This window comes from Streptomyces sp. NPDC004609 (assembly GCF_042873655.1).
Taxonomy (GTDB): domain Bacteria; phylum Actinomycetota; class Actinomycetes; order Streptomycetales; family Streptomycetaceae; genus Streptomyces.
Window position 1 is genome coordinate 57,114 of record NZ_JBIALS010000021.1, and the last position, 92,839, is coordinate 149,952.

Sequence of the window (92,839 nt, forward strand, 5' to 3'; positions counted from 1 at the left end):
CGCAGACGAGATCACCGGGGTGCAGAAAGATGCCGAGCCAGACCGGATAGTCGCCGATGTCGGGCACGGCGGGGTCCACCGCGTGCTGGACGGCATTGGTGACCAGCTCACTGACGACCAGGGCGGCGTCGGACACGAGTCCGTCCAGCGCCCAGCCGTTCAGGGTGTCGGCGACGAAGTCACGCGCCTGGGGCGCGTTGCGGAGCCGTCCGTCGAGGCCGCATGCCGCGAACCCGGCGGGGCCGGTGTCCTGGTTCCACAGAAGACCGTTCGAAGATGCCGATCCGGATGCCCGGTCCGTACCGGGCGCGGCGCCGCGGGAACGGGGTCCCGGTCGGGCGCTCGTGCTCGATGAGACTGACACATGGGTCGTCACAGGCCATGTCCCCCTGGAGGTCAGGCGTTGACGCGATGTCAGCCGCCGTGGTCACGAGTATGGTCGAGCGTCGGCCCGTAATGCAATTGCATCCGGGATTGCATTCGAGATTGCATTCGCCGGAGAGTAGAGCGAGCGAACATCCGTACGGTGAGGGGCAGTTGCAGTGGAGCAGATCTACAACGGCATGCCGGCGACCGCACTGGCGGTGACGTGGACCAAGAGCAGTCACAGCAACGCGACGGGCAATTGTGTGGAAATGGCGGGGCTGCCCGACGGTTCGGTGGCGATCCGCAACTCCCGTGATCCCCACGGTCCCGCCCTGATCTATACGCGGGACGAGATGGCGGCGTTCGTGGCAGGAGCCAGAAGTGGCGACTTCGACTCGGTCATAGGCTGAAAGTCGTCAGCCGACGACCCGGTCTCACGCCACCTGAGGTGTGCATGGTGGATACTGGCACTTTCCCACCGTCCGCAGGAGCGCCCGATGGCTGCAACCGACCCGAACGAGTCGTTGTTCGCACGACCGCTGGGGGCGGTGGAGAAGAACCCCACGGCGCTCAAGCTGATCCTCGGCGGCAAACTGCGCGAGCTGCGCACCACGGCGGGGCTGGATCCCGCTGATGTGGACCGCCGCCTCGGGTTCTCACGGTCGAAAACAAGCCGAATCGAACTCGGCCGCCATGGCTGCAAGCGGGCGGACGCCCTGGCGTTCCTGAGCCTGTACGGGGTCGACGGCGATGACCGCGTGGCCGAGTTCCTCCGGCTGGTGGAGCAGTCCCACCGTACGGACTGGTGGCGCTCCTTCAACGACGTACTGTCCGACTTCTTCACCCCGCTGGTCGCCCTGGAGGGCGCCGCCGAGCGCATCCGTACCTATGAGCCGTTCTATGTGCCCGGACTGCTCCAGACCTCCGCGTACACCCGTGCCGTGATCAAGGCGGGGCCCGGCCGGCAGCTTCCGCACGAGGTGACGCGCCGGGTGGAGCTGCGGCAGGAGCGGCAGCGGCAGCTCGACCAGCCGGACGCGCCCCGGCTGTGGGCGGTGATCGACGAGTCCGTGCTCCTGCGGACGGTCGGCGGCCGGGAGGTCATGCGGGCCCAGATCGACCATCTGCTCACGATGACGGAACGACCGAGGGTCACCCTGCAGATCGCGCCGCTGGATGTGTCGGCCGCGGTCGGCGTCGGCACTGGAGTGACGTATCTGCGCTTTGCTCTGAGCGACCTCAAGGACGCCGTGTACATCGAGCATCTGACGGACTCGACGTTCAGCCAGAAGCCGCCGGTCGTCGAGGAGTACCGGAACATGCTGGACCGGCTGGGCGCGTGCGCGCTCACCCCGGCGCAGTCCCGCGAGGTGCTGAGCAAGCGCGCGTCCGAACTCTGAGGCACGCGGCGGGCACGGTGGCCGGAGGCGCCGAACGACCGTGGGCGCGCGGGGAATCACAGGCAACGGCCCCCCGGCGGCGCGGGTGGGACCGACGCGCCCGACGGGCCCACGGCCCGGGTCTCCCCGCCCGCGCGGGGAAACGCCGGGCCGTGCCGCGGCGCCAACCGGGGGCGGCCCCGCGATCGGGCGGAACGGCGGCCGGATCAGCCGATACGGGCGACTCCGCCCCACTCCAGCCACTCGTCGGTCTGCTGGACGGGAGCCAGATCGTTGTCCGGCCGCCAGGTCGAGACCTCCACCAGGCCCGGTTCCAGGATCTCCAGACCGTCGAAGTACTCGGCGACCTCCCGCTCCTCACGCACCCGGCCCCAGTGCCCGCCGGTGGCCTCGGCCATGAAGTCGGTGACGAACCGGCGGATCTCCGGACGGTCGCTGACGAGCTGGCAGACGACGAGGAAGCTGCCGGGCACCAGCCGGTCGGCGACCCGGCGCACCAGAGCGCCCGGATCGCTCTCGTCGGGTATGCAGTGCATGACCGAGACGAAGAGGGCGGCGACGGGTTGGCTGAAATCGATCAGCCTGACCGTCTCCTCATGGCCGAAGATGCCCTCGGTGTCGCGCATATCGGCCTGGATGACGGCGGTGCGGTCGTTCTCGTCGAGCAGCGCCCGGCCGTGGGCCAGCACGATGGGATCGTTGTCGACGTAGACGACCCTGGAGGCGGGGTCGACGGCCTGCGCCACCTGGTGGACGTTGTCCTGGGTGGGCAGGCCGGAACCGTGGTCGATGAACTGGCGTATGCCGTACTCACTGGCGAGCAGGCGCACCACACGCTGGAGGAACCGCCGGTTGTTGACCGCGAGCACCTTGGTGCTGGGCACCTGCTTGAGAAGCTCTTCACAAGCTTCCCGGTCCGACTGGTAGTTGTCGCTGCCCCCCAGGTAGTAGTCGTACATACGTGCCACGCTGGGCACCGTCGTGTCGATGGCGTCCGGGCGCCACGACTCCCCTTGCATCCAGTTCTCACCCGTGTCTGTAGATAGCATCAGCTGTAGGACGACCATGCTAGGGAGCGCACGGAGCCCGGTACAGGTTCGCGCCACCGGAACGGACAGCGCACAGGCCTTTTCGGCCAACTGCGGATATGCCTCGGGCCGATGCACAGCACCCATCGAGCCCCGGCACACCCCCTGGCGACCACGACCCCACCACCCCCGGCCGACGAGGTGGCCTGCGCCGATCGATCACGGCCCGAGCAGAGGTTCGAGGGGCCGCGCATCGGCGCCTGCGGACCGGCGGGACGGCCTTCCCGGCCGACGGCCATCGAATCCGGCCACGGAGTGACACGCGGTATCCCTGCAAGACAGGTGACCGCGGGACACGGAGCACCGTCCCGGAGGCCCGGTTGAACTCCAGCCTCCTCTTAGCTTAGCCTTACCTAACTTGATCACCGCGGTGATGCGCCGTGCCCCGCCATGGCCGGATCACCTCGGGACGGTCCCTCCGACAGGCGTGGGATCGGCGCTTTTCTCTGCTCACCGACTCTTGAGGGACATCCATGCTCGGGTTCACTCGTGTGCGTCGTCGCGCACTCGCGGCCGCGACCACCGCCGTCGCCGTCGTCCTCACCATCGGCGGCTGCTCGTCGGACGGCGACGACGGCAAGGAGACCACCGGCGCCCCGGGGAAGAGCGGCGGAGCGTTCCCCGTCTCGATCAAGAGCGCGCTCGGCACGGCGGAGATCCCCGAGGAGCCCCGGCGCGTCGTCACCCTGGGCCAGGGCTCCACCGAGACGGCCATCGCGCTCGGCAAGACCCCGGTGGGCATCGAGAGCTACCCCTGGGGCAGTGACAAGACGGGTTATCTGCCGTGGATCCACGAGGCGGTGACCAAGGAGGGCGGCAAGCTGCCCAAGCAGTTCACGGGTGGCGAGGAACTGGACATCGAGGCCATCACCGAGCTGGAGCCGGACGTCATCCTCGCTCCGTGGTCGGGCATCACGCAGAAGCAGTACGACATCCTCAAGGACATCGCTCCCACCGTGGCCTACCCGGATCTGCCGTGGAGCACCAACTGGGACCAGCAGATAGAGATCATCTCCAAGGCGCTCGGCAAGCCCGGTGAGGCGAAGAAGCTCACCGGCGCCATCGAGAAGCAGCTCGCCGACGCGGCGGCGAACCGGCCCGCGTACAAGAACCTGACGTTCTCGTACATCTACAACACCGGCCCCGGCACCCTCGGGGTGTTCAAGCCCGAGGAGCAGCGGGTCACGATGGTGTCCTCCCTCGGGCTGACCGTCGACCCGGTGGTGAACGGCTTCCCGGAGACGAAGGGCACCGACTCGGCGCTCATCGGTCTGGAGAACGCGGACAGGCTCAAGGACAGCGACCTGATCTTCACCTTCTACAGCGACGAGAAGAACCGCGAGGAGGTCGAGGCGCAGCCGCTGTACAAGAACATCCCGGCGGTCCGGAAGGGCGCCGTGGTGGTCGGTGACTCCAACTCCTTCGTCACCGCCTCGTCGATCATCAACCCGCTGACCGTGCCGTGGACGATCGAACGGTATCTGCCGCTGATCGACAAGGCCGTCGCCGCCGCCGGCCGGTAGGACTGTCCCGCCCGATGGCTGCGATCACCCGTGCACCGCTGGGCGGTGCCTCCCGCCGGGGCACCGCCCGGCGGGCCCTCGGCCTGCTCGCCGGACTGGTCCTGCTGGCGCTCGCCCTGTTCGCGAGTGTGATGTTCGGCAGCCGGACCACGTCATTCGGTGACGTCCTCGACGTTCTGTCCGGCACCGCCGATGCCCCGCTCACGGACGTCGTCGAAAGCCGGTATCCCAGGACGGCGCTCGGTGTGCTGGCCGGGATCGGTCTCGCCGTGGCGGGCACGCTGATGCAGGGCGTGACCCGTAACTCCCTTGCCGAGCCGGGCCTGCTGGGCATCAACGCGGGCGCCTCGGCGAGCATCGTCACCGCGACGGCGTTCTGGGGCGCCGGCGGAAGTACGGCCGCGATGTGGTGGGCACTGCCCGGCGCGCTGATCGCGGGAGTGCTGGTCCAGCTGATCGGAACGTCCGGATCGGGCCGGAGCCAGGTCAGGCTGGTCCTGGCGGGCGCGGTGGTGTCCGCGGTGCTGATGGCATTCATCCAGGCGGTCACCCTCACCAGGCCCCAGGTGTTCGACAGCTACCGGTACTGGGTGGTGGGGGCCCTCGGCGGACGGGACTTCGATGTCGTCACCGCGATGCTGCCCTTCACGGCGGCCGGTCTGCTGCTGGCGCTCGTGCTGGCACGCGGTCTCAACGCCCTGGCGCTCGGCGACGCGACGTCGGCCTCGCTCGGGGCGGATCCCCGGCTGGTCCGGTCGGGCGGCCTGGTCGCGGCCACGGTGCTGAGCGCATCGGCGACCGCGGCCGTCGGCCCGATCGCCTTCGTCGGGCTGGCCGTCCCCCATGTCGTACGGGCGGTCGTCGGGGTGGACTTCCGGCGGCAGATCGCCTTCTCGTGCGTCGCCGGTCCGGCCCTGCTGCTCGCGGCGGACGTGGTGGGGCGTGTGCTGCTGCGTCCCAACGAGCTGATGGTGGGTGTGGTGACGGCGTTCGTCGGTGCACCCGCCCTGCTCGTCGCCGTACGCAGGATGAGGGGGAACGCGGGATGACGCCGGACCGGATCGGTCCGCGGCCCGGGCGCCGGCCGCTCGCGCGCACCGGATCTCCCCGGGGGTTCCTGACGGTCGGAAGGACACTCGCCCTCCCGGTCCGCAGGGTGTCGGTGGTCACGGCGATCGCCCTGCTGGTCCTGATCGCCGCGGCCTCGGCGGCCACCCTGTCGCTCGGGCGGCTCGGCATCCCGCTCGCGGAACTCGCGGGGGCGCTCACCGGCGGGGCCGAGGGCAAGGACGCCTTCGTACTCGAACGGCTGCGCGGGCCCCGTCTGGTGGTGGCCCTCGGCACCGGCTGCGCGCTGGGTGTCTCGGGTGCGCTGTTCCAGTCCGCGACCCGCAATCCCCTCGGCAGCCCGGATGTGATCGGGCTGGCGTCCGGCGCGGGCGCCGGTGCCGCGACGGCCGCGCTGTTCCTGCCGGGGACGGTGCCCGTGCCCGTCGGAGCGCTCGCCGGGGCGGTGCTGGCCATGGCGCTCGTCCACGTTTCCACGGGAACCGGATTCCGCAACCCCGGGCGTCTGGTGGTGGCGGGGATCGGTGTGGCGGCGATGTGCACCGCGTTCACGCAGTACGTGGTGTACGCGATGGAACGCGACAACGCCTCGGCCCTCACCGCCTACGTCAACGGCAGTCTGTCGGCGCGCTCCTGGCAGGACGCGGCGACCATCGGGCTGGTCCTGCTGGTCGCCCTTCCGCCGACCGCGCTGCTCACCAGGCGGCTGAGCGTGGGAGAGATGGGTGACGACATCGCCGAGGGGCTCGGCTCCGGCCCCGGGAACACCAAGACGTTCGCCGTGGTGCTCGCGATCGCCCTGTCGGCGGGGGCGGTGGGGGTCGCGGGTCCCATCGCCTTCATCGCGCTGACGGCGCCGCAGATCGCCAAACGGCTCACCCGGGTGTCCGGGCCCCACCTGCTGCTGTCGGGGCTGACGGGCGCCCTGCTGCTGGTACTCGCCGATCTGTGCGCACAGCAGCTGCCGGTGTTCGAGAATCTGCCGGTCGGCATCTACACGATGGCCGTCGGAGGGGCGTATCTCGGGTTCCTGCTCACACGGGAACGGCGCCGGGGGAGGTTGTAGGGCGCCGGTGCTGTAGGAGCCCGGTTTGGCCGCCGGTCACGGGCCCGCGGTCCGCCTCGGCCGGCCGGCGGACGGTGCCGGCGGGTCGAGGCGGACCCTCACGTGCCGAAGGCTCCTCGCATCGTGCGGCGCTCCTGACATCGTGGAGCGCATCAGATGGCGCGCATCAGATGCTGAAACGCTCCTTCGCCAGCAGCGGCCTGACCCTGGAGGCGAAGCCTCCGGTGCGGAAGGGGCGTTGCAACAGACCCGGCCGCAGCTCCTGGGCGAGGGCCGCCGCGATCATCCCCTGGTCGAGCGCGAGCACGAAGTCGCTGACCCGTCCGGTACGGACGTCGACGGAGTCGCGGAAGCCGAACCCGTCGTGGTACGCGCCGAAGTCACGGGCCAGAGCCTTGAGGTTGGCGATCGCCTCCCGCCGGGCGTAGGGGAGGGCGAGGAACGCGGCGTGCGGGGTGACGACCCCGCTGGACTGGTAGCCCTCGATCTGCATGCCGATGGCGTCGACTCCGTACTCCCGGTAGCCGCCGGAGGGAATGTTGGCCGGGGAGAAGCCCCAGTAGCCGTACTTCTCCTCCTGGAGACCGTGCTCGATCTGGGAGCGCACATACCGCTGGTGGGTCAGCCCCCAGGAGCGGCGCGCCCATTCGGGCTCGGGCACGAACAGCGGCACCATCAGCGCCTCGAACATCGAGCCGCCCCAGGAGGGGACGAGCCTGCGGCCCCGGTGGACGTAGTGGCCGTTCCAGACGCGTACACCGTCGACGGTGGTGTACGAGCCCCGGGGCATCTGCTCCTGTCCGTGCTCGGGGAGCATGGTCCGCAGCAGGTGCCAGTAGTGCTCGGTGGGGAGCGAGCCGTCCGCGATGCCGAGATAGCTGGCCATGCGCGGTTCGGTGTTCAGCGCGCCGTAGTGGTGGCCGGTGGGTTCCCCGGTGTCGGTCCAGAAGCCGCCGCGCAGCTGGCCGGGGCCCTTGACCGGGTCCGCCGGGTCGTAGGGCGTGTAGTAGTACGACCAGTCGGCGTCGGCGAGCATCCTCTCGACCCGGCGGCCGAGGCGGGGCTCGGCGTCGGCGGCGATGCGCAGACCGGTGACGAGCCAGGCGTTGTCGACGGAGGAGAGGAAGGGACGGACGGGGTTGCCGTTCTCGGGCCAGGTGGTGAGCACCGAACCGTCGTAGGCGTCGTACCAGTTGAGCCAGAAGCCGTGGTGGCGTTCGAGCTTCTCGACGGCGGTCACCATGTGGTCGAGGCGGCGGCGCATCACGGACCGGTCGATCACCCCGAGGCCCGCGGCCGCCACGGTCGACCAGAGACCGCAGCCGATGTTGGTGGGTGAGGTGTTCCTCGACGGCACGGGCCGGCCGGGGCCGCTGATGTCGGCCTTGTCCGCGGTGAGGCCGAAGTCGGTCGTGAGTACCTCGATCGAGTGATAGGTGTCGCGGAACCACGTGCGCAGCAGCGGTGTATCAGAGGCATGAACACTTTCCATGCCCTGGGTCGAACGGACATCGGCGGCGGTCGCGGCGGCGGCCCCCGCCCGGTGGCGCGGTGCCGCCACTGCTGTCTGCGCGGAGAGCGCCGGGAGGGAGAGGGCGGCGGCCCCGGCTCCTGCGGCGGTGAGGAGGGTTCGGCGGTCGAGACGGTCCATGTGATTCCAGCTCCCGGTGAGGTGTGCGGGGTTGCGGAGGTGGTGCGGGTGCGGGGGCCGTCGGCCGTCCGGGTCCGACGGCCCCCGGGTCGGGTGGGCGCTCCGGTGTCAGGCGCGGGCCAGACGCAGGAAGCGGATTCCGGGGTTCGGCAGTTCGACGGTCAGGGTGAGGGTGCCGTCGGCGTCCGCCGTGAGGGTGCCGAGGCTCTCCTCGGGCAGCCGGTCCGCGGCGCGCAGCTTCTCCCACTGCTGCTCGTCGGGCCATGCGCCGCCGTCCAGGTCGTTCCAGACCGCCTGGATGTTGGCGTGCTGCTCGTCGACGCGGTGGGAGACGACGGTGTGTGCGGCGCCCGGCGCGAGTCCCGTGACCCGGACGGTGGTGCTGCGGTCGAGCGCGGTGGCCCCGTCGATCTTCGACTGGTCGAGTGTGCCGTTCCACAGGAGCACATCGACGGTGGAGCCGTCGTCGGCGCGGGTGGCGAGGGTCTCCACCAGGGCCTCGGCTCCGTCACCGGTCACGGCGGCGGGGATCCGCCCGCCCGCGAGACGGCTCATCAGCTGGAGCGCCCAGAAGCGGGGCTTGCGCAGATTCCCGACGGTGAGCAGTCCGAAGCCGCCGTGGAAGAGCCTGGACGGCCAGCCAAGCTCCTCGAACTGGTCGGAGGCCACCCAGTAGGAGAGGCAGTCGGTGGAGCCGAGCGCGCTCTTCATCCCGCGCAGCACGAAGGACGCGGCGAAGACGGAGTCACTGACCCGGTGGAAGTGGGTGGGGGTCACTCCCCATTCGGTCCACAGGATCTCCGGCTCGTCGCGCCCCGTCGACTCGGCGAAGGCACGGGTCATCGGACGGAAGTCGAGAGGGGCGTTGCCGTAGGTGTGGGTGGAGACGAAGTCGACGGGGACGTCGTGTGTCCGGCAGTGTTCCAGCAGCGCGCCGACCCAGCCGGCCGCGGCGGAGGACGGGCCGCCGACCCGGATCCGCTCGTCGACGCCCTTCACCGCGCGGACGGCGATTTCGTAGAGGCGGTGGTAGTCGTCCTGGGTGCCGTTCCAGAACACTTCGAGGTTGGCCTCGTTCCAGACCTCGAACTCCCAGCCCGCGACCTCGTCCGCGCCGTATCTGTCCCGGAGGTGGACGGTGAGCTCGCGGCACAGGTCGCCCCAGCGGTCCCAGTCGGCGGGGACGGAGACGAGGCCCTTGTAGTCGAAGACGGTGTAGCCGGGGTCCGCGGCGAGTTCGCGGGGCATGAAGGAGAGTTCGACGACGGGCTTGAGTCCGGTGGCGAGCAGGCGGTCGTACACCTGGTCCAGCCCGGAGAAGTCGAAGGAGCCGTCCGCCCGGACGGAGACCGTCTCGGGCAGGAAGGTGCCGTGGGCGCGCACGGTGCGTACGCCGATTTCGTCCCGGACGATACCCAGCGCCTGCGCGTAGTCGGCGGCGACATCGGATCCGCCCGCGCCGGGCTTGTCCCAGGTGAGCAGGGAGAAGTGCTCGGCGCCGATCATCCTGTTCCACACACCGGGGAGTTCGGTCGTGGGAGCCGAGGCGTCGACGGCGACGGTGACCTCGGCCGGCCGGTCCCCGGCGGCCAGGGCCCGCCCGCCGGTGGCCTCCGACAGCTCGCCGGCACCGCTGTCGGACCAGGTGGCGATCCTGTAGTGGTAGTCACGGCCGGGCTCGACCATGGTGTCGGCATAGGGCGGGTGCGGTACGGCGAGGACATCGCCCCCGAGGTGGTCCAGGGGCGCGAAGGGCCCCTCGGCGGAGTCGGCGCGGTGCACCAGATAGCCGAGCGCTCCGTCGACCGGCGCCCAGTCCAGCAGGACGAGACCGGTGCCGCTCTCGGCGGTGGGACGGCCGGGGGCGGGCAGTTCACCGGCTCCGGTGAGCCGGGTGTCGCTCGGCTTGCCGATGCGGGATTCCCAGTCGACATGGGCAGCGGACTTGTTGCTCATTTCGGTGCAAACCTCTTCGTCAGGGGTGTGGGGTGGTGGTCCGGCGGTGGTGGCCGCCGGGTGTGGGGAGTGCTCCCGGAGCGGGTCGGTCGGCGTAGTACGGGGCCGGGACGCGCGGGTGGCCGCATCGGCCGGGTGGGCGGTGTCCACCCCTGGCGCCTCCGGTGGCGGACGGTCCGGACCCATGGGCCGACGGCCGCCGGGAGACGGCGCCGGTCCGGTGGTGCGTTGCGATGGACCGTGCGGTTCCGGACCGGTCCGGGCCCCTGGCGCGGCCCGGAGCGGGGGGGCCGGCCCGCAGGGTGTTCCGGCCGGTGGCCTACTTCAGACCGGCGGTGGCGATGCCCTGGGTGAAGTGCCGCTGCAGCACCGCGAAGACGAGCAGCACGGGCAGGACCACCAGGAAGGAGCCGGCCATCAGCACACCGTTGGCGCCGTTGGCCCGGTTGGGGTCGGTGGCGAAGGTCGCCAGCGCCACGGGCAGGGTGTATTTGTCGGGGTCGTTGGTGGCGATCAGGGGCCAGACGAAGTTGTTCCAGGACTGGAGGAAGGTGAGGATCGCCAGCGTCGCGAGGGCCGGTTTCACCAGGGGCATCACGATCCGCCAGAAGATGTACCACTCCCCCGCGCCGTCGAGCCGGGCGGCTTCCAGCAGTTCGTCGGGGACCGACAGCATGAACTGGCGCATCAGGAAGACCCCGAAGGCCCCCGCGGCGAACGGCAGGACGAGACCGGCGTAGGAGTCGATCAGCTGCATCTTGCTCATCAGCACGAACAGAGGCAGCAGCATCAGATTGCCGGGCACCATCAGGGCACCCAGGACCAGGCCGAAGACCTTGCCCCGGCCGGCGAAGTTCAGCTTGGCCAGGGCGTAGCCCAGCATTGAGCAGAACAGCAGATTGGAGACGGTGACCAGCGTGGCCACGATCGTGGAGTTCAGGAAGTAGGTGGGCAGATCGAGCAGATCCAGCAGCTCACGGAAGTTGGCGAGCGTCCATTCGGTGGGGATCCACACCGGCGGGCTCGCGGCCAGTTCCGGCTTGGTCTTGAAGGCGGACAGCGCCATCCACAGGAACGGTGCGGCCATCAGCACCAGCCCCGTGCCGAGCAGCAGATAGGTGGCGGGCTTTTTCATCCGCGCCGTGCCCGTCGACCGCGGCGCGCCCTCCGGCCGCGCCGTGCGCTTCGCCCGCTCGGTGCTCTTCATGGGTGCGGTGCTCATGCGGTGTTGTCCTTCAGCAGACGGAGCTGGAGCACCGTGACTCCCATGATCACGACGAAGAGGACATACGCCATGGCGCTCGCGTAGCCCATGTGGAAGAAGTTGAAGCCTTCCCGGTACATGTTGAGGGAGACCGTCAGGGTGCTGTTGGAGGGCCCTCCGTTGGTCATCACGAACGGCTCCTCGAAGACATTGAGATAGCCGATGGTGGTGATCACGGTGGCGTAGAGCAGTGTGGGCCGCAGCAGGGGGACGGTGATCGCGCGGAACTCGTGCCAGGCTCCGGCGCCGTCCAGCCGGGCGGCCTCACGGACCTCGTTGGGGATGGCCTGGAGGCCCGCGATGAACAGGACCATGACCGTTCCGAGGTTGCGCCACACCGCCATCACGATGAGGGAGGGCATGGCAAGGGTCTCGGAGCCCAGGAAGTCCGGTGAGGTGAGGCCCATTTCCGCGGCGACGCCGGCGATGAGACCGTCGGCCGGGTCGAGGACGAAGCGCCAGACGACGGCGATGGCGACGATGCTGGTGACGACGGGCGCGTAGAAGCCGATCCGGAAGACGGTGCGCAGCCGGTCGATGCCGTTGTTGAGCAGTACGGCGACGACCAGACCCGCGGCGATGGTCAGCGGCGCTCCGACGACCACGAAGTACGCGGTGTTGAAGAGCGCGGTGAGGAACTTCTCGTCGTCGAAGAGCTTGGTGTAGTTCTCGAAGCCGATGAACTCCGCCGAGAACGGGTCGGTGACGTTGCGCAGCCCGAAGTCGGTGAAACTCATCACCAGGGTGGCGATGATCGGCAGGGCCATGAAGACCGCGAACAGCACCAGGAAGGGGGTGGAGAACAGCCAGCCCGCCAGATGCTGCACACCGGCCCGGCGTTTGCGCGGCGGCCGTGCCCCGGGCGGGGACGGGTCGGCCGTCCCCGCCGGTTGTCCGGCCACCTCGTCGGCGATGGTGCTCACGGAGCTAGCCCACCAGTTCCGCTGTCTCGGCCTGCATCTTCTTGGCGGCCTGCTCCGGAGTGGCCTTGCCCTGGGTCACCGACTCGATGGCCGCGTCGATCTTGGAGCCGATCTCGGCCCACTTGGCGAGCGCGGGGATCGCCTTGGCGGACTCCATCTGGGTGCGGAAGACCTTCATGTTGGGGTCGGAGGCGAGCTTGCCCTCGTTCCAGGCCGCCTTGTTGCTGGGGAGGTCGGTGGTGCGCACATACCAGTCGGCCTGGTTCGCGGGTTCCGTGAGGTACTTGATGAACTCGGTCGCCGCGGCCTTGTGCTTGCTGTCCTTGGAGACGACCAGGCTGGAGCCGCCCGCCCAGGAGGTGGAGGAGGTGCCGGAGGGAAGCGCGGCCGCGGCCCACTTGCCCTTCAGCTGGGGCTGGTTCTCGGCGATGTTGGTGGTCTGCCAGGGACCGGACAGGAACATCGGGACGCTGTCGTTGCCGAAGTCCTTGATGACGTCGTAGCCGGGCTGCACGCTCTTCTTGGCGAGGCCCTTCTCGAAGTACGAGGCGTACTCGGTCAGGGACGTGACGGCGGCCTTGCTGTCGAGGGCGGGCTTGCCGTCCTTGATCAGTTCTCCGCCGGCCGAGTAGAAGAACGGCAGCCAGTTCTGCCAGGCGTCGAGGTTGTAGGGCTGCAGGGAGACGCCCCACTTGGTCTTCGCCTTGTCCTGGTAGGCGCTCGCGAGGGCCGAGAGCTCCGCCCAGTTCGCGGGGGCCTTCCGCACGCCGGCCTTCTCGGCCAGATCGGTGCGGTAGTACAGGACCCGGGCGTCGACGTACCAGGGGACGCCGTAGACCTCGCCGTCGACGACGTTGCCCTCCCAGGCGGCGGGGAAGAAGTCGTCCTTCTTGAACACCTTGGTGTCCACCGGCTCCAGGACGCCGAGTTCGGCGAACTCGCCCATGAAGGTGGAGCCCATCTGCGTCACGTCCGGCAGATTTCCGGCGGCCGCGGCGGAGACCAGCTTCTGGTGGGCGACGTCCCAGCCCACGGGTGTGACCTTCACCGTGATGTTGGGGTTCTTCTTCTGGTAGGCGGCGGCGACCTCGCCGAGCTTCTCGCCCTCGGTGCCCATGGCCCAGACGGTCAGCGTCTGCTTCTTGTCCGCCGCGACCCCCGCCCCGCCCGAACTGCCGCACGCGGAGATTCCGAACGTGGCCGCGAGCGCGACGGCGACCGAAGCAGTTCTGGCAGTGCGGTGCATGGTGCTCCTCCTTGAGCTTCCGGCAGTCCGGCCGGTGATGTATGCGCTGCCTGTAAGCGCATACATCACCCTGCGACAGCCTCCCGGACATCCGCAAGAACCCTCGGGATAACGCTTTTGTAACGACGCCGCCATGCGGGCACCCGACAGAAGAACGCTAGGCGGAACGTTTGCAGACCGAAAGCACATGTGTGCCATTCCGTTTCCCGGGACGGTCGCAACGCACCACGCGCCCCGACCCCGGGTGCGGAACCGGGCCGGGGCGCGTCAAAGGTTCGCGGGTCAGGCGCGGGGGGCCGGGGGGCAGCCGCAACTGGCGCGGCGGACCACGGAGACCGGCAGCATCAGGGAGTCCGGCTCACGGGTACGGTCCCGCAGGCGCTGTACCAGCAGTTCCACGGCCTCCTCGCCCAGGCGTCGCATGGGCTGCCGTACGGTCGTGAGCGCGGGTCGCACCAGGCGGCTCAGGGGAATGCCGTCGAACCCGGTCACGGCCATGTCCCCGGGCACCCGCACCCCCCGCCCCTCCAGCGCGTGCAGGGCGCCCACCGCCATCTGGTCGTTGGCGAACAGCATCGCCTCGGGCCGCTCCCCCTCCCGGTCGAGCAGAGCCTCCGCCGCCCGCGCCCCTTCGGCCTGGGTCATCATCAGGACGCGTACGGCCGGTTCGTCCGGCACCGGGAGCCCGGCTTCCCTGCACGCCTCGCGGAACCCGGCGAACCGGGCCTCGGCGTCCGGCGAGTCCCGGTCACCCCCCACGAAGACGAGCCGGCGCAGTCCGTGGTCGCGGATCAGATGGCGGGCGAGTTCCCGCTCGCCGTCGACGTTCGCCACCTCGATGTGGTCGAGATGGTCGATCTCCCGGGGACCCGCGAGCATCACGACGGGCAGCCGCCGCGAGATGACCTCCAGGTCCTCCGTGGGAACGGTCCGGGCCAGGACGGCGAATCCGTCGACCCGTCCCGCCACCTGCTCGACCAGGCTCTGCGACCCGCCCTCCAGGGGGGCGGCGATCAGGAGGGCGTAGCCGTGGCGGCGGGCCGCGCGCTCCATCCCGTGGATGATCTGGTCGGAGTAGAGCATGACCGCGGAGTCGTCGTCCTCCACGTCCGCGCCGTCCGCCTCCGCGTCGGGATCGGTGTAGTCGGGGAAGCAGAGCCCGAGGACACCGGTGGTACGGCTGGCGAGTCCGCGGGCGTTGCCGCTCGGCACATAGCCGAGCTCCCGTGCGGCCTCCAGCACGCGCTCACGGGTCCGGGCGCGTACGGAATCGGGATTCCGGTAGACCCGCGACACCGTCGCGATGGAGACGCCCGACCGCTCGGCGACGTCGTACACAGTGGGGGTGCTCACCCGACCGACCGTCCGCTTCTTTGTCTCTCGTGACCTTTGCGTATGCGCTCTGAAAGCGCATTCACCCTAGGTCGCGCGCCCCCGCCGGGCAAGACCGGCCCCCCGGGAGCGGTGCGTCCGCCGCCGGTGCGGCGGGTTTCCGGCCGGCGGCTCTCCCGGCGGGACCGCCGGGGTCCGCCCACCTGGTACGTGGTGCTCCGCGACCGGCCGCGGGCCGCGGTGCGGGGCGTCCCCGTGCGGGACCCATCCCCCGCCGGAGATCCCCCGTGCCCGAGGTCGCCGTGCGGGACGTTCCCGTATCCGAAGAGTCCGTGCCGGGCGTCGCCGGGTCGCGGGCCGGGGACGCCCCGCGCGGCGACTTCGCGCGCCGGCGGTCGCGAGGCCGCCGGACGGCCGTGGGAAGCGTGGTCGGGATTACCCCGTCCCCTCTTCCGGCGGGGACGGCGCGGCATAGAGTGGGCGGTCACGGCGAGGACACCGTCCCAGCCGGGTCCGGTCGGCCCCACGCCGTGGAAGCGCTGAGCGCGGCCATGGCTTCCCGGGAGGCGGTACGGGCCTTGAGCAGGCATCACTTTGCGTTCTGCGGGGCGGGGTCCGCAGCCGTCTATCTACTGGGCGACAACGGCGACGCCCTGGATCTCGCCGAAGCGGTCGAGGGCCCCGGCGGGCCGTACACCGTGCCCCCGCTGATCCGGCTCGCCGGCCGCTCCCCCGTCGCGGAGGTGTTCCGTACGGGCCGGGCGCTGTGGCTCGACCCCGCCGCGCTCCGGGTGTACGCGGCCGACGACGCCCACGGCTGCCCGGACAGCGATCTGCGGAACCGGGTCAAGACCTGGCCGCCCGGCACCTCGCTGGGCGCGCTCCCCCTGGGCGGGCACGCCAGCAGGCGCGGCTGCCTCGTGGTGATGGGAGCGTTCCCCGAGGGCTTCGACCCGGACCGCCGCCAGCTCCTGGAGCTGTACGCGGATCAAGTGGCCGCGGGCATCGAGGCGTTCGAGTCACGGATGGTTCGGCACCAGCAGCCGCGCCGGGCCCGTGGCTCGGGCCTCGTGCCCCTGCGCAGCGGGGCCTTCACCCTCCAGCTGGACACCGGCGGGATGACGGCGGACGCCCAGGTGCTGGATCTGCTCGGCATCGGCCCCGAGGACTTCGACGGGCGCGCGGAGACCCTGGTCGCCTGTGCTGTACCGGACGACGTCCCCGCGCTGATGTCCGTCGTGGAGCCGGGGCTGTGGCCGTCGTCCGACCATCAGCTGGCGTTCCGGATCCGTTGCCGCAACGGCGAGTTACGGTGGCTGGGCCTGCGCTGCAGGGTGCTGGCGGCCGCCGACGGCACACCAAAGCGGGTACTGGGTGTGGTCGCGGACGCCTCCTATCTGCGGCCCAGCGCCGACGAGGTCTCCCGGGTGCAGCGGCTCTCCGCCGAGCTGGCGGGCGCGACGACCGTACGCGATGTCAGCGAGGTGGTGGTCGCGGCGCTGCGCGCTCCCCTGAACGCGAGCCGGGTGGCGGTCGCACAGGTGGAGGGCGACCGGCTGTTCGTCACCGTCCTCGATCCACCGCGCCCGGACGCCTGGCCCGAGGCGTGGCGCTCCGAATGGCGCTCCGAGTGGCCCGACGCGTCGAGCGGCGCCCTGCCGACGCTGAAGCGGACCCTCCGCGAGGGCACGGTGACCGTATGGCTGCCCGGCGCCGCCCTCGAACCCGGGCTGGCGGACATCGGACCCGGCGGGCTCGCGGTCCTGCCGCTCCAGGCGGACGGCCGGATGGTCGGCGTCTGCCTGGTGGGCTGGGACGAGGAGCACCGCTTCGGCCCTGAGGAAAGGTCTCTGCTGACTGCGACGGCCAGTCTGGTCGGGCAGGCGCTGATGCGGGCCCACGCGCTGGACGCCCGGCACGAGCTGGCCAGAACCCTCCAGCGCAGTCTGCTGCCGCGCACACTGCCGGTGCTGCCGGGCGGAAAGGCCGTCGCCCGCTATCTTCCCGCGACCGTGGGTCTGGAAGTGGGCGGCGACTGGTACGACGTGATCCCCCTGCCCGACAGCCATGTCGCCCTCGTCATAGGGGATGTCCAGGGCCACAGCGCCGAGGCGGCGACCATCATGGGGCAGATGCGGACGGCCATCAGGGCGTACGCGGTGGAAGGCCATCCGCCCGATGTGGTCGTCGGCCTGGCCAACCGCCTGCTCATGGGCATGGAGACCGATCTCTTCGCCACCTGCTGCTATGTGGATCTGGACATGGAGGAGGGCCGTGCGCTCTTCGTCCGGGCGGGGCATCTGCCGCCGCTGCTGCGGCGCCCCGACGGCGCCACCGAGGAAATCGACGTCCAGGGCGGGCCGCCGCTGGGTGTGATGACGGACGCCCAGTTCCCGATGACCGGGGCGGGGCTGGCTCCCGGCACGGTGCTGGCGCTGCTGACGGACGGGCTCGTCGAGTCGGCGAACCTGCCGCTGGACGAGGGGATGAGCCGGCTGCGCCGACTGCTCGCCGCGGCCGATCCGGCGGACGCCGGGCGCATGGCCGACGAGCTGCTCGGAAACGTGGACCGTCGCGACGACGATGTCGCGGTGCTGCTGCTGCGGTACGACGGGATGGCCGCCAGGCCCGTACGCGCCCGCTGGACGGTGTGGCGGCTCCCCGACGCCATCGTGCACGCCCGCCGGTTCACCGCCCGTACCCTGCGGTCCTGGGGTGCGGCCGAGGACATGGACGTCGCGCTGCTGATCGTCTCCGAGCTGGTCACCAACGCTATCGCGCACACCCCGGGGCAGGTCCGCCTGGATCTGACACTGTCTCAGGACCGGCTGCGGATCGCCGTCAACGACTCTTCTCCCCGCTCCCCCGCACGGCCGGCGGGGCTGGATCTGGACGCGACCGGGGGCCGGGGGCTGCTGATCGTCGAGGCGCTTGCGACGGCGTACGGTTCGCTGCCGTTCGCCGGGGGCAAGCAGGTGTGGGCGGAGGTCGGGTTGACCCGCTGATCCGGCCGACGGCGACCGGGCATCCGCGCTGAGCGGCCGCGGGGTGCCCGTACACGAGTCGCAGGGGCGCGGGCGGCAGGGTGGGCCGTCGGCCGGAGCGGCCGGTGCGCGCGGCCGCGGACCGAGGACGCGCGCCGGTGCCACCGCACACGGGCGGTGGCGGCCCCGCCGGGAGAGGCGCGGTGGGCTCCGGCGGGTCACCTACGGCGGACGGGTGCTTCCGGTGGGAAGCCGCCCGCGGGGAAGACTCCACCCGGCGCTATCGCACGGCCGCGCCCGGCGGTCGGCGCTTGCGCGCGGGTACCCGGATTCCCGTCGGCCCGGACGGACCGGCCTCCTACACTCATCCGTATGCGCCGACGACATTGATCCTGCACCCCAGGTCCATCCGGAACGGACGGAGCGCGCTGCCGGGGCCCGCCTCCGGGACGAGCAGTCACCGCCACCGTCCACTGCTCCGTTCCGGAGGACCTTTCCGTGCAGTTTTCCGCCTCGCTCCCGCCCATGCGCTCCGGCCTGCCCGATGACCGCCCCCTGCGTCGGCTGGAGCGAAGACTCCTCGCCTACTCGGGCCTCAAGGACCTGATCCTCCTCTATCCGGTCTACGCGCTGCTGTTCGCCGAACACGGCCTGACCACCGCCGAGATCTCCTCCCTGTTCGCCCTCTGGTCCGTGACCGGCCTGGTGGTCGAGGTGCCGTCCGGTGCCTGGGCGGACCTGGTGTCCCGGCGCCTCCTCATCGTCGTCGGACCGCTGCTGAAGGCGGTGGGTTGCGCCCTGTGGGTGCTCACCCCCTCGTACGGGACGTTCGCCCTCGGTTTTGTGCTCTGGGGCACCGGCAGCGCTCTGCGCTCCGGAGCGATGGAGGCGCTGGTCTACGAGGAGTTGGAGCGGCTCGGCGCGGCCTCCCGCTACACGCGGCTGATCGGCCGTTCCGCCGCGGTGAGCGCGATCGCCACGGCCGCGGCCACCGCCGCGGCCGCTCCCGTGTTCGCCGCCGGAGGCTTCACGGCCCTGGGTGTCGCGAGTGTCGTGGCCTGTCTGCTGGCCGCCGCGGTGGCCGCGCTCCTTCCCGAACACCGGGACGTCCGCCGACCGGAGCACCCGGGCACGCACACGGGCGCGGGCGCGCATACCGGCGCGGGCTCGGCGTACCTCGCGACGCTGAAGGAGGGGCTGCGCGAGGTGCGCACCGGCGCGTCCGTGCGGCACGCGCTGATGACGACCGTTCTTCTCTCGACGGTCTGGGAGGCGCTGGACGAGTACGTTCCGCTGCTGGCCGCCGAGGCGGGGGCCGAGACACGTGACGTGCCGTTCCTGGTTCTGGCCGTGTGGGTGGGTGTGACGCTCGGCAGTCTGCTGGCGGCCCGCGCGGAGCATCTGGGTGCCCGGGCGGCGGGGGTCGCGCTGGCGGGGGCGGCGCTGGCCACGGTGGTGGGTACGCTGTCCGGCACCCCGGCCGGATTCCTCCCGCTGGCCCTGGCGTTCCTGGTGTTCCAGGCGGCGGAGGTGGTCGCCGAGGCACGTCTCCAGGCCGCCATCACGGGACCGAGCCGGGCGACCGTGACCTCGCTCGTCGGCCTCGGCACCGGAGGGTCGACGCTGATGGTGTACGTGGTGTACGGCGCCGTCTCCGGATACACCGGCCACGGCCCGCTGTTCGCCCTGTCCGCCGTCCCCTACCTGCTGGCCGCGGTGGTGACGTTCCGGGGCCGTGCCGGCGCAGGGAAGGTGTCCGGCTGACAGGGCCGCCGACGTCTCCTGCGGACGACCGCGCCCGGCGGGGACAGGCAGTACAGTCGTCGAGCCGTCCATGGACGAAGGCGATCCGGCCGGGGGCCGGGTCGCCCGGTCACCACCGTGGGCGTACGGCCGCCAGGGGCTCGGGGGCGCACGCCCCCGGGGCCCACCGATGCCGCGACTGCGCCGCCGCGGGCGGGCAATGCTCCCAACTCCGAGTCCGGTCGGGGCGGTTTCCCCGATGATGGGGAACGGCGGTCGCCCGCTCGCGGGTCCGGCCACCGTCACATCGTCGTACACGGCGGCCGGTTCGGGGGATCCACCGGAACCGGCCGCATCGGGGGAGGTCCGCGATGGAGATGCCGGCGAGGTCCGCCGTCCCGGCGCGGCCCGGGCGCTTCCGCCCTGCCCACCGGGCGGCCCGGCGCCGGGCGGATGCGACCGCCACCGGCCGCGGTGGCCGCCCCCGGACCGTGCTTCACAGGAGGGGAGTTCGCCCATGCCGAGCAGGCTGATCGTCACCGTGCGTACGGACGCCGACGAGGCCGCCGTCCGTGCGACGGGGGTGGAGGTTCTCGCGCGCTATCCGGACACGATGCTGGTGCGCGCGACCGGGGAGCAGGCGGCCGCGGCGGGCCGCCTGGACGTCGAGGTGGTCGCGCTGGAGGAGCGGCAGCCGGTGCTCGCGGCCGGGAACAGCTTTGTGTTCGAGGACGCGATGAGCGCCCAGGAGATGAGTACGGTGGAGCCGCCGTCCGGGCGCATCGCCTACTACCTGCTGCGGCTGGCCGGGCCGCCCGCGCCCGGGTGGCTCCGGGAGCTGCGGGCGGGCGGTGCGGTGGTCCACGACAGCCTCACCGACTTCACCCTGCTGATCGGCGTACTGCCGGAGCGGGTCGCGCCACTGGCGGAGAGGCCGTGGGTGGAGGCGGTCACTCCGTACCGGGCGGCGATGAAGGTCTCGCCGAAGGTGTACGCGGAGCCTCCGGCCGGCCTCGGGGCCGAGGAGCTGTCGAACGTCACGGAGGCGGCCGAGCAGCTGATCGAGGTGTCGGTCTTCCCCGGCGAGAGCGTGCAGGCGCTGGCCGCCGCCGTCCGCGCGGAGGGCGGGACCGTGCTGTCCACGACCGGCCGCAATGTGGTCGCGAGCGCGCGTCCGGCGGATCTCGCCGGGCTTCCCGCGGTACAGGCGGTCCTGCCGTACGCGCGGCCGGAACTGCACAACGACCAGGCGCGGCTGGTCCTGGAGGTCGAGAAGGACAACTCGGTCGCGGGACTTCAGCTCACGGGCCGGGGCCAGATCGTGGCCATCGCCGACTCGGGCCTCGACACAGGCGACCCCGAGACCGTCCATCCCGACGTGCGGGGCCGGGTGGCGGGCCTGGTGAGCTGGCCGACCAAGCTGTCCCTGGCCCCGTATGTGAACGACCCCCCGGGCCATGACGACGGCCCTGCCGACGCGCACTCGGGCCACGGCACCCATGTCACGGGCTCGGTCCTCGGCGACGGCAGCACGGCCCTCGCGGCGAAGGAGGCCACCGTCCCGGCGGGGGTGGCACCGGAGGCACAGGTCTACTTCCAGGCCATCAGCCAGCGTGTGACGTGGCGCGGCGCGGCGGAGATCGAGGCCGCCGGGCTGGCGCCCCTCGGGGGCCCCTGGCCGCCGGCCGACGTCGGGCTCCACGGCCTGCCGACCGATCTGCTGCCCCTGTTCGAGCAGGCGTACCGGGCCGGGGCCCGTATCCACACCAACTCCTGGGGCTCGGCCGCCGCCGGGGTGTACACCGGCACCGCGCGTGCCGTGGACGCGTTCATGTGGCACAACCGGGACATGCTGATCCTGTTCTCGGCGGGCAACAGCGGCGAGGACCGCGACGGTGACGGGGTGATCGACCCTGATTCCGTGGGCGCGCCCGGTACGGCCAAGAACTGTCTGACGGTCGGCGCCGGTGAGAACGACCGGCCCGCCGGCTCGATCCCGACACCGGGCAAGGACCAGCGCTGGGACCTGACCCGGCCGACGCTCGGCGGTGCGGGTCATGTCTCCGACGATGTGGACGGAATGGCCGCCTTCTCGTCCCGCGGTCCGACGGACGACGGCCGCATCAAGCCTGATGTCGTCGCGCCCGGTACCAATGTGCTGTCCCTGCTCTCGCGGAAACTGCCCGACTCGGTCAACCCGCTGTGGGGCAGGCTGCCGTCCGGCCATCCGCTGGCCGGCGCGTACTGCTGGGCCGGTGGCACCAGCATGGCCACCCCGCTCGTCGCCGGGGCGGCGGCGCTGGTCCGCGAGCATCTGGTACGGGACCGGGGGCACCATCCGTCGTCGGCGCTGCTCAAGGCGTTCCTGGTGAACGGCGCGGTGCCGATGAAGGGTCAGTACGAGGGCGAGATCCCGGCAGGCCCCAACAGTGTGAGCGGCTTCGGCCGGGTCGACGCGGCGCGCTCGGTGGGTGTGGACGAACGCCACCGGACCCGGTTCGCCGACGCCTGGGACGACGCCGTGTGCAGCGGTCAGACCCGGCGGTTCGAGGTCGAGGCCACGGAACCCGGGGAGGAGCTGAGGGTGACGCTCGTCTGGACGGACGCGCCGTCGCAGGAGGGCAACGGCAAGCTGGTCAACGAGCTGTATCTCCAGGTGCTCACCCCGGGCGGGCGGCTGCTGGACGGGGATGTGCACCCGTTCCCGAGGGCCGTCAACAACGTTCAGCAGGTGACGATCCCCGTACCGGGTGAGGGTGTTCACGAAATCCGGGTCCGGGGTGTCTCGGTCACGGAACACGCGAGGCCCGGAGAGCCCGCGGGCGCGCCGAGGCAGGACTTCGCCCTGGTGGTGACGGGCAGCCGGGTGCTGGCCGGGGAGCGATGACGCCGTACACGGCATGACACACCGTGGTCCTCCGGTTCCGGGCGGCCGGCCGGGAACCGGAGGACCGGGCCGGGGCGGGGGCGGGGACCTGGGGGCGCGGGGCGTACCGCCCGGCGACCGGGAGGATTGCCGGTCGGTGCCGGCCGGGCACGCGGTGCACGTGTGTGGGGCGGGTCCGGTGGCCATACTGGCGATCATGCGCGTGGCACTGATGACCGTGGGATCGCGGGGCGATGTGGCCCCCTACACCGGCCTCGGCCACGGGCTGGCCCGGGCCGGTCACCGGGTCACCCTGGTGACCCATGCCCGGTTCGCGCCCCTGGCCGAGGCGGCGGGCCTGGACTTCCACGCCCTGCCCCTCGATCCGCGGGCGGAGCTGGCGTCCGCGGCGGGCCGCGGGCTCCACCGGAGTACCACGGACGCCGGGAAGCTGGTCCGTGTGGTCGCCCTGGCACGTGCGCTGGCGGGGCGGCTGACGGACGATCTGCTGACGGCAGCTCAGGACAGCGACGTTCTGCTGCTGTCCGCCTCCGTGGCCCCCCTCGGCCACACCGTCGCCGAGGGGCTGGGACTGCCCTGTGTCGGGATCAACCTGCAGCCGATCGCCCCCACCCGGGAGTTCGCACCACCCGTGATCGGCACCGGGTCCTGGGGGCGGACGGGCAATCTGCTGGCGGCGCGGGCGGTGAACGCGGCCGTGGACGTCATCTTCTCCGATGCCGTACGCGAACTGCGGGTGCGACTCGGGCTGCCGCCCAGGGGGTCGGCTCGGGCCGGCCGCAGCCGGGAGCGGACGGGCAGGCCCGTGTTCCACGGCTTCAGCGAACAGGTCGTCCCCCGGCCCGCCGACTGGAGCCCGGAGCTGCGTGTCGTCGGGTACTGGTGGCCCCACACCCCTCACGACGCCCGGCTGCCGGACGAGTTGGAGGCGTTTCTGGCGGCCGGGCCGCCTCCGGTGTTCGTCGGTCTGGGCAGCGCGACCGTCCCCGATCCCGGGCGGATCGGGGCGACGGTGGTACGCGCGCTGCGGGCGGCGGGGCTGCGCGGAGTGATCCAGTCCGGCTGGAGCGGACTGCGGGCCGACGGCGACGACATGCTCACCGTCGGCGAACTGCCGCACAGCACCCTCTTCCCGAGGACGGCCGCCGTGGTCCACGCGGCGGGCGCGGGAACCACGGCGGCCGGGCTCCGCGCGGGGGTCCCGGCCGTGCCCGTACCGGTCCAGTTCGACCAGCCGTTCTGGGCCGCCCGGCTCAAGGCCCTCGGGGTCGCCCCCGGTTCCGTGCCCCTGCGCCGGCTGGCGGTGCCCGCGCTCGCGGCGGCGCTGACGGAGGCCACCACGGACCGCGGCTACCGTCGGCGGGCGCGCTTCCTCGCCGACCGGCTCGCCGAGGAGGACGCCGTCCGGCCGGTCCTGGAGGCGGTGGAGCGGCTGGCGGCGCCTCGGGGCGGCTGACCCGGCCTGCGTACGGCCGGGGGCGGACCGTGAGCCGTTCGGGGAGGACCGCTCCGCCGCCCCGGAGCCACACCGGACCCGTCGGCCGTCGCCCGTCGGCCACGGGAGAAGGCCCGGTGGACGGACGCGGGCGACGGCGGGGGCCGCGAGGGGCCCGTCCGGCACTAGGTGCGGTGACCGGAAACGTTCACCGGCCTGCGACGCCCGGCGCGGCACTCCCGTAGCCCTGCGGGCACGGGTGGTGCCCCCTGCGTTGTCGGACCGCGCGAGTACGGCGCGTACGAGCCGCGGACCTCCGCCTCGCGCCGCACCGCACGGGACGCCGCAGGCTCACCGGCACACCGTTCCGGTCACCGCGCTAGGGCGTGTATCGAAAGTAGCGCCGTCCGCCCGGAGGGCGGGGCCTGCGGCGTCCGGTGCGTGCAATCGCAAGGCGGAGGGTCGACCTCGTACCGGACGTACTTGGGCGATTCCGACAACGCAGCGAGTGTGCGTGCTGGGCGTCGCAGGCCAGGCGGGACTTTCGATACACGCCCTAGCCGCCCATGAGCGGGATCAGCTGTTCCTCCTCGTAGGCGAGATGGACCTCCAGTTCGGCGGCGAGGCGGTCCACCTCCGGCAGGACGGCCACAGGGTCGGCGCCGGCGGTCACGATCCGCTGGAGCTCGCCGAGGATCGAGGCGATCTCCCGGTGTTCCCGGTCCAGCCGTGCGAGGACCGGGGCGAGTTCGGGGAAGCGCTCCCGGGCCATGGGGAACACGGAGCCGTCCTCGCCCATGTGGTGCCGGCGCAGCCCCTCGCACAGGGTCAGGCAGTTCACCCGGAGCTGGGCGCCGAGTGCCGTGCTCCTCCCGCCGGTTCCGGATTCGGGACCTGATTCGGCGATCTCCTTGCGGATCAGGGCGACTTCGCGGCGCAGCCCGCCGTGGACCCGGGTGAGGTACGCGCCGAAGGTCGTGGCCCCGGGGATGGTCGGCGGGCCCTCCGCGAATCCCTCCAGGGCGACCACGGGGATCACCCGGGTGGTCCTGGACTGGTACTCGCCCCATCCGGCGTCGAACTCGACGGCGCGGGCGAAGGCGTCGTCGCGCTCCTCGCCTTCCAGGACCACCGCCCTGGCGTCGTACAGGAACACCCCGTCCTCGACGGTGACGCGTGGCTCGGCCCGCAGATTGTGGTACCAGGCGGGGTGCCGGGGCGAGCCGCCCGCCGAGGCGACGACGAGCACCCGGTCGCCGTCGGGAAGGCGGCCGAGGGGGGTGGTGTGCCGGGCTCCCGACCGTGCCCCGGTGGTGGTCAGCAGAAGCAGCCGGGCTCCTTCGAAGGGTCCTCCGACCCTGCCTCCGTTGGCCCGGAACTCGTCGATGATCCGCTGGTTGAAATCGTTCGGCATTCTCTGCTTACTTCTCCGCTCTTCTTCTTCGCATTCCTTTGCGGATTTCGGTGCCATAAAGGCCGTTTCGGGCATGCCTCGGAGCCTCCCGGCTCAGGGCGGAAGGGCATTCAGTCCGAGAGTGCTCAGGTTGCTGAGCGGCCCGAAGAAGCGCGCCCCCTCATACGGCGGGGCACGCGGAAGTCATCGCGCGCAGTGCGCGGAAAGGGCGGAAAGAAGGGAAAAGGCGGGGCTCGCGCCCGCCCCGGACTCACTCCGGGGCCGGGAACCCAACTCGCTTCTGGCACAAGGCCGACCCGGCAGTCACATCGGGGATCCTACCCGTGGAAAAGACGGCTCGGCAATGCGTTCGGGGATACCGCCCGGATGTCCGGTCCGCTTGCCTGAGCCGTGCCGGGGTGTGGCGCGCGGTGCTCCTGCCGGTAGCCGCGCATTCGAGGGGAACGCCGGCGCTGTCGTGGCACGGGCCACCACCGGTGACACCGGCAGTGGCCCGTGTGTGATGCCCTCGCCGGGCCCGGATCAGGAGTCGCGCTCCCCTCGCTCGCTCTCCTCCCGCAGTACCTCGTCCGCGACGGCGAAGGCGGAGTTGGCCGCGGGAACCCCGCAGTAGACCGCGCTCTGGAGGAGGACCTCACCGATCTCGTCGGGCGTCAGACCGTTGCGCAGAGCGGCGCGTACGTGCATCGCCAGTTCCTCCCGGTGGCCGCCCGCGACGAGTGCGGTGAGGGTGACGCAGCTGCGGGTGCGGAGGTCCAGGGTGTCCCCCGCCCAGATCTCGCCCCAGGCGTAGCGGGTGATGAAGTCCTGGAACCGGGCCGTGAAGGGGCTGGTGTGGGCGATGGCCCGGTCGACGTGGGCGTCGCCGAGCACGGCCCGGCGTACCCGGGTCCCCTGGCTCTCCGCCCCGCCGAAGTGGCCCAGCAGGGCGTCGAGCACGGCCTTCGGGCGCTCCACGTTCGCGAGGTGCGCGGCCCGGGGCAGTTCGAGGAGCTGTGCGTCGCGGATGCCGTCGGCGAGCGCGCGGGCGTGCGCGGGTGGCGTGGCCCGGTCGTCCCGGCCCGCGACGACCAGGGTCGGCGCGGTGATACGGGCCAGGTCGCTCCGGAGGTCGGCACCGGCCAGGATCTCGCAGCAGGCCGCGTACGCCTCGGGGTCGGCGGCCAGCTGATCGGCGGACAGGGCCGCGGTCGCCGGGTCGCCGGAGGCCGCGAAGGCGGGGGTGAACCAGCGGCCGGGCGCGCTCGCGGCGAGCGGGCCCGTGCCCTCGGTGCGTACCAGTTCGGCCCGCTCCCGCCAGGGGCCGGGCTCGCCGAAGCGGGCGGAGGTGCACAGGAGGGCGAGGGAGGTGACCCGGCCGGGGTGGTGCGCGGCCAGCCAGGTGCCGACCGCGCCGCCGAGGGAGACACCCGCGTACGCGAAGGAGGCGTGGCCCAGGGAGTCGGCGAGGCCGAGCACCAGCCGGCCGAGTCCGGCGAGGGTGGTGGGGCGCGGCGTGGCGGGTGAGCCGCCGTGGCCGGGGAGGTCCCAGCGGACGACGCGGTGGTGGCGCGCGAGCGCGGCCGCCTGGGGGTCCCAGACGGCGAGCGAGGTGCCCAGCGACGGGCCGAGGTAGAGGGGCGGCCCGTCGAGAGGGCCTTCGGCGCGGTGGTGCAGTGTCATCGGTGGTCCCGGTGGAGGTGGCGCTCCAAGGCGCGGTCGGTGAGGGCTCCGGCGGAGCCGAGATGGCCGAGGGGGTCGGTCAGTTCGCGCAGCAGTTCGTCGGTGAGGACGGCCCGCGCTTCCGGAGCCGGGTCGCCCGCTCCGGGGCGCGGGGAGGCGCCGGTCCCGGAGGAGGGGGCGGCACCGGCCCCGGGCGGTGACGCTGCGGTGCGGGTGCCCGCTTCCTCGCGCCGGCCGGCCGGCTGCCCGTCCGCCCGGCCGCGCCCGTCACCGGAGTCCGGGTCCGGGTCCGCGGGAAGGTCCGGGTCCGAGTGCAGGTCCGGGTCCGGGCCTGGGTGGACTGCCGGGTCCGGGTCCGGATCCGGGTGGCGGAGGTCGCGGCGCAGCTCGTCCGCCAGGGTCGTGCCGTCCCGGGCGGCCCGGCGGGACGCCCGCTCCAGCAGCCGTCGCGCGGTGTCCCGGCCGAGCAGCGGGCCGAGGTGGGCGGCGAGCCGTTCGGTGAGGATCCGGCCGCCGGTCAGATCGAGGTGCGCGCGCATCCGGTCGGGGAAGACACGGAGCCCGGTGCAGAGTCCGACGGCGTGGTGCGCCGCTCCCCCGGTCAGGCGCAGGGCCTCGCGCAGGGGCTCCCATTCGGCGTGCCACGCTCCGGCGGGGCGTTCGTCCTCGGCGGCGAGGGAGCCGAGGAGTACGTTGGCGGGCGCCGGGATCCGGCGGGCGGCGGAGGCGATGAGGGTCGCCGCCACGGGGTTGCTCTTGTGCGGCATGGCGGACGAGCCGCCGCCGGTGTGCTCGGCGGCCTCCCCGATCTCCGTGCGGGAGAGCACGAGTACATCGGCGGCGATCTTGCCGAGCGCGCCGGTCGTGAACGCGAGGGCGCCGCCGAGGTCGGCGACCGGGGTGCGCAGGGTGTGCCACGGCAGCAGGGGTTCGGCGAGGCCGAGTTCGGCCGCGTAGGCGGCGGTCAGCGCGAGGCCGGGGTCGCCCGGGGTGCCGTCGGCGTCCGCCGCGTACGTGTGGAAGGCGGCCAGTGTGCCCGCCGCGCCGCCGAGCTGGACGGGGAGCGAGGAGCGGACCCGGGTGAGCCGCTCTCCGGCGTCCAGGACCAGGGAGCGCCAGCCGGCCGCCTTGAGGCCGAAGGTGGTGGGAACCGCGTGCTGGGTCAGGGTGCGGCCCGGCATCGGTGTGTCGCGGTGCCTCTTTGCGAGCCGGGCGAGCGCGTCGGCGGTCCGCTCCAGGTCGGAGGTGATGAGGTCCAGGGTGCGCGCGGCGACCAGCATCAGGGCGGTGTCGAGGATGTCCTGGCTGGTGGCCCCCCGGTGCACGAACTCCGCGTGGTCCGGGGCGAGGCGGGCCACGGCGGCGGTGAGGTCGGCGACGAGCGGGATCACGGGATTGCCGCCGCCCCGGGCGCGCAGGGCGAGCGAGCGGGCGTCGAACCGCTCGGCGCGGGCGGCCCCGGTGACCGTGCGGCCCGCCGCGGCCGGCGCCGATCCGGTGGCGCACTGGGCGCGGGTCAGCGCGGCCTCGGCGTCCAGGAGCGCCTGGAGCACGGCCCGGTCCCCGGTCGCCGCCCCGGCGGGGCTGCCCGCCCACGCGGGTGCGAGCAGACCGGTGTCGCAGGCGCCGTCGTCAGCCGTGGAAGTCAAGGAAGACCGTCTCCTTCTCTCCTTGGAGGCGGATGTCGAAGCGGTGGGTCCGCTCCGACTCCTCCCGTGCGAGGAGGGTGTCCGCGCGCTCCGGCGGCAGCGCGGCGAGCAGCCGGTCCGCCGCGGGGCGGGTGAGGTAGGCGCGGGTGTACAGATGGTGCGTCAGCCCGCGGGCGAAGACGCACACCGCGAGATAGGGCGCGGAGGCGGGCGGTGCGAGCGTGCGGACCTCCCAGTGGCCGTCGGCGTCGGTGGCCACCCGTCCGAAGCCGGTGAAGGCGGTGCCGCCGCGCCCCAGGAAGCCTCCGGCGACCGGGTCGCGCCGCATCGAGCCGGGGAGGGCCTCGGGCACCCGCTGCCAGGTCTCCACGAGCGCGTCCGGTACGGGGTCGCCGTTTCCGTCGGTCACCTGGCCGTGGACGGTGAGGGCGCGGGGGTGGCCCGCCGGGGCGATGTCCCCGCCGCCGGGGAACGGCAGGGCGTATCCGTAGAACGGGCCGATGGTCTGGGAGGGGGTGGGGTGCGGCATCAGTGGTCCTCGGGGTCCGGGGGCGTGGCGTCCGGCCCGTCGAGGACGATGTCCCACTGGTAGCCGAGCGCCCATTCGGGCGTGGACAGCTCATGGCGGTACTCGGCGACCAGCCGGGCGCGGGCGCCGGGGTCGGTGACCGACTGGAGTATGGGGTCGTACGGGAAGAGCGGGTCACCGGGGAAGTACATCTGGGTCACCAGCCGCTGGGTGAACGCCGTGCCGAAGAGCGAGAAGTGGATGTGCGCGGGCCGCCACGCCCCCCGGTGGTTGCGCCACGGGTAGGCGCCGGGCTTGACGGTGGTGAACCGGTAGCGCCCCTCGTCGTCGGTGAGGCAGCGCCCGGCGCCGGTGAAGTTGGGGTCGAGCGGGGCGGGATGCTGGTCGCGCCGGTGCGCGTACCTCCCGGAGGCGCCCGCCTGCCAGATCTCGACGAGTTGGCCGCGCACCGGGCGGCCGGCCCGGTCGAGCACCCGCCCGGTGACGGTGATCCGCTCGCCGAGCGGTTCGCCGGGGTGCTGCCGGGTCAGATCGGCGTCGAGTCCGGTGACATCGGTGACGCCGAAGACGGGGCCGGACAGCTCGGCCGCCTCCGGGTCGCCGTCGACGGTCACCAGGGGCAGGTGCGGATGGCGCAGGGTGCTGCTGCGGTAGGCAGCGAAGTCGCGGTCCGGATGGTGCGGCGGGGTGCCGCCGTCCGCCAGGGCCCGGCGGGCGGCCTCGTGGGCACTTCGGTGCGCGGCCGCGATCTCCTCGCTGATCTGCCGCTGGCTGGGCTCGGGCCCCCGGGTGACGGTCATGGGATCACTTCTCCAGGACGAGGGCGAGCCCCTGGCCGACGCCGATGCACAGGGCGGCGATGCCGGTTCCGGAGCCGGCGGCGGCGAGCTGGTGGGCGACGGCGCCGGTGATCCGGGCGCCCGACGCGCCGAGCGGGTGGCCGATCGCGGTCGCTCCGCCGCGCGGGTTGACGATCGCCGGGTCGAGTCCGGGCCACTGGCCGAGGCAGGCGAGGGCCTGGGCGGCGAACGCCTCGTTGAGTTCGAAGGTGAGCAGATCGCCCGGCTCGCGTCCGGCCTTCTTCAGCGCGCGGCGGACGGCCTCGACGGGTCCCTCGCCGAAGTACTGCGGCTCGATGCCGGTCACGGCGGTGGCTCCGATCCGGGCGAGCGGCTCGCGTCCGGTGGCGCGCAGTCCGTCCTCGTCGGTGAGCAGCAGGGCGGCGGCACCGTCGTTGAGGGGGGAGGAGTTGCCCGCGGTGACGGTTCCGTCCTTCCGGAAGACGGGCTTCAGCCGGGCGAGGGCCTCCAGGGAGGTGGTGTCGCGGATGCACTCGTCGCGTGCCAGGTCGACTCCGTCGACGGGCACGACCTCGGCGTCGTACCGTCCGTCCCGCCAGGCGCGGGCGGCCTTGAGGTGGCTGTCGAGGGCGAAGGCGTCCTGGGCCTCACGGCCGATGTTGTGGCGCTCCGCGACGATCTCGGCGCCTTCGCCGAGGGCGACGGTCCACTCCTTCGGCATCCGGGGGTTGACCATCCGCCAGCCGAGGGTGGTGGAGTACATCTCCTGATGGCCGGTGGGGAAGGCGCGTGGAGGCTTGGGCACCACCCAGGGCGCGCGGCTCATCGACTCGACGCCGCCCGCGACGGCGATCGAGGCGTCGCCGACGGCGATGGCGCGGGCGGCCTGGACGACCGCCTCCATCCCGGAGCCGCAGAGCCGGTTGACGGTGGTACCGGGGACGGTGACGGGGAGTCCGGCGAGCAGGACGGCCATGCGCGCGACATCGCGGTTCTCCTCGCCCGCGCCGTTGGCGTTGCCGAAGAAGACGTCGTCGATCCGGGCGGGGTCGAGGTCGGGCGTACGGGACACGAGCGCGCCGAGCACCGAGGCGGCGAGGTCGTCGGGCCGCACGCCGGACAGGGCGCCGCCGTACTTGCCGACGGGCGTGCGGACGGCGTCGACGACGTACACGTCCTTGAGACGGCCGGTCATGTCAGGCTCCTTGCGCGGCGGGAACGGGTACGGGGACGAGCACGGGCGCGGCCGTCCTGGCCCGCACCTCCTCGGGGGTGACGCCGGGCGCGGTCTCGACGAGGACGAGGCCGTCGCCGGTGACGTCGAGGACGGCGATGTCGGTGATGACGCGGTGCACACAGGCGGTGCCGGTGAGCGGGAGGGTGCACTCGCCGACGATCTTCGGGGAGCCGTCCTTGGCGGTGTGGGTGGTCAGGACGATCACCCTGCGGACGCCGTGGACCAGGTCCATGGCACCTCCCATGCCCTTGACGAGTCTGCCGGGGACGGACCAGTTGGCGAGGTCTCCGCGGGCGGAGACCTGCATGGCGCCGAGGATCGCGGTGTCGATGTGTCCGCCGCGGATCATGCCGAAGGAGAGCGAGGAGTCGAAGTACGCCGCTCCGGGCCGCACGGTGACGGTCTCCTTGCCCGCGTTGATGAGGTCCGGGTCCACCTCGTCCTCGGCCGGGTAGGGGCCGACGCCCAGGATGCCGTTCTCCGACTGGAGCACCACGTCGACGCCCTCGGGGAGGAAGGCGGGGACCAGTGTGGGCAGTCCGATGCCGAGGTTCACGTAGGAGCCGTCGGTCAGTTCCGCGGCGGCGCGGGCCGCCATCTCGTCACGTGTCCAGGCCATCAGACCGTCACCGTCCTGTTCGCGGCCCGAGGGGCCGGGGGCGTCGCGGCGCGTACCGTCCGCTTCTCGATCCGCTTGTCCGCGGCCTGCGCGGGGGTGAGGGCGACCACGCGCTGGACGAACACCCCGGGCAGATGCACGGCGTCCGGGTCCAGTTCGCCGGGCTCGACGAGTTCCTCGACCTCGGCGACGGTGATCCGGCCCGCCATCGCGGCCAGCGGATTGAAGTTGCGGGACGCCTTGTTGAAGACGAGGTTGCCGAGGCGGTCGCCCTTCGCGGCCCGTACGAGCGCGAAGTCGGTGGTGATGGCGTGCTCCAGGACGTGGTCGAGTCCGCCGAACGCGCGGATCTCCTTGGCGGGGCTCAGCAGCGGCTCCGCGCCGTAGCGGCGGGGCAGGCCGCCGTCCGCGACCTGGGTGCCGACGCCCGCCGGGGTGAAGAAGGCGGGGATGCCGCAGCCGCCGGCGCGCAGCCGCTCGGCCAGGGTGCCCTGGGGGACGAGTTCGACCTCCAGCTCACCGGCGAGGTACTGGCGGGCGAACTCCTTGTTCTCCCCGATGTACGAGCCGGTGACCCGGGCGATGCGGCCCGCGGCGAGCAGGGTGCCGAGTCCTGCGCCGTCGACCCCGCAGTTGTTGGAGACCACATGGAATCCGCCGGTCCCGCGGGCGAACAGCGCCTCGATCAGTGTGCCGGGCACACCGCTCAGCCCGAATCCGCCGACGGCGAGGGAGGCTCCGTCCCCGATGTCGGCGACCGCGTCGGCGGCGCTCTCTCTGACCTTGTCCATGAAGAGGTTCCTTCTGTTCGCCAGATGAACTACAGTTCATTTCTGCTTGGCCCGAGTGTGCGTTTAACGGCCACGTATTGTCAACGGCCGCAGGGACGCACCACCGCATGAGCCGTACGGAGGGCCAGATGGCCGCCTTGACCCCGACCGACGACACGGCGCCCCCCGAGGCCGTGGGACCGCTGACGCGCGGTCTGACCGTGCTGCGTGTCATCACCGACGCCGGCGGCCGGGCGGCGGTCGGCGATCTCGTACGCGCCACGGGGCTCGCCCGCTCCACCGTCGACCGGATCACCGCCACGCTGGCGCGGATGGGCCATCTGCGGCTGGACGGGCACACCGCCGTGCTCGCGCCCCGGCTGATGGAGCTGGGCAACGCCTATCTGGCCGCGATCCGGCTGCCGGGCCCGCTGGGGCCGCAGGCGGAGCGGCTCGCGGAGGAGCTGGACGAGTCGGTGTCGCTGGCGGTGCCCGACGGTGACGGGATCCGTTTCGTCCACCAGACCACCCGTCGGCGCGCCATGTCGCTCACCTTCCGCATCGGCGACCTGCTGCCCGCCGAACGCACCGCTCAGGGCACGGTGTTCGCCGCCGGATGGGACGCGGACGCGTGGGAGCGGTGGCGGGCGCGGCGGGAGCCGGACGAGAGCGGCCGGGCCTTCTCCCCCGGACTGCCGCCCTCGCGCACCGGGCCCGGGGACCCCTCGTTCGAGCAGCGCGCGGCCGAGGCGGCCGAGCGGGGCTGGGCCCTGGACGACCAGCTGCTCGAACCGGGCCTGATCGCCCTCGCCCTGCCGGTGCGCGGCCCTGACGGCGGGGTGGTCTGCGCGGTGAGCGTCGTCAGCCACACCAGCCGCCACAGCGCCGGTTCGCTGCGCGAGTCCCTGCTGCCCCGGGCGCGTACGGCCGTGGCCGCGATGGAGAGACGGCTGGCCGAGACGGGGCCGCCGGTGCCGGAGCCCCTGCGGGGGCTCGCGGACTGGACCGACGCGTCGAAGCAGGAGTTGGGGGCCGGGTTCGTGGAGTCGCTGGCCCGCGGGCTCACCGTGATCACCGCCTTCGGCGAGGGGCGCGCGGAGCTGACCCTCTCGGCCGTCGCCGAGGCCACCGGGCTCGCCCGCGCCACCGCCCGCCGCTCCCTGATCACCCTGGAGCACCTGGGGTACGTGGAGTCACGGGGGCGGGACTTCCGCCTCACCCCCGCGGTCCTGGGCCTCGGCTGTCCGCCGCTGTCGCGCCTGACCCTCTCCGAGATCGCCTCGCCCCATCTGGCCGCGCTCGTCCGGCGGGTGCACGACTCGGCGTCGCTGGCCGTGCTGGACGGCGACGCGATCCAGTACACGGCGCGCATCGCGACCAGCCGCATCATGAGCGTCGACATCCGGATCGGGACCAGGTTCCCGGCGTACGCGGCGTCCATGGGCCGGGTCCTGCTGGCCGGACTCCCCGCCCAGGAGCGCGCCGAGCTGCTGGCCCGTACCGAACGGCGTGCGCTGACACCGCGGACCGTCATCTCCGTACCGGAGCTGGAGCGGGTCGTCGAACGGGTCGCGCGGGAGGGATACGCCCTGGTCGACGAGGAACTGGAGGAGGGGCTCCGCTCGCTCGCCGTGCCCGTGCGCGATCTCGCGGGGCGGACGGTCGCCTCGGTCAACGTCGGTATGCACAGCAGCAGGCGCACGGTGGAGCAGTGCCTCACGGAGGTGCTGCCCGAGCTGCGGTCGACGGCCGCGGCGATCGAGGCGGACCTCCATGTCGCCGGGCGCTTCACCAGGATCCCCCCGGTGTGAGGCCACCGTCCGCTGCCCGCACCGGTCCTGCGCGTACGCCGGAGGCGGCGGACACGTTCGTCCGGCCGGGCCCGCAGCCCCGGTGGGACAGGTGTGAGAGTCCGCAGCCGCGGGCAGCCGGCCACCGGCGTATTCAGGGCCGGAAACCGGCGGGACGAGCCGCCCGCCGGGCCGCATCAGGGACGAGGACGGGGTGCCGGGGCCGCGGGGTGGGCTCGGGGCACGTCCGCCGCGGCGCGGCGGCGCGTCCACTCCCGTCACGCGGCTACGGCGGGGGCCAGTCGTCCACGCCGCCCCCGCGCCATTCGATCAGGTCCCCGTCGAGGAGGTCGATGACCTCCTCCCGGGACCCGAGACCCTTGCGGAGCAGCTCGGCCAGCTCGCCGCGGCCGTGCGCGAGGCCGGCGATCCGGCCGTTGATGGTCACCCTGCGGCCCCCGCCGGGCGACGGCGGGTGGACGATGACCGGCGGGTGCGGGGGCATGCCTCCACCGTGCCCCGGGACACGGCGGGACGCATCCCCGGCGGCGCGGGAGGCCCGGCGGGAACCGGGCATGGCGCAATCGTGTCTGCGCTGAGGAGAGAAGGTGGGCTACCGTGCGGCACGACCGCGCACGGTACGGGGGACACACCGAGGGGGCGGGATGAACGCGTGGGCGGTGCCCGGATACACGGAGTCCCGGGAGCTGGGCTCGGGCGGCAGCGGACGGGTCGTTCTGGCCGTCCACGACGCGACCGGCGTTCCCGTGGCGGTCAAGTACCTGAGCGGGAGACTGCGGTCGGACGCCGCGTTCGTACGGGTGTTCAGGGCGGAGGCCCGTCTGCTGGGCGCACTCCGCTCGCCGTACGTCGTGGGCCTGTACGAGTACGTGGAGGCACCGGGCGGCGCCGCCATCGTGATGGAGCTGGTCGACGGGATCGCGCTGCGCGCCCTGCTGAGGCAGGAGGGCACCACCGGTCCCGAGGCGGCGCTGGTGGTCCTCAAGGGATCACTGCTGGGGCTGGCGGCCGCACACCGGGCGGGGGTGGTGCACCGCGACTACAAGCCGGAGAACGTGCTGGTCGCGGCGGACGGCTCGTCGAAGCTGGTCGATTTCGGGATCGCCGCCGGGCGAGGCACCACGCCCGGGGTGGCCGGCACCCCCGCGTACATGGCACCCGAGCAGTGGAACGGGGAGCCCGCCTCCCCCGCGGCCGATGTGTACGCGGCGACGGCGACGTTCTTCGAGTGTCTGACCGGGCGCAAGCCGTACACCGGGGAGAACATCGCCGAGCTGGCGCTCCAGCACCTCGACGCGCCCGTCCCCGACGGGGAGGCGCCCGAGCCGGTGCGCCCGCTGGTCCGGCGCGGGCTGGCGAAGTCGGCCGAGGAGCGGCCCGCGAACGCCGCGGTGTTCGTGGCGGAGCTGGAGGAGATCGCCCGCTCGGCGTACGGGCCCGACTGGGAGGAGCGCGGGCAGCGGAAGCTGGCCGCGCTCGCGGCCCTGCTGCCGCTGCTGTTCCCCTCGGCCGCGAGCCGGGCGGCCGGGACGGCGGATACCGCGACCACGGCGCTCGGGGGCGGCTGGAGCGACATCTGGAGTCCGGGGCTGCGGGGAGCCGTGACCGCTGCGGCCGCTCTCGCCGTCGCCGCGCTCGTGGCCCTCGGCACAGGCATCGAGCAGGGCGGTTCGGCACGGACGAGCGCGCAGAGCCTCGCCACGACCAGCGCGGACCCACCCGCGGCGCCGCCGTCGGCCGGGGAACCGTCGGAGGAGGCCGGCCCTTCACCGTCGGCCTCCCCGTCCCCTTCCCCGTCGGACGGCACGGTGACGGACCCCGCCACTCCCTCGCCCTCGCCCTCAACGGGCACGTCCGGACCACCGGTGACGACCGGCCCGACAACACCCCCGGCATCACCGGAACCGAGCGCACCGCCGTCCGCGCCGACGAAGGTGCGGGCCGTGTCCGTCTCGGCTCCCGTGGTGACCGGGGCGACGGCGACCTCGACGATCACCGTCACCACGGACGGAACCGGTCCCGTGACCGTGCTGGTCACGTGGTACGCCGGCGACGTGCCGGGGGAGCCGGGCACACCGACCGGCTCGGACAGTCACCGGCGCGAGGGGGCGACGAGCTACACCTTCCCGGTCTCCCACACCTACCAGGGGCGGGCCGGGTGCTACCGGAGCGTGCGGGCCACGACGGAACCCGCCGCCGCGAACGGGAGTTCGACACGGCAGTTTGACGCCTGCGTGATCACATGAGCGATCCGCGCGTCCCCTACCACCGCGATCACGGCCGCGAACACCGGGGCCACCGGCCCGAGGACCCGGCCGCGCGGCCTTCCGGCGACCCGCCCGGGGAGGACGGAGCCGTACCGCCCGCCCCCGGGAGCGACGACTACAGCGCGACGGCGCTGGGGAGCCACTGGTTCGAGGGGCCGGGGACCCGGCACGCCTCCGGGGAGACGGCGCCGGCGGCGGGCGGCCCGCGGTCCGGTCCCTCCGGGGCCGCACCGGACCGGGTGGAGGGCGAGGTGCTGCGCTTCGGCCCCGGGGTGACGGCGCTCGGCCACGGCGGCCGTACGCCCCACCACACCACCGCGGAGATCTGGCACGGCACCCTGGCGGGCCGGCCCGGCGGTCCCGGGGCGCCCCGGCGCCGCCGCGGACTGCGCCGCTACACCCTGGCCGCCGTGGTGCTGGCGGCGGTGACCGCCTTTCTGCTCTGGCAGCACTACGGCCCCGGGATCGCCGTGGAGCGGGTGGCCGTCACCACCACGGTGGGTGAACTGGGATGCGACAGCACGGCGGACGTCGTGGGGGTGGTGGACACCAACGGGCGGCCCGGCACCCTCGTCTACCGCTGGCTGCGCAGCGACGGCACCACGTCGGGGCGGCTGCGGGAGAAGCTGACGCACGGCCAGAAGCAGGCGCGGCTGCATCTGCTGTGGACCTTCCGGGGCGAGGGACGGTCGTCCGCGAGCGCCCGGCTGGAGATCCTCTCGCCGTCGTCGCACCGGGCCACCACCCGGTTCTCCTATCGGTGCGGCTGAAGCGGGCGGGGCGCACGCGTCCCACCGTCACCGCCGGCCCGTGCGCGGCCTCGGCCGGGACGGGACAGGGGCCGGGACAGGACGGGGGCCGACCGGGACCGGGACCGGCCACGCCCCGGGCACAGGCGGCGACGCGGGCCCGGGCAACGACCCGGTCGGCCGGGACCGCGCATCGCGTTCGAGGGACCGCGCCCCGGAAGCGACTCTCCCTCCCCCTTCCCGCCGGAACGGCGGAGTCGCACCCGGGCCGTGCCACCACCCGGAGCGACGGGCCCTCCGCGGAACCGCAAGGATCCGGACACCTCTACGCGGCGGCCGAAGCAGCCCGATCGGCTCAAATCGACCGGCCTCCTCTCCCCCGTACCGCGGAAAGCCGCATGCCACGGGCTCTCCCGCCGCCGCCCGCACGACCGCTCCACAAGCCTGACAGCGGACCGGAATCCGCCGGTCGCGGCGCTCGAAAACCCCGCCGCGCACGGTGACCGGCATCCCGCCGCACCGGCCTCCACGCCCGCCGGGGACACCGCGCTGAGCAGCGAGGACGGCGTCCGGGGCGGCATCCGGGCTCCCCGGGAGGCCGCACGGGCGCTCCCCTCTCCCACGGCCCACCGGCCGTCGCCCGGGGCGCCGGAGCCGGAGCCCTCCGGCGTGCGCGCGCCCCCACGGCACGGTGGCCCCGGCACGACGAACGGTCTACACCAATGCTGGACGCGCGTAGAGGGGCCGAAAGGCGTCCTTGTTGCCGACAGCATCCGGAGGTCAGGATTCCTAGCGCGCCACTTGACAGGGTCATGACCGAACTGGGGTTGGGTCCGTCGGCGGCGCTCGTACGGGCCCGCCCCAGCGGGCCCCCGGAACCCTCACCGGAGGACCAGCAGTGAAGATCAAGCGCACCTCCCCCCTCGGCAGCGTCCCCAGGCGCGCACGGCTGATCGCCGTCGCGGCCGGTCTGGTGACCGTCTCCGCGCTTGCCGCCCCCAGCGCCGTCGCCGAGTCCGGCGGCGGCGCCCGGGCCACCGGGGCCCAGCTCGCCCGGGTGAGCGACGCCGTCCTCGGCGCGGACATCGCGGGCACCGCCTGGTACACCGACGCCTCGACCGGCAGGCTCGTCGTCACCGCCGACCAGAGCGTCTCGGCCGCTGAACTGTCCGAGATCCGCGAGGCCGCGGGCAACCGGGCCGGCGCACTGGAGATCAAGCGCGTCCCCGGCACGTTCGGCAAGCTGATCGCGGGCGGCCAGGCCATCTACGGAGGCGGCGGGCGGTGCTCGCTCGGCTTCAACGTCCGCAGCGGAAACACCTACTACGCGCTCACCGCCGGCCACTGCACCAACGGCGGCAGCACCTGGTACACCAACGCGTCGGGCACCACCCTGCTGGGCAGCCGCGCGGGCTCCAGCTTCCCCGGCGACGACTACGGCATCATCCGCCACTCCAGCGCGTCGGCCGCCGACGGCAGGGTCTCCCTGTACAACGGCTCGTACCGGGACATCACCTCCGCGGGCAACGCCTCCGTGGGCCAGTCCGTCCAGCGCAGCGGCAGCACCACCGGACTGCGCGGCGGCAGAGTGACCGGGCTGAACGCCACCGTGAACTACGGCGGGGGCGACATCGTCCACGGTCTGATCCAGACCACGGTCTGCGCCGAGCCCGGCGACAGCGGCGGCGCCCTGTTCGCCGGCTCGACCGCCCTCGGTCTGACCTCGGGCGGCAGCGGCGACTGCTCCTCGGGCGGCACCACGTTCTTCCAGCCCGTCACGGAGGCGCTGAGCGCCTACGGGGTGAGCGTCTACTAGGCGTGTATCGAAAGTAGCGCCGTCCGCCCGGAGGGCGGGGCCTGCGGCGTCCGGTGCGTGCAATCGCAAGGCGGAGGGTCGCCCTCGTACCGGACGTACTTGGGCGATTCCGACAACGCAGCGAGTGTGCGTGCTGGGCGTCGCAGGCCAGGCGGGACTTTCGATACACGCCCTAGGACCGGCGAGGGCCGGTGTTCCCCTGTCGGTGGGGGGCCACCGGCCCTCGTCATGTCCGGGTTCCCTCCCCGGAGCGGCCCGCCACCCGTCGAACCGGGCCCGCACGCCCCGGCGCCCGGCCGCGTCGCCTACGCTGTGTCCGGACGGACAGTCCGCACGGACAGGCCCCGTGGCCGCACGGACGGCCCCCGGGAGACGGCGACGAGGGGGGACCGGTGCACCAGCGCGTACGTCTCCTCCTGGCGACCGCCCTCCCGTCCCTGCTGCTCGGCGTGTGGGTCACCCTGCTCGCGCTCGTGGGCGCGGCCCCGGCGTCCGGCGGTTCCGCCGCCGGGCCCGTCACCGTGACCCCGGCCTCCCCGGCCCGCGCCGAGGGCCCGCAGCGCGGCGCCTCCGCCGTGCGGACCGAGGCCCGGCGCACCCCGGTCACCGCCGTCCACGAGGTGGTGGCCACCGACGCGGGCAGCCGTCCGCCCACCGCGCCGCCGGTACCCGCGGGCGCCGTGGACTTCGCGTACGAACGGACCCTGCTGCGCGGCGAGGTGGTGGGCCCCCGCCAGGAGCGGGCCCCGCCCCACTCTCCGTACGGCCCCCGCAGCACCCGCGCACCCCCCTCCACCCGGAGCAGCTGACGTTCCAGGCGTCCGCCGTCCCGGTCCCCGGCATGCCCGGGGACCGTCGCGCGGCGGCGCTCTCAGCCCCCGCGTGCCGCGCCCTCGCGCGCCACGCGACCTCCGTGTCCCGCGGACGCCCGGCGTCCGTGTGCTGCCCGTGGAGTACTCATGTCTTCTCGTGCCACGTTCTGGCGTGCGCTGGCCGCGCTCGCCGTCGTCGCCGTATCGCTGTACATCGCCCTGACCACCTCACCGCGCCTCGGGCTCGATCTGAAGGGCGGCACCCGGATCGTCCTGGAGACCCGGGACACCCCCACCGTGAAGGCCGACGCGGCGGCCACCGACCGCGCGCTGGAGGTGCTGCGCCAGCGGGTGGACGCGCTCGGGGTGGCCGAGCCGTCGCTCGCCCGCTCGGGCGAGAAGCGCATCGTCGTCGAACTGCCCGGTGTGCAGGACCCCCGTAAGGCCGCCGAGGTCATCGGCAAGACCGCCCAGCTCACCTTCCACCCCGTACAGCAGGCGACGGCGGGCCCGCAGAGCGCGCCCGCGGCCGACGGCTCCCGGGTGCTGCCCGACCCCGACACGCCGGGGGGCTTCCTCAAGCTCGGGCCGCCCGCACTGACCGGGGACGGCGTCAAGGACGCCGAGGCGACCTTCGACGGCCAGACGGGCCGTGGCTGGACGGTCGACCTGTCCTTCCGCGGCGACGCGGGCAAGGACTGGGCCCGGGTCACCGGCGAGGCGGCCTGTGCCGCGCCCGGCGACCCCGCGCGCCGGGTCGCGATCGTGCTCGACGACAAGATCGTGTCGGCGCCCGGTATGGAGCAGTCGGTGCCGTGCAAGACCGGCATCACCGGCGGCTCGGCGCAGATCACGGGTGGCTTCAGCAGTGCGGACGCGCGTGATCTCGCGGCTCTGGTCAAGGGCGGCGCGCTGCCGGTACCGGTGACCGCCGTCGAGCAGAGCATCGTGGGCCCGACCCTCGGCGCGGACGCGATCAAGGCCAGTGCGCTGGCGGCGGTGATCGGCCTGGTCTGCACCGGACTCTTCATCATCGCCGTCTACCGGCTGCTGGGCCTGCTCGCCACGATCGCGCTCGCGCTGTACGGGCTGATCTCGTACGCGGCCGTCATCGCGCTCGGCGCGACCCTCACCCTGCCGGGACTCGCCGGATTCGTCCTCGCCATCGGTATCGCCGTCGACGCGAACGTGCTCGTCTTCGAACGGGCGCGGGAGGAGTACGTACGGCCGAGTACCCGCACCCCCGATCTGCGCCGGCCGCTGCGGACCGGGTTCAGCAAGGCGTGGAGCGCGATCACCGACTCCCATGTGACGACCCTGCTCGCGGCCGGTCTGCTGTTCGTCTTCGCGATCGGGCCGGTCAAGGGTTTCGGTGTGACGCTCGCCATCGGTGTCCTGGCCTCGCTGATCTCGGCGATGGTGATCACCCGGCTGCTGGCGGACTGGGCGGTCCGGCGCTCCTGGGTCACCAAGCGGCCGTCGATCACGGGCATCACCTCCAAGGGCCGGCTGCGGACCCGGCTGGAGAAGCACCCGCCCCGGCTGATGCGCAACCGCAGGCGCTGGCTCGCGATCTGCGGGGGGCTGCTGCTGTTCGCGCTCGCCGGGATCGGGGTGCGCGGACTGGAGTTCGGCGTCGAGTTCACGGGCGGGCGTGTGATGCAGTACGCCACCGAGCGGACCGTCGACGCGGACACCGCGCGCCAGGCCGTCGCGGACGCCGGATTCCCCCGCGCCGTCGTGCAGTCGTCGGGCGAGGACGGGATCACCGTACGGACCGGTGAGATCACCAACCAGGAGCAGGAGGAGATCCGCGAGTCGCTGGGCGAGGTCGCGGGCGGCGCGACCGTGGAGCGGGACGAGTTCATCGGGCCGAGTCTCGGCAGCGAGCTGCGTACGCAGGCGCTGATCGCGCTCGGGGTGGCGGTGGCCGCCCAGCTCGCGTACCTCACGATCCGGTTCCGCTGGACGTTCGCGGCCTCGGCGGTCGCCGCGATGGTGCAGGACGTGCTGCTGGTGGTGGGTCTGTTCGCCTGGCTCGGCAAGCCGGTGGACAGTGTGTTCCTCGCGGCGCTGCTGACCGTGGTCGGCTACTCGGTCAACGACACGGTGGTCGTTCTCGACCGGCTGCGGGAACTGCGGCGTGCCTCGCCGCGCGGGGCGTGGCCCGAACTCGCGGACAAGGCGGTCGCCCAGACCCTGCCGCGTACCGTCAACACGGGCATGGGCGCGCTGTTCGTGCTGATCGCGCTCGCCGTGCTCGGCGGGGACTCGCTGACCGACTTCTCCATCGCGCTGCTGGCGGGTGTGGTGGTGGGTATCGCGTCGACGGTGTTCACCGCGATGCCGCTGGCGGTGATCCTCCAGATCCGGCGCCCCGACAAGCCCGGCGCCCGGCCCGCACGGGCGGTCAAGCGCGACAAGTCGGGCGCGGTGGTGTGAGGGGGGCGGCCTGAAGGAACGGTCTGACGACCGTCCGGGCCGGCGTCGTGTGACACCGGCCCGGGCAGGGGCGCAGTCGGCTTCGGCGGGCGGTGGCGGATTCCGGCAGGGTCGGCGGAGTCGGCTGGGCCCAGTCCTTCGGGCCGGCGGACCCGGTTCCGTGGGTCGCGGCCGGACCCGGCGGGCCCGTGCCGGCTCGACCGGACACGGCCTCCTCGGCGGGTGCTCGGCGGGTCGCGGTCCGGTTCAGCAGGTCACGGCGGCCCGGCGGTTCGGACCGTCCGCCGGGCGACGGCCGCCGAACGGGACGGCCGGACGCGGGTCCGTATGACCCGGATCCGCGCCGTACACGGTCGTGAGGTCGGTGCATACGGCGCGATGGCCCGCAGTACGGCTCCGCGCGGACACTCCGCCCGCCCGGCCGGGGGCTATCCGCTGACCGGGAAGAAGAGTTCGGGCCGGTCCCACGCCACGACGGGCGGGTTGGCCAGGACGGTGCCGGTCCGCCGGGCGCCGACGCCGCGGTAGAAGCCCTCGGCGGGCGGGTGCGAGACGACACGTACGGAGGACAGCTCCGCGCGGCGGGCCTCGCCGAGCATATGGGCGACCAGCCGTCGGCCGAGGCCGTGGCCCTGCGCCGAGTCCGCGACGAACAGCAGATCCAGTTCGGGCGGGGTCAGCAGCAGGGCGTAGAAACCGAGCAGGGCTCCGTCCCCGGCGACGGCCATATGGACCTGGTGGGCCTCGATATAGTCGGGACCCACCGTGCACCCGCTGACGATCGAGGCGTACCGGCCCTCGTACGCCCGCGAGCGGCGCACCATGGCGGTGAGCCGCCTGGCGTCACGGGCGGTCGCGCGCACGATCCGTACGCCGTCCCCGGGTGCCACCGGATCGACGTCCGTCATAGGTGAAGACATGCAGAGAGTATTACATGCACCTCATCCGCGCCGAGTGCCCGCCGTCCCGGCGCACCCCCGTTCGCCGGCGGCCCCTACGCGGCGGTGAACAGGCAGAAGGGATGGCCCGCGGGATCGAACATCACCCGGACGTCGTCCTGCGGCTGGACCTCCGCCTCACGCGCGCCGAGGGAGACGGCATGGCGGGCCGCGGACTCCAGGTCTCCGACCCGGATGTCGAGATGGAGCATCTTCTGCTGGGCTCCCGGCTCCTCGGGCCATCGCGGCGGCTCGTACCCCTCCTCACCCTGGACGGCGATCCCGACCCCGCCGCCGGGGTCGCGGAGCAGAACCCAGTCCGGTTCGCGCGCCGTGAACTCCCAGCCGAGCAGCCGCCGGTAGAAGTCGGCGAGAGCATGGGCGTCCCGGCAGTCGAGCACAACAGTGGCGAGAGTGAACCGCGGGGTGCCGGTCACGGTGCCTCCTTCACGGACAGGGGAGGAACACCCCGCCCCCGAGCCGGACGGGACCGCGCTCAGACCGCCGCGCGCCGGGAGCCGAGGGCGTGGACACGACCCTCGGGGAGGGGGAGTTCCCTGCGGGCGTACGAGGTGAGGGTACGGGTCCTCGCGGCGTCGCGGACGATCCGCACGTACGCCCCCGAGGGGTCGCGCAGCAGACCCGGCAGCGCCGCCCCGACCTCGTGGACGAGATGCCCGCCGCCGTGACGGCGCGGTACGGACCGCAGTTCGTGGCGCTCGGTGTCGGGCCGCAGCGGCAGGTCCTCGTCGCCGTTGTGGCCGTCGAGCGGACGCGCCGGGCCGGTCTCGAACTCGGCCCGGAGCTCAACAAGCCGGAGAAGCGGGCCCGTCCGGCGTTCCTCGGCCGCGCCGCCGTGGCGGGCAACCGCGGCCGAACGGGCCGGGCCCCGTGCGCGCCCACGGCGAAGGAGGGCGGGAGTCGCGCGGATCCCGGGGTACGGCTCCCCCGCGGCCGTGGACCCGGACGGGAGTCCCGCACCGGGTCAGGAGGGGCCGGTCGGTGTTCCCTGGTGGAAGTACATACGCCAGCCCTCGGCCGTCTCGCGCCACAGGGAGCTGCGGAGGACCCGGCGGCCACCGCTGTCGGACACATAGGTGACATGGACGAGTCCGGGCGCGGCCAGGGTGCCGGTCAGCCCGGTGACCCATACGGCCGAGGCCCGTTCGCCGCCCCCTCCGTCGCCGTCCCGCCCCTCCGGTGCGAGCGCCTCGTGCACCGAGGTACGGTCCCAGCGCCTGCCCGACGAGCCGCATTCGAAGAACTCGGGGTCGAGCAGCGCGAGGACCGCTCCGGGCTCGGCTCGCACCCGGGGGTCGAGCAGGCGCAGCTCCCCGGCCAGGACGGCCTCGACCGCCTTTTTCGTGTGGTCGTCCATGCTTCCAGGCTCGCCCGACAGACGGGCGGCCGTCCAACGCGTATCCGGTTCGGCTGGGCGGTACGGGTGTCATTGGCACATGCCTCTTCCGCTCAGGCGGTCCGACAGGGTACACAGGTGCTGATCATCACCAGAACACACGCACTAACCGCGCCCATGGCATATGCCTGGGGCACCACCTTGTCGAGTGTTGCCAAATGCCTTACGAGCTGTCGCTGCCTGTGCCAGAGTCGTAACGGTCCATTGCTCGGAGCGCGTTCCAGACCTGGCCGAGGCCACGCCTGTATCGGAGTACGACATGCCGTCCCATCTGTTCGCGGACCGCCCCGTCCCGCAGCCGCCGGAGCGAGGCCCCGACGCGGTCGATACACTGATCACCCGGACCCGCCGGCTGCGCGGCGATGTGGATGCCGTACGCAGAGGCACCCTCGTCGACGAGGACGATCCGCACATCCGCTGGCAGCGCGCTCTGTGTGATCTGGCGGTCCATCAGCTCGACGATCTCGGCGCCCATCTGGACCAGTTGAGGATCGGCCTGCCCGACGGGACGCCCGCCGCGGCAGGCGACGACGCCCTCACCGCGTACGAGGCCGACCACGCGCAGGGCGCCGGATCGCTGCTCAGCCGGGTCGGCAGCGCCGAGTGGAATCTCCTCACCGACGAGGTGAACTGGTCCGAGGAGCTCTACCGGATCATCGGGCGCTCCCCCGGGAGCGGGCCGATGACCCTGGACGAACTGCCCTCCGTGGTACACCCGGACGACCAGGGGCTGCTCACCGTCCTGGTCACCGGCGCACTGGTCGACGGACGCCCCATCGACGGCGAGTTCCGGATCGTCCGGCCCGACGGCCAGGTCCGTACGGTGCACATGACAGGCGAGCCCGTGCTCGACGCGGACGGCTCGACCGCCTCCATGTGGGCGGTGATCCGGGACGTCAGCGCGCTGCGGCGCAGTGAGGCGGCGGTGCGCGACAGCCGTGACTCCCTCCACCGCCAGCAGCACTTCGAGCGCACGGAGCACCGGATCGCGGTCGAGATGCAGGAGGCGGTGCTGCCGCCGTGGCAGGGCTCGCTCAGGTTTCCGCTCGGCGGCCCCGCCGAACTGGATGTCGCCGCGCGCTACTTCCCGTCCGCGAACAGCGCGCTGATCGGCGGCGACTGGTACGACGCGCTGCAACTGTCCTCGGGCGCCTCCCTGCTGAGCGTCGGCGATCTCACCGGGCACGGGGTGACGGCCACCTCCTCGATGGCCATGCTCCTGGGCGCGCTGCGGGGCATGGCCCTGGCGGGGGTGGGGCCCGCCCAGCTGATGGTCCATCTCAACCAGCTGATGGAGACCTCCCCCCAGCCCGCCCTGGGCAGCGCCGTGTGCTGCCGGTTCGATCCGGAGAGCCGCACTCTTTCGTGGGCGCAGGCGGGCCACCCCGCCCCGCTGCTGTTCCGTGACGGGACGGGGCGGATCCTGACCCGGCCCGACGGGGTCCTGCTCGGCGCGACCTCCAGCCCGGAGTACGAGCAGGCCGAGCTGGAACTGCTCCCCGGCGATGTGCTGCTGCTCCACACCGACGGGCTGACCCGCACCGGCGCCGCCGAGGACAGCGACACGGGGCGTCTGCTCGCGCTGGCGCCCCGGCTGGCCGGGGTGCGGGACGCACAGGAGGCCGTCCGCGCGGTCGTGGAGCTGTTCGGCGGCGACGGACGCGAGGACGACGCCTGTGTGATGGTCGCGAAGATCGGTTCCTGAAGGGCCCCGGGGACCTGGCCGGTCCCCGGGTGACCCGCGAGGAAACCCGTCCCCCCGGGCCGGGTTCGCCGCACCGTCGGCGTCCTCCGGGGATCCGGGCTCCTGCCGTGAACCGCGCCCGGGTCCCCGGGCCCGGGGTCATGTCGTCAGAGTCCCGTCCGCCTGGCGTGCCCTCCGGGCGGACGACGCCGCTTCGACGGCACCCCTAGATCTCCGCGCCCCTCGCCCTCTTCGAAGGGCTGTTGGGCAGGGCCAGCCGGATCTCCTCCCGCAGATCCTCGATCTTCTCGTAACCCGCGTACTGTCCCGTCAGCCGGTACATCTCCCGCAGCCTGTCCCAGGTCCGGTGCGACGAGGTCTCCCCCATCGAGACCAGCGCGAGCCGGGCGTAGCGGTCGGCCTCCTCGGGGTCGTCGGCGATGAAGCAGGCCGAGGCCAGCGAGATGTAGTCGAAGATCTTCGAGCGCTGCCGTCCGCCCTCGCGCAGTTCCAGCGCCTTCCTGGCGTGGCGCTGCGCGATGTTCGCGGCCGAGGGATCGTGCTCGGCCAGGGTGCGGTACGCCAGCGCCTCCATGCCGTGGAGATCCGCCTCGTCGAACATCTGCATCCAACTGGGCGGCGGCACATCGCCCTTGTCGGAGACGAACAGGTCCTCCGCCTCACCGAGCGTCCGGCGCATGGCCTGTCCGTGTCCCTTGGACGCCTGCGCCCACGCCTCGATGGTGCAGAGCATGGCCCGGGTGCGCGGCAGGGTCCGTTCGCCCGAACCGGACTTGGCGAGGTTCATCAGATCCAGGGCGTCGTCCGGGCGGCCCAGATGGACCATCTGCCGGGCGGCCCGGGAGAGCGCCTCCCCCGCGCGGGGCCGGTCGCCGCCCTCACGTGCCGCGTGGGCGGCGATGACGAAGTACTTCTGGGCGGTGGGTTCGAGGCCGACGTCGTGCGACATCCAGCCGGCGAGTACGGCGAGGTTGGCGGCGACGCCCCACAGCCGCCGCTGGAGATGGTCGGGGTGACGGTAGGCGAGCATGCCGCCCACCTCGTTGAGCTGCCCCACGACCGCCTTGCGCTGGAGCCCGCCGCCGCGGGCGGCGTCCCAGGCGCGGAACACTTCGACGGAACGCTCCAGCGCCTCGATCTCCTGCGACCCGATGGGGGCGGCCTCGTAACGGTCGTACCCAGCGGGGTCGGCGTGCAGGGGAGTGTCGGCGAAGGGGGTGTCCCGGGCGAGTGCGGGGTCGGTGTGCAGCCAGTCGTGCATGGTGCTGCTGAGTGCGGAGCCTGCGGCGAGCGCGGCGCCCGCGCCCACCAAGCCGCGTCGGTTGAGCATGAGGTCCATTCCCGTGAATTCAGTGAGGACCGCTGCCGTCCGGTCGGGCGGCCAGGGAAGGCCGTCGGGGTTCGCCGCGCTCTCGGCGCCGCGCGCGCCCTTCTGTCTGCCCGATCTCCCGTTCCGTACGAACCCGAGGTCCTCGGTGGTCACGACACGGCCGAGCCGCTCGGTGAACAGAGCCGCCAGCACCCGCGGTACGGGGTCGCGCGGGGTCTCCCCCATGTCGATCCACCGCCGCACCCGTGAGGTGTCGGTCGCCAGCTGCGGATGGCCCATGGCCGCCGCCTGCCGGTTCACGAGCCTCGCGAGTTCACCCTTCGACCATCCGGCCAGGCCGAACAGGTCGCTCAGGCGGGTGTTGGGTCCTCCGGTCACGTCAAGCCCCCAGGTTCTCGGCTGACTTGACAGTAACCCTCTGTCAGCGGCCTGGCGACTATTCGCCAGGGTTCGCCAGGGTTCGCCAGATGGTGTGCCACCCGCGCGCTGGTGTGACGTAGGAACGCGCCACCCCGGCCCGGCAGCCGGTCGCACTCCCCAGGGTGCGGCCGGCCGCCGGGGCGGGGCGCGCACGCAGACTGTCGGCGCACGAAGGGATCTGTCACCCCATGTACACAGCATCGTCCTCCGTGTCCGCCCCGCACCGGCCCCAGCGCTCCGCTGTGACGGCCGGCACCGGACCGTATCTCGACCCCACACATGCCGGTCGATTGCGGCGGCCGGTCGCGGTGGCGGGCCAGCCCCTCAGCGGAAGAATCGACCTGTCCGGCCCCCAGGGCGCGCAGCTGCGGATGGCGGTCGCCTCGGTGCACCGGATCTGCCCGGAGTTCAACCCGGTGCAGGTCCTGCGCCGCAGCGGGCGCTCCGTACTGCTCGTGGGGATGACCGGGCGCACCACGGCGGTCGCCAAGTGCCTGCTGGACCACTCGCCCGTGTGGGTCGAGCGGTTCCGCCACGAAATAGCGGTCTACCGTGCCTTCGTCCGCCACCGTCCGCTGGTCCGTGCCCCGCGGCTGATCGCCGCCGATCCGGACAACTGCGCGCTGGTGGTCGAGCGGATGCCCGGACGCGCGGCGGCACTGACCCGGCACCCGGCCGAGGCCCCGCCCCGAGCCGATGTCAGGGCCGTCGTCGGCGCCATCACCCGGCTGAACTCGTGGCGCCCGCCGGCCGGGCTGTTCGACGCGCCCCTGGACTACGCCTCCCGGATCACGCGCTACCACGAGCTGGGGCTGTTCACCGACCGCGACCTCGGTGATCTGCAGAAGCTGCTGCGCGGACTGGCGTACGCGAGCGGCCGGGGCACCGTGGGGCAGTTCAGCCACGGCGACGCGCTGCTCTCCAACATGCTGCTGTCCCCGACGGGTCCGGTGCTCGTCGACTGGGAGCACGCGGGCTGGTACCTCCCGGGCTACGACCTCGCCACGCTCTGGTCGGTGCTCGGCAACGCCCCGGCGGAGCGGCGGTGGATCAGCCAGCTGGCACAGCGGGAGGGGCCCGCCGCCCGGGACGCGTTCCTGGTGAATCTGATGCTGGTACTGACACGGGAGATCCGGACGTACGAGACGGCCGTGCAGCGGACCATGCGGGAGGCGGCTCCGGTGAGCGGTGCCTCGGGCGGCTCGGCGGGCGGGCTGTCCTCCGGCGAGGAGCAGCGGCTGCTGCTGCGGCGGCTGCACGACGACTGCGCGCTGGCCCGTCGGGCCGTACGGGCGGCGGTCGGCACCCGCTGACCGGTGCTCCGGCCGGCGGGAAGCGACCGGATCCCCGGAAGGGATCAACCGGACCGGCTCCCCACCGCGTACCGCGGCGACCGCGGTACGACAGCGGGACGGGAACAGGGCAGCGGTAGGGCGACGGGGCAGCGCGGCAGCGGACGGGAGCCACGCGGGGCGGGAACCACCGGCGCTCGCGGATCCTGTGCGCGTGCCCCGCCCGGTCCCGCCCCTGTTGGATCGCGCACCCGCACGCGCGCGTGGCCGCCGATCCGCGCATCCGGTGCGCCGGGGTGTCACCGACGTCCCCGGCCGCGGTGACCGCTGCTGCGAAGCCCCCGCGTGGCCCCGGCCCCGCCGGTGGGCGGGCGTCAGTGCCCCGGGAGCCCCGCCCGGCCGCCCGGGCCCGTGAGCGTTCGCGCGGGCGGGAAGCGGAATCTACGCTCGGTTACGACGGACCGACGTGGTGCCCGGGAGGTCGTTCCCGTGAGCTTCCCCCAGCCGGAGCAGCCCGGCGATGTGACGAGCCTCAAGGCGTACATCGAGCACGAGATCGCCGCCCTGCGGGCGGACGTCCGGCGCGCGGCCGAGGTGGCGGACGCCGGGCGGGACCGGTCACCGGCCGCCGCACCCTCGCCCAAGGCGGAGCCCTCCCCCGGCGCCGCGGCACCGCGCGGCAAGCCCCGGGGCCCTCGGGAACCCGACACGCCGTCCCGTCGGCCGGAGCCTCCCCACGTGGCCGACACGCCGTCCTCCCCCGCTCCGGGCCCCGGCCGGCCGCTCGGGGAACTCGCGCCGCTCGCAGACGACGACGGGAGCGGCCGGGAGCCGCGCCTGGACGCCGTACTGCGCGCCGTTCCGGTCTCGGCGGCGCTGCTCACCCCGGTACGGGACACCGGCGGCGCCATCACCGACTTCGTCATCCGGGCGGGCAACCACATCCGGTCCACCGACTGGATCGAACCGGCGGGGCGCCAGGTCGGGGAGCGCCTCCTTCGGGTACGGCCCGGCTACACCACGACCGGGCTGGTGGCGGCGCTGGCCCGCACGGTCGTGACCGGGGAGCCGCTGACGGGGCTGACCGTCGACTACACGGAGGAGCGGCACGGCCGCCTTCTGCGCGCGCCGCTCCTGCACTACGCAGCGCCGTACGGGGACGCGCTGCTCGTCACCTGGCGTCCGGCACACGGGCGCTCCGAGTTCCTCAGCCTGGACGCCCAGTACATCGCCTCGATGGGCTGGGGCCACTGGGACCTGCTCTCCGGTGCGATCACCTGGTCGGAGACCATGCATCGGATCTTCAGTACCGCCGGGGCCATGCCGTGGTCCCTGACCGAGCTGTGCGACACGGTGCTGCCGAACGAGGTGCCCGCCTTCGCGGAGCTGATGACGGCGGTCCTCTCGGGTGAGGAGCCCCCGTGGACGCGGACCCGCTTCCGGGTCCACGGGGAGGTGCGCACCCTGGACCTGCTCGCCAAACCCGTGGTGAGCACCGAGGGCCGCCCCTGGGCCGTGTATCTGGTCGCGCGTGATCTCACCCCCCAGATGCGCAGCCGCCGCAGGCTGGCGCAGACACAGCGGGAGTCGGAACGGCTGCGGCAGGCGGCGGCCGCGGAGCGCCGTATCGCCTCCGTGATGCGGGACGCGCTGCTGCCGAGCCACTCCCGTGAACTCGCCGAGGCGGGTCTGACGGTGGCCGCGGCCTATCTGCCCGCCGAGGCGGAGGCGGCCGTCGGCGGCGACTGGTACAAGTGCCGGCGCCAGGCCGACGGCCGGGTGCTGATCGCCATCGGCGACGCGGTCGGCCACGGTCTGGACGCCGTGGCCAGGATGGCCCAGCAGCGGCACGCGCTCGCCGGGCTCGCCCAGACGGGGGCTTCGGCCGGTGAGCTGACGACCTGGCTGAACGAGCTGGTGTGCGGTGAGCCGAGGGCGGAGACCGCGACCATGATCGTCGGCTATGTCGACGGCGCCGGGGTGCTGAACTGGGCGTGCGCCGGTCATCCGCCCCCTCTGGTGCGGCGCGGCGGCGAGGTGTCGGTGCTCGACACGGACCATCTGGGCCCGATGCTCGGAGCGGTGTCCGGCTATCCGTACGAGACGGCTTCGGTGCCGCTGCGCACCGGGGATCTGGTGCTCCTGTACACGGACGGGGTGGTCGAGCGCCGGGGAGAGGCGATCACCGAGGGCATCGCCCGGCTCGGGCGGGGCCTGGCGGCGACCGCGGGGCTTCCGCCCGAGGAGACCCTCGAACGGATCACGGCCGTGTACACGCGCTCGGCCCACGACGACGACGCGTGCCTGCTCGCCGTCCGGATCGACTGACGGCACCCGGCCACGACGCCGGCCGTGCGCCCGTCTGCTGACGGACAGTCGGATCAGCAGGGCGCTGTCCCGGGGAGAGCGGCACTGGTGACGTGTTCACGCCATCACCGAGTGGCCGAACAGCCGTCACCCGCAAACGGAATTGGACTAGACCAATGACGGTTCGCAGGTCCTGCCCCTTTCCCGCAGCGGAACGCGCCGGGGCGCTTGGTGACGTGCACCACCGGTGCGGCGGAGCATGATTGACGGACCGTCCGGCGACCGGTACCCCTGTAGTCCAGTCCGACCCCACAGGACCGTCGCGCACCATCCGCCCCCGGAGGCCCTCTTGCAAGCATCAGCCCCCACACGACCGCGGGGCGGCCGTGCCCGGCGGGTGCGGACAGGGGTGCTGGTGGCCTCCGCCGCCCTACTGCTGCCCCTTCTGCCCGCGCGCACGGACGCGAGCGCCGCCCCGGCCGGCCGGGGCCTTCTGCAGCGGGACTTCGACCGGGCCGCCGCGGAGTACGGGGTGCCGCGGAGTGTGCTCCTCGGTGTGTCGTACCTCCAGTCCCGGTGGGACACGCACGGCGGCGCGCCGAGCGTCACGGGCGGCTACGGGCCGATGCATCTCACCGACGCGGCGACCGCGCTCGCCGAAGCACCGCGCCCCGCGCCCGGCGCGGAGGTCCCGCACGGCACAGGGGACCGGCGCGGCGACGATTCCCGCGGGGTGCCGCGCACTGCCCCGAGGCTCGCGCCGCCCGGGACGTCCGCCCTCCCGCCGAGGCTGCGGACGCTGGAGCAGGCGGCCCGGATCTCCCGTATCGCCGCCGGAGAACTGCGCGAGCGCCCCGCGGCGAATGTGCGCGGTGGCGCGGCGCTGCTGGCCGACGCCCAGCGGGCACTTCGCCGCCCCGCCACGGACGACCCCGCCGACTGGTACGGCGCGGTGGCGCGCTTCTCCGGCTCCGGCGACCCGGCCACCGCAACGGCGTACGCGGACGAGGTCTTCGCGGTGATCCGCTCCGGCGTCTCCCGCGTCACCGACAGCGGCGTCCGGGTCACCCTCGCGGCCGACCCGGACGCCGTGCCCCGGCAGGCGGACCGGGCGAGCGCCGCGGAACGGACCCGGGGGCCGCGGACGGCGGGCACGCGGAAGACCGAGTGCCCCCGGACGGTGGCGTGCGAGTGGATCCCGGCTCCCTACCAGGAGTTCGGCGACGGCGACTACGGCAACCACGACAAGGCCGACCGGCCCGCGACCCTGCCGGTGCGGTACATCGTCGTCCATGACACCGAGGGCTCCTGGGACACCGCCGTCCGGCTGGTGCAGGACCCGGCGTACGTGTCGTGGCAGTACACCCTGCGCGCGTCGGACGGCCATGTCGCCCAGCACGTCCCGCTCAAGGACGTGGCCTGGCACGCCGGGAACTGGTACGTGAACGCCGGCTCGGTCGGCCTGGAGCACGAGGGCTTCCTGGCGTCGCCCGACGCCTGGTACACCGAGGCGATGTACCGCTCCTCCGCCCGTCTGGTGCGCCATCTGGCGAAACGCTACGGCGTCCCGCTCGACCGCCGGCACATCATCGGGCACGACAATGTGCCCGGCCCGACGACGGGGTCGATCCGGGGGATGCACACCGACCCCGGGCCCTACTGGGACTGGGCCCACTACTTCGAGCTGCTCGGAAAGCCGTTCGTCCCGACCGCCGGCCCGCGCGCCGACGCGGTCACCATCCGCCCCGGCTACGACGGTCACCGCCCCGTGTACACGGGCTGTACGACGGCCGGGGAGCCCTGTGCGCCGCACGGCTCCGGCGCGGTCCGGCTGCACACCGCCCCGGACGAGGACGCGCCGCTGATCCGGGACATCGGTCTGCGGCCGGACGGCACGGACTCCACCACCGGTGTCAACGACACGGGTGCGCGGGCCTCGACGGGCCAGCAGTTCGCGGTGGCCGGGCGCCGTGGCGACTGGACGGCGGTCTGGTACCTGGGCCAGAAGGCGTGGTTCCACAATCCGCGCAATCGGCCGACGGCGGTCGGGGCGCGGGGAGTTCTCCTCACACCGAAGCCGGGCGCGGCGGACATCCCGGTCTACGGGCGGGCCTACCCGGAGGCGGATGCCTATCCGGCGGGCGTGCCGGTGCAGTCGGTGTCCCCGCTCCCGTACCGGATCCCCGCGGGCCAGACGTACGTGGCGGGCGACCGGGTCCCCGGTGAGTATCTGTACGCGCCGGCCTTCGACACCGCCGGCCACCGGGTGGTCCGCGGCCGGGAGCAGTACTACGGGATCCAGTTCGGGCACCGGATCGCCTTCGTGAAGGCGGCGGACGTCCGGGTCGTGGAATAGCCGCACACACGCACGGGGAGCCACGCGTACGGACGGTGCGCGCGGGGGTACGGCCGGCGTGCGCCACTGGTCGAGGGGTCCGGTGGCGCACTGCCCCCGATTCATATGCTTGTGTGACTAATCGATGCCGTGCGTGGTCCGTACGGGCGACGGGTAGAGCCTGGCCGGTAGCTTTCCGACCGACCCGAGAGGCCCCCCGCGCATGGCTCAGCCCTTCGTCCTGCCCGACTTCTACGTGCCGTACCCGGCACGCCTCAACCCGCACATCGAGACCGCACGGGAACACACCCGGGAGTGGGCGCGCGGGATGGGCATGCTGGAGGGATCCGGCATCTGGGAAGAGCACGACCTTGAGGCGCACGACTACGCCGGGCTGTGCTCCTACACCCACCCGGACTGCGACGCGCAGACACTGTCCCTGGTGACCGACTGGTACGTGTGGGTCTTCTTCTTCGACGACCACTTCCTGGAGATCTTCAAGCGCACCCAGGACCGGGAGGGCGGCAAGGCGTATCTGGACCGGCTGCCCCTGTTCATGCCCATGGACCTGGGCCGGGAGGTGCCGGAGCCGACGAACCCGGTCGAGGCGGGGCTGCGGGACCTGTGGGCGCGGACCGTGCCGCACATGGGCCCGGCGTGGCGGGCGCGGTTCGCCGAGTCGACGCGGAATCTGCTCAACGAGTCCCTGTGGGAACTGTCCAACATCAACGAGGGGCGGATCGCCAACCCCGTCGAGTACATCGAGATGCGCCGCAAGGTGGGCGGCGCGCCCTGGTCGGCGCAGCTCGTGGAGTTCGCGGCGGGGGCCGAGCTGCCCGACTCGGTGGCGCTGTCCCGTCCGCTGCGGGTGCTCACGGACGCCTTCGCCGACGGTGTGCATCTGCGCAACGACCTCTTCTCGTACCAGCGCGAGGTCGAGGAAGAGGGCGAACTGAGCAATGGTGTACTGGTGCTGGAGACCTTCCTCGGGTGCTCGACCCAGGAGGCCGCCGAGGCCGTCAACGATCTGCTGACCTCGCGGCTGCAGCAGTTCGAGAACACCGCGCTGACCGAGGTCCCCGCGCTCTGTCTGGAGAAGGGGCTCACCCCGGCGCAGTGCACGGCGGTCGGGCTGTACGCGAAGGGGCTCCAGGACTGGCAGTCCGGCGGCCAGGAGTGGCACATGCGCTCCAGCCGCTATATGAACGAGGGGCTCGACACCGGAGCGCCGTCCGGGGTCCTCGGCACCTCCGCGCTCGACATCGGGAACCTCCTCGGCCGTCCGGCCGCGGCCCGGCTGCGCACCCTCACGCATGTGCCCCACCGCAGAACCGGCCCCTCGCTGCTGCCGGACTTCGACCTCCCGTTCCCGCTGGTGATCAGCCCGCACCACCAGGACGCCCTGGACAGGTCGGTCGCCTGGGCCGGCCGGATGGGTCTGCTGGGTGACATCTGGGACGGTCCGATGCTGCGGGGCTACGACTTCGCGCTCTGCTCGGCCGGTCTGGACCCGGACGCCACTGCCGAGGAACTGGAGCTGAGCGCGGAGTGGCTGACCTGGGGCACGTACGGCGACGACTACTACCCGCTGGTGTTCGGCCGGCCGCGCAATCTGGCCGGAGCGAAGCTCTGCACCGAGCGGCTCAAGGACTGTATGCCGGTCGACGAACCGGCCTCGGCACCCGCCCTCGCGGTGAGCCCGATGGAGCGGGCCCTCGCCGATCTGTGGGTGCGCACCACCGGACCGATGGGGCAGGGCGCCCGGCAGCAGCTGCGCACCTCGATCGACGACATGCTGGAGAGCTGGCTGTGGGAGCTGCACAACCAGGCCCAGCACCGGGTGCCCGACCCGGTCGACTATCTGGAGATGCGGCGGACCACCTTCGGCTCGGACCTCACGATGCTGCTGTCCAAGCTGCGGCACGAGGAGGAGCTGCCGCAGGAGTTGCTGCGGAGCGGCACCGTCGTCAGCCTGGAGCACGCGGCGCAGGACTACGCCTGTCTGCTGAATGACCTCTTCTCCTACCAGAAGGAGATCGAGGTCGAGGGCGAGGTCCACAACAGCGTGCTGGTGGTGGAGAAGTTCTTCGACTGCGACTATCCGTCGGCCGTCGGGATCGTCGACGATCTGATGCGCGGCCGGCTGCGGCAGTTCCTCCATGTCAAGGAGCACGAACTGCCGCTGCTGCGGGAGGACTTCGGTCTGGACGCGGCGGGGACGGCCGCGCTCGACGCCTATGTGCGCGAGATGGAGGACTGGCTCGCGGGGATCCTCAACTGGCACCGCGAGGCGCGCCGCTATCGCGCGGAGGACGTGCACACGGGCGCCGGGACGGCCCGGCTGGGCGGCCCGCAGGGGCTGGGTTCGGCGGCCTCGCGGCTCGCGACCCTCCTGGCGCGCTGAACCGCGACGGCGGAAGGGACGCCGTGCGCCGGGCGGGGCCTGCCGGGCCCGCGCGGCGCGCGGGGTTCACGGCGGTCCGCCCCCGATGTCCGGTACGCGGGTTCCGCGTACCGGGTCCGCGGTCCGGGCAGCTGCCGGTGCGGGGTACGCGGTGTGAGGCGTGCGGTTCGATGTCGTTCCCGGCCGGGGCGGGGTCAGCCCTGCTGGAACAGCTCGGCGGGGAGCGGCTTCAGCAGCGCGTACAGATCGTCGGTGATCGGGCGGTCCCAGCTGGCGATCGTCACCAGCACACCGTCGCTGCGGTCGAACTGGACACAGGAGATCCGGCTCTCGGAGAGCTTGAGCCGGCGCACGATGAGGAGGTTGTCCCCCTGCATCACCGGAATGTCCTCCATGCCGACGACACGGACGGGCTCCTCGTTCTCCAGCGCCAGCAGGAGCTGCGCGACCTCGAACGGGATCTGCCCCTCCTCCAGCTCGCGCGCCGGGGAGCCCTCCGGCAGATTGCCGATGATCATCGCGGGGCCCCGGCCGCCGAAGAGGTCGTACCGCAGGAAAACGCCCTGGCAGGTGCCGTCGGGTGCGGGCAGCAGCCCGGCGCCGAGGTTGCCGGGCCAGTCCCCCGGGTCCATGGCCAGGACGTCGAAGTCCGGGCCCGCGGGTGTGGCGGCGTTGCGACGGCGGAGGAACGACATACCGCCATGGTACGGGTTGGGGCAGCCGTGGCCGACCCGGGGCGAGGGGAAACGCTCCTCACTCGCGGCTGTCCCCGGGGGCCTCGCCGAGGGCCCGGGCGAGGCCCGCCTCGTCGGTGCCCGCCTTGCGGTAGACGGCCGTGAGGAGCCTGGTCACGGACGGTTCGTCGATGTGGAGCGCGGAGGCGACGGCCGGTCTGTCCCAGCCCTGGGCGGTCAGGACGGCCGCGGTGCGCTCCCGTGTGGTGAGGTCGTCGGTCTCGATGGCGCGCAGGCTCCGGGGGTGCAGTCCCTCGGCGGCGAGTTCCGCGCGGGCGGTGTCCGCGAGACCGTCCGCGCCGCACCGGACGGCCGCTTCCAGGCCCCGGTGGAGGTGGTCGGCGGCCTCCCGGGCCCGGTCGGCGGTGCGCAGATGCGCGCCGAGGGCGACGAGGGCCCGGGCGAGTTCGTACGCGGCGGGCGAGCGCTCCAGATGGGCGACGGCCCCTTCCAGGAGCGCGGTGCGCTCGTCCGGCGCGGAGACCTCGGCGGCGACGCGGAGCGCCTGTCCGATGCCGGAGGGCGCGGCGAAGCGGCGGGCGCGCTCGACCGCGTCGAGGGCGCCCGCTCTGGCCCGCTCGGGGGCCTCCCGGGCCTCGGCGAGGGCGAGGTGGAGCTGCCAGGGGCACCAGGCGGGGTTGCGTATGCCGCGGGGGTCGAGGCGCCTGCCCACCGAGGCCAGTTCGACGGCCGCTTCCTTGGTGCGGCCCTGGGCGAGCAGCAGTTCGCCGTGGACAGTCTGGGAGTCGGGGAAGGTCACGGCGGCCGGGAAGGGTTCGCCGAAACCGTGCTCGCGCGCCACGCGTGCGGCCTCGTCGATGTGTCCGCGGGCGATCAGCACCTCGACCAGGGTGGTGACCGAGTACCACTCCGCGGGGGTGCGGGGGCCGACGCGTTCGGCGAGGCGCAGTCCTGCCCGGCCGAAGTCCTCGGCCTCGATGAGGCGTCCCCGCCGGTAGCGGATGTAGGCGAGGAGGGTGTACGCGAAGGAGAGATGCGCGCCGCGCCAGCCCTGGCGTTCGAACTCGGCGGTCCCGGCGGCGAACAGCTCCTCGGCGCGGCCGGGCCGGTCGGCGTAGACGAAGGTGAGGGCGACCAGGGCGGGGACCTCGAAGCCGCGGTCCTCCATGGCCCAGCTCAGTCCGCCCTCCAGGGCGCGTTCGGCGTGGTGCAGGGCGACGGCGGCGGGCTCGCCGCGCAGGGTGGCGTCCCAGGCGCGCAGCCCGATGATGTACCGCTCGGTGACATCGCGCCCGGTGAGCCGGTCGGCGAGGCGGGCGAGCCGCCGTGAGCGGGCGGGGGTCTCCGGCTCGTCGGCGCGGAACGCGTCCCACATGAACTTCTCGGACAGCATCCGCAGCCGGGTGCGCGGGTCCGTGGTGCGCCGGGCCTCACGGGCGAGGGTGTCGGACGCCTCGGCGAGCCGGTCGGAGTGCGCCAGCACCTGGGAGAGCCGGTACACGATGCCCTGGCGCAGGGCCGGGTCGGCGATGGGCTCCTCCAGGGCGGCGCGCAGATGGTTGACGGTGGTGGCCGGTTCGGTGAGGAGGGAGGAGCAGCCCAGTTCGTACAGGACGGCGGCCCGGTCCCCGGCGGCTGGCGGTTCGCGCAGCGCGCGGGCCAGATAACGGCGGGCCGGGTCGGGGGCTCCCGCGCGCAGCGTCTCCCCGGCGGCCTCGCGCAGTTGCTGCACCACCCAGGGGTCGCCCTCGGGATGGGTCTCCAGCAGATGGCGGGCGGCCGCCGTGGCGCCGAGTCCGGCGTCGACGACGGACCAGGCCGCCTGGCCGTGGAGGGCGACGCGCATGGCGTCCGGGATGGCGCGGTAGACGGCGGTGGCGATCAGCGGGTGGACGAACTCCAGGGTCCGGGTGCCGGTGAGGATCCGGGCGTCGCGCAGCCGGTCGGCGGCGTCGGCGGCCTCCTCGGTGCCGAGTCCGGCGACGGCGGCGGCGAGCGCGGGCTGGATCTCGGTGCCGAGGACGGCTCCGGCCCAGGCGAAGCGGACGGTGGAAGGTCCGAGGCGGTCGAGGCGGTCGATGAGCCCGCTGCCCTTGACCGCCGCGGCGAGGTCGCGCAGCAGGGGGGCGCCCGCCTCGGTGGGTTCGATGCCCCGGTCCCGTACCTTCGCGAGGAGTTCGATGGTCTCGAAGGGGTTGCCCGCCGTGACGGCCCAGCACTCGTGGCCGAAGGTGTCGTCGGTGCGGGCGCCGAGCCACTCCCGGGCGAGCCGGCCGACTCCCCTGGCGGTGAGCGGTTCGAGGTCGATGGGGCGCTGGCCCGCGCGGCCGGGCAGCCGGCGGAGCTGGTGGGCGTGCGCGGGGAGTTCCTCGGGCCGGTACGCGACGGTGAGCAGCATCGGCAGTTCCTCGGCGCGCGGCGCGAACGAGGCCAGCCAGCCGAGGGACTCGGGGTCGGCCCAGTGGGCGTCGTCGAGGACGAGGACGAGCGGCGCGCGCTGTACGGCGAGATGGGTGAGGACCCAGTCCAGTCCGTCGCGCAGGCCCTGCGGGTCGGGCGGGGAGCCGTCCTCGGCGCCGCACAGTCCGAGCGCGGGGCCGACGATGGCGTACCAACTGCCCAGCTGGAGCCGGAGGGCGGCCTCGGAGGACCCGGCGAGCTGGGGCTGGATCAGCTGGCGCGCGACGTGGAAGGCGACCTGCTGCTCCTGTTCGCCGCCGCGCGCGGACAGGACGGTGCAGCCCTTCGCGGCGGCGCGGCGGCGCACCTCGGTGAGGAGGGTCGTCTTGCCGAGTCCCGCGTGCCCCGCGAAGGCGAGCAGCGATCCGCGCGGCGGCTCGGGTGTGCCCCCGTCCGTGCGTGTCCCGGTCAGCTCGTCGAGTGCCTCCTCGGCCGCGGCCAGTTCGGCGTCCCGCTCGAACAGCCACCGCTTCGCCGCGCCGACACGTCGCGTCATCTGCAACCCCCACGCCCGGCCTTGCGCCCGGCACGGTGCAGGGGCCGCCGGACACACGTCCTTGAGGGGTATCAGATTACGCCAGCCGGGGGGCGCCCGGGGACCGGAGCCGCCGAAAGGTTGCTGCTGGGAGGGGAGTTGGGGCGGCCTCCCGCCGGGGTGGGGGTTCCGGCCCCGCTGAGGGCAGGCCGGGGGCGGACCGGGCTCACCGGAAGGCGCGTCCGGCGGCACACACCGGAGGGAGGGTAAGCCGGCGCGGAGCTGTGCCCGGGCGGCGGGGCGGGGTCGCTCAGGCCGGGGTCTGGGCCGGCTGGGTCCCCTGCGCGGGCGATCCGCCGATCCGGTCAATGGCCTGGCGCGCGTGCTCACCGGGCGTGCGCCCGGCGAGTGAGGACACCGACGAGGAGGCGCCGGCCTGCTGGGCCGCGGGCCTGGCGTGCGAGGCGGCCTTGCGGGTGCGCAGCCGGTGGCTCACCGCCTCGTCGAAGCCGACAGGACGCTTCAGCTGCGCGGCCAGCCGGCCCGCCTCCTGGCCGAGGGCCGCGATGTCCTCCCAGGAGAGGCGGACCACCAGGCGGAGTTCGGCCTCTCCATCAGGGAGGGCCTGGAGGGAGGGGTGGACGGCGTCGTTCATGGCTGATCCTCACGCTGGCGGAACGGGAACCCGTCGGGACGCTGGGCACCCCGGGGGTTCCGGGGTGCGCCCAGTGGTACGGGAACCGCTCCCGATGTGTTCAGCCGCGCGGGAAACACGGACGCCGGCGGGCTCAGGTGAGGTCGAACTCCCCGTCGCGCGCGTTCAGCACGAAGGCGCGCCACTCCGCGGGGGTGAAGATCAGGGACGGGCTCTCGGGCCGTCGGCCGTTGCGCATGGCTATGAAACCCTCCACGAAGGCGATCTGGACGTCTCCCGCTCCCTGACTGCCGGACTGCCAGTCGGCGTTGCTGAGGTCGAGTTCGGGCTTGTCCCAGCCCGGGTACATCTGCGTGGTGGTGGTGCTCTCGGCCACGGTCCGTGCTCCTCCCGCATGGTCTCGGGGGCCAGCCTAGCGATCTGTTCCCGTCCTCAACAGGCCGCGGGCGGGGCGCGGACGGGCGGTGGATCCGTGCGCCCGTCCGCCCGCGCGGGTACGCCGCCGCGCCGTCCGGCTCCGCCTCCGACCGTACGGGCCCGTAACGGGGCCGGGGCCGGACGGCTGTACGACGGCCGGGCGGCCGTCCGGCACGGGCGCCGGGCGGCCGGACCGCGCCGGGGCGTGGTCCGGGCCGGTCAGGTGGCGGGGGGTTCCGAGCCGACCAGCCACATCGAGAAGAACTGGGATCCGCCGCCGTAGGCGTGGCCGAGTGCCCTGCGGGCCCCGTCGATCTGGCGTTCACCCGCCCGGCCCCGTACCTGGAGCGCCGCCTCGGCGAAGCGGATCATGCCGGAGGCGCCGATGGGGTTGGTGGACAGAACGCCGCCGGACGGGTTCACGGGGAGGTCGCCGTCGCGTTCGGTCACCCCGGACTCGGTGAGCTTCCACCCCTCGCCCTCGGCGGCGAAGCCGAGGTTCTCCAGCCACATCGGCTCGTACCAGGAGAAGGGGACGTACATCTCCACCGCGTCGATTTCCCGGCGCGGATCGGTGATGCCCGCCTGCCGGTAGACGTCCGCGGCGCAGTCCTTGCCGGCCTGAGGGGAGACGAAGTCCTTGCCCGCGAAGAGCGTCGGTTCGCTGCGCATCGCGCCGCCGTGCATCCAGGCGGGCGGGTGCGGCGAGCGGGCCGCGCCCGCGCGGTCGGTGAGGACCATCGCGCACGCGCCGTCGGACGAGGGGCAGGTCTCGGAGTAGCGGATCGGGTCCCAGAGCATGGGGGACGCCTGGACCTTCTCCAGGGTGATCCCGTGCTCGTGGAGATGGGCGTACGGGTTGAGGAGGGCGTTGCGCCGGTCCTTGTAGGCGACGAGGGAGCCGACGGCGTCGGGCGCCCCGGACCGCCGCATGTAGGCCCGTACGTGGGGGGCGAAGAAGCCGCCCGCGCCGGCGAGGAGCGGCTGCTGGAAGGGGACCGGCAGCGACAGGCCCCACATGGCGTTGGACTCGGACTGCTTCTCGAAGGCGAGGGTGAGCACGGTGGGGTGCACACGGGCGGCGACGAGGCCTGCGGCGACGAGCGCGGTGGAGCCGCCGACGGAGCCCGCGGTGTGGACCCGCAGGATCGGTTTGCCGACCGCGCCCAGCGCGTCGGCGAGATACAGCTCGGGCATCATGACGCCCTCGAAGAAGTCCGGGGCCTTGCCGATGACGACGGCGTCGATGTCCGCCCAGGTCAGCTCGGCGTCCGCCAGGGCCCGCACGGCGGCTTCCCGGACGAGTCCGGCGATGGAGACGTCGTGGCGGGCGGCCACGTGCTTGGTCTGTCCGATGCCGACGACGGCGACGGGTTCCTTAGGCACGGTCCTCCCCTTCCAGGACGGCGACGAGGTTCTGCTGGAGGCAGGGTCCGGAGGTGGCGTGGGCGACGGCCCGGTCGGACTCGCCCCGGTGGATGCGGGCCGCGGCCTCACCGAGGCGGATGAGTCCCGCGGCCATCACCGGATTGGCGGCGAGCGCGCCGCCGGACGGGTTGACCCTCACCCTCCCGTCGAGGTCGAGGGCCCGGCGCAGGACGACCTCCTGGGAGGTGAAGGGGGCGTGCAGTTCGGCGGTGTCGACGGGCCGGGCCGTGCGGTCGAAGACTCCGGCGCGCTGTGCGGCCAGGCGGGTCGACGGCGAGTCGGTGAGGTCGCGTACGCCGAGGCTGTGGGCCTCCGCGCGGTGATCCATGCCACGGATCCAGGCGGGCCGTTCGCACAGCTCACGGGCCCGGTCCCCGGTCGCGAGGACGACGGCGGCGGCTCCGTCCCCGATGGGCGGGCAGTCCCCGGTCCGCAGGGGCCGGACGACGTACTCCCCTTGGGGGACCGCGCCCTTGAGCTGGGCGTGCGGGTGGGAGGCCGCGTCGGCGCGGCTGCGGGCGGCGATCGAGGCGAGGGCGGGCTCCGCGGTCGCTCCGGTGTCGATCAGGGCCTGCGCCTGGAGTGCGGCGAGCGCGACGGAGTCCGGCCAGAGCGGGGCCACGTAGTAGGGGTCGAGCTGGCGGGTGAGCACATCGCGGATCTCGCCGGGCGACGACTTTCCGTAGGCGTAGACGAGGGCCGTGTCCGCCTCGCCGGTCAGCAGCTTCACCCATGCCTCGTACAGCGCCCAGGCGCCGTCCGTCTCCACATGGGACTCGGAGATCGGCGGCCAGGCCCCGACGCCGTCGAGGGCCATGGTGAAGGAGAAGGCGCGTCCGGCGAGATAGTCGGAGGATCCGGAGCAGGTGAAGCCGATGTCGCCGGTCTTCAGACCGGTCCGTCCGAGCACCTCGTGCAGGACGGGCATCAGCATCTCGACCTCGGAGATCTCGTCGCTGCGGCGGCGGTGGTCGGACTGGGCGAAGGCGACGACCGCCACGTCCCCGGCTGTGCCGTCGTGTCGCGTCACAGCAGCTCCTTGTAGGTGTCGTAGTCGGCGTCGGGTTCCCCGGTGGGCCGGTAGTGGTCGGGGTGGCGGCCCTCCTCGGTCCAGACGGGTTCCACGCGCAGGCCCATGCGCACCTGGTCGTAGAGGATGCCGGCGATGCGGCCGTGGAGGGCGAGATCGGCGCCGTCGAGGGCGATATGGGCGTAGACGTAGGGCACCTCGATGTCGAGGTTCCTCGCCTTGATGTTGACGACGCAGTACGTGGTGACGGTGCCGCGGGGGCCCACCTCGACGCGTTCGGCGGTGGCGACACCGCAGGTGGGGCAGGCGCCGCGGGGCGGGACGTACACCTTGCGGCAGGAGGGGCAGCGTTCGCCGACGGTCCTGTGGTCGCGGAGGGCTTCGAGGTGGGCGCTCTGGGCACGGCCGGGTGCGTAGGTGTAGTCGAGCCGGGCGGGCGTGACGATGCCGGTGACGGGGTTGTCGAAGACTCCGCCGTGGTCGCGTGCCCGCGCCGCCGGTTCGCCGCCGTCGTACGGTTCGAAGCAGGCGATGTCGGTGATGGCGCCGGTGCGTTCCCCGGCCCAGCGGACCCGGACGCGCATTCCGGTGCGCACGGCCTCGGGGCCGGGTGCGTCGAGGGCGTGGAGGAGGGCGGTGTCGGCGCCGTCGAGGCGTACGAGCACCCAGGCGAAGGGGGAGGTCAGCGGCTGGTACCGCCGGGGGGACGGGTTCCAGGCCCAGGTGGTGACCGTTCCGGTGGTGCCGACCTCGACCAGGTCGCGGATCTCCTCGGCGGTGACGGGGTCGTACTCGACGGGTGGTACGAGAACCCTGCCGTCCCCGGTCCTGACACCGAGGACGGTGCGTTCGCGCAGACCGGTGAGGAAGGCGCTCTGGACGGGGCCGAGGGAGCGGGTGAAGGGGAACTCGACGACCAGCGGTGCGCTCAGCGTCCCGGGCGCGGATGCGGCTGTCATGGGCGGGCTCCGTTCTGCCCGGCGGGCGGGACTCGCTCCGGCCGGTGCGGGAGAGGTGGGCGGCGGGCGGCGGAGACGACCGGCGGGAAGGGCTGGTTGTCCTCGGTCGAGCCCGGCGGGAGGGGGCGGGTCGTGCCCGGTCAGGCCCGGCGGTAGACGGGGTCGCGCTTCTCGGTGAAGGCGCGGGCGCCCTCCTTGGCGTCCTCGGTGTCGAAGACGGGCCAGCCCCGTGCGAGTTCGGCCGCCAGGCCCTCCGTCTCGGTCATGTCGGCGGTCTCGTACACGGACGCCTTCACCGCCTCGACGGCGAGCGGGCCGCAGGCGTTGATCCGCTCGGCGACGGCGAGGGCCTCCTCCAGCGCGGTTCCGTCGGGGACGACCCGGCCGACGAGTCCGATGTCCCGGGCCTCGTCCGCGCCGTAGGGCCGCCCGGTGAGGAGCATTTCGAGAGCGTGGGTGCGCGGGATCTGGCGCGGGAGCCGTACCGTCGAGCCGCCGATGGGGAACAGCCCCCGTCTCACCTCGTACAGGCCGAAGGTGGCGCTCCTGCCCGCGATCCGGATGTCGGTGCCCTGGAGGATCTCGGTGCCGCCCGCGACGCAGTGGCCTTCGACGGCGGCGATCACGGGTTTACGGGGGCGGTGGTGGCGGAGCATGGCCTTCCAGTGGAGATCGGGGTCGGCCCGCATCCGGTCGCGGTACCGCTGCCCGGCCATCCCCTGGCCCGCGAGGGCCTTGAGGTCCATGCCGGCGCAGAACGTTCCCCCGGCCCCGGTGAGGACGACGGAGCGGACGGAGTCGTCCGCGTCGGCGGCCAGCCAGCCGTCGTACAGGCCGACCAGCATCGGCAGGGAGAGCGCGTTCTTCGCCTCCGGCCGGTTCAGGGTGAGTATCAGCGTGGCGCCCTCGCGCCGGACGGTGAGATGTTCGGTTCCACCGTTGTGTTCCGTGTGTTCGCCGTGCAGTCCCATGTGCGGATCTCCCGTCTCAGGACCTGTCTCAGGACCTAGAACAGGTTGCAGTAGGCCGGGGCCCAGTTCAATAGTTTTCTGACAGGTAGTCAGGTTTCTTGACGGCACCCCTTCACAGTTGTGCCCCCGGACGCTCTAATGACCGCCTAGCCGAAGCCCGCCGGGATACGCCAGGGTCAGGAGGAACGGTGGAGTACAACCTTGCCGACCTGTTCGAGTCGATCGTCGACGTGGTCCCGGACCGCGAGGCGCTCGTCTACATCGACCATCCCGGTACGGGGGCGGAGCGGCGGCTCACCTACGCGGAGCTGGACGCGGCGGCCAACCGGGTCGCCCACCACCTGATCGACGCGGGGATCCGGCCGGGCGAGCACCTCGGGCTGCATCTCTACAACGGCGTCGAGTATCTGCAGACCCTGCTCGGCTGCCTCAAGGCCCGGATCGTGCCGGTCAACGTCAACTACCGGTATGTGGAGGAGGAACTGGTCTACCTCTACCGGGACGCGGATCTGGCGGCGCTGGTCTTCGACACCGAGTTCACCGGGCGGGTGGCCGCCGCGCTGCCGAGGACCGACGGGCTCCGGCATCTGGTGCGGGTCGGCCCGCCCGCCGAGGGCGCGCCACCGGTGGACGCCGTTCCCTTCGACCGCGCGGAGGCGGACGCGTCGCCGCTGCGAGGCTTCGGCGAGCGGTCGGCGGACGACCAGTTCATCATCTACACCGGCGGCACCACCGGCATGCCCAAGGGCGTGATGTGGCGGCAGGAGGACCTCTTCTTCTCCGGCCTCGGCGGCGGGGCGCCGACGGGCGAGCCGGTCGGCTCGCCCGGGGAACTGGCCGAGCGGGTGGCCGCGGGCGGCGACGGCATCACCTTCTTCCCCACTCCCCCGCTGATGCACGGGACCTCCACGCTGACCGCGTTCATCGCCCTCGACTTCGGCCAGCGGATCGCCCTGCACCGCAAGTACGTCCCGGAGGAAGTGCTCCGTACGATCGAGAAGGAGAAGGTCACCAGCGTGTCGCTGGTCGGCGACGCGATGCTGCGGCCGCTGGTCGACGCCCTGCGCGGACCGCTGAAGGGCACCGACCTCTCCGCGCTGTTCAGTGTGTCGTCGTCGGGCGCGATCATGTCGGAGACCGTGCGCGAGCAGTTCGCGGAGCTGGCCCCCCATGTGATGCTGCTGAACAACTTCGGCTCGTCGGAGTCCGGCTTCAACGGCACCGCGACCGCCGACTCCGGCCCCGAGAAGGGCTTCCGGCTCCAGGTCAACTCCCGCACCATGGTCGTCGACCCGGCCACCCACGAGCCGGTCGCCGTGGGCGAGCCCGGCAGGATCGCCCAGCGCGGCCATGTGCCGCTCGGCTACTACAACGACCCGGTGAAGACGGCGGAGACCTTCTTCCAGCGCGGCGACGAGCGCTGGGTGCTGCTCGGTGACATGGCCACGGTCGACGAGGAGGGCATCGTCACCGTTCTCGGCCGGGGCTCCCAGTGCATCAACACCGGGGGCGAGAAGGTGTATCCGGAGGAGGTCGAGCAGGCCCTGAAGGCCCATCCCGACGTGTACGACGCGCTGGTGGCCGGGGTGCCCGACGCCACCTGGGGCAATCGTGTGGCGGCCGTCGTGCAACCGCGCGCGGGGGTGCCGGTACCGACGCTGGACGACATCCAGGCGCACTGCCGGGCCCGGCTGGCCGGGTACAAGATCCCCCGCCAGCTGGTGATCGCCGAGGAGATCCAGCGGTCACCGAGCGGCAAGGCGGACTACCGCTGGGCGCGGAGTGCGGCAACGGAGGCGGCCGCGGAAGCGACCGCGGGCTGAGCGCCCCCGCAGGACCGGTCCGCCACCGGGCCGTCGCCCGGCCTCCGCCCCGGGCGGCCGGACCCGCCGGACGCCGCACCGCCGACGGTCCGGGCCGGCCGGTGAGACGGTGTCAGGGGCTGAAGGAGAGAAACACGAATGCCGCGAACAGCGCCAGATGCACCCCGCCCTGGAGCAGTGTGGCCCGTCCGGGCACCACGGTCAGCGCGCCGACCACCGCGGTGAGCACCAGCAGGACCATATGGGTGGCGTCCTCGCCGAGCACCAGGGGGCCGGGCAGCCAGATCGTCGCCAGCGCGATGGCCGGGATCGTCAGCCCGATGCTGGCGATGGCGGATCCGTACGCCAGATTGAGGCTGGTCTGGACCCGGTCCCGGCGTGCGGCGCGCACCGCGGCGAGCGTCTCGGGCAGCAGTACCAGCAGCGCGATGACGACACCGACGACGCTCTTCGGGAGCTCCGCGGCCGCCACGCCGCCCTCGATGGACGGTGAGACGAGCTTGGCGTTGCCGACGACGGCGACGAGCGCCACCAGCAGCAGTCCGAGGCTCCACCAGGACTCCGGCACGGTGGGCCTCGGCTCCTCCTCGGCCTCCGTCTCCTGACCCTCGCGTTCCACCGGCTGGAAGTACTCGCGGTGCCGGAAGGTCTGTACGCCGACGAAGAGCCCGTACAGACAGATCGAGGCGACGGCGGCGAAGGCGAGCTGGTCCCCGGTGAACTCCGGCCCCGGCTGGCTGGTGGTGAAGGTGGGCAGCACCAGCGTCATCGTGGTCAGCGTGCAGACCGTCGCGAGGGCGGCGCCCGAGCCTTCGGCGTTGAAGACGGCGATACGGTTGCGCAGCGCGCCGACCAGCACGGACAGCCCGACGATTCCGTTGCAGGTGATCATCACGGCGGCGAACACGGTGTCCCTGGCGTAGGTGGACGCCTTGTCCCCGCCGCTGATCATCAGGGTGATGATCAGGCCCACCTCGATGATGGTCACCGCGACGGCGAGCAGGAGGGACCCGAACGGCTCTCCGACCCGGTGGGCGACGACCTCGGCGTGGTACACGGCGGCCAGTACGGAACCGATCAGACAGAGCCCGATGACGGCGACGGCGAACCCGGGCAGCTCACGGCCCCAGGCGAGAGCGAGGGCGATCACCGACGTGACAGGCACCCACGTGGTCCACCGCGACATGAGCGCTGCCGTGCCGGTCTTCATGAGCGCCACGCTGCCAGGGGCGGGGACGGGGCGCGCGAGGTAGTGCGCCAACGGGGTTCCGGGCCCGGCCCGCGATCCCCGGGGCTCTCCGGCGTGCCCGGGTGGCCGCTGCCCCGGGGTCCCTCGGACACCGGCCGGGCCGGCGGTCCCGGGCCCGGTGCCGGGATCGCCGGCGTCCGGGTTCCGGTCCGTCAGTCCCCGGGCCGCTCCCGGTCTTCCGGCAGCGCGTTCTCGTACGCCGCGAGGGTGTCGATGAACAGCTTCCGCTCGGAGGGGGTGAGCGGGGCGAGGACCGTGCGCCAGGCGACCGCGCCCCGGCCGAGCCAGCCGTCGATGGAGCCCCGGTGGGCGGCGGCGATGGAGACGATCTTCCGTCGGCGGTCGGCCGGGTCCTCCCGCCGCTCCAGCACCCCCTTACGGTCCAGTTCACCGACCATCAGGCTCACGGTGGTGGGCGCGACCTCCAGCCGTCCGGCCAGTTCGTTGACGCTCATCGGGCCGTCGAACAGCAGATAGGCCAGGAGCGAGAGATGCCGGGGCGCGAGCGAGAGCGACTGGATCTCTTCGGGGATCCGGATCCGTTTCACCCGGCCGATCATGCGCGGCATGAGCAGCAGAAGGGTCCTGACCGCGTCGTCGACGTCCGGTCCGGTCCCGTCGCGGGACTGATCGGCGGTTGACACACCGCCCCCCTCTCCATACCTTTACTGACAAAGGTATTTTGCCTGCAAAGCAAATAGTTCCGATGGGCCGATGGTACCGACTCAGGGGGTCACCATGAACGACGAGGTCATCAAGGAGTTCCGGGAGAACGGCGGCCGGGTGGGCGGGATGTTCGAGGGCGCCCCGCTCGTCCTGCTCACCACCACGGGTGCTCGCAGCGGGCGCCCCCACACGACACCGGCGGTCTACGCACGCGACGGCGAGCGGGTCCTGGTGTTCGCCTCGAACGCGGGCGGCCCGAAACATCCGGCCTGGTTCCACAACCTCCGCGCCGACGCACGGGTGCTGCTGGAGATCGGGGCCCCGGACGGCTCCGTGGAGCGTTACACGGCCACCGCGACCGTGACGGAGGGCGAGGAGCGCGACCGGCTGTGGCGCGAGCAGTGCGAGCGCGACCTGGCGTTCATCGCCTATGAGCAGGGGACCGACCGGGTCATCCCGGTGGTCGCGCTGTCCCGGACGGACATGGCGGACCCCGCCCGGCAGCGGGCGATGGCCGGACATCTGGTACGGGTGCACGACCAACTGCGCGGTGAACTGGCGGCGGTCCGCGAGGGGCTCACCGCCTCGGCGCCCACCCTGGAGGGACAGCTCGGGCGGCACTGCCTGACGATGTGCGGCGCGCTGCGGTCCCACCACACCGCGGAGGACACGGTGTTCGACCAGCTGGAGGCGGAGTTTCCCTCGCTGGGCCCGGACCTGGACCGGCTGCGGCGGGAGCACCTGGCCGTGGCACGGGCCGTCGGCGAGCTGGAGGAGCTGCTGCGGCGCGGCGGGGAGCCCGGACGGCTGCGCGCGGACGTCGACCGTCTCACCGCGGAGCTGGAGGCGCACTTCGCGTACGAGGAGAGCGTGCTGCTGCCGGCGCTGGGGGGTGTCTGACCGGACGGCGGCCGGGCCGCGGGGTGCCGCCCGGGCCGGCCCCGGACGGCCGAGGACCCCCGCGCCGCGCGCCGTCCCCGCCGGGCCACCGCCGCCGCGGTCCGGGTCCCTCCGTCACGCGGCGGGCCGGAGGCGTCACAGGGGCCGGTCGTGGCCCTCCCAGTAGGGCTCGCGGAGACGGCGTTTGTAGAGCTTGCCGTTCGGGTCGCGGGGCATGGTCTCGACGAAGTCCACGGTTCTGGGGCGCTTGTAGCCCGCGAGCAGCCGCTCGCAGTGCGCGAGGATGCCGGCGGCGAGGGTGTCCGACGCCTCGTGGCCGTCGGCCGGTTCCACGACCGCCTTGACCTCCTCGCCCCAGTCGGCGTGCGGAATGCCGAAGGCGGCGGCGTCCGCCACCGCCGGGTGGGTGAGCAGGGCGGACTCGATCTCGGCGGGATAGATGTTGACCCCGCCGGAGATGATCATGTCGATCTTGCGGTCGCGGAGGAAGAGATAGCCGTCCTCGTCGAGTACTCCGAGGTCGCCGACGGTGAAGAAGTCCCCGATGCGGTTCTTCTCGGTCTTCGCCGAGTCCTTGTGGTAGCTGAAGCCGCCGGTGCTCATCTTCATGTAGACCGTGCCCAGTTCGCCGGGCGGCAGCCTGTTGCCGTCGTCGTCGAAGACCGCGAGTTCGCTGATGGGCCACGCCCTGCCGACGGTCCCGGGCTTCTTCAGCCAGTCCTCGGCGGTCGCGAACGCGCCGCCGCCCTCACTGGCGGCGTAGTACTCCTCGACGCAGGTCCCCCACCATGCGATCATCGCCCGCTTCACATGGTCGGGGCAGGGGGCGGCGCCGTGGATGGCGTGCCGCATGGACGACACGTCGTAGCGCTGCTTGACCTCGTCCGGCAGGGCGAGGAGCCGGTGGAACTGCGTGGGGACCATATGGGTGTGTGTGCAGCCGTGGGCGTCGATCAGCCGCAGCATCTCCTCGGGTGTCCACTTGTCCATCAGTACCAGGGGGTGGCCGATGTGCAGGGCCGCGCCCGCGAACTGGAGCACGGCCGTGTGGTAGAGCGGTGAGCAGACCAGATGGACGTTGCCGTCGAAGGGCCGGATGCCGAAGATGCCGAGGAAGCCGCCGAGGTAGGTCTCCTCCGGGAGCTTCCCGGACAGCGGACGGCGGATTCCGCGGGGCCTTCCGGTGGTGCCGGACGTGTAGTTCATGACCCAGCCGAGACTCCGGTCGCCCGGCGCCGAGCCGGGCTGTCCGGCGAGCAGTCCGGTGTACGGGCGGAAGCCGCCGATGGCACCGACGGCGTAGCGCCGGCTCGCGGGGAGGCCCGCCTCGTCGGCCGCGGCCGTCGCCGCGTCCCCGAAGCGCTCGTGCGCGATGAGGACCCGGGCGCCCGAGTCGGCGACGATCCAGGCGATCTCGGGACCGACGAGATGGTGGTTGACGGGGACGAGATACAGCCCGGCCTGGGCGGCGGCCAGATAGGCGGTGAGGAACTCGACCCCGTTGGGGAGCACGACGGCGAACGCGTCCCCGCGCTCAAGTCCGGCCGCGCGCAGCCCGTGCACCAGCCGGTTCACGGTCGAGTGCAGCCGGCCGGCGCTCCAGATCCCGCCGTCCGGATCGATCAGGACCGTGCGGTCCGGGTCCGCGGTCGCCTGGGCCCAGAAGCCGTTCGGGCGCTCCGTCATGACCTGTCCCTTCCGGCGATGCGGTCGAGCCGCTCCACGGCCCGCTCGAATCCGCGTGTCAGATCGTCGACGACACTCAGCACCGAACGCTCGGAGTTCATCCGTCCGACGATCTGGCCGACCGGGGTGCCGAGCAGCGGGGCGACCTCGTACCTCTGGATACGGGAGACCGCGTCGGCCACCAGCAGCCCCTGGAGCGGCATGGGGAGAGCGCCGGGGCCCGCCGGGTCGTCCCAGGCGTCGGTCCATTCGGTGCGCAGCTGGCGGGCGGGCTTCCCGGTCAGGGCGCGGGAGCGGACGGTGTCGCCGGAGCCGGCGGCGAGGAGTTTGGCGGTGAGGGCGCGGGAGTGGAGTTCGGCCTCGGTGGTGGTGAGCCAGAGGGAGCCGAGCCAGGCTCCCTGGGCTCCGAGCGCGAGGGCGGCGGCGATCTGCTCGCCGCTGCCGATACCGCCCGCGGCGAGCACGGGCAGCGGGTCGACGGCCTCCACGACCTCGGGCGTGAGCACCATGGACGCGATCTCGCCGGTGTGGCCGCCCGCCTCGTATCCCTGGGCGACGACGATGTCGATCCCGGCGTCCGCGTGGTGCCGGGCGTGCCGGGCGCTCCCGGCGAGCGCGGCGACCAGGACGCCGTGGTCGTGGGCGCGCCGGACGACGTCCTCGGGCGGGGAGCCCAGCGCGTTGGCGAGCAGCGCGATCGGATAGTCGAAGGCGACGTCGAGCTGTGTACGGGCGACCTGTTCCATCCAGCCGGTGATACGCCAGCCGGACGCCTCGCCCTCGGGCAGTTCGGGAACACCGTGCTTGGTGAGGGTGTCCTCGACGAACCGCCGGTGCCCCTGCGGGATCATCGCCTCGACGTCCGCCTCGGTCAGCGTCCGGTTGCCCGGGGCCTCGGCCTTCTTGGCGGGCATGACGACATCGAGTCCGTACGGCTTGCCGTCGGTGTGCTCCTGCATCCAGTCGAGGTCGCGTTTGAGGTCGTCGGGCGCGGTGTAGCGGACGGCACCCAGGACTCCGAATCCGCCCGCCCGGGTGATGGCCGCGGCCACCGCCGGGAACGGCGTGAAGCCGAAGATGGCGTGCTCGATCCCCAGTCTCTTGCTCAGCTCCGTCTCCATGGGGCGCAGGATGCCGCAGCCGGGTGGACGAGGGAAGAGATTTCCTGATGCTGTGTCAGATTCTTTGAGTGGTTGACAGCACCCGGGTACGGCCGGGAAGGCCCGGTGCGGCGCGAGCACCGCAGGACACGTTCGGGAGAGGGTTGCCGGTGACACAGGACGCGGCGGAGGGCAGAGGCATCGGTCGGCGGAGGCTGGGCGGCGGAGTGCTGGCTCTGGGCGGGGCCCTCGCGCTCGCGCCCCTGGCCTTGGCCGGGGCGGCGCGGGGCGTCCCGGCGGCGGGGTCCGACGGCCCCGGCGACAGCGGTGGTTCCGGGGCCGGACCGGGCTCCGGGAGCGCGCCGGGACAACCGGTGCTCGGGCGGGGTTCTCCCGAGCGCGCGGGGCTGATCGCCGCGCATCTGGACCGGCTCGTCGCCGACGCGGAGTCCTATCTGCGCCCCTCCCCGGAGTACCCCTGGTACGCGGGAGCGGTGCTGCTCGCGGGGCGCGGGGGCACGGTCGCGCTGCACCGGCCGATCGGCAAGGCGGTGCGCTATGCCGGGTACGACGAGACGACGGACGCGGCGGTGGAGTTGCCGCCGGACCGGCAGATCCCGATGACCGAGGACACGGTCTTCGATCTGGCGTCCGTCTCCAAGCTCTTCACCTCGATCCTGGCGGTGCGGCGGATCGAAAGCGGCACGCTGGAGCTGGAGGCCCCGGCGGCCTCGTATCTGCCGGAGTTCGGGGAGGCGGGCAAAGGGGGCATCACCGTGCGTCAGCTACTGACGCACACATCCGGCCTCCGCGCCTGGATTCCGCTGTACCGGGAGCCCACGCGGGAGGGCAGGCTCCGGATGCTGTGGAACGAGCGGCCCCTGAGCCCGCCCGGCACCGCGTACGGCTACTCCGACCTCAATCTGATCACGCTCCAGCTGATCCTGGAACGGATCAGCGGTCGCACTCTGGATGCACTGCTCCACGACGAGATCACCGCTCCGCTCGGGATGCACCGCACCCGGTTCAACCCACCGCTCTCCTGGAAGCGGAGGATCGCCGCCACCGAGGACTGCCGGCCGCCCTGGTCGGGGCTCGACCGCGGACTCGTCTGGGGCGAGGTCCACGACGAGAACGCCTTCGCCTTCGGCGGTGTCGCGGGCCACGCCGGGGTGTTCTCCTGCGCCTGGGACCTCGCGGTCCTCGCCCGGACGCTCCTCAACGGAGGCGCCTACGGCACCTCCCGCATCCTCGCCCCGGAGTCCGTGGAGCTGATGTTCACCGACTTCAACACCGCGTTCCCGGGCGACGGGCACGGGCTCGGCTTCGAGCTGTACCAGCACTGGTACATGGGCGCGATGGCGACGCCCCGTACCGCCGGGCACACCGGTTTCACCGGGACCAGCCTCGTACTCGACCCCGGCTCCGACTCCTTTCTGATCGTGCTCGGCAACTCCGTCCACCCGGTCCGCACCCGGCGATCCGGCAGCGCGCCGCGGGCCGCCGCCGCCAACCATCTGGCCCGCGCCGTCGCCGTACGCCCCGACCGGGGCCGCACCGCCTGGTTCTCCGGCCTCGCGGGCCCGGCGTCCGCCACCCTCACCCTGCCGGCGCTGGCCGTCGGCTCCCGAGGCGCCCGGCTGCGCTGCTCGCTGTGGTGGGACACCGAGCCGCGTACGGACGGCGTCTTCCTGGAGGGCTCGGCGGACGGCGGGACCACCTGGCGGGCCGTGCCGTTCACGACCGTCCGCGCGGGCACCGCGCCGCGGGAGCATCCGGGCGGCGCGGCGACCGGCTGGTCGGGGCGGGTCTGGCACCGGCTGTCGGCGGATCTGTCGGCGTGGCGCAGCACCCGCGTACGGCTGCGCTGGCGGTACACGACCACGCGGCTTCCCACCGGCAGGGGCGTGTACGTGGACTCGATCCGCGTGGAGGAGGGCGGCCGGGCGCTCTTCGACGGGACCGGGGCCCGTGACGCCGCCCGTATCGAGGCGGACGGCTGGACGGTGTCACAGGACTGAGCCCGTTCGCCGAGCGGTCCCTGGGCCGCGCCGCCGGGTCCGTTCGCCGCCCCGGCCCGCGTCGACGGGCCGCCTGCCGGACGCGGGTGCCGCGCGACGGCCGGGCTGCGCGCCTCAGAACCCCTGTGTGCCCCGGCGTTCGCGCAGGGCGGCCACCCGGCGGTAGAGCTCGACCGCCTCGGTGTGGCGGCCCAGTTGTTCCAGGCAGTGGGCCTCGTCGTTGCGGCTGGCCAGGGCGTCGGGGTGGTCGAGGCCGAGGACGCGTTCGCGGGCGGCGGCGACCTCTCCGTAGACGGTCAGGGCGTCGGCCCAGCGGCCGAGCCAGCCGAGGCCGACGGCGATCTCCCGGCGGCTGACGAGGGTGTCGGGGTGATCCGCCCCGAGGGCCCCGGCACGGGCGGCGGCGACCTCGCGGGCCTCGACGAGGGCTTCCTCCCAGCGGGCGAGGCGGCCGAGGTTCACCCCGAGGCCGTGGCGGGCGCGCAGGGTCTCGGGGTCGCCGGGGCCGTGCAGCCGGGTGCGGTCCTCGACGAGGGCGCGGTACAGATCGAGGGCCTCGGCGCTGCGGCCGAGGCGTCCGAGGCTGATCCCGACCTCGTAGCGGGCGGCGAGGGTGTCCGGGTGGTCGGCACCCAGCGCGCGGGCACGGGCCGCCGCCACTTCGCGGTAGGTTCCCAGCGCCTCCGACCAGCGCCCGAGCTGGCCGAGGGCGTAGGCGACCTCGTACCGGGTGACCAGTGTGTCGGGGTGGTCGGCGCCGAGGACCCCGGCGCGGGCGGCGGCGACCTCGCGGGCCATCCGGAAGGAGTCCTCCAGCCGGCCGAGCCTGCTGAGGTTGAAGGCGAGGTTGTGGCGGCAGCGCAGGGTGTCGGGATGGTCGGCGCCCATGGTCCGCTCGCGGGACGCGAGGACGGACACATAGAGGTCGTGCGCCTCGAAGTGGCGGCCGAGCCGGCCGAGGACGTACGCCGTCTCCTGGCGGGCGGCGAGGGTCTCGGGATGGTCGGATCCGAGCGCGCGCTCACGGCCGTCGGCGACCCGGCGGAACTCGCGCAGCGCGTCCTCGGCGCGGCCCGTCCTGCTGAGGGTGAAGCCGACCTCGTACCGGCTGGCCAGCGTGTCGGGGTGGTCGGGGCCGAGGGCGTACTCCCGCTCGGCGGCGACGGCGCGGTGCACCTCGCCCGCCTCCTCCCAGCGGCCGAGCCGCCCGAGGCTGAGTCCCGCGCTGTGGCGGCTCGCGAGCACGGCGAGCGCCTCCGGGGACGGGGTGGGCCGCCCGGGTCTCGCCACGGGCCGCGCCGGCGTCCCGGCGCGGGGGTCGGCGTGGGTGGTCCATTCGCCGGTCAGCCCCGCCGTGTGGTCGGGGACGACCGGTCGCAGCGCGGTCGCCGTCGCACGGTGGCCGCCCGTCATCCCCCGGGTCCACTCCGGCAGCGCCTCCTCCCGGGGCCCGGCGGGGGGCGGGGAGAGCGAGAGATAGGCGTGCCCGTCGCGCGCCATCCGCCGCCGCAGGTCCTTGGCGTCCGCGGGCCGCCCGTCGGGGGCCTTGGCGAGCAGATCGAGCACGACTCTCTGGAAGTGGTCGGGGATGTCCGACCGGTGGGTGCGCAGCGGCTGCGGCGGGGTGTCCCGGTGCCCCACGAGGACCGCCCAGGCGTCCTCGTGGTCGAAGGGCGGGACGCCCGTGGCGATCTCGTACAGCACACAGCCCAGCGAGTACAGATCACTGCGGTGATCGACCCGGCCGCCGCCGATCTGCTCGGGCGACATGTAGTGCGGGGTGCCCATCGCGATGCCGGTACCGGTGAGCCGGGACGTCGGGCCGAGGCCCTCGCCGAGACGGGCGATCCCGAAGTCGCAGATCTTCACCGCCCCGTCGTGGAGCCGCATGATGTTGGCGGGCTTCAGGTCCCGGTGCACGATGCCGCGTTCGTGGGTGTAGGCGAGTGCGTCGGCGACCTGTTCCGCGATGTCGACGACCTCGGGCACCGGCAGCGGGCGCTGCTTGTTCTCCTCCAGCAGCTGGCTGAGGTTGTGGCCCTCCAGCAGCTCCATCACCAGGTAGAGCACGCCCTCGTACTCGCCGAAGTCGTGGACGACGGTCACCCCGCGGTGCTGCAGCGCGGCGGCGACGCGGGCCTCGCGCCGGAACCTCTCCTGGAGCACGGTGGAGAACGTCGCGTCGTGGTGCGGTCCCATCGGCTTGAGGCACTTCACCGCGACACGCCGCCCGAGCGACTCGTCGACGGCCCGCCACACCTCGCCCATGCCTCCGCGCCCGATCACGTCGAGCAGCCGGTACCGGCCCTGGATCAGCCTGGATTCCGCCATCTCCCGCTGTCGCCCCCGTCATTCCGCTCCGCCCTCCCCGGCCCGTCCAGTATGGCCTTGTGGCTGCTCGGTGTGTACGGGGTGGGCCGTGCGCCGGGTCCCCGGCGCTCCATCGCCCCGGGATGTGCCCCGGCGGGCGCCGCCGGCGCACCCGGGAGGGCATGCGGCGCGGCACCCGGCCGGTGACGATCAGCCGGCGGGTGGTCCGGGCGGGCCGGGGCGGGTCCGCCGTACAGCGCGTGGGCGTACGGCGGACGCGGCGCGGCGGGCGGGCTTCGCCGTAGGCCGGGACGAGGAGGGCGCCGGAACGAGGAGGGCGCCGGAGGACGTCGCCGCCCGCATCGAGCCGCCGCAGTGTCTCCTCGACGTACCCGGGCGAGCCGACCCAGCCGGGCCGGGCACCCCGGCGGGGTCGGGACCGGCCGGGCGCGGGGTCGGCGCTGTTCGGCGACCCAGCGGTCGGCGTGGGCGGACACCGTGCCGGGCGGTGCCTGCGGACACGACGCCTGGGCCGCCGCCGGTCCGGGGCCCGGCGGCGGCGGTCGCGATCACGCGGTCGGGGCCATGGCTCCGGGGCGGGACGGCGTGCGGGACCGGCTGCGGGGGCATGAGTCCGGGGCCGGACGGCGTGCGGGACCGGCTGCGGGGCACGGGCGCGGCACGTGGGTGCGGCCAGGGCGTGACGGCGCGGCGGCCCGCGCCGTCACCGCCGTACCCTCGGCATCCCCAGCCCGATCCACGAGATGATCTCGCGCTGGATCTCGTTGTTGCCGCCGCCGAAGGTGAAGATCACGGCGGAACGGTAGCCGCGCTCCAGTTCGCCGTGGAGCACGGCTCCGGCGGAGCCCTCCTTGAGGGCGCCGGCCGCGCCGGTGATCTCCATCAGCCAGGCGTAGGCGTCCCGCCGGGCCTCGGAGCCGTAGACCTTGACGGCGGAGGCGTCCTGCGGGGTGAGCGTGCCCTCCTGCACGGCGTTCACCATCTGCCAGTTGAGGAGTTTCATCGCGTCGAGCCTTGTGTGGGTGCGGGCGAGGCGGCCGCGCACCCAGCCGAGGTCGATGATCCGGCGGCCGTCGGCCAGCTTGGTGTCAGCGGCCCAGCGCTGGACGTCGTGGAGGGCCCGGATGGCCATGGTGCCGTGGGCGGCGAGGGTGACGCGCTCGTGGTTGAGCTGGTTGGTGATGAGCCGCCAGCCCTTGTTCTCCGGGCCGACCCGGCGGGAGGCGGGGACCCGGATGTTCTCGTAGTAGCTGGCGGTGGTGTCGTGGGAGGCGAGGGTGTTGATGAGGGTGCAGGAGTAGCCGGGGTCGGACGTCGGCACCAGCAGCATCGTGATGCCCTTGTGGGGCGGTGCGCCGGGATCGGTGCGGACGGCGAGCCAGACCCAGTCGGCGGTGTCGCCGTTGGTCGTCCAGCTCTTCTGTCCGTCGACCGTGTACGTACCGGTCTGCTCGTCGCCCTCGCGCACGGCGCGGGTCCTGAGAGCGGCCAGGTCCGTCCCGGCGTCGGGCTCGCTGTAGCCGATGGCGAAGTCGATCTCGCCGGAGAGGATCTTCGGCAGGAAGTACCCCTTCTGCTCCTGCGTGCCGAACTGCATGATCGTCGGGCCGACGGTGTTCAGCGCCATCAGCGGCAGCGGTACGCCCGCCTGCGCGGCCTCGTCGAAGAAGATGAACTGTTCCATGGGGCTCAGCCCCCGCCCGCCGTACTCCTCGGGCCAGCCGACACCGAGCCAGCCGTCCGTGCCGAGGCGGCGCACGGTCTCGCGGTAGAAGCGCTTCTGTGCGCCGGGGTCGGCGTAGCGGGCGTACACGTTCTCCGGCACCAGTCCGGCGAAGTAGGTACGCAGCTCGGTGCGCAACTGCTGCTGCGCAGGCGTGTATTCCAGGTGCACGGCCCCTCCAGAGTCTCGCGGTCCGTCCCGGGCGCGGCGCACACGGTAGAACGTGTTGCAAGAATCCGGAAGGGCCGGGGCAGGGGCAACAGCTCACCCGGGGCCCCGCGGGGCGCCAGAGACGGGTGGGCGAGGATGGGGCCGGAAGATCCTCTCCAGGGAAGGGACCGGCCCATGGCCTTCGACGCATCCGAAGCCGAGACCGCTGCCGTACTGCTGCGCACCGAAGGCCGCGCGGCGTACATCACCCTCAATCGTCCACGGGCCCTCAACGCCCTCACCCACCCCATGGTCCGCGCGATCGGCGCGGCGCTCGACCGCTGGGAGCGGGACCCGGCCGTGGAGGTCGTGGTGATCTCGGGGGCCGGGGAGCGCGGGCTGTGCGCGGGCGGCGACATCCGCGCCATTCACGCGGACGCCGTCGCGGGCGGGCGCGCCTCGACGGACTTCTGGCGCGACGAGTACCGGCTCAACGCCCGTATCGCCCGCTACCCCAAGCCGTATGTCGCGCTGATGGACGGCATCGTCATGGGCGGCGGGGTCGGGGTGTCGGCCCACGGCGACGTACGGATCGTCACCGAGCGGTCCGCGGTCGCGATGCCCGAGACGGGCATCGGTTTCGTCCCGGACGTCGGCGGTACGCACCTTCTGGCGCGGGCACCGGGCGAGCTGGGCACGCATCTCGCCCTGACCGGGCTGGCGGTGGGCGCGGCCGATGCCGTGCTGTGCGGGCTCGCGGACCACTTCGTCCCCTCCCACCGGCTCACCGGACTCGCCGCGTCGCTGGCCCGCCTGGAGGTCCCCGAGGTGCTGCGGCGGTTCACGGAGCGGGCACCCGAGGGTGTACTGGCCGCTCAGCGCGGCTGGATCGACGCGTGTTACGCGGACGACGCGGTGGAGCGGATCGTGGACCGGCTGCTCGGCCACGGGGATCCGGCGGCGAAGGAGGCGGCCGGGACGATCCTCAGCCGGTCGCCCACCTCGCTCAAGGTGACGCTCGCCGCGCTGCGCCGGGCCCGCGCGCTCGGGGAACTGGAGCCGGTGCTCGATCAGGAGTACCGCGTGTCGTGCGCCGCGTTCTCCTCGCCGGATCTGGTCGAGGGCGTACGGGCGCAGGTCGTCGACAAGGACCGCCGGCCGCGCTGGTCGCCCGCGGAGCTGTCGGGGGTGTCGGACGCGGATGTGGAGCGGTTCTTCGCCGGGCTCGGCGATCGCGAACTGGGGCTCGCCCGGCCGCGCTGAGACCCGAACCGTGTGCGGGCGGCGGATCGCATCCCGTTCACGCGGACACCGTCGCGGGCAGGCGGCGCGGGGCGGTCGCGGCAGGCACAGGAGGTGGCGGGCAGCGGGAGACGGCGGGCTCGGGCACCCGCCCGCCGCGCTCGGGACGGGTCAGGTCCCCAGCCCCGGTGCTCCCCACACGGGGAACCACCGGGCGAGGTCCGCCTCCACCCGCAGATCGTCCGTGAGCAGCGCCCTGGCCTGGAGTTCCAGAGCGTTGTCCCGTTTCTCCACCGCGCCGGGAAGCGGCGCGAAGGGGTAGAACGTGCCGCGCTTGTACAGATAGACCAGCGCCAGCGGACGGCTGCCGGTGGCCTCGCGGAACGCGATCAGCGAGCAGAGCAGCTGCGGTCCGAAGCCGCCCTCCTCCAGGAGGGTGTTGACCGCGTGCAGATCGTTGACCAGGGAGGCGGTGTCGTCGGCCGGCTGCCGCACGACAAGCCACGTGTAGCCGTAGGCGTCCCGGCTGAACTCGACGGGCACGCCGCCGCGCCCGGTGTCGGCGTCCAGGAGATCGCGTACGTCCTGCTGGATCCGGGCGAAGGCGCCGCCCTCGACGCTGGCGAAGCAGACCGCGCCGACGCCCGTGGGGGTGAATCCGGCTCCCGCCTGGAGGGTGATCGCCGCGCCGGGCACGGCAAAAAGCTGATCGAGGTCGGGCCGCACCGGCTTGCTGCGGCCGAGGATCGTGTCGAGGAATCCCACGGGTGTACCTCCGGCTGTACGGGGTCGGGTGTACGGCGGTCCCGGCACCCGAGGCCTGGCGCGGCCCGCCTGGGGCTCGCCATCGGCTCCGGGGCCGTCGCCCCGGGCCGGGTCTCGTGTGCCCGGCGGCCTCGGGCGGCAGAGGCCGTAACGGCCGCCCGGCCGGCTCGGGCCGTACAGACCGCACGGTGTTCACGGGCGGGCCAGCCGGGCGGAGATCCCGGCCAGCTGCTCCAGCCGCTGCTCCAGCGTCGGGTGCGAGGAGAGCAGCCGTCCCAGGCTCTCGCGCGAGGAGAACGCCGGCGCGAACCAGAAGGCGTTGTACGGCTCCGCCTTGCGCAGGTCCCGTGTCGGTATCCGCGCCATCTCCCCGGTCACCTTGGTGAGCGCGGAGGCGAGCGCGGACGGACGGCCGGTCAGCAGGGCGGCGGCACGGTCGGCGGCCAGCTCCCGGTAGCGGGAGAGCAGCCGGGTGAGCAGGAAGCTGATCGTGTACACGGCGGCGCTGACCAGGGGGATCAAGGCCATCGCGATCGCGGTGTTGCTGTTGCTGCGCCCGGCCCTGCCGAGACCCCCGTACAGCCCGATACGGGTCATCACACCGGCCAGGACGCCGAGGAAGGACGCGATCGTCATCACCGCGACATCGCGGTGGGCGACGTGCGACAGCTCATGGGCGAGGACGCCCTCCAGTTCCTCGGGCTCCAGCCGGCGCATCAGTCCGGTGGTGGCGCAGACCAGGGCCGTCTTCTGGCTGCGGCCGGTGGCGAACGCGTTCGGCACATCGCTCTCGGCGATGGCGACCCTCGGTTTGGGCATGTCGGCGAGCGCGCAGACCCGGTCCACCGCGCCGTGCAGCTCGGGCGCCTGCTCGGGAGTGACCTCCCGCGCGCCCATGCCGTGGGCGGCGATTCGGTCGCTGAACCAGAACTGCGCGATGAACAGAGCGCCCGCGACCAGGAGGATGATCGGCCAGGCGCCCCTCAGGAGCGCGAGCAGGACGCCCACGAAGACGACGTAGAGCAGCCCGATGAGGAACATCGTCGTCACCATGCGAGTAGTGAGCCCGTGGTCCGGGACGTATCGGGAACGGGGCCGTTTCGTCGGCATCGGATCACCTCTGGGCAGCGTTTCGTCCCCCTCACTCGATTGTGCTCCTCCTCGCGCCCGTATCCGCAGGGAACTCCCGCACCGATCGACCCTCCCGTGCCGATGGCCTCCTTCCCCTCGCCGTTCCTCCCGGTCGCTTCCGTCCCGTCGGCGGATGCTCCTTCCCCGTCGATACGGAACGCGTGTTCCCCGTCGATACGGAACGCGTGGAGGGGTCACCGGATCCGGCCCGGTGCTCGGCGGGCCGCGCCCGCGCCCCGGAAGGACGGCCTCACTGTTCGGGGCGCAGCAGCAGGAGTGCGGTGTCGTCCCCGCGCCGGTCGGCGCAGGGCTGGTCGATCAGCGCGTCGGCCAGGGATTCGAGCGAGTCGGCGGGGAGGCGGCCGAGCCGTCCGGCCAGGGTGCCGAGGGATTCGTCGAGGTCGACTCCGGGCACTTCGATCAGCCCGTCGGTGTAGAGCACCAGGATCGATCCGGGATTCAGCGGTACCTCCGTGATGGGGTACACCGCCTTCCGGTCGACCCCGAGCAGCGGGCCGCCCGCCAGTTCCAGCACCCGGACCCGGCCGTCGGGCTCGCGCAGCAGCGGCTGCGGGTGGCCCGCGCGGGCGAAGACGGCTCGCCGGCCGGGCAGGTCCAGATGGAGGTAGGTACAGCTCGCGAGCAGGTCCGCGCCGAGGTCGATGAGCAGCCGGTTGGTGCTCTCCACGACCTGGCGGGGCGGCTGGCCGACGGCCGTGTAGGCGCGTACGGCGGTACGGATCTGGCCCATGAGTCCGGCGGCGGTGGCGTTGTGCCCCTGGACGTCGCCGATGACGGCGGCGGCCGTGCCGTTCACCGGGATGAGGTCGTAGAAGTCCCCTCCGATGTCCATGCCGTGGGAGCCCGGCAGATAGCGGGCGGCGGCCTCCAGACCGGGCAGGGCGGGCAGGGAGCGCGGCAGCAGGGAGGACTGGAGGCCGTGGGCGAGCCGGAGCTTGGCGTCGTACAGCCGGGCCCGTTCCAGTGCCTGCGCGATGAGCCCGCCGAGGCTGGTGAGCACGGCGCGCTCGTCCGTCGAGAAGCGGTGCTCCCTCGCGTAGCCGAGGACGCAGGCGCCGACGGGCCGCCCGGACGCGATGAGCGGGAGATAGGCCCAGGCGGCCATGCCGTCGGGGGTGGCGAACCGGATGGGGTAGACGCGTTCCAGTTCCAGCCGCGACTCGAAGAACGACGGGACGCCGGTGGCGAGGGCCTGGGCGCCGGGAATCCGGGCGGTCATGGGAGTGCCGTCCCAGCGGTCCACGATCCTGGGGTCGCGATAGCCGCGCTGTCCGAGCACGCGGAGGCGGTTGTTCTCGGCCGCCAGCATCACCAGCGCCTCGCTGCCGAGCGTGGGCATGATCTCGTCCGCGACCGTCTCGATCACGTCCGAGACGCCGACGGCCTTGGTGAGCGCGCTCGCCAGGCTCAGGATGTGGGAGATCGTCACCAGACCGCCCGACCGCCCCGGCGGGGTGTCGGGGAGGGCGCCGCCCGCAGCGGTCCCGGCCGGGACGATGTGCACGCTGATGCCGTTCCGGCTGGGGTACAGCCGGAAGGCGAGCCAGCTCCGCGGGGGCCGCAGGGCGATGAACGAGGCGGGTTGCTGGCTGAGCATCGCCGCGCGGTAGCGGTCCTCGTACACGGGGTCGTTCAGCCAGCCGACCGCACGCCACAGCTGCTTCCCGGTCAGCCGGGTGGCGGGAAGGCCGAGGAGGTCCCCGGTGGCGGGGCTGGCGTAGGTGACGCGGCCCTCCACATCGAGGGCGCACATGCCCTCCGGGATCCGCGCGAGCATCCGGGCCGCCTCGATCGCGCTGCTGGTCCGGGCCAGTCCCATGGACTCCGCCTCGATCACCCCCGGGTCGGGCAGGACCGGCTGCCCGGCCTCCGCCGCCCGTTCCAGGCGGAGCGCCAGCCGCTCGCAGGCCGTCGTCAGATGGGCGCGTTCCGCGTCGGAGAGCCCGTTCGGATGCGAGCCCGGCCAGGTGAGGTACACGGCTCCGTACGCCGTGTCGCCGTGTGTGATCGGCAGCGCGGCCAGACAGTACGGATAGGGCAGGACGACGGCGATCCTCGGGTAGCGCCGGCCCATCTCCTCCTCGCCGGAGATCCAGATGAGCCGCCGCTCCCGGAGGGCGTCGGCGACCGGCATGGGGGCGGTGACGGGGACGCGTTCCCAGGGCGCGGAGAACGACCGGGGCAGCCCGGCCTTGGCCACCATCTCCAGGACCCGGCCGTCGCGGGGAAGCAGGTACAGGGCCCCCGAGTGTGCCTGGACGCCCTCCATCATCCCGGCCAGCACGAGCGACAGGAGCGGCCGCGGGCCGTCGCCGCCCGCGTCGGAGGCGACGGGCCGGGGCGCGCGCGGACCGCCCACGGGGAACCACCTCCTCCGTGACCCTCATGACCAGGCTGCCCGCAGTCGATGTTTCCCGCGAGGCGAGGTCCCGGGGGCGGGCGCGGGTGGCTCCCGGGCGGCCGCGCCCGCCCGCCCGGACCACGGCCGCCGGTCCGGGCGGGTACTCCCCGTGCGGCGTCGGGAGGCGTCCGGCGCGCGTCTGGTCGGCCGGCGCCCCGCGGCGGGGGCGCACCGGCCCGTCCGGTGTCACGCCGCCTGCCCGCGCCCGGATGCGGGGGCGAAAGGCCCTGGGGCAGGGCGGAGGGCCGGGGCGGCCCACGGCGGTGTACGGCTCCGGGCGCATGGGGTGCGGCCCCGGGGCATCACGTCACCGCCCCGGGCAGCCCGGGCCCGTGCGCCACCCCGTCCCCGCGCGCTCGCAGCGGGGGCGGGGGTGCACGGGCGGGTCAGTGCTCGCGCAGGACCTCGCGCAGGCGGACGGCGAACTTCTCGGGGCCGTCGGCGAACCCGGTGTGGTCGCCGGGGAACAGCGTGGGCTCGATCCCGAGTTCCGCGGCGAGAGCCCTCGACGTACGGTCGCAGCTCTGGCCCGCCGAGTCCTCGCCGATGCCGACCACCACACGGGTGGGCGCCGAGCGGAGCGCGGAGACGTCGGGCACCCAGCGGACGGTCGCCCGCATCTCGTGCGCGAACCAGAAGCGCTCGTCCGCGACCACCTGAGGATCACGCTCCCCGCCGAACATGTGCTCGACCGCACCGTCCGGCAGCTCGATACCGGCCTGGGCGAAGAACATCCGCCAGGCCCCCAGCACATCACCGGCGAGATAGGTGGCGATCAAGTCGTCGGTCTGGGCGCGGACCTGCTCGCGGTCGTCGAGCAGTTCGTCGAGCGGGGGCTCGTGGGCGATGACGGTGCGCACCTGCTCGGGGTGCGCCTCCACCAGGGCGAGCGCGCTGACCGCGCCGCCGCTGGAGCCCAGGACCACGGCCGGGCCCGCGTCCAGGTGGGCGATGAGCCGGGAGAGGTCGTCGGCGCGCATCGCGGGCGTCGAGTCGCCGTCCGGGTCGTCGACCGAGCTGCGGTTGATGCCCCGGGGGTCGGTGGTGAGAACGGTGTGGTCGGCGGCGAGCAGATCGGCGAGCGGTGCGAAGGCGACGGCGTCCATCGGGGCGCCGACCAGCACCACGAGGGGGCCCGCGCCACGCACCTCGTAGTGCAGGCGCGCTCCCGGGACCTCCAGGGTGCGGGTGTCGACGGGGACGGTCGGGGCGGGGGCCATGGATCCTCCTGAGCTGGGTGGTGCCGCTTGGAGCGCGGCCGGTGCGAGGGCGGGTGCCTTCCCGCCTCTCACCCCTGCGTCGAACGGGACGGGGCCCGATCGACATCCCGCCCGGATTTTTTCCGGGAGTTTTTTCCCGGCCGCCTCACGGCGTTTCCGGCCTCCCTCAGCCGGCCGGTCGGCCACCGGGTCCGTACGTCTGCCACCGGTCCGTACAGCGGATGCCGGGTCCCTACAGCGGTTGCCGGGTTCGTACGTCTGCCACCGGTCCCTACAGCGGGTGCCCGCCCGTCAGCGGGCCGCTCTCGTGGTGCCGGCCGGGATCCTCCGCTCCGCGGCCACCCGGATCTCCGCCCGCTCGGTGCGGTCCGCCACCGTGACCGCGAGGGTGACGGTGCCCGTGCGCCAGGCCGTCAGGCGGCCCGTCGCCGGGTCGAAGGCGGCGGTGTACCGGTGGCGTGCGGCACCCGCGGACCGGGGGTCGCCCAGATACAGATTCGGCGAGCCCGTCCAGTCCACGCTCATCGGGTGGGCCGCCGGGATGTGCCGCGCGCCCTGGGTGACGGTCGCGCGGACCGTCCCGGATTCGCCGGGGCGCACCAGCGGTGGCGCGTCGAGGGTGAGCCCGTCGGTGTGGGCGCGGGTCTGGGCCGAGAGCCACTCCGGTCCGGCGCCCGGGCCCCGGTGGGAGGGGTCCGGGACGTCCACGCCGATGAGGGACCAGCCGGTGAAGCCGCCCCGGTCCACCGGGCCCGCCGGGGTCTTCCCGGAGTTGCCGTTGATCAGATGGGGGACGTCGTCGACGCGCCCGGCGTGGAAGACACCCGCATGGCCCGCGATGAGGGCGGCGCCCTTGCCCGTCGTACGGCGGAACTCCGCGAGCCACTCCTCGATCAGCGCCGCCTCCTTCCGGTCGGTGAGCCCGCTGCCCCCGAGGGACGCGGGGTCGCGCGGCGGCACGTGTTCGACGACGATCACGGAGCGGACGCCCGGCTCGCGCGCGGCCGCATCGAGCCCGGCGCGCAGATTCGCGATCTGGGCGAGGCCGCCGCCGCGCAGCGAGAGGGACGAGGTGTCCAGGGTCATGAACCGGGTGCCGCGATGGTCGAACGTACGGGAAGCGGGACCGAACTCGGCCGTGAACCGGTCGATCCCGCCGCCCATGACCTCATGGTTTCCGGGCACGTAGTACCAGGGCAGCGCGTTGCCCAGCTCCTCGGTGAGCACGCGGCGCGCGAACGCGAGGTCGGCCGGTGAGCCCTCGTCGACGAGATCGCCGTTCACGACGAGGAAGTCCGGTGCCGCCGCCCTGATCTCGCGCAGCGTCCGCCGCGCCTGCCGGACGATCACGCCGTCGGGGTCGCGGGCGACGAACTGCGCGTCGGACATCACGGCGAACCGCCAGTCCCTGTCCCGGGTGCCCGCCGCCGTGTCGATGAGCGGATCGGGCGCGGGGCGCTCCTCGGGCAGATCGACGGTGGGCGGCACCTGGGCGTCGAGGGCGTCGATCACGACGCGGCCCGTGTACTGTTCGGCCGCCGCGGTCTCGGCGAGATAGAACCGGTGCACCGAGACCGGGGTGGCGGCCCCCGGCGGCACGGTGAATCTCACCTGCCGCCACCCGTGCCAGGTGATGTACGGCCCCCGCAGCAGTTGGTCGGCGCCGGACGCGTCCTTGAGGTGGAGGGTGGGCCAGGCACCCTTGCCGTCGCCGTTGATCCGGAGGGTGAACGACTGGGGGCGGCCGGGCAGGGCGATCGGCCGGGGCGGGGTGGCGTACACGGCGCGGGTCGCGGTCGACCGGGTGAAGTCGTAGGCGATCTCCAGGCCGGTGCCGCTGTGTCCGGCGGGCGTCGCCGCGAGGGAGCCTCCGGCGCGCGCATGGCCGAAGGTCCAGGATCCGGCGTCGTCGAAGTCGGCGAGCGGCGTTTCGGTGAGGCCGGCTCCGACGCCGAGGGTGGTGGTGACTCCCGCGGCGGTCGCCGTGATCCGGCCGGCTCCCGAGGCCGTACGGGAGGTGACGGTGAAGGAGCCCGAGCCGTCGTCGCGGACGCCGAGGAGCGCCGGGTCGTAGCTGAGGCGGACGTCCGCGGGTTCGACGGGCGCGCTGTTGCCCCGGGCGTCGAAGCCGACGATGCCGAAGGTGCCGGTGGCCCCGGCACCGGCGAGTCCGATGCGCCGGGTGGTGGGTTCGATCCGGGTGAGGGTGCCGAGGACGGTCATACCGATGCCGCCCCGGGCGGCGCCCTGTTCGGCGCGGACGGTGGTGGTGCCCGTGCGGACGCCCCGGAACACTCCCTGCCGGTCGGTGGTGCCGACCGAGGGAACGGTGGTCCGCCAGGCGGGGGTTCCGGCGGCGGGGCCGTACGTCTCGTCGTATCCGGCCGCGGTCAGCGCGCGGGTCAGCCCGGGGAAGACCCGTTCGGGGTGCCCGCCCCGGACGGGGGAGGCGGTGGGCGCGGCGGACGCGGGGGTGCGGGTCGTGACCCGGAATCCGCGCAGTTCGCCGCTGCCGTCGGGCGCGGTGAGCACGAGGCCGTTGGGGACCGGGCGTTCGCTGCCGTCGGAGGGGCTGTTCTCGACCCGGAGCGTGTCACTGCCCACGTCGCGGGCGACCAGGGTGGCGGACCCGCCGCCGTCGAGGTTGAGGGCGTTGTGCACCCCGACCTGACGCATCATCAGACCGAGCCGGGTGAGGGTGACTCCGCCGCTGTCGGCCTGCCGGCCGTCGACGGTGACGATCCGCATGGTGCGTCCGTCGCGGGAGAACCCGACGGCGGTGCGCGGGGCGGCGGTGTTGTTGGGCCGGCCGTCGTGGTTCTGGGGGACGCCGTCGACGACGAGGAGTTCACGGCCGCCGACCGCCGTACGGGGGACGGGCCCGGCATCGGTGCGCGGGCGGAAGGAGAGGGAGACGGGGTCGCCCGGGCGCAGCGCGCCGAGCACGCCGGCCCCCGCCTCCCGTCCGACGAGCACGGTGGTGCCCGCGGGGATCGGCCCGGTGCCGGGCCGCCCGGTGACGGAGACGACCTTCCCGTCGCGTACGGCCGCCTCGGCGGCGGACGTCGCCCGGCCCGTGGTCAGGGCCCGGTCGGCGCTCCCCCACTCCGGGGTGTACGCGCCGATGCCTCCCGGCGGCACCTGGGCGGCGTTGTAGGCGGTGAGCGGGTGGCGTCCGGACGGCAGGGTGAGGGTGCCGTCGAAGAAGAGCCGCAGGATGCGTCCCGCGCCGCCGGGGCCGATGCCGACGGCCCGTTCGGCGCCCGGGGCGGGCGAGTGGGTCATCCCGCCGTTTCCGATGCCGGGGCCGAGCGGGGCGCCGGTCCGGTTGATGTCGAAGAAGTCGGCGTTGATCGCGGCGACGGTACGGCGTCCCGGGCCCGGCCGGTGGCGGGCGGCGAGCCGGCTCACGGTGTCGCGGCCGGTGACCGTGCCGGTGGAGAGGTACCCGGCCTCCGCGCCGCTGCCGTCGAGGTCGACGGTGAGGGTGTCGACACGCAGCCAGGAGGCGGCATGGAGCCGGTCGTAGGAGGTGAGACGGATCCCCGGGGCGACGGGCCGGGTGGTCCGCGCGGTCTCGATGCCGTCGCCCGCGTCCCCGTCCGCCGGTCCGGTGCCGGGGCCCGGTGCCGGGTCCCGGGTGCCGCCGGGCGCACCGGCGGCGGGCGTGCCGCTCGGGGACGGAGCGCTCGCGGGCGGGGGCGCGACCGGGCGCAGTACCTCGGCGGCGGTACGGGGGTGGGGGTCGGGTACCGTCCCGGTGGCAGCCGCCCCCGGGACGCCTCCGGCCGTGAGCGCGGTCAGGGCCGCCATCAGCACAAGGGTCCGTCCCGCTGTGCGTCGGTCCACAACGTCTCCCGGTTCACGGCTGGTCGAGCGGGCGGCGAGCGATGTCCTCGGACAGCGTCGCGGCGACTGTACCGGCGCGCCAGACGATTACCGGAACACCCGGGAGCGCATGTCCGGCCATGATCGTGCGGGCCGTGCCGGGCCGGGGGTGCCGGGGCGGCCCGGCCGTGGGAGGCGGCCGTACTCACCGGGCAGGTGGTGTGGGAGGCGTGCGCGTCCCTCGCGATCGGACTGCTGCTCGTGTACGTCGCCTGCCGGCTCGCCCGGGAGGCCCGCGAACGGCTGATCGGGGAGGCGCTGGACCCCCGGCTGCGTGAGCGTATCGGGGCCTTCCTCGACGCTCAGCCCGAGATCGACAACGTCGCCGCGCTGCTCACCATGCGCCTCGGTCTGGATTCGACCCTGGTGGCGGCACGGATCGATCTCACCCCCGGCCTCGACAGCGAGGAGATCGAGCTGGTGTGCGTACGGATCAAGCGGGGCCTCGCCGAGAGGTGGCCCCAGGCGGACCATGTCTTCCTGGACATCGTCGAGGGCGTTTCTGGTGGATCAGGCTGGGTCGGTGAGCGGGGTCTGGTGCCGTGGATCGCAAGGCGGAGGATGGGGGTACCTCCCGGGCGAAGCTCCGGGGGAGAGCCACTGCGGAGGGGGTACCCCCGTGCCCGCAGGGCACAGGGGGCCATCGGCGACCGACGACAACGCCGGGGGCACCACCCGTGCCCGCAGGCCCACGGGGAGAGACGCGGCACCAGGGCACGCGAGCCCGGCAGGATCCATCAGAACCGCCCCCAGGCTCCGCCCGGCGGCGGGCCGGCGTCAGGAGTCCCCGCCGCCGGGGCCGCGCAGGACGGACGGCTCGTCCGGCTCCGAGGTGTGCCGGGCGCGCGTCCACACCGGCAGCACGAGCCAGCAGAGGAGGAACCAGGCGGCCATGCCGAGCACGAGCCAGAGGGCGAGGGAGTCGGCGAGGACGAGACGCAGGATCAGCAGGAGCGCCGAGGCCATCGTGCACAGCAGCAGGAACATCCCGACCAGCGTGAGCCGGGAGGCCCAGTCGACGGTCTGCGGCTTCAGCCTACGGCCGGTGAGGAGCCGGTGGAACGACACCGGGCCGATGAGGGCGCCGGTGGTCGCCGCGCCCAGGAGCACCGTCGCCGGATAGATGTCCTGGTCGGTTTCCGACGGTGTGGTGAATCGCGGCTGGAAGACCACGGTCAGCAGGAATCCGAAAAGGATCTGCACTCCGGTCTGCACGACCCGCAATTCCTGGAGGAGATCGGACCAGCGAAGGTCGGCTCTTTCCTCTTCCGTTTCCCTTCGGCCGCGGCGGAGATTGCCACCGTTGTCGCTCACCGCATGACCTCCCGATTCCTTCCGGAACTCGTATGGCACCCTTTGTGACAGCCGTCCCCGTACGACACGGCCGGGTGGCGTGCGCCTATGCGGCGTCCTGCATGATTTCTCGGCGCAACCGGTCACAGGAATTGCTGATCAGCCGTGACACATGCATCTGGGAGATTCCGAGGTCTTCCGCGATACGGCTCTGGGTCATATCGCGGAAGAACCTCATGTAGAGGATCTTCCGCTCGCGCTCGGGCAGCTCGCGCAGCCGGGGCTTCACGGCCTCGCGGTCGATGACGATGTCGAGCGCCGGATCGGGGCCGCCGAGGGCGTCCGTCATGGTGCGGCCCTGGTCGCCGCCGAGGATCTCGGCGTCCAGGGAGAGCGTGCGGAAGGAGCCGATGGCCTCCAGGCCCGCCCGGGTCTCCTCCGGCGTCAGCCCCGCCTCGGCGGCGATCTCCTCCTCGGTCGGGGAGCGGCCGGGGAGGGTCCGGCTCAGCTCCTGCTGGGCGGTACGGACGCGATTGCGCTGGTCCTGGACCCGGCGCGGTACATGCAGGTTCCACATATGGTCACGGAAGTGCCGCTTCACCTCGCCCGTGATGGTCGGTACGGCGAAGCTGACGAAGGCGTGGCCCCGGCCCGGGTCGTAACGGTCGACGGCCTTGATGAGACCGAGCGCGGCGACCTGGCAGAGGTCCTCCAGGCTCTCGCCGCGGTTGCGGAACCGGCCGGCGAGGCGCTGGGACATGGGCAGCCAGGCGTTCACCAGCTCCTGCCGCAGGGCGTCGCGCTCGGGCCCGTCGGACAGAGCGGCGAGGCGGGCGAAGGCGGCCCGGGTATCGGGTGCGTCGTCGTGCGAATGCTTCGTGCTCGCATGTGTGCGCATATGCGCGCCACTCCCTCGGCGGTTGCGAACGGATGGTGCGTCCGGGGAACCGCGGATGAGAATTCACCCCTCGTATCGGGGGTGTCCGCACTCCGCGGGTGTGCCTCCGGTCCGAAGCACGTAAAGGGCGCCTGCCCCCGCCTCACGGAGGCAGACACGGGCTTTTCCGCGGCTCGCCGCCGGGCGGGATTCCGGGTCACGGAGAGCGCCGGAAACCGAATACGGGGACTGGGGAGGCCTGTTCCGGGTACCCGTTCTGCCGGAGGTGCAGAATTATGGTTCCGATCCTACTCGTTCTGCTGTTGGCGGTCATTCTCTTCGGCGTCGGATTCGCGGTGAAGGCGCTGTGGTGGATAGCGCTGGCCGTTCTGGTGATCTGGCTGCTGGGGTTCCTGATGAGGAGCACATCGGCGGGCGGCACCAAGTCGCGGTGGTACCGCTGGTAAACGTGTGGAGGCGTGGGGGGGGGGGCCCCCCCGCCCCCCCCCCCCCCCCCCCCCCCCCCCCCCCCCCGGGCCCCCGCCCGCGGCCCCCCCCGCCCCACCCCCCCCCCCCCCGGGGGACCCCCCCCCCCCCCCAAAGAC

Annotated in this window: 66 protein-coding genes and 2 pseudogenes (1 of these 68 running past the window's edge); 26 read left to right on the forward strand and 42 right to left on the reverse strand. The window is 73.2% G+C overall.

What is annotated here, in order from left to right; translation table 11 throughout:
• Positions 1-364, reverse strand: the 5' portion of a protein-coding gene (locus tag ACFYT4_RS21320) for an ATP-binding protein (protein WP_389271055.1). Its footprint begins 185 nt before the window's first position; only the first 364 of its 549 coding nucleotides appear in the window; the start codon lies at positions 362-364; its stop codon lies beyond the left edge, outside the window.
• A gap of 178 nt (positions 365-542) precedes the next feature.
• Here ACFYT4_RS21320 and ACFYT4_RS21325 point away from each other — a divergent pair, with 178 nt between their 5' ends.
• Both ACFYT4_RS21325 and ACFYT4_RS21330 read left to right on the forward strand, forming a co-directional pair.
• Complete coding sequence (locus tag ACFYT4_RS21325) at positions 543-776, forward strand: DUF397 domain-containing protein (protein WP_389271058.1); 234 nt, start codon at positions 543-545, stop codon at positions 774-776.
• Positions 777-863: 87 nt separating this feature from the next.
• On the forward strand, positions 864-1,766 hold the full coding sequence (locus ACFYT4_RS21330) for a helix-turn-helix domain-containing protein (protein ID WP_389271061.1): 903 nt from the start codon (positions 864-866) through the stop codon (positions 1,764-1,766).
• Positions 1,767-1,972: 206 nt separating this feature from the next.
• Here ACFYT4_RS21330 and ACFYT4_RS21335 read toward each other — a convergent pair whose 3' ends face one another.
• Entirely contained in the window at positions 1,973-2,785 is an 813-nt protein-coding gene (locus tag ACFYT4_RS21335; protein WP_389271240.1) for an SAM-dependent methyltransferase, read from the reverse strand.
• A 542-nt stretch (positions 2,786-3,327) separates the two neighbouring features.
• On the opposite strand from ACFYT4_RS21335, the gene ACFYT4_RS21340 reads away from it, so the two are divergent.
• The 3 genes from ACFYT4_RS21340 to ACFYT4_RS21350 are packed head-to-tail and all read left to right on the forward strand — an operon-like array spanning position 3,328 to position 6,511.
• Positions 3,328-4,377: an iron-siderophore ABC transporter substrate-binding protein gene (locus ACFYT4_RS21340; protein WP_389271064.1), complete on the forward strand. Its 1,050-nt coding sequence runs from the start codon at positions 3,328-3,330 to the stop codon at positions 4,375-4,377.
• 14 nt (positions 4,378-4,391) lie between these two features.
• Positions 4,392-5,426 (forward strand): FecCD family ABC transporter permease, encoded by a 1,035-nt coding sequence (locus ACFYT4_RS21345; RefSeq protein WP_389271067.1) that lies wholly within the window; start codon positions 4,392-4,394, stop codon positions 5,424-5,426.
• Entirely contained in the window at positions 5,423-6,511 is a 1,089-nt protein-coding gene (locus ACFYT4_RS21350) for a FecCD family ABC transporter permease (RefSeq protein ID WP_389271070.1), read from the forward strand. The genes ACFYT4_RS21345 and ACFYT4_RS21350 overlap by 4 nt, the downstream gene beginning before the upstream one ends.
• Positions 6,512-6,677: 166 nt before the next feature.
• Here ACFYT4_RS21350 and ACFYT4_RS21355 read toward each other — a convergent pair whose 3' ends face one another.
• From ACFYT4_RS21355 to ACFYT4_RS21380, 6 genes are all read right to left on the reverse strand, one after another.
• Positions 6,678-8,162: a glucoamylase family protein gene (locus tag ACFYT4_RS21355; RefSeq protein WP_389271073.1), complete on the reverse strand. Its 1,485-nt coding sequence runs from the start codon at positions 8,160-8,162 to the stop codon at positions 6,678-6,680.
• Positions 8,163-8,270: 108 nt separating this feature from the next.
• On the reverse strand, positions 8,271-10,118 hold the full coding sequence (locus tag ACFYT4_RS21360) for a glycoside hydrolase (protein WP_389271076.1): 1,848 nt from the start codon (positions 10,116-10,118) through the stop codon (positions 8,271-8,273).
• A 319-nt stretch (positions 10,119-10,437) separates the two neighbouring features.
• Positions 10,438-11,325: a carbohydrate ABC transporter permease gene (locus ACFYT4_RS21365; RefSeq protein WP_389271242.1), complete on the reverse strand. Its 888-nt coding sequence runs from the start codon at positions 11,323-11,325 to the stop codon at positions 10,438-10,440.
• 11 nt (positions 11,326-11,336) lie between these two features.
• Complete coding sequence (locus ACFYT4_RS21370) at positions 11,337-12,305, reverse strand: carbohydrate ABC transporter permease (RefSeq protein ID WP_389271079.1); 969 nt, start codon at positions 12,303-12,305, stop codon at positions 11,337-11,339.
• A gap of 4 nt (positions 12,306-12,309) precedes the next feature.
• Complete coding sequence (locus tag ACFYT4_RS21375; RefSeq protein WP_389271082.1) at positions 12,310-13,551, reverse strand: sugar ABC transporter substrate-binding protein; 1,242 nt, start codon at positions 13,549-13,551, stop codon at positions 12,310-12,312.
• A 282-nt stretch (positions 13,552-13,833) separates the two neighbouring features.
• Positions 13,834-14,904: a LacI family DNA-binding transcriptional regulator gene (locus tag ACFYT4_RS21380; RefSeq protein WP_389271085.1), complete on the reverse strand. Its 1,071-nt coding sequence runs from the start codon at positions 14,902-14,904 to the stop codon at positions 13,834-13,836.
• A 557-nt stretch (positions 14,905-15,461) separates the two neighbouring features.
• Between ACFYT4_RS21380 and ACFYT4_RS21385 the strand changes: the two genes are divergently transcribed.
• The 4 genes from ACFYT4_RS21385 (at position 15,462) to ACFYT4_RS21400 (ending at position 23,953) form a co-directional block, all read left to right on the forward strand.
• Positions 15,462-17,888 carry a SpoIIE family protein phosphatase gene (locus ACFYT4_RS21385; protein ID WP_389271088.1) on the forward strand — a complete coding sequence of 809 codons (2,427 nt, stop codon included), beginning with the start codon at positions 15,462-15,464 and terminating at the stop codon, positions 17,886-17,888.
• A 477-nt stretch (positions 17,889-18,365) separates the two neighbouring features.
• Entirely contained in the window at positions 18,366-19,631 is a 1,266-nt protein-coding gene (locus ACFYT4_RS21390; RefSeq protein WP_389271091.1) for an MFS transporter, read from the forward strand.
• Between the two features lie 496 nt (positions 19,632-20,127).
• A complete protein-coding gene (locus ACFYT4_RS21395) occupies positions 20,128-22,497 on the forward strand; it encodes a S8 family serine peptidase (RefSeq protein ID WP_389271094.1) in 2,370 nt (789 codons plus the stop codon).
• A 196-nt stretch (positions 22,498-22,693) separates the two neighbouring features.
• Positions 22,694-23,953 (forward strand): glycosyltransferase, encoded by a 1,260-nt coding sequence (locus ACFYT4_RS21400; RefSeq protein ID WP_389271097.1) that lies wholly within the window; start codon positions 22,694-22,696, stop codon positions 23,951-23,953.
• Between the two features lie 535 nt (positions 23,954-24,488).
• On the opposite strand, the gene ACFYT4_RS21405 is transcribed toward ACFYT4_RS21400, so the two are convergent.
• The 8 genes and pseudogenes from ACFYT4_RS21405 to ACFYT4_RS21440 form a co-directional block, all read right to left on the reverse strand.
• The gene (locus tag ACFYT4_RS21405) at positions 24,489-25,346 is read right to left on the reverse strand and encodes a nitroreductase/quinone reductase family protein (RefSeq protein ID WP_389271100.1); all 858 of its coding nucleotides are present in this window, start codon (positions 25,344-25,346) and stop codon (positions 24,489-24,491) included.
• A gap of 522 nt (positions 25,347-25,868) precedes the next feature.
• Positions 25,869-27,008 (reverse strand): 3-oxoadipate enol-lactonase, encoded by a 1,140-nt coding sequence (gene pcaD, locus ACFYT4_RS21410; protein ID WP_389271103.1) that lies wholly within the window; start codon positions 27,006-27,008, stop codon positions 25,869-25,871.
• A 329-nt stretch (positions 27,009-27,337) separates the two neighbouring features.
• Positions 27,338-28,657, reverse strand: a pseudogene (pcaB, locus tag ACFYT4_RS21415) (3-carboxy-cis,cis-muconate cycloisomerase); the annotation flags it as partial.
• Complete coding sequence (gene pcaG / locus ACFYT4_RS21420) at positions 28,641-29,186, reverse strand: protocatechuate 3,4-dioxygenase subunit alpha (protein WP_389271106.1); 546 nt, start codon at positions 29,184-29,186, stop codon at positions 28,641-28,643. The pseudogene pcaB and the gene pcaG, both read right to left, overlap by 17 nt.
• Positions 29,186-29,986, reverse strand: a complete 801-nt coding sequence (gene pcaH / locus ACFYT4_RS21425) for a protocatechuate 3,4-dioxygenase subunit beta (RefSeq protein ID WP_389271109.1) — start codon at positions 29,984-29,986, stop codon at positions 29,186-29,188. The genes pcaG and pcaH overlap by 1 nt, the downstream gene beginning before the upstream one ends.
• Positions 29,987-29,990: 4 nt before the next feature.
• Positions 29,991-31,181 carry a thiolase family protein gene (locus ACFYT4_RS21430; protein WP_389271112.1) on the reverse strand — a complete coding sequence of 397 codons (1,191 nt, stop codon included), beginning with the start codon at positions 31,179-31,181 and terminating at the stop codon, positions 29,991-29,993.
• Position 31,182: 1 nt separating this feature from the next.
• Positions 31,183-31,842 (reverse strand): CoA transferase subunit B, encoded by a 660-nt coding sequence (locus ACFYT4_RS21435; RefSeq protein WP_389271114.1) that lies wholly within the window; start codon positions 31,840-31,842, stop codon positions 31,183-31,185.
• A complete protein-coding gene (locus ACFYT4_RS21440; RefSeq protein ID WP_389271117.1) occupies positions 31,842-32,633 on the reverse strand; it encodes a CoA transferase subunit A in 792 nt (263 codons plus the stop codon). Before ACFYT4_RS21440 ends, ACFYT4_RS21435 begins: the two co-directional genes overlap by 1 nt.
• Positions 32,634-32,740: 107 nt before the next feature.
• On the opposite strand from ACFYT4_RS21440, the gene ACFYT4_RS21445 reads away from it, so the two are divergent.
• Positions 32,741-34,423, forward strand: coding sequence for an IclR family transcriptional regulator C-terminal domain-containing protein (locus ACFYT4_RS21445; RefSeq protein ID WP_389271120.1), 1,683 nt, complete (start codon positions 32,741-32,743; stop codon positions 34,421-34,423).
• Between the two features lie 265 nt (positions 34,424-34,688).
• Here ACFYT4_RS21445 and ACFYT4_RS21450 read toward each other — a convergent pair whose 3' ends face one another.
• Entirely contained in the window at positions 34,689-34,907 is a 219-nt protein-coding gene (locus ACFYT4_RS21450) for a hypothetical protein (protein ID WP_389271123.1), read from the reverse strand.
• Between the two features lie 160 nt (positions 34,908-35,067).
• Here ACFYT4_RS21450 and ACFYT4_RS21455 point away from each other — a divergent pair, with 160 nt between their 5' ends.
• From ACFYT4_RS21455 to secD, 5 genes are all read left to right on the forward strand, one after another.
• Positions 35,068-36,669: a serine/threonine-protein kinase gene (locus tag ACFYT4_RS21455; protein ID WP_389271126.1), complete on the forward strand. Its 1,602-nt coding sequence runs from the start codon at positions 35,068-35,070 to the stop codon at positions 36,667-36,669.
• A complete protein-coding gene (locus ACFYT4_RS21460; protein WP_389271129.1) occupies positions 36,666-37,460 on the forward strand; it encodes a hypothetical protein in 795 nt (264 codons plus the stop codon). The genes ACFYT4_RS21455 and ACFYT4_RS21460 overlap by 4 nt, the downstream gene beginning before the upstream one ends.
• 877 nt (positions 37,461-38,337) lie before the next feature.
• Positions 38,338-39,255, forward strand: a complete 918-nt coding sequence (locus tag ACFYT4_RS21465) for a S1 family peptidase (protein ID WP_389271132.1) — start codon at positions 38,338-38,340, stop codon at positions 39,253-39,255.
• A gap of 392 nt (positions 39,256-39,647) precedes the next feature.
• Entirely contained in the window at positions 39,648-40,064 is a 417-nt protein-coding gene (locus ACFYT4_RS21470) for a hypothetical protein (RefSeq protein WP_389271135.1), read from the forward strand.
• A 150-nt stretch (positions 40,065-40,214) separates the two neighbouring features.
• A complete protein-coding gene (gene secD, locus ACFYT4_RS21475; RefSeq protein ID WP_389271138.1) occupies positions 40,215-42,509 on the forward strand; it encodes a protein translocase subunit SecD in 2,295 nt (764 codons plus the stop codon).
• Between the two features lie 428 nt (positions 42,510-42,937).
• Here secD and ACFYT4_RS21480 read toward each other — a convergent pair whose 3' ends face one another.
• The 3 genes from ACFYT4_RS21480 to ACFYT4_RS21490 all read right to left on the reverse strand — a co-directional run bounded on the left by ACFYT4_RS21480 (position 42,938) and on the right by ACFYT4_RS21490 (position 44,825).
• On the reverse strand, positions 42,938-43,429 hold the full coding sequence (locus ACFYT4_RS21480) for a GNAT family N-acetyltransferase (RefSeq protein WP_389271141.1): 492 nt from the start codon (positions 43,427-43,429) through the stop codon (positions 42,938-42,940).
• Positions 43,430-43,503: 74 nt separating this feature from the next.
• Entirely contained in the window at positions 43,504-43,884 is a 381-nt protein-coding gene (locus ACFYT4_RS21485) for a VOC family protein (protein ID WP_389271144.1), read from the reverse strand.
• A 548-nt stretch (positions 43,885-44,432) separates the two neighbouring features.
• Positions 44,433-44,825 carry a DUF4440 domain-containing protein gene (locus ACFYT4_RS21490; protein ID WP_389271147.1) on the reverse strand — a complete coding sequence of 131 codons (393 nt, stop codon included), beginning with the start codon at positions 44,823-44,825 and terminating at the stop codon, positions 44,433-44,435.
• A 298-nt stretch (positions 44,826-45,123) separates the two neighbouring features.
• Between ACFYT4_RS21490 and ACFYT4_RS21495 the strand changes: the two genes are divergently transcribed.
• On the forward strand, positions 45,124-46,569 hold the full coding sequence (locus tag ACFYT4_RS21495; RefSeq protein ID WP_389271150.1) for a PP2C family protein-serine/threonine phosphatase: 1,446 nt from the start codon (positions 45,124-45,126) through the stop codon (positions 46,567-46,569).
• A 205-nt stretch (positions 46,570-46,774) separates the two neighbouring features.
• Here the strand turns inward: ACFYT4_RS21495 and ACFYT4_RS21500 are convergent, their stop codons facing one another.
• Positions 46,775-48,277, reverse strand: a complete 1,503-nt coding sequence (locus tag ACFYT4_RS21500; protein WP_389271153.1) for a hypothetical protein — start codon at positions 48,275-48,277, stop codon at positions 46,775-46,777.
• Between the two features lie 230 nt (positions 48,278-48,507).
• Between ACFYT4_RS21500 and ACFYT4_RS21505 the strand changes: the two genes are divergently transcribed.
• The 4 genes from ACFYT4_RS21505 (at position 48,508) to ACFYT4_RS21520 (ending at position 56,657) form a co-directional block, all read left to right on the forward strand.
• Positions 48,508-49,632 carry an aminoglycoside phosphotransferase family protein gene (locus ACFYT4_RS21505; protein WP_389271156.1) on the forward strand — a complete coding sequence of 375 codons (1,125 nt, stop codon included), beginning with the start codon at positions 48,508-48,510 and terminating at the stop codon, positions 49,630-49,632.
• Positions 49,633-50,100: 468 nt separating this feature from the next.
• Positions 50,101-51,939 (forward strand): SpoIIE family protein phosphatase, encoded by a 1,839-nt coding sequence (locus ACFYT4_RS21510; RefSeq protein WP_389271159.1) that lies wholly within the window; start codon positions 50,101-50,103, stop codon positions 51,937-51,939.
• Positions 51,940-52,327: 388 nt separating this feature from the next.
• Positions 52,328-54,274, forward strand: coding sequence for an N-acetylmuramoyl-L-alanine amidase (locus ACFYT4_RS21515; RefSeq protein WP_389271162.1), 1,947 nt, complete (start codon positions 52,328-52,330; stop codon positions 54,272-54,274).
• Positions 54,275-54,476: 202 nt separating this feature from the next.
• Complete coding sequence (locus ACFYT4_RS21520; RefSeq protein WP_389271165.1) at positions 54,477-56,657, forward strand: germacradienol/geosmin synthase; 2,181 nt, start codon at positions 54,477-54,479, stop codon at positions 56,655-56,657.
• A 194-nt stretch (positions 56,658-56,851) separates the two neighbouring features.
• On the opposite strand, the gene ACFYT4_RS21525 is transcribed toward ACFYT4_RS21520, so the two are convergent.
• From ACFYT4_RS21525 to ACFYT4_RS21560, 8 genes are all read right to left on the reverse strand, one after another.
• Positions 56,852-57,352, reverse strand: a complete 501-nt coding sequence (locus ACFYT4_RS21525; RefSeq protein WP_389271168.1) for a hypothetical protein — start codon at positions 57,350-57,352, stop codon at positions 56,852-56,854.
• A gap of 58 nt (positions 57,353-57,410) precedes the next feature.
• Positions 57,411-60,308: an ATP-binding protein gene (locus tag ACFYT4_RS21530; RefSeq protein WP_389271170.1), complete on the reverse strand. Its 2,898-nt coding sequence runs from the start codon at positions 60,306-60,308 to the stop codon at positions 57,411-57,413.
• A 289-nt stretch (positions 60,309-60,597) separates the two neighbouring features.
• Positions 60,598-60,942, reverse strand: coding sequence for a hypothetical protein (locus tag ACFYT4_RS21535; RefSeq protein ID WP_389271173.1), 345 nt, complete (start codon positions 60,940-60,942; stop codon positions 60,598-60,600).
• Between the two features lie 133 nt (positions 60,943-61,075).
• On the reverse strand, positions 61,076-61,291 hold the full coding sequence (locus ACFYT4_RS21540; protein WP_389271245.1) for a DUF397 domain-containing protein: 216 nt from the start codon (positions 61,289-61,291) through the stop codon (positions 61,076-61,078).
• A 287-nt stretch (positions 61,292-61,578) separates the two neighbouring features.
• On the reverse strand, positions 61,579-62,745 hold the full coding sequence (locus tag ACFYT4_RS21545) for a thiolase domain-containing protein (RefSeq protein ID WP_389271176.1): 1,167 nt from the start codon (positions 62,743-62,745) through the stop codon (positions 61,579-61,581).
• Complete coding sequence (locus tag ACFYT4_RS21550; RefSeq protein ID WP_389271179.1) at positions 62,738-63,817, reverse strand: thiolase domain-containing protein; 1,080 nt, start codon at positions 63,815-63,817, stop codon at positions 62,738-62,740. Before ACFYT4_RS21550 ends, ACFYT4_RS21545 begins: the two co-directional genes overlap by 8 nt.
• Positions 63,814-64,776: an OB-fold domain-containing protein gene (locus ACFYT4_RS21555; protein WP_389271182.1), complete on the reverse strand. Its 963-nt coding sequence runs from the start codon at positions 64,774-64,776 to the stop codon at positions 63,814-63,816. The genes ACFYT4_RS21550 and ACFYT4_RS21555 overlap by 4 nt, the downstream gene beginning before the upstream one ends.
• Positions 64,777-64,916: 140 nt before the next feature.
• The gene (locus ACFYT4_RS21560; RefSeq protein ID WP_389271185.1) at positions 64,917-65,747 is read right to left on the reverse strand and encodes a crotonase/enoyl-CoA hydratase family protein; all 831 of its coding nucleotides are present in this window, start codon (positions 65,745-65,747) and stop codon (positions 64,917-64,919) included.
• A gap of 188 nt (positions 65,748-65,935) precedes the next feature.
• On the opposite strand from ACFYT4_RS21560, the gene ACFYT4_RS21565 reads away from it, so the two are divergent.
• Positions 65,936-67,570 carry an acyl-CoA synthetase gene (locus ACFYT4_RS21565; RefSeq protein ID WP_389271188.1) on the forward strand — a complete coding sequence of 545 codons (1,635 nt, stop codon included), beginning with the start codon at positions 65,936-65,938 and terminating at the stop codon, positions 67,568-67,570.
• A 112-nt stretch (positions 67,571-67,682) separates the two neighbouring features.
• On the opposite strand, the gene ACFYT4_RS21570 is transcribed toward ACFYT4_RS21565, so the two are convergent.
• Both ACFYT4_RS21570 and ACFYT4_RS21575 read right to left on the reverse strand, forming a co-directional pair.
• Positions 67,683-68,780, reverse strand: a complete 1,098-nt coding sequence (locus ACFYT4_RS21570) for a calcium:proton antiporter (protein ID WP_389271191.1) — start codon at positions 68,778-68,780, stop codon at positions 67,683-67,685.
• A gap of 191 nt (positions 68,781-68,971) precedes the next feature.
• Positions 68,972-69,388 (reverse strand): MarR family winged helix-turn-helix transcriptional regulator, encoded by a 417-nt coding sequence (locus ACFYT4_RS21575; RefSeq protein WP_389271248.1) that lies wholly within the window; start codon positions 69,386-69,388, stop codon positions 68,972-68,974.
• Between the two features lie 169 nt (positions 69,389-69,557).
• Here ACFYT4_RS21575 and ACFYT4_RS21580 point away from each other — a divergent pair, with 169 nt between their 5' ends.
• Positions 69,558-70,385: a nitroreductase/quinone reductase family protein gene (locus ACFYT4_RS21580; RefSeq protein WP_389271194.1), complete on the forward strand. Its 828-nt coding sequence runs from the start codon at positions 69,558-69,560 to the stop codon at positions 70,383-70,385.
• A 135-nt stretch (positions 70,386-70,520) separates the two neighbouring features.
• On the opposite strand, the gene ACFYT4_RS21585 is transcribed toward ACFYT4_RS21580, so the two are convergent.
• Both ACFYT4_RS21585 and ACFYT4_RS21590 read right to left on the reverse strand, forming a co-directional pair.
• Complete coding sequence (locus tag ACFYT4_RS21585; RefSeq protein WP_389271197.1) at positions 70,521-72,071, reverse strand: acyl-CoA synthetase; 1,551 nt, start codon at positions 72,069-72,071, stop codon at positions 70,521-70,523.
• Complete coding sequence (locus tag ACFYT4_RS21590; protein WP_389271200.1) at positions 72,068-73,192, reverse strand: nitronate monooxygenase; 1,125 nt, start codon at positions 73,190-73,192, stop codon at positions 72,068-72,070. Before ACFYT4_RS21590 ends, ACFYT4_RS21585 begins: the two co-directional genes overlap by 4 nt.
• A gap of 149 nt (positions 73,193-73,341) precedes the next feature.
• Here ACFYT4_RS21590 and ACFYT4_RS21595 point away from each other — a divergent pair, with 149 nt between their 5' ends.
• Positions 73,342-75,192 carry a serine hydrolase gene (locus tag ACFYT4_RS21595; protein ID WP_389271203.1) on the forward strand — a complete coding sequence of 617 codons (1,851 nt, stop codon included), beginning with the start codon at positions 73,342-73,344 and terminating at the stop codon, positions 75,190-75,192.
• A 114-nt stretch (positions 75,193-75,306) separates the two neighbouring features.
• Here the strand turns inward: ACFYT4_RS21595 and ACFYT4_RS21600 are convergent, their stop codons facing one another.
• Together ACFYT4_RS21600 and ACFYT4_RS21605 are read right to left on the reverse strand one after the other, a co-directional pair.
• A complete protein-coding gene (locus ACFYT4_RS21600; RefSeq protein ID WP_389271206.1) occupies positions 75,307-77,523 on the reverse strand; it encodes a tetratricopeptide repeat protein in 2,217 nt (738 codons plus the stop codon).
• A gap of 703 nt (positions 77,524-78,226) precedes the next feature.
• Positions 78,227-79,417 (reverse strand): acyl-CoA dehydrogenase family protein, encoded by a 1,191-nt coding sequence (locus ACFYT4_RS21605; protein ID WP_389271208.1) that lies wholly within the window; start codon positions 79,415-79,417, stop codon positions 78,227-78,229.
• 174 nt (positions 79,418-79,591) lie between these two features.
• Between ACFYT4_RS21605 and ACFYT4_RS21610 the strand changes: the two genes are divergently transcribed.
• Positions 79,592-80,659 (forward strand): enoyl-CoA hydratase/isomerase family protein, encoded by a 1,068-nt coding sequence (locus tag ACFYT4_RS21610; protein ID WP_389271210.1) that lies wholly within the window; start codon positions 79,592-79,594, stop codon positions 80,657-80,659.
• A gap of 150 nt (positions 80,660-80,809) precedes the next feature.
• Here ACFYT4_RS21610 and ACFYT4_RS21615 read toward each other — a convergent pair whose 3' ends face one another.
• The 5 genes from ACFYT4_RS21615 to ACFYT4_RS21635 all read right to left on the reverse strand — a co-directional run bounded on the left by ACFYT4_RS21615 (position 80,810) and on the right by ACFYT4_RS21635 (position 89,989).
• Complete coding sequence (locus tag ACFYT4_RS21615; RefSeq protein ID WP_389271212.1) at positions 80,810-81,403, reverse strand: hypothetical protein; 594 nt, start codon at positions 81,401-81,403, stop codon at positions 80,810-80,812.
• Positions 81,404-81,595: 192 nt separating this feature from the next.
• Positions 81,596-82,513, reverse strand: a complete 918-nt coding sequence (htpX, locus tag ACFYT4_RS21620; RefSeq protein ID WP_389271215.1) for a zinc metalloprotease HtpX — start codon at positions 82,511-82,513, stop codon at positions 81,596-81,598.
• A gap of 271 nt (positions 82,514-82,784) precedes the next feature.
• On the reverse strand, positions 82,785-84,914 hold the full coding sequence (locus tag ACFYT4_RS21625; RefSeq protein WP_389271218.1) for a SpoIIE family protein phosphatase: 2,130 nt from the start codon (positions 84,912-84,914) through the stop codon (positions 82,785-82,787).
• A 428-nt stretch (positions 84,915-85,342) separates the two neighbouring features.
• Complete coding sequence (locus ACFYT4_RS21630; protein WP_389271221.1) at positions 85,343-86,176, reverse strand: alpha/beta fold hydrolase; 834 nt, start codon at positions 86,174-86,176, stop codon at positions 85,343-85,345.
• 291 nt (positions 86,177-86,467) lie between these two features.
• Positions 86,468-89,989: a phosphodiester glycosidase family protein gene (locus tag ACFYT4_RS21635; protein ID WP_389271224.1), complete on the reverse strand. Its 3,522-nt coding sequence runs from the start codon at positions 89,987-89,989 to the stop codon at positions 86,468-86,470.
• 216 nt (positions 89,990-90,205) lie between these two features.
• Between ACFYT4_RS21635 and ACFYT4_RS21640 the strand changes: the two are divergent.
• Positions 90,206-90,571, forward strand: a pseudogene (locus tag ACFYT4_RS21640) (hypothetical protein); the annotation flags it as partial.
• Positions 90,572-90,841: 270 nt separating this feature from the next.
• Here the strand turns inward: ACFYT4_RS21640 and ACFYT4_RS21645 are convergent.
• On the reverse strand, positions 90,842-91,378 hold the full coding sequence (locus ACFYT4_RS21645) for a DUF6328 family protein (protein WP_389271227.1): 537 nt from the start codon (positions 91,376-91,378) through the stop codon (positions 90,842-90,844).
• A gap of 85 nt (positions 91,379-91,463) precedes the next feature.
• Positions 91,464-92,255 carry a SigB/SigF/SigG family RNA polymerase sigma factor gene (locus ACFYT4_RS21650; RefSeq protein WP_389271230.1) on the reverse strand — a complete coding sequence of 264 codons (792 nt, stop codon included), beginning with the start codon at positions 92,253-92,255 and terminating at the stop codon, positions 91,464-91,466.
• A gap of 275 nt (positions 92,256-92,530) precedes the next feature.
• On the opposite strand from ACFYT4_RS21650, the gene ACFYT4_RS21655 reads away from it, so the two are divergent.
• Complete coding sequence (locus ACFYT4_RS21655; RefSeq protein WP_389271233.1) at positions 92,531-92,701, forward strand: hydrophobic protein; 171 nt, start codon at positions 92,531-92,533, stop codon at positions 92,699-92,701.
• Positions 92,702-92,839: the final 138 nt, after the last annotated feature.

Excerpts from the sequence above, each read along its gene's own strand:
- ACFYT4_RS21520 (WP_389271165.1), top strand. The coding sequence starts at position 54,477 with ATGGCTCAGCCCTTCGTCCTGCCCGACTTCTACGTGCCGTACCCGGCA.
- ACFYT4_RS21600 (WP_389271206.1), bottom strand. The coding sequence starts at position 77,523 with ATGGCGGAATCCAGGCTGATCCAGGGCCGGTACCGGCTGCTCGACGTG.
- ACFYT4_RS21555 (WP_389271182.1), bottom strand. The coding sequence starts at position 64,776 with ATGACAGCCGCATCCGCGCCCGGGACGCTGAGCGCACCGCTGGTCGTC.
- ACFYT4_RS21580 (WP_389271194.1), top strand. The coding sequence starts at position 69,558 with ATGAACGACGAGGTCATCAAGGAGTTCCGGGAGAACGGCGGCCGGGTG.
- ACFYT4_RS21430 (WP_389271112.1), bottom strand. The coding sequence starts at position 31,181 with ATGACCGGCCGTCTCAAGGACGTGTACGTCGTCGACGCCGTCCGCACG.
- ACFYT4_RS21630 (WP_389271221.1), bottom strand. The coding sequence starts at position 86,176 with ATGGCCCCCGCCCCGACCGTCCCCGTCGACACCCGCACCCTGGAGGTC.
- ACFYT4_RS21590 (WP_389271200.1), bottom strand. The coding sequence starts at position 73,192 with ATGGAGACGGAGCTGAGCAAGAGACTGGGGATCGAGCACGCCATCTTC.
- ACFYT4_RS21340 (WP_389271064.1), top strand. The coding sequence starts at position 3,328 with ATGCTCGGGTTCACTCGTGTGCGTCGTCGCGCACTCGCGGCCGCGACC.
- ACFYT4_RS21365 (WP_389271242.1), bottom strand. The coding sequence starts at position 11,325 with ATGAAGAGCACCGAGCGGGCGAAGCGCACGGCGCGGCCGGAGGGCGCG.
- ACFYT4_RS21560 (WP_389271185.1), bottom strand. The coding sequence starts at position 65,747 with ATGGGACTGCACGGCGAACACACGGAACACAACGGTGGAACCGAACAT.
- ACFYT4_RS21335 (WP_389271240.1), bottom strand. The coding sequence starts at position 2,785 with ATGCAAGGGGAGTCGTGGCGCCCGGACGCCATCGACACGACGGTGCCC.
- ACFYT4_RS21445 (WP_389271120.1), top strand. The coding sequence starts at position 32,741 with ATGAGCCGTACGGAGGGCCAGATGGCCGCCTTGACCCCGACCGACGAC.
- ACFYT4_RS21505 (WP_389271156.1), top strand. The coding sequence starts at position 48,508 with ATGTACACAGCATCGTCCTCCGTGTCCGCCCCGCACCGGCCCCAGCGC.
- ACFYT4_RS21330 (WP_389271061.1), top strand. The coding sequence starts at position 864 with ATGGCTGCAACCGACCCGAACGAGTCGTTGTTCGCACGACCGCTGGGG.
- ACFYT4_RS21360 (WP_389271076.1), bottom strand. The coding sequence starts at position 10,118 with ATGAGCAACAAGTCCGCTGCCCATGTCGACTGGGAATCCCGCATCGGC.
- ACFYT4_RS21585 (WP_389271197.1), bottom strand. The coding sequence starts at position 72,071 with ATGACGGAGCGCCCGAACGGCTTCTGGGCCCAGGCGACCGCGGACCCG.
- secD (WP_389271138.1), top strand. The coding sequence starts at position 40,215 with ATGTCTTCTCGTGCCACGTTCTGGCGTGCGCTGGCCGCGCTCGCCGTC.
- ACFYT4_RS21570 (WP_389271191.1), bottom strand. The coding sequence starts at position 68,780 with ATGAAGACCGGCACGGCAGCGCTCATGTCGCGGTGGACCACGTGGGTG.
- ACFYT4_RS21355 (WP_389271073.1), bottom strand. The coding sequence starts at position 8,162 with ATGGACCGTCTCGACCGCCGAACCCTCCTCACCGCCGCAGGAGCCGGG.
- ACFYT4_RS21350 (WP_389271070.1), top strand. The coding sequence starts at position 5,423 with ATGACGCCGGACCGGATCGGTCCGCGGCCCGGGCGCCGGCCGCTCGCG.
- ACFYT4_RS21455 (WP_389271126.1), top strand. The coding sequence starts at position 35,068 with ATGAACGCGTGGGCGGTGCCCGGATACACGGAGTCCCGGGAGCTGGGC.
- ACFYT4_RS21525 (WP_389271168.1), bottom strand. The coding sequence starts at position 57,352 with ATGTCGTTCCTCCGCCGTCGCAACGCCGCCACACCCGCGGGCCCGGAC.
- ACFYT4_RS21610 (WP_389271210.1), top strand. The coding sequence starts at position 79,592 with ATGGCCTTCGACGCATCCGAAGCCGAGACCGCTGCCGTACTGCTGCGC.
- ACFYT4_RS21540 (WP_389271245.1), bottom strand. The coding sequence starts at position 61,291 with ATGTACCCGGGCTGGGACAAGCCCGAACTCGACCTCAGCAACGCCGAC.
- pcaD (WP_389271103.1), bottom strand. The coding sequence starts at position 27,008 with ATGACACTGCACCACCGCGCCGAAGGCCCTCTCGACGGGCCGCCCCTC.
- ACFYT4_RS21435 (WP_389271114.1), bottom strand. The coding sequence starts at position 31,842 with ATGGCCTGGACACGTGACGAGATGGCGGCCCGCGCCGCCGCGGAACTG.
- ACFYT4_RS21405 (WP_389271100.1), bottom strand. The coding sequence starts at position 25,346 with ATGCCGAACGATTTCAACCAGCGGATCATCGACGAGTTCCGGGCCAAC.
- ACFYT4_RS21400 (WP_389271097.1), top strand. The coding sequence starts at position 22,694 with ATGCGCGTGGCACTGATGACCGTGGGATCGCGGGGCGATGTGGCCCCC.
- ACFYT4_RS21440 (WP_389271117.1), bottom strand. The coding sequence starts at position 32,633 with ATGGACAAGGTCAGAGAGAGCGCCGCCGACGCGGTCGCCGACATCGGG.
- ACFYT4_RS21375 (WP_389271082.1), bottom strand. The coding sequence starts at position 13,551 with ATGCACCGCACTGCCAGAACTGCTTCGGTCGCCGTCGCGCTCGCGGCC.
- ACFYT4_RS21495 (WP_389271150.1), top strand. The coding sequence starts at position 45,124 with ATGCCGTCCCATCTGTTCGCGGACCGCCCCGTCCCGCAGCCGCCGGAG.
- ACFYT4_RS21530 (WP_389271170.1), bottom strand. The coding sequence starts at position 60,308 with ATGACGCGACGTGTCGGCGCGGCGAAGCGGTGGCTGTTCGAGCGGGAC.
- ACFYT4_RS21535 (WP_389271173.1), bottom strand. The coding sequence starts at position 60,942 with ATGAACGACGCCGTCCACCCCTCCCTCCAGGCCCTCCCTGATGGAGAG.
- ACFYT4_RS21655 (WP_389271233.1), top strand. The coding sequence starts at position 92,531 with ATGGTTCCGATCCTACTCGTTCTGCTGTTGGCGGTCATTCTCTTCGGC.
- htpX (WP_389271215.1), bottom strand. The coding sequence starts at position 82,513 with ATGCCGACGAAACGGCCCCGTTCCCGATACGTCCCGGACCACGGGCTC.
- ACFYT4_RS21345 (WP_389271067.1), top strand. The coding sequence starts at position 4,392 with ATGGCTGCGATCACCCGTGCACCGCTGGGCGGTGCCTCCCGCCGGGGC.
- pcaH (WP_389271109.1), bottom strand. The coding sequence starts at position 29,986 with ATGACCGTCACCCGGGGGCCCGAGCCCAGCCAGCGGCAGATCAGCGAG.
- ACFYT4_RS21650 (WP_389271230.1), bottom strand. The coding sequence starts at position 92,255 with ATGCGCACACATGCGAGCACGAAGCATTCGCACGACGACGCACCCGAT.
- ACFYT4_RS21460 (WP_389271129.1), top strand. The coding sequence starts at position 36,666 with ATGAGCGATCCGCGCGTCCCCTACCACCGCGATCACGGCCGCGAACAC.
- ACFYT4_RS21635 (WP_389271224.1), bottom strand. The coding sequence starts at position 89,989 with ATGGCGGCCCTGACCGCGCTCACGGCCGGAGGCGTCCCGGGGGCGGCT.
- pcaG (WP_389271106.1), bottom strand. The coding sequence starts at position 29,186 with ATGCCGCACCCCACCCCCTCCCAGACCATCGGCCCGTTCTACGGATAC.
- ACFYT4_RS21490 (WP_389271147.1), bottom strand. The coding sequence starts at position 44,825 with ATGGACGACCACACGAAAAAGGCGGTCGAGGCCGTCCTGGCCGGGGAG.
- ACFYT4_RS21480 (WP_389271141.1), bottom strand. The coding sequence starts at position 43,429 with ATGTCTTCACCTATGACGGACGTCGATCCGGTGGCACCCGGGGACGGC.
- ACFYT4_RS21575 (WP_389271248.1), bottom strand. The coding sequence starts at position 69,388 with ATGCCGCGCATGATCGGCCGGGTGAAACGGATCCGGATCCCCGAAGAG.
- ACFYT4_RS21395 (WP_389271094.1), top strand. The coding sequence starts at position 20,128 with ATGCCGAGCAGGCTGATCGTCACCGTGCGTACGGACGCCGACGAGGCC.
- ACFYT4_RS21450 (WP_389271123.1), bottom strand. The coding sequence starts at position 34,907 with ATGCCCCCGCACCCGCCGGTCATCGTCCACCCGCCGTCGCCCGGCGGG.